This window comes from Microbispora sp. H10949 (assembly GCF_014161435.1).
Taxonomy (GTDB): domain Bacteria; phylum Actinomycetota; class Actinomycetes; order Streptosporangiales; family Streptosporangiaceae; genus Microbispora; species Microbispora triticiradicis.
Window position 1 is genome coordinate 314154 of sequence record NZ_JABBWZ010000005.1, and the last position, 114594, is coordinate 428747.

The 114594-nt window shown below is 72.8% G+C and carries 101 protein-coding genes and 1 riboswitch (1 of these 102 cut by a window edge); of the genes, 47 read left to right on the forward strand and 54 right to left on the reverse strand.

Translation table 11 applies throughout. From position 1 onward, the window contains the following. The 6 genes from HHX40_RS14945 to menB all read right to left on the reverse strand — a co-directional run. The coding region (locus HHX40_RS14945) for a DUF222 domain-containing protein (protein WP_182881063.1) at positions 1-1256 on the reverse strand (1256 nt) is incomplete at its 3' end. 722 nt (positions 1257-1978) lie between these two features. Continuing rightward, entirely contained in the window at positions 1979-2311 is a 333-nt protein-coding gene (locus HHX40_RS14950; RefSeq protein ID WP_138460769.1) for a YnfA family protein, read from the reverse strand. A 102-nt stretch (positions 2312-2413) separates the two neighbouring features. Next, positions 2414-3577, reverse strand: a complete 1164-nt coding sequence (locus HHX40_RS14955) for an SGNH/GDSL hydrolase family protein (RefSeq protein ID WP_220499118.1) — start codon at positions 3575-3577, stop codon at positions 2414-2416. A gap of 383 nt (positions 3578-3960) precedes the next feature. Then, a complete protein-coding gene (locus tag HHX40_RS14960) occupies positions 3961-4602 on the reverse strand; it encodes a DedA family protein (protein WP_111698594.1) in 642 nt (213 codons plus the stop codon). A gap of 106 nt (positions 4603-4708) precedes the next feature. Beyond that, positions 4709-6358, reverse strand: a complete 1650-nt coding sequence (menD, locus tag HHX40_RS14965) for a 2-succinyl-5-enolpyruvyl-6-hydroxy-3-cyclohexene-1-carboxylic-acid synthase (RefSeq protein WP_111698597.1) — start codon at positions 6356-6358, stop codon at positions 4709-4711. A 115-nt stretch (positions 6359-6473) separates the two neighbouring features. Further along, positions 6474-7304, reverse strand: coding sequence for a 1,4-dihydroxy-2-naphthoyl-CoA synthase (gene menB / locus HHX40_RS14970; RefSeq protein ID WP_111698600.1), 831 nt, complete (start codon positions 7302-7304; stop codon positions 6474-6476). 82 nt (positions 7305-7386) lie between these two features. Here menB and HHX40_RS14975 point away from each other — a divergent pair, with 82 nt between their 5' ends. The 3 genes from HHX40_RS14975 to HHX40_RS14985 all read left to right on the forward strand — a co-directional run bounded on the left by HHX40_RS14975 (position 7387) and on the right by HHX40_RS14985 (position 10518). Further along, entirely contained in the window at positions 7387-8547 is a 1161-nt protein-coding gene (locus HHX40_RS14975; RefSeq protein ID WP_310738111.1) for an AMP-binding protein, read from the forward strand. Between the two features lie 58 nt (positions 8548-8605). Beyond that, positions 8606-8920: a hypothetical protein gene (locus HHX40_RS14980; protein WP_182881065.1), complete on the forward strand. Its 315-nt coding sequence runs from the start codon at positions 8606-8608 to the stop codon at positions 8918-8920. A 170-nt stretch (positions 8921-9090) separates the two neighbouring features. After that, a complete protein-coding gene (locus HHX40_RS14985) occupies positions 9091-10518 on the forward strand; it encodes an RNA polymerase sigma factor (RefSeq protein WP_182881066.1) in 1428 nt (475 codons plus the stop codon). A gap of 67 nt (positions 10519-10585) precedes the next feature. Here the strand turns inward: HHX40_RS14985 and HHX40_RS14990 are convergent, their stop codons facing one another. Then, positions 10586-11038, reverse strand: coding sequence for a hypothetical protein (locus tag HHX40_RS14990; RefSeq protein ID WP_259403595.1), 453 nt, complete (start codon positions 11036-11038; stop codon positions 10586-10588). A gap of 124 nt (positions 11039-11162) precedes the next feature. Between HHX40_RS14990 and HHX40_RS14995 the strand changes: the two genes are divergently transcribed. Both HHX40_RS14995 and HHX40_RS15000 read left to right on the forward strand, forming a co-directional pair. Next, positions 11163-11750: a TetR/AcrR family transcriptional regulator C-terminal domain-containing protein gene (locus tag HHX40_RS14995; protein WP_307801899.1), complete on the forward strand. Its 588-nt coding sequence runs from the start codon at positions 11163-11165 to the stop codon at positions 11748-11750. A gap of 296 nt (positions 11751-12046) precedes the next feature. Further along, the gene (locus HHX40_RS15000) at positions 12047-12247 is read left to right on the forward strand and encodes a DUF5999 family protein (RefSeq protein ID WP_111698608.1); all 201 of its coding nucleotides are present in this window, start codon (positions 12047-12049) and stop codon (positions 12245-12247) included. On the opposite strand, the gene HHX40_RS15005 is transcribed toward HHX40_RS15000, so the two are convergent. Further along, on the reverse strand, positions 12244-12870 hold the full coding sequence (locus HHX40_RS15005; RefSeq protein ID WP_182873465.1) for an alpha/beta family hydrolase: 627 nt from the start codon (positions 12868-12870) through the stop codon (positions 12244-12246). The genes HHX40_RS15000 and HHX40_RS15005 overlap by 4 nt on opposite strands. Positions 12871-12963: 93 nt before the next feature. Here HHX40_RS15005 and HHX40_RS15010 point away from each other — a divergent pair, with 93 nt between their 5' ends. Further along, the gene (locus HHX40_RS15010) at positions 12964-13371 is read left to right on the forward strand and encodes a hypothetical protein (protein WP_133305896.1); all 408 of its coding nucleotides are present in this window, start codon (positions 12964-12966) and stop codon (positions 13369-13371) included. A 44-nt stretch (positions 13372-13415) separates the two neighbouring features. Here HHX40_RS15010 and HHX40_RS15015 read toward each other — a convergent pair whose 3' ends face one another. The 15 genes from HHX40_RS15015 to HHX40_RS15085 form a co-directional block, all read right to left on the reverse strand. Further along, positions 13416-13952: a hypothetical protein gene (locus HHX40_RS15015; RefSeq protein ID WP_111698617.1), complete on the reverse strand. Its 537-nt coding sequence runs from the start codon at positions 13950-13952 to the stop codon at positions 13416-13418. Positions 13953-14043: 91 nt separating this feature from the next. After that, positions 14044-16869 carry an aminomethyl-transferring glycine dehydrogenase gene (gene gcvP, locus HHX40_RS15020; protein ID WP_182881067.1) on the reverse strand — a complete coding sequence of 942 codons (2826 nt, stop codon included), beginning with the start codon at positions 16867-16869 and terminating at the stop codon, positions 14044-14046. Positions 16870-17049: 180 nt separating this feature from the next. Beyond that, positions 17050-17142: riboswitch (glycine riboswitch) on the reverse strand. Positions 17143-17186: 44 nt separating this feature from the next. Further along, a complete protein-coding gene (locus HHX40_RS15025; protein WP_262367358.1) occupies positions 17187-17804 on the reverse strand; it encodes a MerR family transcriptional regulator in 618 nt (205 codons plus the stop codon). Positions 17805-17959: 155 nt separating this feature from the next. Next, positions 17960-18430, reverse strand: a complete 471-nt coding sequence (locus tag HHX40_RS15030) for a bifunctional nuclease family protein (RefSeq protein WP_111698626.1) — start codon at positions 18428-18430, stop codon at positions 17960-17962. A gap of 98 nt (positions 18431-18528) precedes the next feature. Continuing rightward, complete coding sequence (locus HHX40_RS15035) at positions 18529-19185, reverse strand: MerR family transcriptional regulator (protein ID WP_111698629.1); 657 nt, start codon at positions 19183-19185, stop codon at positions 18529-18531. 19 nt (positions 19186-19204) lie between these two features. After that, on the reverse strand, positions 19205-19708 hold the full coding sequence (locus HHX40_RS15040; protein WP_111698632.1) for an FHA domain-containing protein: 504 nt from the start codon (positions 19706-19708) through the stop codon (positions 19205-19207). A gap of 246 nt (positions 19709-19954) precedes the next feature. Then, positions 19955-22459: a mannose-1-phosphate guanyltransferase gene (locus tag HHX40_RS15045; RefSeq protein WP_111698635.1), complete on the reverse strand. Its 2505-nt coding sequence runs from the start codon at positions 22457-22459 to the stop codon at positions 19955-19957. Between the two features lie 3 nt (positions 22460-22462). Continuing rightward, on the reverse strand, positions 22463-23029 hold the full coding sequence (locus HHX40_RS15050; protein ID WP_310738112.1) for a CDP-alcohol phosphatidyltransferase family protein: 567 nt from the start codon (positions 23027-23029) through the stop codon (positions 22463-22465). A 10-nt stretch (positions 23030-23039) separates the two neighbouring features. Beyond that, the gene (locus HHX40_RS15055) at positions 23040-25214 is read right to left on the reverse strand and encodes a peptidase domain-containing ABC transporter (RefSeq protein ID WP_182881068.1); all 2175 of its coding nucleotides are present in this window, start codon (positions 25212-25214) and stop codon (positions 23040-23042) included. Continuing rightward, positions 25211-25387 (reverse strand): hypothetical protein, encoded by a 177-nt coding sequence (locus tag HHX40_RS15060; protein WP_182881069.1) that lies wholly within the window; start codon positions 25385-25387, stop codon positions 25211-25213. The genes HHX40_RS15055 and HHX40_RS15060 overlap by 4 nt, the downstream gene beginning before the upstream one ends. Continuing rightward, the gene (locus HHX40_RS15065; RefSeq protein ID WP_182881070.1) at positions 25384-26355 is read right to left on the reverse strand and encodes a TIGR04500 family putative peptide maturation system protein; all 972 of its coding nucleotides are present in this window, start codon (positions 26353-26355) and stop codon (positions 25384-25386) included. The genes HHX40_RS15060 and HHX40_RS15065 overlap by 4 nt, the downstream gene beginning before the upstream one ends. Then, the gene (locus HHX40_RS15070) at positions 26336-27352 is read right to left on the reverse strand and encodes an MvdC/MvdD family ATP grasp protein (RefSeq protein ID WP_182881071.1); all 1017 of its coding nucleotides are present in this window, start codon (positions 27350-27352) and stop codon (positions 26336-26338) included. The genes HHX40_RS15065 and HHX40_RS15070 overlap by 20 nt, the downstream gene beginning before the upstream one ends. An 80-nt stretch (positions 27353-27432) precedes the next feature. After that, entirely contained in the window at positions 27433-27585 is a 153-nt protein-coding gene (locus tag HHX40_RS15075; protein WP_111698653.1) for a putative ATP-grasp target RiPP, read from the reverse strand. A gap of 168 nt (positions 27586-27753) precedes the next feature. Further along, positions 27754-28443 carry a response regulator gene (locus HHX40_RS15080; protein WP_182873474.1) on the reverse strand — a complete coding sequence of 230 codons (690 nt, stop codon included), beginning with the start codon at positions 28441-28443 and terminating at the stop codon, positions 27754-27756. Continuing rightward, complete coding sequence (locus HHX40_RS15085; protein WP_182881072.1) at positions 28440-30095, reverse strand: histidine kinase; 1656 nt, start codon at positions 30093-30095, stop codon at positions 28440-28442. The genes HHX40_RS15080 and HHX40_RS15085 overlap by 4 nt, the downstream gene beginning before the upstream one ends. A 153-nt stretch (positions 30096-30248) precedes the next feature. Between HHX40_RS15085 and HHX40_RS15090 the strand changes: the two genes are divergently transcribed. Together HHX40_RS15090 and HHX40_RS15095 are read left to right on the forward strand one after the other, a co-directional pair. Continuing rightward, positions 30249-30854 carry a class I SAM-dependent methyltransferase gene (locus HHX40_RS15090; protein ID WP_182881073.1) on the forward strand — a complete coding sequence of 202 codons (606 nt, stop codon included), beginning with the start codon at positions 30249-30251 and terminating at the stop codon, positions 30852-30854. Between the two features lie 18 nt (positions 30855-30872). Beyond that, positions 30873-32054, forward strand: coding sequence for an acyl-CoA dehydrogenase family protein (locus HHX40_RS15095; RefSeq protein WP_111698666.1), 1182 nt, complete (start codon positions 30873-30875; stop codon positions 32052-32054). A gap of 15 nt (positions 32055-32069) precedes the next feature. Here HHX40_RS15095 and HHX40_RS15100 read toward each other — a convergent pair whose 3' ends face one another. Together HHX40_RS15100 and HHX40_RS15105 are read right to left on the reverse strand one after the other, a co-directional pair. Next, positions 32070-32990 (reverse strand): alpha/beta hydrolase, encoded by a 921-nt coding sequence (locus HHX40_RS15100; protein WP_182881074.1) that lies wholly within the window; start codon positions 32988-32990, stop codon positions 32070-32072. A gap of 13 nt (positions 32991-33003) precedes the next feature. After that, positions 33004-33705, reverse strand: coding sequence for a gamma-glutamyl-gamma-aminobutyrate hydrolase family protein (locus tag HHX40_RS15105; protein ID WP_138460782.1), 702 nt, complete (start codon positions 33703-33705; stop codon positions 33004-33006). Between the two features lie 307 nt (positions 33706-34012). Here HHX40_RS15105 and HHX40_RS15110 point away from each other — a divergent pair, with 307 nt between their 5' ends. Further along, positions 34013-35194 carry an FAD-binding oxidoreductase gene (locus tag HHX40_RS15110; RefSeq protein WP_182881075.1) on the forward strand — a complete coding sequence of 394 codons (1182 nt, stop codon included), beginning with the start codon at positions 34013-34015 and terminating at the stop codon, positions 35192-35194. Between the two features lie 24 nt (positions 35195-35218). Beyond that, the gene (locus HHX40_RS15115) at positions 35219-36295 is read left to right on the forward strand and encodes a WD40/YVTN/BNR-like repeat-containing protein (protein ID WP_182881076.1); all 1077 of its coding nucleotides are present in this window, start codon (positions 35219-35221) and stop codon (positions 36293-36295) included. A gap of 21 nt (positions 36296-36316) precedes the next feature. On the opposite strand, the gene thyX is transcribed toward HHX40_RS15115, so the two are convergent. The 3 genes from thyX to HHX40_RS15130 form a co-directional block, all read right to left on the reverse strand. Continuing rightward, complete coding sequence (thyX, locus tag HHX40_RS15120; RefSeq protein ID WP_182881077.1) at positions 36317-37099, reverse strand: FAD-dependent thymidylate synthase; 783 nt, start codon at positions 37097-37099, stop codon at positions 36317-36319. Between the two features lie 117 nt (positions 37100-37216). Continuing rightward, positions 37217-38428, reverse strand: a complete 1212-nt coding sequence (locus tag HHX40_RS15125; protein WP_310738113.1) for an amidohydrolase family protein — start codon at positions 38426-38428, stop codon at positions 37217-37219. 65 nt (positions 38429-38493) lie between these two features. Further along, positions 38494-40623, reverse strand: a complete 2130-nt coding sequence (locus tag HHX40_RS15130) for an anthranilate synthase component I (RefSeq protein WP_182881078.1) — start codon at positions 40621-40623, stop codon at positions 38494-38496. A 270-nt stretch (positions 40624-40893) separates the two neighbouring features. On the opposite strand from HHX40_RS15130, the gene HHX40_RS15135 reads away from it, so the two are divergent. The 4 genes from HHX40_RS15135 to HHX40_RS15150 all read left to right on the forward strand — a co-directional run bounded on the left by HHX40_RS15135 (position 40894) and on the right by HHX40_RS15150 (position 45967). Further along, entirely contained in the window at positions 40894-42552 is a 1659-nt protein-coding gene (locus HHX40_RS15135) for a CocE/NonD family hydrolase (protein WP_182881079.1), read from the forward strand. Positions 42553-42736: 184 nt separating this feature from the next. Beyond that, on the forward strand, positions 42737-42961 hold the full coding sequence (locus tag HHX40_RS15140; protein ID WP_208758952.1) for a DUF3311 domain-containing protein: 225 nt from the start codon (positions 42737-42739) through the stop codon (positions 42959-42961). Continuing rightward, positions 42958-44550, forward strand: coding sequence for a monocarboxylate uptake permease MctP (mctP, locus tag HHX40_RS15145; protein WP_182881080.1), 1593 nt, complete (start codon positions 42958-42960; stop codon positions 44548-44550). The genes HHX40_RS15140 and mctP overlap by 4 nt, the downstream gene beginning before the upstream one ends. 112 nt (positions 44551-44662) lie before the next feature. Continuing rightward, a complete protein-coding gene (locus HHX40_RS15150; RefSeq protein WP_182881081.1) occupies positions 44663-45967 on the forward strand; it encodes an amidohydrolase family protein in 1305 nt (434 codons plus the stop codon). A gap of 50 nt (positions 45968-46017) precedes the next feature. Here HHX40_RS15150 and HHX40_RS15155 read toward each other — a convergent pair whose 3' ends face one another. Then, positions 46018-46920 carry a hypothetical protein gene (locus HHX40_RS15155; protein ID WP_182881082.1) on the reverse strand — a complete coding sequence of 301 codons (903 nt, stop codon included), beginning with the start codon at positions 46918-46920 and terminating at the stop codon, positions 46018-46020. Between the two features lie 767 nt (positions 46921-47687). Here HHX40_RS15155 and HHX40_RS15160 point away from each other — a divergent pair. The 6 genes from HHX40_RS15160 (at position 47688) to HHX40_RS15185 (ending at position 58836) form a co-directional block, all read left to right on the forward strand. Continuing rightward, complete coding sequence (locus tag HHX40_RS15160; protein ID WP_182881083.1) at positions 47688-50021, forward strand: beta-L-arabinofuranosidase domain-containing protein; 2334 nt, start codon at positions 47688-47690, stop codon at positions 50019-50021. 168 nt (positions 50022-50189) lie between these two features. Then, positions 50190-53507, forward strand: coding sequence for a BTAD domain-containing putative transcriptional regulator (locus HHX40_RS15165; protein WP_182881084.1), 3318 nt, complete (start codon positions 50190-50192; stop codon positions 53505-53507). 66 nt (positions 53508-53573) lie between these two features. Then, positions 53574-54230 (forward strand): hemerythrin domain-containing protein, encoded by a 657-nt coding sequence (locus HHX40_RS15170; protein WP_182881085.1) that lies wholly within the window; start codon positions 53574-53576, stop codon positions 54228-54230. A gap of 105 nt (positions 54231-54335) precedes the next feature. Continuing rightward, on the forward strand, positions 54336-57674 hold the full coding sequence (locus HHX40_RS15175; RefSeq protein WP_182881086.1) for a BTAD domain-containing putative transcriptional regulator: 3339 nt from the start codon (positions 54336-54338) through the stop codon (positions 57672-57674). Between the two features lie 53 nt (positions 57675-57727). Then, positions 57728-58366: a hemerythrin domain-containing protein gene (locus HHX40_RS15180; protein WP_259403596.1), complete on the forward strand. Its 639-nt coding sequence runs from the start codon at positions 57728-57730 to the stop codon at positions 58364-58366. A gap of 5 nt (positions 58367-58371) precedes the next feature. Then, a complete protein-coding gene (locus tag HHX40_RS15185) occupies positions 58372-58836 on the forward strand; it encodes a nitroreductase/quinone reductase family protein (protein WP_182881087.1) in 465 nt (154 codons plus the stop codon). A 130-nt stretch (positions 58837-58966) separates the two neighbouring features. On the opposite strand, the gene HHX40_RS15190 is transcribed toward HHX40_RS15185, so the two are convergent. Together HHX40_RS15190 and HHX40_RS15195 are read right to left on the reverse strand one after the other, a co-directional pair. Beyond that, the gene (locus HHX40_RS15190) at positions 58967-60805 is read right to left on the reverse strand and encodes an MFS transporter (RefSeq protein ID WP_310738114.1); all 1839 of its coding nucleotides are present in this window, start codon (positions 60803-60805) and stop codon (positions 58967-58969) included. A gap of 140 nt (positions 60806-60945) precedes the next feature. Continuing rightward, the gene (locus HHX40_RS15195) at positions 60946-61545 is read right to left on the reverse strand and encodes a TetR family transcriptional regulator (protein WP_182873491.1); all 600 of its coding nucleotides are present in this window, start codon (positions 61543-61545) and stop codon (positions 60946-60948) included. Between the two features lie 162 nt (positions 61546-61707). Here HHX40_RS15195 and HHX40_RS15200 point away from each other — a divergent pair, with 162 nt between their 5' ends. After that, positions 61708-63129, forward strand: coding sequence for a serine/threonine-protein kinase (locus HHX40_RS15200; RefSeq protein ID WP_220499119.1), 1422 nt, complete (start codon positions 61708-61710; stop codon positions 63127-63129). Positions 63130-63228: 99 nt separating this feature from the next. Here HHX40_RS15200 and HHX40_RS15205 read toward each other — a convergent pair whose 3' ends face one another. The 6 genes from HHX40_RS15205 to HHX40_RS15230 form a co-directional block, all read right to left on the reverse strand. Then, positions 63229-64887, reverse strand: a complete 1659-nt coding sequence (locus HHX40_RS15205) for a WS/DGAT/MGAT family O-acyltransferase (RefSeq protein WP_182881089.1) — start codon at positions 64885-64887, stop codon at positions 63229-63231. 344 nt (positions 64888-65231) lie between these two features. Next, positions 65232-65663, reverse strand: a complete 432-nt coding sequence (locus tag HHX40_RS15210) for a hypothetical protein (protein WP_182881090.1) — start codon at positions 65661-65663, stop codon at positions 65232-65234. 3 nt (positions 65664-65666) lie between these two features. Then, positions 65667-66125 carry a MerR family transcriptional regulator gene (locus tag HHX40_RS15215; protein WP_310738115.1) on the reverse strand — a complete coding sequence of 153 codons (459 nt, stop codon included), beginning with the start codon at positions 66123-66125 and terminating at the stop codon, positions 65667-65669. Further along, complete coding sequence (locus HHX40_RS15220) at positions 66122-66499, reverse strand: hypothetical protein (protein WP_182881091.1); 378 nt, start codon at positions 66497-66499, stop codon at positions 66122-66124. The genes HHX40_RS15215 and HHX40_RS15220 overlap by 4 nt, the downstream gene beginning before the upstream one ends. Positions 66500-66635: 136 nt before the next feature. Further along, positions 66636-67535 carry a peptidylprolyl isomerase gene (locus HHX40_RS35705; protein WP_220499120.1) on the reverse strand — a complete coding sequence of 300 codons (900 nt, stop codon included), beginning with the start codon at positions 67533-67535 and terminating at the stop codon, positions 66636-66638. Positions 67536-67730: 195 nt separating this feature from the next. Then, entirely contained in the window at positions 67731-72137 is a 4407-nt protein-coding gene (locus HHX40_RS15230) for an NEW3 domain-containing protein (protein ID WP_182881092.1), read from the reverse strand. Between the two features lie 45 nt (positions 72138-72182). Here HHX40_RS15230 and HHX40_RS15235 point away from each other — a divergent pair, with 45 nt between their 5' ends. After that, positions 72183-72620, forward strand: a complete 438-nt coding sequence (locus HHX40_RS15235) for a putative quinol monooxygenase (protein ID WP_182881093.1) — start codon at positions 72183-72185, stop codon at positions 72618-72620. A 120-nt stretch (positions 72621-72740) separates the two neighbouring features. Further along, on the forward strand, positions 72741-75029 hold the full coding sequence (locus HHX40_RS15240; protein ID WP_182881094.1) for a glycoside hydrolase family 3 N-terminal domain-containing protein: 2289 nt from the start codon (positions 72741-72743) through the stop codon (positions 75027-75029). A 125-nt stretch (positions 75030-75154) separates the two neighbouring features. Here the strand turns inward: HHX40_RS15240 and HHX40_RS15245 are convergent, their stop codons facing one another. From HHX40_RS15245 to HHX40_RS15260, 4 genes are all read right to left on the reverse strand, one after another. After that, positions 75155-75571 (reverse strand): DUF3592 domain-containing protein, encoded by a 417-nt coding sequence (locus tag HHX40_RS15245; protein ID WP_182881095.1) that lies wholly within the window; start codon positions 75569-75571, stop codon positions 75155-75157. An 85-nt stretch (positions 75572-75656) separates the two neighbouring features. Further along, positions 75657-76070 carry a PH domain-containing protein gene (locus HHX40_RS15250; RefSeq protein WP_208758954.1) on the reverse strand — a complete coding sequence of 138 codons (414 nt, stop codon included), beginning with the start codon at positions 76068-76070 and terminating at the stop codon, positions 75657-75659. 115 nt (positions 76071-76185) lie between these two features. After that, positions 76186-76731, reverse strand: a complete 546-nt coding sequence (locus HHX40_RS15255; protein ID WP_182881096.1) for a DUF5709 domain-containing protein — start codon at positions 76729-76731, stop codon at positions 76186-76188. A 74-nt stretch (positions 76732-76805) separates the two neighbouring features. Beyond that, entirely contained in the window at positions 76806-77297 is a 492-nt protein-coding gene (locus HHX40_RS15260) for a metallophosphoesterase family protein (RefSeq protein ID WP_182881097.1), read from the reverse strand. Between the two features lie 127 nt (positions 77298-77424). Here HHX40_RS15260 and HHX40_RS15265 point away from each other — a divergent pair, with 127 nt between their 5' ends. Then, positions 77425-77565: a hypothetical protein gene (locus HHX40_RS15265; RefSeq protein WP_165900859.1), complete on the forward strand. Its 141-nt coding sequence runs from the start codon at positions 77425-77427 to the stop codon at positions 77563-77565. Positions 77566-77673: 108 nt separating this feature from the next. Here HHX40_RS15265 and HHX40_RS15270 read toward each other — a convergent pair whose 3' ends face one another. Together HHX40_RS15270 and HHX40_RS15275 are read right to left on the reverse strand one after the other, a co-directional pair. Next, the gene (locus HHX40_RS15270) at positions 77674-78078 is read right to left on the reverse strand and encodes a hypothetical protein (RefSeq protein WP_182881098.1); all 405 of its coding nucleotides are present in this window, start codon (positions 78076-78078) and stop codon (positions 77674-77676) included. A 129-nt stretch (positions 78079-78207) separates the two neighbouring features. After that, positions 78208-79161, reverse strand: coding sequence for a Ppx/GppA phosphatase family protein (locus HHX40_RS15275; protein WP_117409324.1), 954 nt, complete (start codon positions 79159-79161; stop codon positions 78208-78210). A gap of 274 nt (positions 79162-79435) precedes the next feature. On the opposite strand from HHX40_RS15275, the gene HHX40_RS15280 reads away from it, so the two are divergent. Together HHX40_RS15280 and HHX40_RS15285 are read left to right on the forward strand one after the other, a co-directional pair. After that, positions 79436-81184 carry a RecQ family ATP-dependent DNA helicase gene (locus HHX40_RS15280; RefSeq protein WP_182873502.1) on the forward strand — a complete coding sequence of 583 codons (1749 nt, stop codon included), beginning with the start codon at positions 79436-79438 and terminating at the stop codon, positions 81182-81184. 168 nt (positions 81185-81352) lie between these two features. Further along, entirely contained in the window at positions 81353-81607 is a 255-nt protein-coding gene (locus tag HHX40_RS15285) for a hypothetical protein (protein WP_182881099.1), read from the forward strand. A 21-nt stretch (positions 81608-81628) separates the two neighbouring features. Here the strand turns inward: HHX40_RS15285 and HHX40_RS15290 are convergent, their stop codons facing one another. Next, positions 81629-83554 (reverse strand): APC family permease, encoded by a 1926-nt coding sequence (locus tag HHX40_RS15290; protein ID WP_182881100.1) that lies wholly within the window; start codon positions 83552-83554, stop codon positions 81629-81631. Between the two features lie 229 nt (positions 83555-83783). Between HHX40_RS15290 and HHX40_RS15295 the strand changes: the two genes are divergently transcribed. Beyond that, complete coding sequence (locus HHX40_RS15295) at positions 83784-86204, forward strand: Tex family protein (protein ID WP_310738116.1); 2421 nt, start codon at positions 83784-83786, stop codon at positions 86202-86204. Between the two features lie 138 nt (positions 86205-86342). Here the strand turns inward: HHX40_RS15295 and HHX40_RS15300 are convergent, their stop codons facing one another. Continuing rightward, complete coding sequence (locus tag HHX40_RS15300; RefSeq protein WP_182881286.1) at positions 86343-87575, reverse strand: allantoate amidohydrolase; 1233 nt, start codon at positions 87573-87575, stop codon at positions 86343-86345. Positions 87576-87681: 106 nt separating this feature from the next. Further along, positions 87682-89358 (reverse strand): urocanate hydratase, encoded by a 1677-nt coding sequence (hutU, locus tag HHX40_RS15305; protein ID WP_182881287.1) that lies wholly within the window; start codon positions 89356-89358, stop codon positions 87682-87684. A 393-nt stretch (positions 89359-89751) separates the two neighbouring features. On the opposite strand from hutU, the gene HHX40_RS15310 reads away from it, so the two are divergent. After that, positions 89752-90876: an MBL fold metallo-hydrolase gene (locus HHX40_RS15310; protein WP_220499121.1), complete on the forward strand. Its 1125-nt coding sequence runs from the start codon at positions 89752-89754 to the stop codon at positions 90874-90876. Between the two features lie 227 nt (positions 90877-91103). On the opposite strand, the gene HHX40_RS15315 is transcribed toward HHX40_RS15310, so the two are convergent. After that, positions 91104-91478: an STAS domain-containing protein gene (locus HHX40_RS15315; RefSeq protein ID WP_165900860.1), complete on the reverse strand. Its 375-nt coding sequence runs from the start codon at positions 91476-91478 to the stop codon at positions 91104-91106. 141 nt (positions 91479-91619) lie between these two features. Here HHX40_RS15315 and HHX40_RS15320 point away from each other — a divergent pair, with 141 nt between their 5' ends. The 3 genes from HHX40_RS15320 to HHX40_RS15330 all read left to right on the forward strand — a co-directional run bounded on the left by HHX40_RS15320 (position 91620) and on the right by HHX40_RS15330 (position 94070). Next, positions 91620-91991 (forward strand): hypothetical protein, encoded by a 372-nt coding sequence (locus HHX40_RS15320; RefSeq protein WP_182881103.1) that lies wholly within the window; start codon positions 91620-91622, stop codon positions 91989-91991. 93 nt (positions 91992-92084) lie between these two features. Next, positions 92085-92759, forward strand: a complete 675-nt coding sequence (locus tag HHX40_RS15325; RefSeq protein WP_182881104.1) for a DUF6766 family protein — start codon at positions 92085-92087, stop codon at positions 92757-92759. 111 nt (positions 92760-92870) lie between these two features. Further along, complete coding sequence (locus tag HHX40_RS15330; protein WP_182881105.1) at positions 92871-94070, forward strand: hypothetical protein; 1200 nt, start codon at positions 92871-92873, stop codon at positions 94068-94070. 56 nt (positions 94071-94126) lie between these two features. On the opposite strand, the gene HHX40_RS15335 is transcribed toward HHX40_RS15330, so the two are convergent. Together HHX40_RS15335 and HHX40_RS15340 are read right to left on the reverse strand one after the other, a co-directional pair. After that, positions 94127-94711 carry a hemerythrin domain-containing protein gene (locus tag HHX40_RS15335; RefSeq protein ID WP_117410201.1) on the reverse strand — a complete coding sequence of 195 codons (585 nt, stop codon included), beginning with the start codon at positions 94709-94711 and terminating at the stop codon, positions 94127-94129. A gap of 142 nt (positions 94712-94853) precedes the next feature. Then, positions 94854-96206, reverse strand: a complete 1353-nt coding sequence (locus tag HHX40_RS15340; RefSeq protein ID WP_182881106.1) for a cellulose-binding domain-containing protein — start codon at positions 96204-96206, stop codon at positions 94854-94856. 499 nt (positions 96207-96705) lie between these two features. On the opposite strand from HHX40_RS15340, the gene HHX40_RS15345 reads away from it, so the two are divergent. Continuing rightward, positions 96706-97734 (forward strand): ROK family protein, encoded by a 1029-nt coding sequence (locus HHX40_RS15345; protein ID WP_182881107.1) that lies wholly within the window; start codon positions 96706-96708, stop codon positions 97732-97734. Positions 97735-97861: 127 nt separating this feature from the next. Further along, positions 97862-98212 (forward strand): hypothetical protein, encoded by a 351-nt coding sequence (locus tag HHX40_RS15350; protein ID WP_310738117.1) that lies wholly within the window; start codon positions 97862-97864, stop codon positions 98210-98212. A 10-nt stretch (positions 98213-98222) separates the two neighbouring features. On the opposite strand, the gene HHX40_RS15355 is transcribed toward HHX40_RS15350, so the two are convergent. Continuing rightward, complete coding sequence (locus HHX40_RS15355) at positions 98223-98885, reverse strand: Lrp/AsnC family transcriptional regulator (RefSeq protein ID WP_111701266.1); 663 nt, start codon at positions 98883-98885, stop codon at positions 98223-98225. 130 nt (positions 98886-99015) lie between these two features. Between HHX40_RS15355 and HHX40_RS15360 the strand changes: the two genes are divergently transcribed. Genes HHX40_RS15360 through HHX40_RS15385 form a run of 6 tightly spaced genes read left to right on the forward strand, consistent with a single transcriptional unit; the run spans position 99016 to position 105270 of the window. After that, the gene (locus tag HHX40_RS15360; RefSeq protein ID WP_182881108.1) at positions 99016-100611 is read left to right on the forward strand and encodes an ABC transporter substrate-binding protein; all 1596 of its coding nucleotides are present in this window, start codon (positions 99016-99018) and stop codon (positions 100609-100611) included. A gap of 22 nt (positions 100612-100633) precedes the next feature. Next, complete coding sequence (locus tag HHX40_RS15365) at positions 100634-101659, forward strand: ABC transporter permease (RefSeq protein WP_310738118.1); 1026 nt, start codon at positions 100634-100636, stop codon at positions 101657-101659. Beyond that, entirely contained in the window at positions 101656-102531 is an 876-nt protein-coding gene (locus tag HHX40_RS15370) for an ABC transporter permease (protein ID WP_182881110.1), read from the forward strand. Before HHX40_RS15365 ends, HHX40_RS15370 begins: the two co-directional genes overlap by 4 nt. Further along, entirely contained in the window at positions 102528-103331 is an 804-nt protein-coding gene (locus HHX40_RS15375) for an ABC transporter ATP-binding protein (RefSeq protein WP_182881111.1), read from the forward strand. The genes HHX40_RS15370 and HHX40_RS15375 overlap by 4 nt, the downstream gene beginning before the upstream one ends. Continuing rightward, positions 103328-104275, forward strand: coding sequence for an ABC transporter ATP-binding protein (locus tag HHX40_RS15380; RefSeq protein WP_182881112.1), 948 nt, complete (start codon positions 103328-103330; stop codon positions 104273-104275). The genes HHX40_RS15375 and HHX40_RS15380 overlap by 4 nt, the downstream gene beginning before the upstream one ends. Beyond that, on the forward strand, positions 104272-105270 hold the full coding sequence (locus HHX40_RS15385) for a M24 family metallopeptidase (RefSeq protein ID WP_259403597.1): 999 nt from the start codon (positions 104272-104274) through the stop codon (positions 105268-105270). The genes HHX40_RS15380 and HHX40_RS15385 overlap by 4 nt, the downstream gene beginning before the upstream one ends. A gap of 77 nt (positions 105271-105347) precedes the next feature. Here the strand turns inward: HHX40_RS15385 and HHX40_RS15390 are convergent, their stop codons facing one another. Next, entirely contained in the window at positions 105348-105935 is a 588-nt protein-coding gene (locus HHX40_RS15390; RefSeq protein ID WP_220499123.1) for a TetR/AcrR family transcriptional regulator, read from the reverse strand. A gap of 319 nt (positions 105936-106254) precedes the next feature. Between HHX40_RS15390 and HHX40_RS15395 the strand changes: the two genes are divergently transcribed. The 3 genes from HHX40_RS15395 (at position 106255) to HHX40_RS36680 (ending at position 108476) form a co-directional block, all read left to right on the forward strand. Beyond that, a complete protein-coding gene (locus tag HHX40_RS15395; protein WP_182881113.1) occupies positions 106255-107019 on the forward strand; it encodes an SDR family NAD(P)-dependent oxidoreductase in 765 nt (254 codons plus the stop codon). 261 nt (positions 107020-107280) lie between these two features. Next, the gene (locus HHX40_RS15400) at positions 107281-107928 is read left to right on the forward strand and encodes a hypothetical protein (protein ID WP_182881114.1); all 648 of its coding nucleotides are present in this window, start codon (positions 107281-107283) and stop codon (positions 107926-107928) included. Positions 107929-108350: 422 nt separating this feature from the next. Next, entirely contained in the window at positions 108351-108476 is a 126-nt protein-coding gene (locus tag HHX40_RS36680; RefSeq protein ID WP_259402148.1) for a hypothetical protein, read from the forward strand. Positions 108477-108811: 335 nt separating this feature from the next. On the opposite strand, the gene HHX40_RS15405 is transcribed toward HHX40_RS36680, so the two are convergent. Then, the gene (locus tag HHX40_RS15405; RefSeq protein WP_111701274.1) at positions 108812-109006 is read right to left on the reverse strand and encodes a CsbD family protein; all 195 of its coding nucleotides are present in this window, start codon (positions 109004-109006) and stop codon (positions 108812-108814) included. 169 nt (positions 109007-109175) lie between these two features. Between HHX40_RS15405 and HHX40_RS15410 the strand changes: the two genes are divergently transcribed. The 5 genes from HHX40_RS15410 (at position 109176) to HHX40_RS15430 (ending at position 113418) form a co-directional block, all read left to right on the forward strand. Beyond that, complete coding sequence (locus HHX40_RS15410) at positions 109176-109631, forward strand: SPW repeat protein (RefSeq protein WP_182881115.1); 456 nt, start codon at positions 109176-109178, stop codon at positions 109629-109631. A gap of 127 nt (positions 109632-109758) precedes the next feature. Further along, positions 109759-110721 carry a glutathione S-transferase family protein gene (locus HHX40_RS15415; RefSeq protein WP_182881116.1) on the forward strand — a complete coding sequence of 321 codons (963 nt, stop codon included), beginning with the start codon at positions 109759-109761 and terminating at the stop codon, positions 110719-110721. Between the two features lie 235 nt (positions 110722-110956). Beyond that, the gene (locus HHX40_RS15420) at positions 110957-111868 is read left to right on the forward strand and encodes a TerC family protein (protein ID WP_111701277.1); all 912 of its coding nucleotides are present in this window, start codon (positions 110957-110959) and stop codon (positions 111866-111868) included. Positions 111869-111946: 78 nt separating this feature from the next. Next, complete coding sequence (locus HHX40_RS15425; protein ID WP_310738119.1) at positions 111947-112774, forward strand: metallophosphoesterase family protein; 828 nt, start codon at positions 111947-111949, stop codon at positions 112772-112774. Next, the gene (locus HHX40_RS15430) at positions 112771-113418 is read left to right on the forward strand and encodes a 4'-phosphopantetheinyl transferase family protein (protein ID WP_182881118.1); all 648 of its coding nucleotides are present in this window, start codon (positions 112771-112773) and stop codon (positions 113416-113418) included. The genes HHX40_RS15425 and HHX40_RS15430 overlap by 4 nt, the downstream gene beginning before the upstream one ends. A gap of 51 nt (positions 113419-113469) precedes the next feature. On the opposite strand, the gene HHX40_RS15435 is transcribed toward HHX40_RS15430, so the two are convergent. Continuing rightward, positions 113470-113940 (reverse strand): DUF6194 family protein, encoded by a 471-nt coding sequence (locus HHX40_RS15435; RefSeq protein WP_182873519.1) that lies wholly within the window; start codon positions 113938-113940, stop codon positions 113470-113472. Positions 113941-114054: 114 nt separating this feature from the next. Continuing rightward, a protein-coding gene (locus HHX40_RS15440; RefSeq protein ID WP_182881119.1) for a universal stress protein crosses the window boundary here: on the reverse strand, positions 114055-114594 show its 3' portion. Its footprint extends 321 nt past the window's final position; only the last 540 of its 861 coding nucleotides appear in the window; its start codon lies off the right edge, out of view — the gene reads right to left on this strand; its stop codon occupies positions 114055-114057.

The window sequence follows — 114594 nt, forward strand, 5'->3', positions numbered from 1 at the left end:
GTGGCGGTGGCGTCGGTGGCGTCGGCGCAGGTCGCGCAGGCGTCGATGTCGAAGTCCTCAGCGGTCCAGGCGTCAGGCCCAGGCCCAGGGCCAGGGCCATCGCTCGGGGCTGGGTCTGAGAGGTCTGGGTCTGAAGGGCCGGTGCCCGAAGGGGCGAGGCCAGGGCCATCGCTCGGGGCTGGGTCTACCGAGTCGGTGGCGGTGGCGTCGGTGGCGGTGGCGTCGGTGGCGTCGGTGGCGTCGGCGCAGGTCGCGCAGGCGTCGATGTCGAAGTCCTCAGCGGTCCAGGCGTCAGGCCCAGGCCCAGGGCCAGGGCCATCGCTCGGGGCTGGGTCTGAGAGGTCTGGGTCTGAGGGGCCGGTGCCCGAAGGGGCGGGGCCAGGGCCGTCGCTCGGGTCGGTGTCTACCGGGTCGCTGGTGAGGTGATCGGCAGAGGGGTCGCTGTCTGAGGAGCCGCTGGTGGGGTGGTCGCCCGAGGGGTCGGCTGTGGGGTCGGTGCCTGCGGGCTCGGCTGTGGGGTCGGTGCCTGCGGGCTCGCGTGAGGGTCCGTCGGCTGGGGGGTCGTCGGGGAGGGATTCGGCGGTGACCAGCACCAGGAGCTCGGTCGCGATCTTGTTCTCCAGGAACGCGATGACCGCATCGGCGTTCCGCACGCTCGGGGTGCGGTCGTCGCCCTCGGCCTTGGGCTTGGCGTAGACGTCCAGCAGGTGCTGCAACCGCGCCGCGGCTTCCACCGGGAGGTAGAACTCTCCCTCCAGCCCGCCGTTCCGGCGCCGCCGCACCCGGAAGAACCGGCGGTCGAAATCGGCCTGCTCGTCCTGCTCGTGGCCGTCGGGGTCCAGCACCGCCCGCAGATACCGCCCCGCCTTGGCCACCTCCGCCGCACCCGCCGAACCCGCCAACTCCAGCAAAATCCGCTCAGCCGTCGTCGCCTGCTCATCGGTCAACCCCGCCGTGGCGGTGCAGATCGCCTCCACGATCCCCTCGGCCAAGCTGCCCTCGGCGAACCGCTCACGCACCCGCGACAGACGACCCAACTCCACGCCCATCGTCACCAACCGGCCCGCACCCGGGATGGTCATCCCCCCGACGCTGCGCAGCCACAATTTGGTGGAGGCGTGCCCATGGTTCTTCGCCTCCCTGGACCGATGCACCCGGCCCACCCGGGCGGCCAACGCCGAAGTGATGCGGTCCCGGGCCGCCAGCAACTCCTCAGCCTCGGCCAGGCACACCTCCGCCGACTCAGGCACCGGCACCAGCGCCACCGCCCGGGCCGCATCACCAACCGCCGCCACCGCCACCCACGACGACGACCCAGCACCCCGAACACCCTCAGCACCACCGCCGAGGGCATCGGCTGGGTTCGCCGGGGCCTCGTCGGCGGTCCTCGGGGTGGGAGTGCCGCCGCCTGCGGTGGCGGGGCGCCCGCCGACGCTGTTCTTCTTGCAGCGGTCACCACCAACAGCGCGGTCTGGCGGGACGGTAGAGCACTCGGACACGACGCCAGGGCGGCCCTGCGGAACGCCAGGGTGCCCCGGCGGAACGGCAGCGCGGTCTGGCGGGACGGTAGAGCGCTCGGACACGACGCCAGGGCGGGCCCGCGGAGCATCAGGGTGCTCTAGCGGGACGGCAGCGCGGTCCGGCGGGACGGCAGGGGGACGACGGGGTGATTCCTCAGCACCGGGCTTGGAGGCGAGAGAGCCATCCGGGGACCTGAAGGGCGGGCCGTCGATGATCCTGGCCCACCAGGGATCAGCCGGAGGACGAGGCGATGGCACGTCGAACGTCGGAGACTCCATCCGCCCCTCCTCCCGCAGCACCTACACTTCGAACACCTGACCTAATCCTTTCATTACTCTCCGTACAGAACAAGCGGACCCGACGATTACCTGGAGTCACAGGAGGCGACAACGCAGCGGGTCCCCCTGCGGACATCCGCTGCCGCCGTCACAGGGTCGTACGGCTACGGAAGGGACGCTCAGCCGCGCGGGGCGTACATGATGACCGCCACTCCGACCAGGCAGATGGCCGCACCGGCGAGGTCCCACCGGTCGGGGCGGAAGCCGTCCATCACGACGCCCCACAGCAGCGATCCGGCGACGAACACCCCGCCGTACGCGGCGAGGATGCGACCGAAGTGCGCGTCCGGCTGGAACGTGGCGGCGAATCCGTAGGCGGCCAGGGCGAGGATCCCGGCGGCGACCCAGGCGACTCCCCGATGCTCACGCCAGCCCTGCCACACCAGCCATGCTCCGCCGATCTCGAAGACGGCCGCGAGGACGAACAACACCAGGGAACGGACGATCGTCATGACCGGTAGTGCAGCACATCCGCCGTCCCGCGCCCCGTGGAGGGTCCGGGAAGGCCGGCGCCGGGTGGCGGACCGCTCCGCCACCCGGCGTGCCGGGGGTTGTCACCAGCGCAGCGGGAGGGTGGCGATGAAGTCGCCGAGCCGCTGAGAGATGATCTTGTGGTCGTGGGCCGAGGGGTGCCAGTCGCAGCCGCCGTAGTCCAGGTCCGTGTTGTCGTAGTACCAGTAGCGGACCCGGTCGTCGCCCCGCCTGTTGCGGTCCTGGACGATCTGCCGCGCCGCGTCGGCGAACGCCGTCGTGTTGGACATGTACGTGGCGCTGACCACGATCATCGCCTGCTTGCCGTACCGGGACCGGAGCTTGTCGATGAAGCCGTGGTAGGCGCTCTTGTACGCGGCGATCAGGGTCTCCGGCGTCCACGGCTCGCCGGGGTTGATCGCGGTGGAGAAGTCGTTGATGCCGAGGCCGATCACGATCAGCTGCGGATGCCAGGTGCCCGGGTTCTTCCATACGTCGCCCGGCACGCCGATCAGGGCCCGGTCGTAGTAGGTGCGGTAGTCGGTGCCCGGCTCGATCCCGTTGTAGTTGCGCACCACGCCGCGCCCGGAGAAGGCGTTGATCTGGTAGTCGGCGCCGAGCCCTCGTGCGGTGAGAGCGCCGAAGCTGACGTCGGCGTTGGTGGTCCTGTCGATCTGACCCGGTGCGGGGCAGTCGCGGGTGCCGGACATGTTGCCGTAGCCGGCGGTGTAGGAGTCGCCGATGAACTCGATCTGCCGGCGGCGGTCGGCGGGCCTGGGCAGGATCGCGCCGCCGGGCGCGGCGACGAACCCGCCGAACTCGCCCACCGCCCACGGGCTCTCGCTGCGCTTGACGAGCCGTACGGCGTGCACGCCGTTGCGGAGGTTCCTCACCCAGTGGGTGGTACGGCCGGGGGTGACCAGGGTGGCGACGGTGGCGCCGTCGATCTGGACGTCGTAGTCGTTGACGGCGTCGTCGAGCACGATCCCCACGCCGGTGCCGCGGAAGCGGCCCTCGAAGTAGACGCCCGGCCAGCTGTACCGCACGGAGCGTCCGGCGGCCTCGACCCGGCCGGCGGTGTGCGCCGTCGCCAGAGCGCCCGGAGCGGCCTGCCCCGGACGCCGCCCCGCCGTCTCCGGACCGGCCGGGGGCGAGGCCGCAGAGGTGGCCGCATGGGCCGCCGCGGGCAGCATGGCGGCGGTCACCGCCAGCGCGGCCAGTGCCGCGTGTACCTGAGTGCGTCGCACGGTCTTCCCTTCTCCATGCCGGCGCGAAGGCGCCCGGGCCCGTCGGGCCCGCCGGGCGCCGGGGGGCCGGCGCTGAACGTTTCACGGACGCGGGTACGACGGCGACGGAGGCGGCGCACGCGGCCCGGAGGCACGCGGGGGCGCCGGGGCGCGGGTGACCACGGATGACCTGGGGGGCAAGGCTCACCCTCTGCCTCGGAGCGGACGGCAGGCGACGGAACCCGGAGACGCTCCGGGGGCGGCGCCGGGTGCAGAGTGTCCGCTCCCCCGCTGCAAGGTCAAGACCCCGTGAAGGTCACGCCCGCGCCGGAACGTGAAAGATCCGGAACGTGAACGAGCAGGAAGGTGAAAGCCGGAAGGTGGAAGAGCCGGGACGGCCTCCCTCAGGCCGCGGTGGCGGTCTCCGGCACGGGCTCCTCCTCGCGGGCCGCCTTGGCGGCCTTACGCTTCAGCCACACCGTGCTGCCCAGCCCGAACAGCAGGGCGATCACCAGCCCCACCCAGGAGAAGCCCTTCAGCCACTTGTCGGCCACGACGCCCAGGTAGTAGATCGCGGCCGTGGTGCCGCCGGCCCACGCGACGCCGCCGAGGACGTTGGCGACGAGGAAGCGCCAGTAGGGCATGTGCAGGGCGCCGGCCAGTGGCCCGGCGAGGATGCGCAGCAGCGCGACGAACCGGCCGAAGAACACCGCCCACATGCCGTGACGGTTGAAGACCTCCTCGGCCTTGGCGATGTGCGCCGGGCCGAAGTGCTTGGGGAAGCGCCGCCCCAACCGGTCGAACAGCGGCCGCCCGCCCTTGCGGCCGATCACGTAGCCGATCGAGTCGCCCACGATGGCCCCGCCGCTCGCGCACAACCCGAGGACCACCGGGTCGACGACCCCTCGCGACGACAGCAGCGCGGCGCTGACCAGCACGATCTCCCCGGGCAGCGGAATGCCCAGGCTCTCCAGCCCGATGATGGCGCCCACGAGCACATAGACCCAGACGGACGGTATGGTCTGCAGCCACTCGTCGACGTGCATCTCACTCCTCAGTGCGGAAAGCTTCCCCCATTCTGCCGCCGCCCCGGCGATGCGGCATCCGCCGTGAGGACCAGAAGAGACCGTGTCGTGTGCGACCGGAGGATGATCAGTCGCGCATCGCCGCGCGTACGGCCTCGCGCATCGCGACGTGGACGGCGGCGTTGCGCGCCCGGTCGGTCCGCGCCTCCACCAGGCGCAGGCCGTCCCCCTTGAGGGCCTTGGACAGCTCCTCCGTCTCCTGCACCACCGTGTACGGCAGGCCGCTCGCGGCGGCCAGGTAGCCGAGGTCCACCCCGTGCGGCGTGCCGAAGACCCGTTCGAACGGATCCTCCAGCGCGGCCTGCGGCAGCAGCGAGAAGATCCCGCCGCCGTCGTTGTTCACCACCACCAGGCACAGGTCGGGCCGGGGTTCGCGCGGGCCGAGGATCAGTCCGTTCTGGTCGTGCAGCAGCGTGAGGTCGCCGATCAGCGCGTACGCCGGGCCGTTGTGGGCGAGCGCGGCCCCGACGGCGGTGGAGACCAGGCCGTCGATGCCCGAGGCGCCCCGGTTGGCCATCAGCCGCAGTCCCCTGCGGGGCCGCATGGCCTGGTCGAGGTCCCTGATCGGCATGGACGACCCGCAGAACAGCAGCGACCCGTTGGGCAGCACCTCGGCGAGGTCCCTGGCCAGCCGCGGCTCGGTCAGCCCGGAGGAGTCGAGCACGGCGTCGATCGCCTCGCGGGCCACGTGGTCGGCGTGCCGCCAGGAGCGCAGCCAGGCGTCGCCGCCGGCGGCGATCGGGATCTCCACGGCCTGCGCGACCTGGGTGGCCGACCGGGTCGGGTCGGGCCAGCGGGTGAGGTCGGGGGCCACCACGATGTGCTCCTCGGCCCGCCGCAGCCACGACAGCAGCGGGCGCGACAGCCCCGGGCGGCCGAGGGTGACCACCACGTCCGGCCGGTGGGCGTCGGCGAACTCCTGGTCGCCCAGCAGGAAGTGGTAGGCCGAGACGGCGTGGTCGCCGTACCGGCCGCCGCCGTTGGGCTCCGACAGCACCGGCCAGCCCGCCATGCCCGCGGCGGCGACGTAGCGCCGCACGTTGGCCGCGCCGTCGCCGACGACCAGCACGCCGCGCCGGGTCGGCGGGATGTGCAGGGCGGCGGACGGAGGCGCGACCCGCGCCCGGAACCACGAGCCGGAGGCGTCCCCGTCGAGGGACTCGCACCACGACGCGTCGCCGTCGGGGATCAGCGGCTCGCGGAAGGCCACGTTGAGGTGGACCGGCCCGGGGTCGGGCGGCCCGGCGGCCCGCTGGCAGGCCCGGCACACCAGCGACCGCCAGTAGGCCACCTGGCCGGGGCGGTCCTCGGGGACGCCGACCTCGGCGAACCAGCGCACCGCCGATCCGTACAGCTTGATCTGGTCGATCGTCTGGTTCGCGCCGGTGCCGCGCAGTTCGGGCGGGCGGTCGGCGGTCAGCACGAGCAGCGGCACGCCGGACTCGGACGCCTCGATGACGGCGGGGTGGAAGTTCGCCGCCGCCGTGCCCGAGGTGCAGACCAGCGCCACCGGCCGCTCGGACCGCTTGGCCAGGCCGAGCGCGACGAAGGAGGCCGAGCGCTCGTCGACGCGCACGTGCAGCCGCACCCGCGAGTCGGCGTGCGCGGCGAGCGCCAGCGGCGCGGACCGGGAGCCGGGGGCGAGCACCACGTCGGTGACCCCGCAGCGCACCAGTTCGTCGATCAGCACGGTCGCGAGGGCGGTCGCCGGGTTCACCGCCGCGCCTCCCGAACGCCCCGGCCGGCCCGGTTCGTGTCCAACCGCCCGTCTCCTCCCGTTCCCGAAGCCGTCAGCGTACGACACAACGGGGCAAACCCCGTCACACCACGCCCTATGGCCGGCGGGGGAACTTCCCGAAGTCGGGCTTGCGCTTCTCCTTGAACGCGTCGCGGCCCTCCTGGGCCTCCTCGCTCATGTAGTAGAGGAGCGTGGCGTCGCCGGCGAACTGCTGCATGCCGGCCGCGCCGTCGGTCACCGCGTTGAGCGCGCCCTTCAGCATGCGCAGCGCGAGGGGAGACTTCTCCAGCAGCTCGCGGGCCCACTGGACGGTCTCCTCCTCCAGCCGCTCCAGAGGGACGACGGCGTTGACCAGGCCCCACTGGAGGGCGGTCTCGGCGTCGTACTGCCGGCACAGGTACCAGATCTCGCGGGCCCGCTTCAGGCCCACGGTCTCGGCCAGCAGCCAGGAGCCGTACCCGCCGTCGAACGAGCCGACCTTCGGGCCGGTCTGGCCGAACCTCGCGTTGTCGGCGGCGATCGTCAGGTCGCAGCACACGTGCAGGACGTGGCCGCCGCCGATGGCGTAGCCCGCCACCATCGCGATGACCGGCTTCGGGCAGCGCCGGATCTGCACCTGCAGGTCCAGGACGTTGAGCCGCCCGACGCCGTGGGTCTTGTCGTCCACGTAGCCGTCGTCACCGCGGATCTTCTGGTCGCCGCCCGAGCAGAACGCCTGGTCGCCGGCGCCGGTGAAGATGATCACACCGACCTCGGTGTCCTCCTGCGCCCGGTTGAAGGCGTCGCGGAGCTCGAACAGAGTCGTCGGCCGGAAGGCGTTGCGCCGCTCGGGGCGGTTGATAGTGATCTTCGCCATCCCCTCCGCGGTCTCGTAGAAGATGTCCTCGTACTCGCCCGACCGCTTCCAGTCGACCCCGCTCGTCACACCCGCTCCTTCGTCGTCACCGGTACGTCGTCACCAGCAGGCGGTCGCCTCCCGCCACCGCGCCGGGACTAACCTTACGACCGTGCTCAGCCGTCCAGGACATCGCCCGGTTCACGCCCTCGTCCTGCCGGCCGGTCCCGCCCTGTACGACGCGGTGCGGCGGGCCCTGACCGGCGACGGGCCGGCCGTGCTGCCGCTCTCCCCCGATCTGCCGCGGCCCGCGCTGGAGGCGGCGCTCACCGCGATGCGCCCCACCCACGTGGTGACCCCCGACGGCGTACGGCGCGAGCCGGACGGCGTGCCGTCGGACGCGGCGCTGATCATCGCGACGTCCGGCTCCACCGGCGCGCCCAAGGGCGTCGAGCTGACGGCGGACGCGCTGTTCGCGTCGGCCCGCGCCTCGCTGGCCCGGCTCGGGGCCGGGGAGGGCGACCGCTGGCTGTGCTGCCTGCCGCCCTCGCACATCTCGGGGGCGCAGGTGCTCGTCCGGTCGCTGCTGTGCGGCGCCGAGCCGATCGTCCACCCGCGCTTCTCCCCCGACGCGGTGGCCGCGAGCGGCGCTGACCACGTCTCCCTCGTCCCCACGCAGCTGCGGCGGATGCTCGACTCCGGGGCGGACGTCGCGGCCTTCCGCACGATCCTGCTCGGCGGGGCCGCCGCCCCCTCCGGCCTGCTGGCCGAGGCCCGCGCCGCCGGCGCCCGGATCGTCACGACGTACGGCATGAGCGAGACGAGCGGCGGGTGCGTGTACGACGGCGTGCCGCTGGACGGCGTGGACGTCGCGATCGGCGGCGACGGACGGGTGCGGATCGCCGGCCCGGTGCTGCTGTCGGGCTACCGCCTCCGCGACGAGCCGCATCTCGACGGCGGCTGGTTCGTCACCTCCGACCTCGGCTCCGTCGAGGACGGGCGGCTCACGGTGCTGGGCCGTGCCGACGATGTGATCAACACCGGTGGCCGGAAGGTCGTGGCCGGCGCGGTCGCGGAGGTACTCTCCGGGCACCCGGCCGTACGGGACGTGGTCGTGGTGGGCAGGCCCGACCCCGAATGGGGCGAGATCGTGGTGGCGGTCGTGGCCGGGAGGACCGGGCTGAAGGTCGGGCTGGACGACCTGCGGGCCTTCGCCAAGGAGCGGCTGCCCGCCTACGCCGCGCCACGCGCGGTCGAGCTGGTGCCCCGGATTCCCCTGCTGCCGAACGGCAAACCGGATATGGTCGCTCTCAGGAACCGGAACCGCGACTGACCTTCGTGCGTCATACAAGCAGGGGCGTCGACCGAGAGCAGGGGAAGGGGGACGCCACATGGGACCGATCCGGCTCACACCGGCCCACAAGATGATGGCCTCCGCCGTCCTCGTGAGCCTCGTCATCCTGGGCGGAGCCTCCGTGACCGCCGCCGCGTTCGCCGCCCGGCTGGACAAGGTCGTGCAGAACGCCCCCGCCGCCAAGCTCGGCCCCGCCCCCACCGAAGATCCCCAGGACCCCTCCGTGGTGTCCAGGGTCCTCACCGACGACCCGGAACAGGTCGGTGGCTACTGGACGCCGGAGCGTCTGGAGGACGCGAGCCCGATGCCGGTGCCCGAGCTCAGCATCAACATCGTCACGCCCAACGACTGAGGAAACGGCCCGCACGCCGAATCGGAAGACCTGCCCTACGGGGTCTGGGAACAAACCGGGCACGAGAGCGTTATTGATACTGGTGCGCTGAGCCGCCGGACGCCGCGCCCCGATCACAAGCATTTGAAACCCCGAATCGATCATGAACTCCGCAAGGAGGAGGTGTCTTCATGCCCCGGACCGCCGTGGCGAACTCGCACGAGCGCGAGGTGACCCCGACGACGCTCGACCGGCTCCTGGAGCGCGGCCGTGCACAGGGCCGCCTTTCCCTGTCGGAGCTGCGCGAGGCCTTCGCAGAGGCCGGCGTGAGCCCCGTGGAGGGCCGCTCCATTCTCCGCGAGCTCACCGAGGCGGGCGTGAACCTGGCCGCGGAGAACGAGCCGGGTCTCGCCGCCGGCGCGCGGACGTCCACGCAGACCTCCGGAGAGGCGCCGGGCAAGGCGCCCGCCAGGAAGTCGCGCCGGGCCGCCCAGGCCGCCGCGCAGGCCGCCGGGGACGCACCCGCCCGCGGCGGCGCCGCGAAGAAGCGGACGGCCAAGGCGAGCGCGGCCGACACCACGGCCGGCACCACGGCCGGCACCGCCGCCGAGGAGCCCTTCGACGAGGAGGTCACCGGCGCCGAGGCGGAGGCCGAGGCGGCGGACAACGAGCCGCTCGACCTCGACGACACCTCCTCGGTCATGGGCGACTCGGTGCACACCTACCTGAAGTCGATCGGCCGCCGCACGCTGCTCACCGCCGCCCAGGAGGTGGAGCTGGCCAAGCGCATCGAGGCCGGGCTGTACGCCGAGTACAAGCTGGAGACGGCCCTGGAGAGCGGCGACCACCTGCCCGCGCACGTCCGCGAGGACCTGGAGTGGGCCATCGAGGACGGCCGCAGGGCCAAGGACCACATGCTGGAGGCCAACCTCCGGCTGGTGGTCTCGGTGGCCAAGAAGTACACGGACCGGGGCATGGCCCTGCTCGACGTGGTGCAGGAGGGCAACCTCGGCCTGATCCGGGCGGTCGAGAAGTTCGACTACACCAAGGGCTACAAGTTCTCCACGTACGCCATGTGGTGGATCCGGCAGGCCATCCAGCGCGGCTTCGCCGACTCGGCCCGCACCATCCGGCTGCCCGTCCACGTGCTGGAGATGCTGTCGAAGCTGTCCCGCGTGGAGCGTGACATGCACCAGCGGCTGGGCCGGGAGCCCACCCCGGAGGAGCTCGCCGCCGAGCTGGACAAGACGCCCGACCAGATCGAGGAGCTGCTGCGCACCAGCCGGCAGCCGATCAGCCTCGACTCGACCATCGGCGAGGACGGCGAGACCCGCATCGGCGACCTGATCGAGGACGTCGACTCGCCCGAGGCGTCCGAGGTGGTCGACCGGCAGCTGCTGGCCGAGCAGCTCAAGGGCGTGCTCGGCAACCTGTCGCCGCGCGAGGCCAAGATCATGAGCCTGCGGTTCGGCCTGGCCGACGGCAAGCCCCACACGCTGGACGAGATCGGCAAGCACCTGGGCCTGACCCGGGAGCGGATCCGCCAGCTGGAGAAGGAGTCGCTGTCCAAGCTGCGCCACCCGAGCAACACCCGGCCCCTGCTCGACTGGGCCAGCTGATCAGGTTACTCGTACGGCCCGCGCCCCTCGGGGGTGCGGGCCGTACGACTTTCTCAGGAGCGAGCGGTCAGCCGCGGGCGGAGGCGAGGCCCCCGCGCACGTCCCGCGGGCTCAGGCGGGCGGGGTCGCCCGTCCGGGCGGCGCGGGGCACCCGGGGGATGCCGCTGAGCCGGTGCGCCTCGCGCATCGTGCGCAGGCGGTTCACCTCGTCGGTCCAGAGCGCGCCGTCGGGCGTCGCCCGTCCCTTGCGGCGCGCGATCCTGCTGTCGTAGGACTTCACCCCGAAGGTGGCGCGCTGCCCCGCCTCGGCGGCGCGCAGCGCCTCGGTCAGCGCGGTGTCCAGGCCCAGGGCCGCCTCGCGGAGCACGGGCAGCGGCGCGCCGGCCGCCTTCGCCTCCTGGAACCGCCGCTGCGCCACCCGGACCTTCTCCAGCACGTCGCCGAAGTTCCGCCGGATCTCCAGATCCGCGTGGTAGCGGACCTCCGCCTCCCGGCTCACCCGCGGACGGAAAAACGCCATCGTCGACCCCTTAGGTATCCAACGTGTGCAGTCAAGTCATGCACTCGGTAGCGTACGCGGTCCGCGCGAGACCTCGTACCGCAGGGTGCGCCGCCCTTTACGAAGTAAGGAGAGCTGTGGCAGCATGATCGCCATGCCTGCCAAGCGACCACCCGTGCCGCTGTCCCGGGAACGGATCATCGACGCCGCCCTGCACATCGCCGACGGCCAGGGCCTGCGCCGGCTGACCATGCGCCGGCTCGGCGACGCCCTCCAGGTGGAGGCGATGGCCATCTACCACCACCTGCCCCGGGGCAAGGAGGCGCTGATGGACGCCCTCGCCGAGCACGTGACGACCGTACGCGTCGACCCGGCCGAGGCGCCGGGCTGGCCGGACAGGGCCCGCGCCTGGGCCCGGGCGAGCCGCGCCGCGCTGCTCGAACACCCCGGTGTGCTGTCGCTGGCCCTCACCAAGCCGCCGAAGGGCTCGGCCCTGATCGCGATCAGGGAGCAGACCGAGCAGCTGGGCGAGGCGGGCGCGCACGACCCGGAGGCGGCGGTGCGGGCGCTGCGGGCGTACGTGTTCGGCAGCGTCGCGGTGGAGGTGCAGCGGTCGGGGTGGGCCGACCCGGACGCGACCGTGCGCGACGCGCGCACCGCCGAGGGCGAGCGCGACTTCGAGCACGGCCTCGACGCGCTGATCAGCGGTCTCGGCGTCCGGCACGGGGGCTGACACCGGAGCTGTGGCCTCCCGGTTACCCGATGGTCGGCGTGTCGAGGTTGGAGCGTTATCTCGAATGGGGCATTCTTGTGTACTAGGTCACATCAGTGTGTGTGAGGCCGCTCGGGGGGTGTGGTCGGGTCCCCAGCCCGACCGGCGGAAATGCCCCGAACGGACTATGTCATGCGGATGGGGCCGAACCGCAGACTGGAGTAGTCCGATGTGTCGTACGTCATACGGCGCGGCGGACGCCCGGCGGAACATCACGAACGTAAGACGAACGATAAAGAACACGGGGAGCCCCGGCGATGTGCCCTCATGAACCGGCCTGTCCCACCGCGGACGCGAAGGACCGAGAAGCCGCCCGAACGGTGGCCTGCCACCCCGAGCAGGGCTGGAGCCTGCTCTGCAACGGCGTCGTGCTGTTCGAGGACACCGGCGAGCTGTTGCCGGACGGCGGCGTCATCGCTCCGCACCGCCCCACCGACATGGCCATCAGCGCGGCCTAGGCCTCCTGCTCCTCCTGCTCCAGCAGCCACGGCAGCAGCCACCGCGCCACCTCCTCGCCCACCCGGGCGGGGTTCTTCCTGAACTCGTGCCCCTCCCCCGGGAGGACCACGAGACGTGCGGCGTCCTTCTCGTCCGGCACGCCGAACGGATCCCGATCCCCGCTGACCACGAGCACGGGGGTCCCGGCCTGCCGCAGCTCGTCCGCCCGCGACCGATCAGGTTTCCCCGGCGGATGCAGCGGGAAGGCGAGCGCCACCACCGCCCCGGCCCCCGCCTCGTGTGCCGTACGGCAGGCGACCCGTGCGCCGTTGCTCCGTCCGCCCTGGACGAGCGGCAGGCCCGGGTGACGGGCCCGCAGCGCGGCGACGACGGCCAGCCACGCCTCGTCCTGTTTCACGGCCGATCCCGGCGCCCGGGCGCCGCGCAGCCGGAACGGCTGGACCACCCGTGCGACCGTCACGCCCGCCGGCAGCACGGCGTCCCGTACGGCGAGCAGGTCGGGGGCGTCCACCCCGCCGCCGGACCCGTGCGTGAGCACCAGCAGCAGCCGGGCGCCGGGGGCCTCCTCCACCTCGGCCAGCGCGGGGCCGTGCGGGGTCTCGATCTCCAGCGCGACTCCCATGCCGGTGACCGTATCGGCTCCGTCCCCGGCAGGAGGTGCGGACCCTCCGTTCGGAGGATGGCAGGGCTCGCGAGTATGGGCCAGAATGTCATGGTGCCGGAGATCGCATCGCAACCGCCCGCCGCCGGGCAGGGCTACAGGCCGCCGCCGCAGGCGGGGACGCAGACGACCCGGGAGGACCTGCGCGCCGTCATCGCGGCCCGCCGGGACCTCGGCCCGGAGTACGAGGACGCGCTCGTCGACTCGTTCCTCGACAAGCTCGACGTGGAGATCGCCGCGCGGGTGCGGAACGAGGTCGCCGCGCACATCGGGCACCAGCCGCTTCCCGGGAGGCGCCCGAAGGACAGCGCGGTGGGCGTGGCCCTGGGCTCGCTCGGCATCGGCATCCCGCTGACCGGGATCGCGGCGGGCACCTCAGGCGGGCCGGGGCTCCTGCTCGCCTGGGGCGGGATCGTCGCCGTCAACCTGGCGTACGCGCTGAGCCGCCGCACCCAACGCTGACCGACGGGGGCCGACCGGCGGACCACCGGCCGTTCGGTCCCCGATCAGGCCTCGACGCTCTCCATGACCGGGCGGACGTCCCGGCCGAGGCGCAGCCGCACCTGCTCGGCGAGCGCCCGGTCGGGGTGGTCGAGGCCGTAGCGCCACACGGTCCCGGCGTCGGCGTCGCGCCCCCGCAGGGGCAGCGTCCGGGCCAGCAGCTCGATCGCCAGCGCGCCGGTCTCGGCGTCCGGGCCCTCCCCGCGGCCCTCCTCCACCGCGCCGGCGAACTGGGCGCACGCCATCTCCAGGTGCGCGATGCCGAGCAGCACGCGCAGGCGCGCCCGGTCGGCCACGGCGGGCACCGACAGCGCCTCCAGCAGCACGTCCGCCGCCCGTTCCGGCTCTCCCTCGGCGAGCAGCCGCTCCGCCATGTGCTCCACGACGGCCGACAGGCCCGCCGCGGCCTCGGCGCGGTCGGGCGCCTCCTCGTCCGCGGCGACTTCCGCGAAGATCGACGCCGCGGCGTCGAGGTCGCCCGTCTCGGAGAGCCGGTGCGCCTGGTCGAGCCGGTCGGGCCGCCCGGGGTCGATGGCCGTCATGAGGTGGCCTCGCAGAGGTCGCAGGGACAGGAGCGTGCATCCGCGATCTTAACGAGCCCGGCCTCCGGGCGGGGCCGACATGCGCAACCGGTCAGTCCTCGTACGCCTCCATGGGCGGGCAGGAGCAGACGAGGTTGCGGTCGCCGTACGCCTGGTCGATGCGGCGCACCGGCGGCCAGTACTTGTCGTCGCGCAGGCCGGGCACCGGGTAGGCGGCGACGGCCCGCGAGTAGGGGTGGGCCCACTCGTCGGCGGTGAGGCACTCGGCCGTGTGCGGCGCGTTGCGCAGCGGGTTGTCGGCCTTGTCGTACTCGCCCGACGCAACCTTGGCGATCTCGTCCCGGATGGCGATCAGCGCGTCGGCGAAGCGGTCGAGTTCGGCCAGGTCCTCACTCTCGGTCGGCTCGATCATGAGGGTCCCGGCGACGGGGAACGACATCGTGGGCGCGTGGAAGCCGTAGTCGATCAGCCGCTTGGCCACGTCGTCCACCGTGACGCCGGTCTCCTTGGTGATCTGGCGCAGGTCGACGATGCACTCGTGCGCGACCAGGCCGTCCCGGCCGGTGTAGAGGACCGGGTAGTGCGGCGCGAGGCGCCGGGCCAGGTAGTTGGCCGACAGGATCGCCTGCTCGGTGGCCTGCCGGAGGCCGTCGCCGCCCATCATGCGGACGTACGCCCAGGAGATCGGCAGGATGCCCGCCGAGCCGTACGGCGCGGCCGACACGTGCGCGGGCAGGTGCTCCGCGAGGTGGGCCTTGACCGCGACCGGGCCGACGCCGGGCCCGCCGCCGCCGTGCGGGATGCAGAAGGTCTTGTGCAGGTTCAGGTGCGAGACGTCCGCGCCGAACTCCCCCAGCCGGGCGAGGCCGACCAGCGCGTTGAGGTTGGCCCCGTCCACGTAGACCTGCCCGCCGGCCTCGTGGACCCGCTCGCAGATCTCGACGATCGTCTCCTCGTACACGCCGTGGGTGGACGGGTACGTCACCATGATCGCGGCGAGCGCGTCGCGGTGCTTCTCGATCTTCGCGGCGAGGTCGCCCAGGTCGACGTTGCCGCTCTCGTCGCAGGCCACCACGACCACCCGCATGCCGGCCATGACGGCGCTGGCGGCGTTGGTGCCGTGGGCGGACGACGGGATGAGGCAGACGTCGCGGCCGTCCTCGCCCCGGGAGCGGTGGTAGGACCTGATCGCCAGCAGCCCGGCGAACTCGCCCTGCGACCCGGCGTTCGGCTGGATCGACACCCGGTCGTAGCCGGTGACCTCGGCCAGCCAGTCCTCCAGCGTCGCGATCAGCTCGGCGTACCCCTCGGCCTGCTCCGCCGGCGCGAACGGGTGGATCGCGGCGAACTCCGGCCAGGTGACCGGCTCCATCTCGGTGGTCGCGTTGAGCTTCATCGTGCAGGAGCCAAGCGGGATCATCGAGCGGTCGAGCGCGACGTCCTTGTCCTGCAGCCGCCGCAGGTAACGGAGCATGGCCGTCTCGGACCGGTGGGAGTGGAAGACCGGGTGGGTGAGGAAGCCGGAGGTCCGCTGCAGGTCCGCGGGGATCGCGTCGGAGGTCGCCCGGTCGAGGTCCTCGACCACGATCCCCGGCACGCCGAAGGCCTCCCAGACGGCCCGCAGGTGGCCGACGACGGTCTTCTCGTCGCAGGCCACGCCGACGTGGTCGGCGTCCGCCAGGCGGAGGTTGACGCCCCGCTCGGCGGCGGCGGCCACGACGTGCTCCGCCCGGCCCGGCACGCGGGCGAGCACGGTGTCGAAGAACTCGTCGTGGACGATCTCCACGCCCCCCTCGCGCAGCCCGGCGGCGAGGACGGCCGCGTGGCGGTGCGCCCGCTGGGCGATCCGCCGGAGGCCGTCGGGGCCGTGGTAGACGGCGTACATCGAGGCCATGACCGCGAGCAGGACCTGCGCGGTGCAGATGTTGCTGGTGGCCTTCTCCCGCCGGATGTGCTGCTCGCGGGTCTGCAGGGCCAGCCGGTAGGCCGTACGGCCGTCGGCGTCCACCGAGACGCCGACCAGGCGGCCGGGCATCTGCCGCTGCAGGCCCTCACGGACCGCCATGTAGGCCGCGTGGGGGCCGCCGTAGCCCAGCGGGACGCCGAAGCGCTGGGAGGAGCCGACGGCGATGTCGGCGCCCTGCTCGCCGGGGGGCTCCAGCAGGGTCAGCGCCAGCAGGTCGGCCGACGCGACGAGCAGCGCGCCGGCGGCGTGCGCCCGCTCGGCCAGCGCCCGGAAGGACGCCACGCGGCCGCTCGCGCCCGGATACTGGACGAGGACCCCGAAGCACTCGGGCAGGTCGCCCGTGAGGTCCGACTCCACCAGCGTGATGCCGAGCGGCTCGGCGCGGGTCGCCAGCACGGCCTTGGTCTGCGGCAGCGCGTCCGCGTCGACCACGAAGACGTCCGCCTTGACCTTGCTCGCGCGCCGGGCCAGCGTCATCGCCTCGGCCGCGGCGGTCGCCTCGTCCAGCAGCGACGCGCCGGCGACGTCGAGGCCGGTGAGGTCCGCCACGACCGTCTGGAAGTTCAGCAGGGCCTCCAGCCGCCCCTGCGAGATCTCCGGCTGGTACGGCGTGTACGCGGTGTACCAGCCCGGGTTCTCCAGCACGTTGCGGAGGACGACCCCCGGAGTGATCGTGTCGTGGTACCCCAGGCCGATCATCGGGGTCAGCACCCGGTTGCGGGCCGCGAGCGCGCGGAGTTCGGCCAGCGCCTCGGCCTCCCCCGCCGCCTCCGGCAGGTTCAGCGGGCCCCGCGTGCGGATCGCCTCGGGAACGGCCACGGCGAGCAGGTCGGCCGTCGACTCGTAGCCGACGACCTCCAGCATGCGGGCACGGCCGGCGTCCGAAGGACCGATGTGACGGGTCGCGAAGGGCGGGGCGGAAAGATCCTGAAGCGTCGAGCGGTCGGTCATGACAGGGGCCTCCTGGGCGGGTCGAGACCTGCGGCGGCCGCCTCGCGCCCGTGGGCGCGACCGGCCGTGATGCGGTCTCCCCCTCTGTCATCGGACCTGAGAGCTTCACCGGGCCGCCCGGCCCGGCTTTCCCCTTCGGTGAGGCGCCGCCTGGCGGGCGGGCCTGCTTTTCAGAGTCGCCTCGTCCGTGCGGTACGGATGCCTGAGAGTTTCCGGGGAGGTTTGCTCCTTCGGCGCCCCTGCAACTTCAGGGGTCTCTCCCGCACGAGGTCGTCGGCCGTGTCCATTCTACCCGGTTACTTCCTCTGTACCCGTTCTCAGCCGATCTTACGGGCCTTCCTGCGGCGGGCCAGCTCGTCGGCCGGATGATCCCCCTCCGCATCCGGAGCGGACTCCGCGCGCTCACCGGGCAGTTCCGCCAGGGACCCCTCCACCTCGCGCCAGACCCGCCCGAGCGCGATGCCGAACACGCCCTGGCCGCCCTGCAGCAGGTCGATCACCTCGTCGGCGCTGGTGCACTCGTAGACGCTCACGCCATCGCTCATCAGGGTGATCTGGGCCAGGTCGTTGACGCCCCGGTCGCGCAGGTGCCGTACGGCGGTGCGGATCTGCTGGAGCGAGACCCCCGTGTCGAGGAGACGTTTGACGACCTTCAGGACGAGGATGTCGCGGAAGCTGTAGAGTCGCTGCGACCCGGACCCCTGAGCTGCTCTTATGGTCGGGAGCACCAGTTCGGTCCGGGCCCAGTAGTCGAGCTGCCGGTAGGTGATCCCGGCCGCCGCGCACGCCGTCGGGCCACGGTAACCGATGTTCTCGGGCAGCGCCGTCGGCTGCTCGTCGAACAGCAGGCCTTGTTCGCCGGCGCGCTCGCGCGCCTCCCGCCGAACCGGGTCGTGCTGGCCGGCCGACCTACCCTCGCCGCTGCTGACCGCCACTGCGGACCTCCGGCTTTCTCTCATCCCACGGTCTGATCTGGGGGTTCGTGAATTACAACCGTGGTTTCCCTTGCACCGTAGGACCGGGGCCATCGTCAGTCAACGACCCCGTCCGGCGCGTCGTGAAGCGTAATTTCCCGAAATGGTGCGGCACGTCAGCCCGCTCGCCCGAAGTCTTCCGGTGTGATTTTGTCCAGGAACTCGCGGAACTTCTCCACTTCGTCTTCCTGGTCGTCGGGCATGCTCACGCCCGCCTCCTGGATCACGTCCTCACTCGCGTAGATCGTCGCCCCTGTGCGCAACGCCAGCGCGATCGAGTCCGAAGGGCGGGCGCTCACCTCCACGCCGTTCGAGAACACCAGGTCGGCGAAGAAGATCCCATCGCGGAGCGCGACGATGTTGACGGTGCGCAACCGCACCCCCAACGCCTCAAGCACATCGCGGAACAAGTCGTGGGTGAGCGGCCTCGGCGGGGGTTCCTCCGCCTGGGCCAGCGCGATGGCGGTCGCCTCGGTCATGCCTATCCAGATCGGCAGGTACCGATCACCGCTCGCCTCCTTCAGGAGCACGATCGGCTGGTTTGTGGGCATCTCAACGCGAACCCCCACGACCTCCATCTGCAACACGGGCGGCTCCGTCTCAAGCGTCGCGGCATATCACCAGGCATTCAACGTAACACCCACCAGGGAGCGGATGTGCCGGTCACCGCCCCATCAGCACCCCATTACCGTCCCAGAACGCCGCGAACACTGCCACGCAGCAACGCATTGTGCAGTTCCTGGAGAAGACCGGACATCTCGCGAGCGGTCTCGTCGGCCTCCGCGATCGCCCCCGGCGCCTTCCGGCGCAGCACGGGCGCCACCGCCTGCTCGATCAGGCCGGTCTCCCGCTCCACCAGCGCCCGCACCGCCCTGAGGTGCCGCGCCCGCAGGCCGAACCGCGACAGGGCCCCCACGCTGCGCGCGATCTCCAGCGCCTCGCCGTCGTAGCGGCGCGCGACCGCCGCGACCAGGCCGAAGCTCTCCATCTCGGCCAGGGTCTCCTCGTCGATGCCCGCGGCCTCGATGAGCTCCTCCCTGCTGAGACGCACCGCCGGCGGGCCGTCCGAGACGCTCTGCGGGCGCGCGGCCTGCCCGTCCAGCTGATCCTTGATCACCCGGAGCGGCAGGTACTGGTCACGCTGCGCCCGCAGGATGTACCGCAGGCGCTCCACGTCGTTGTAGGTGAACTTGCGGTAGCCCGAGGGGCTCCGCTGGGGCTCGATCAGCCCCTCACCCTCCAGGAAACGGATCTTGGAGACGGTCACGTCGGGGAACTCGGCCTGCAGCAGGCCGAGGACCTCCCCGATGCTCATGAACGCCCGTACGGCCTGTGCGCTCATGACTGCTCCTCCTCACCGATCACAGCCCTCCAGGACCACGCGTGAGGAACACCAGCCGGAACTTGCCGATCTGCACCTCGTCGCCGCCCTGCAAGGGGGACTCCTCGATGCGTTCCCGGTTGACGTAGGTGCCGTTCAGGCTGCCCACGTCGCGGACCGTGAACTGGCCGCCGCGGCGGTAGAACTCGACATGCCTCCTGGACACGGTTACATCGTCCAGGAAAATGTCGCTTTCCGGGTGGCGACCCGCCGTAGTGAGATCGCTGTCGAGCAGAAAACGGCTGCCCGCGTTCGGGCCGCGCATGACCACCAAGAGAGCCGTGCCGGGCGGCATCTGCTCGATCGCCGACCGGTCCGGCAGCAGCGTCTGGCCCGTCTCCGCCTCCAGCGCCTCCAGGGAGATCGTCGAGGTGGTATCGGCTGCGACGGGCGCCGGAGCGCTCAGCGGCGAACCGCATCGTGAACAGAAACGGGCATCCTCGGGGTTGGCATGACCGCACTGCGTGCAGTAGACGCTGGGCATCGAACGGCTCGGCCTCTCTCACGACTCTCACGACTTGCTCGGGACTGGCTCACTGCTGGGGACTGCTCAACTGCTCGGGTCCGGCTCGAACTGCGAATGCCGCAACTTACGCTGATCAGGCACAAAGGTCAAGAAGCGCGGCCGGGCGTGGACTGACCAACGCTACAGCCCACGGAGGTTCAAGGTCCATCCCGACACATGCATCCCCAGCATCCCATCCTGATCACGAAAGAGGGAGACGGGGGGTCAGCAGGAGCCGGCGGCCTGCTCGACCACGTGGGCCCAGCGTTCCAGGAGGGCCTGCGCGCCGTCCACGTCGTGCCCCTCGGCCCACAGGTGGGTGACGGCCTCGGCGGGGTCGGGCAGCACGAGCGCCCAGCTTCCGTCCTCCTCCACGACGCGGACGCCGTCGGTGGTGTCCAGGCGGTGGCCCTCGGCGGCCTCGACGACCGAGCGCATCACGGCCCCCTTGTGCGCCCACGGCGTCGGCACGGTCCGCTTCAGCAGCCGGGCCTCGGGGATGCGGGCGTCGATCTGGCTGAGCGACAGCCGGGTGCGCGCGACCAGGCCGAGCAGGCGCAGGAACACGGCCAGGCCGTCCAGGGTCGGCCCGAACTCCGGGACGATGAAGCCGCCCCGCCCGTCGCCCGCGAAGATCGTGTCAGGGTGCCGGGCCGCCCGGGTCAGCGTGTCGAGGCTGGTAGCCGTCCAGTCGACCTGCACACCGTGGAAGCGGCACACCATCTCCGCCACCCTGGTCGTGGTCACCGGCAGCGCCACCCGGCCGCCGCGGCGCTCGGCCGCGACCAGGTCGAGCACGACGAGCAGCGCCCGCTCCTCACTGATGAGCTGGCCCATCTCGTCCACCAGCGAGACCCGCTCCCCCACCGGGTCGAACCGTACGCCGAAGGCGGCCCGCGCGGAGGCGACCAGGTCCGCCAGGCGCTGCAGGTCGCGGCGGCGCTCGGCGAGGGTCTCGGTGGGCGAGGCGTCGTCGAGGCGGTTGTTCACGGTCAGCACGTCGACCCCGGCCCGGCCGAGCAGGCTGGGCAGCACGAGCGAGGACGTGCCCCCGGCGCAGTCGACCACGACCTTCATCTCGGCGTCCTTCACGCCGTACATGTCGACGCAGGCCAGCAGTTCCCTGGCGTAGGTGTCGACGGCCCTGGCCGGGAACGTCAGCTCGGCGATCTCGCCGGGGAAGGCCCGGCGGTACTCCTGCCGGGTGAAGACCCGCTCCAGCTTGCGCTGCGCCGCCTGCGACAGGTCCGAGCCCGTCTCGTCCATGAACACGATGTCCACGCTCTGCGGGTCGCCCGCGGTCGTGCGCAGGAAGATGCCGCCCCTGACGTTCTCCCGGGAGGTGTTGAACCGGGCCACCGGCAGGGCGGCGGCCTCCAGGTCGACGACGTTGATCGCGCTGGAGTTCAGCGCGCTGATCACCGCGCGCTTCAGCGCCCGCGCCGCGCGTGAGGCGTCGCGGGCGGTGACCACCGTGTCGCCCTTCTTCAGGGTCGTGGCGTACGCGCTGGCCAGCCGTACGCACAGCTCGGGGGTGATCTCCACGTTGACCAGGCCGGAGACGCCCCGGGGGCCGAACAGGCTGCGCTGGCCGCGCGACTCCCAGATCACGCTGGTGTTGACGACCGTGCCGGCCTCGATCGTCTTGAACGGGTAGATCTTCACCCCGGAGGAGACGTACGCCTCGGCCTCGATGACGCACTCGTCGCCGACGACGGCGTTCTCCTCGATCCGGGCGCCGGTCATGACGTCGGTGTTCTTGCCGATCACGCAGCCGCGCAGGTGCGCGGCGGGGCCGACGTACACGTTGTCGCTGACCACCGCGCGGTGCAGGAAGGCGCCCTCCTTGACCACCGCGTTGCTGCCGAGCACGGTGTACTCCCGCAGCTCGGCCCCGGCCTCGACCTTGGCGTAGTCGCCGATGTAGAGGGGCCCCTTGAGCACCGCCTCGGGGTCGACGGAGGCGCCCTCGGCGGCCCACACGCCCGGGGCCAGCTCGAAGGCGTCGAAGTCGACCTTGACCTTGCCCTCCAGCACGTCGGCCTGCGCCTTGAGGTAGCTCTCGTGGGTGCCGACGTCCTCCCAGTAGCCCTCGGCGACGTAGCCGAACAGCCGGCAGCCCCGCTCCAGCAGGCGGGGGAAGATGTCGGACGACCAGTCGACCGGCTGGCCGGGGGCGATCTCGTCGAGGACCGACGGCTCCATGATGTAGACGCCGGTGTTGACCGTGTCGGAGAACACCTGCCCCCAGGTCGGCTTCTCCAGGAAGCGCTGGATGCGGCCGTTCTCGTCGACGATGATGATCCCGAACTCCAGCGGGTTGGGCACGCGCTTGAGCCCGATCGTGACCAGCGCCCGGTTCTCCCGGTGGAAGCGGAGCATGTCGGTCAGGTCGATGTCGGTGAGCGCGTCGCCCGAGATCACCAGGAACCGGTCCTCGCGGAGCTTGTCGGCGGCGTTCTTCACGCTGCCCGCCGTGCCGAGGGGGACGTCCTCCGTGGCGTAGTGGAGGGTCACGCCGAGCTCGTCGCCGTCACCGAAGTAGTTGCGGATGAGCGCGGCCAGGAACTGCACCGTCACCACGACCTCGGTGTACCCGTGCCGCCTGAGCAGCCGCAGCACGTGCTCCATGATCGGCCGGTTGATGATGGGCAGCAGGGGCTTGGGCTGGTTGGCGGTCATCGGCCGCAGCCGTGTCCCCTCCCCGCCCGCCATGACGACGGCCTTCACGGGTCACCCCTTCGTTAGCTGGCGCACCTGTACGACATACAACACCCCCGCCCACCAATACAGACCAGTTCCCCAGATGGCGAAGGCCCATCCGAAGATCGCGGCAATCTCGGCGTACCAGCCCTCGTGGGAGGCGAGGAACAGCAGGGGGAACGCGTACATGAGGGCGGCGGTGCCGGCCTTGCCGAGGAAGTGGACGGGCAGGGCGGGGCCGTATCCGTGCCGCCGCAGGACGGGCGGCATCCACAGCAGCAGGATGTCGCGCAGCGGCACCGCGAGCGCCAGCCACCAGGGGATGACGCCCCGGATGACCAGGCCGACCAGCGTGGCGAGGATGTAGAGCCGGTCCGCGAGCGGGTCGATCAGGCGGCCGAGCCTGCTGATCTGGTTCCATGCGCGGGCGAGCTTGCCGTCGAGCCAGTCGCTGAACCCCGCGAGCATCAGCAGCGCGACGGCCCATCCGTCGGCCCGGGGCCCCAGCACGAGCCAGAGGAAGACGGGGACGCCGAGCAGCCGCAGGGCGCTCAGCAGGTTGGGAACCGTCCAGATCCGGTCCTCGGCAGCGTTCACGCCCCAGACCCTACATGCCGGGATCCCGGCCGTTCCGCGGAGCGGCGGCCGCGGCGGAGGCCGTCTGCGCGGCGACGAGCCGGGTGTAGCTCCCGTCCAGGGACAGCAGCTCCTCGTGGGTGCCCCGCTCCACCACCGTGCCCCGCTCGACGACCAGGATCAGGTCGGCGTCCCGCACCGTGCTCAGCCGGTGTGCGATCACGATGCGGGTCTGCGTCAGGCGGGACAGCCGCGCCTCGATGCCGGCCTCGGTCGCGCTGTCGAGGTTGCTGGTCGCCTCGTCGAGCAGCAGCACCCTGGGGCGGGGCAGCAGCGCGCGGGCCAGGGCGAGGCGCTGGCGCTGTCCACCCGACAGGCCGCCGCCCTCGACCAGGATCGTCTCGTAGCCCATCGGCATCGCCATGATCTCGTCGTGCAGGCCCGCGATCCGGGCCGCGTCGGCGATCCGGTCCAGGCCGGCCTCGGGGAGGTTGAGCGCGATGTTCTCCCGGATCGTCCCGGTGAACAGCGACGGGTCCTGGGTGACCACGCCGAACTGGCGGCGCAGCGACCGCGGGTTGAGCTCGGCCGCGGGGACGCCGTCGTACCGGATCTCCCCGGCCGCCGGCTGGTACAGGGCGAGCAGCAGGCGGGCGAGCGTGCTCTTGCCCGATCCCGAGGGACCGACCAGCGCGACCTTCTGCCCCGGCCGCACGACCAGTGAGACGTCGCGCAGCGTCCACGGGCCGCGCGGGTCGTGGCGGAAACACACCCCGCGCAGCTCGATGCCGCCGCGCAGCCGCAGCACCTCGATCCCCGTCGACGGCTCGGGCTCGGAGGCGAGGATGTCCGACAGCCGGTCGAAGTGCGCCCCGGCCTGCTGAAGGCTGCGCAGGCTGGTCATCAGCGAACCGATCGGGGTGAGCGCGGCGGTGGCCAGGGCGTTCAGCGCGAGCAGCGTCCCGAGGCTCATCGACCCGTCGAGCACCCGCCACGCGCCCACCCACAGCAGCCCCAGCGGCGCGAGAAGGCGCACCGCCCCGAGCGCCGCCTCGACGAGCCCCCGGACGAGCCCTCCCCGCACATCGGCGTCGAGCTGCCGGGCGAACAGGTCCGACCAGCGCTGCATCGCCCGCGGCTCGGCCCCGGACGCCTTGAGCGTCTCGATGCCCCCGACGGCCTCCATCAGCCGGCCCTGCGTGACGGCGAGGGCGGCCAGCTCGCGTCTGGTCAGCTCGCCCACCCGGCGGGCGGTGCCGAGCAGGAGGGCGGCCTGCCCTGCCGCGAGCAACGCGAGGAAGGCGCCGAAGACCGGGTCTCGGGCGAAGACGAGCAGCAGGTAGACCAGGGCGAGCGGCCCGTCGAGCAACGACGAGAGAATCTGCCCGGTCAGCGTCTCGCGCAGGGCGATGACGCTGTTCGCCCGGTTCACCAGGTCTCCCTTGCCGCGCACCGCGAAGTACCGGTACGGCAGTGCGACAAGGTGCGCCACCAGATTCCGCGTCACCTCGCCGTCGGTGCGCGAGCGGAGCGCGACGAGCAGCACCGAACGCAGGTAGCCCACCGCGAACTGGGTGACCACGGCGGCCAGCACGGCCACGCCGAGGAGGGCGAGAAGCCCGGAGTCCCCGCGCGGGAGGATCCGGTCGACGACGACCTGGAACGCCGTCGCGAGCCCCAGGCCGAGCACCTGGAGCAGCACCGAGGCCGCGAGCACCTGGGTGAGCAGGCCCTTCCTGCGGAACACCAGGGCGCGCAGGAAGTCGCGCCGCCACGCCCGCGCCGCGCCGGACCGCACGCGGCGGAACCCCGGCTCCGGCTCGAACGCCAGCAGCACGCCGGTGAACCCGGCGTCGAACTCGGCGGGCGTGAGCCGCCTGCGTCCCTGGGCGGGGTCCACGATGTCCACGTGATCGGGGGTCCACCGCTCCACCACCACGAAGTGCTGGAACTCCCAGTGGACGATCGCGGGCATGGGCACCCGCCCGAGGTCGGCCGGCTCCAGCGAGAACGCCCTGGCCTTGAGGCCGAACTCCCGCGCGGCGCGGACGACGGCCAGCGCGCTCAGGCCGTCCCTGCCCACCTGGAGGTGGTCGGTGACCTCCTGCACGGTGGTGCGGTGGCCGTGGAAGGACAGGATCACGGCCAGGCAGGCCGCGCCGCACTCGGTCGCCGAGTTCTGCAGGAAGACCGGAACCCGTCTCACCCGCCACCCCTCAGGACCAGAGCGGTGAGAACGGCCAGCCCCGAGGTGAGCACCGCGACCGCGCACCAGAGCAGGACGAGGGCACGGCCGCCGACCTCCTTGACGGCGGCCGTGGCGGACGGCGGGGCGGCATGGCGGCGCAGCGCCTCGGCGCGGAAGATCCGTCCGCTCACCGCGTGCCGGTCCGCGCCGTGGTTCCCCAGAACCATTCGATCTTCGCGGCCCGGCGGCGTTCGTCGATCCACAGGTCGAAGACCCGCCGTTCGACGCGGCGGCGCGTGTCCGCGTCGAGCTCGGCGCCGGCCACGGAGATCACCTTGAGCAGGACGTCCGGGGCGGGCGAGACGACGTCGCCGGGGCGGGCGGTGCCTATCTCGGCCGCGGGCACGTCCTCGACGACCAGCCGGGCGCCGCGCGTCCGCTCCGCCAGCGCGAAGAAGCCGGCGCCGGCGTCGATCTCGGCCGCCGCCCGCCGGGCCGCCTCGGAGCCGGGAAAGGTGAGGCGGGCGACCCGGGCCGTGCCGAACTCCTCCCGGTGTTCCTCGAAGTACGGCTCGACCCGTCCGGCCGTCACCCGCTCGCGGACGCGGGCGGCGGCCACCTCCCCCGCGACCAGCTCCTGGAGGTCCACCACGGTGAGGGAGCGGCGGTCCATCCACTCACGTGTCCGTTCCGCGGTGAGCAGTCCCCGGGCGCGCCGGAACGCGTCCACCGCCTCCTGGATCTCGTGGTCGGAGAGCTCCACCGGAGCCTCCTCCAGCTCCGCCTGGACGAGGGCGGCGGCGACGACCCGGTCCACCAGCCGGGTCTCGTCCCACAGGAAGTCGAGCCAGGCGACCGCGTCGACCACCTTGACCCCGACTCCGTCGATCCGCAGCAGCAGCATCTCGCCGGCCCGCTGCACGCCCCGCAGGGGCCAGGGCAGGGAGCGGTCGGGGCACCAGGACAGCGACACCGTCCCCTCCCCCGGCCGTTTGATCAGAAGGTCGTAGTGGAGTGAGTCGTCGTAGTCCTCCCGCTGCCACAGCAGCCGGAAGCGCACGCCGGGATGGCGCTCCCGCAGCTCACGCAGGCGTTCCTGGGCCTCGGACGGGTCGAGACCGTCCAGGCCGCGGAGGGTTTCAAGGGCGTCCGGCAACATGCGCGGTCTCCTCTCCGACCGTGCCGTACATCAACAGATCACACAGCGCCGCGCCGATCGGCAGGCCCGTGGCCTTCTCGATCCAGAGCCACTGGCCACTGGGGTTGACTTCGAGGAAGACGTAACGCCCGTCGGGGGTGAGGATGAGATCGATCGCTCCGTAGCGCAGGCCGAGCCGCCGCACGATCCGCAGGCAGCGCTCGGCCACCTCCGGCGGCAGCTCGTGCACCTCGTGGCGGGTGCCGCCCGGGTCGTAGCGGCGCCAGTCGAGCCTCGTGTGGTTGCTCTCCTGCGAGTGGATCTCCGCCGCGAAGACGGCCCGCCCCACGACGGTCACCCGCAGTTCGACCCGCTTGGGCACGTACTCCTGGACGACGACCGGGCCGAACCTGATCGCGTCCGCGTACGTCACATCCCGGGTGGACACCGGTTCCGACATCCGGGCCACGCCCTCCCCGTCGGCGCGGGAGCCGGCGGGAATGCCCAGGGGCTTGGTGATGACGCGGCCCTGGTGCCGGTTGTAGAAGTCCAGGAACTCGTCGGGGTCGTTGGTGATCAGCGTGTCCGGCAGCTCGAATCCGAGGCGACCGGCCAGGGCCAGCTGTGACGACTTGCGCTGGGCCAGCCTCACCCGTTCCCTGGGCGCGGGGACCATGCGGCAGTCGAGCTGCTCCCACAGGTCCCCGGCGAACACCGCGCACTCCTGCTCCATGTGGGCACGTGCCACCGGGTCGGTGATCTCGGGATGCGCGACGGGAGCCTGGGGACGGCGGAACCACAACGCCGTCAGACGGTCGAGATCGACGTCCGCCTTCTCCGTGCGCAGCCGCCGCCGCACCCGCCCGTCACGGTGGTAGACCGCGTCGAGCACCGCGTGGACCGGATAGCCGGCCGGGTCGAAGACGACCGCTTCCGCCCCCCGCGCGGCCAGCAGACGGGCCACGTGCTCCGCATGGGAGTCTCCGTCGATCGTGAGGATGAGTACTTCGCCGGGCATCTCTCGCTCTTCCTGTCTGGCTTCCCGATCGGCGCGGGGCGCCGGAACGGCGCCCCGCGCGGTCACTCGGAAGCGGTCGCTCAGAAGTCGAGGTCCTTGGCGTCGACGGTGCCGTCCGGGGTCATGACCTGGCTCGACCACTCGAACTTCCGGCCGCCGTTGACGAGACGGAGGTCTCCCTCGTCGAGCTCCGGGCCGGCCGCCGCGATGTCGTCGATTCTGATCTTGGACATTGTGATCCCTCCCGCCGCCCGGGGACGGCGCGTTCTCCGATGTGACGGCGCCCGATCGGGCGCCGGACACAGACGTTAGGAGGGCCTTCTCGATGCCCGCTTCGCACGACCTTGGGAACGGCTAAACGGTCGCTTGTGGTCGATCACCGGCAGGGACCGCGGGGACACCTACATACCGGTGTCCCGGGCGTTCCGCGGCGGAGCCACGGGGGTGAAGGCGGCGTCCACCAGCCCGAACCGGTGCGCCATCACCGCCGCCTGCGTGCGGTTGCGCAGGCCCAGCTTCTCGGTGATCGCGGCGACGTGGCTCTTCACGGTCGTGACGCCCACGTGCAGCCGCCCGGCGATCTCGGCGTTGGACAGGCCCACGCCGATCAGCGTCAGCACCTGCGACTCGCGCTCGGTCAGGGCCGCCGGCGGCGGCAGCGCCTGCCGCTCGGCGGCCAGGGCCCGCTCGACGACCCGCCGCAGCACCGACGGCGCGAGCGGGGGCTCCCCCGCCGCGGCCCGCCGCACGGCCTCGACCATGTGGGCGGGCGGGTCGTCCTTGACCAGGAAACCGAGCGCGCCCGCGCCCAGCGCGGCGTAGAGGTCCTCGTCCTCGGAGAACGTGGTGAGCACGACGATCCGCGCGGACGGCCGGGCGGCGAGGATCCTGCGGGTGGCCTCCAGCCCGTCGACGCGCGGCATGCGCAGGTCCATCAGCACGACGTCGGGGTGGTGCCGCTCGGCCAGCCGTACCGCCTCGGCGCCGTCGGCGGCCTCGCCGCACACCTCCATGTCCCCGGCCGCCTCCAGCATCATCCGGACGCCGGCCCGTACGAGGGCCTGGTCGTCGGCGACGACGACGCGGATCACGCGAACCTCCCTCTCACGCAGCGGTCGGGCGGGCTCTCACACGCCCCCTGGGGCGGGATGGGCAGCGAGGCGGTCAGCCGCCACCCGCCGTCCCCCGCCGGGCCGGCGGTGACGCGCCCTCCGAAGGCGCGGGCCCGCTCCCGCATGCCCGCGATGCCCTGGCCGTTGGACGGCAGCGCCTCCGGCGGGCGGGCCGGGCCCGGGCCGTTGCGCACCTCCACCTCCAGCGCGCCCTCGCGCGTCCGCACGCCGACCTCGGCGCGGGCGCCGGGCCCCGCGTGTTTCAGCACGTTGGTGAGCCCCTCCTGGACGATCCTGGCCGCCGCCGCGCGCAGCACCAGCGGGGCCAGACACGCCTCGGGCGACTGCCGCAGGTCGACGTGCAGGCCGGCCGCCGACATCCGCGCCACGGCGTCCCGCAGCACGTCGCCGGGGTCGGCGAGCATGTCCGCGAGCGGGAGGTCGTCGCGCAGCGCCTCGGCGGGATCGCGCAGCACGGTGAGCAGGCCGCGCAGGTCCTCCAGGACGCGGTGCCCGGTCTCCCGGATGTCGTCCAGCGCCTCGGCGGCCGGGCCGTCCGCCCCGGCGTACTGGGCCGCGCTCGCCCGCAGGACCATCGCCCCCACATGGTGGGCCACGATGTCGTGGACCTCGCGGGCGATCCGCTCCCGCTCGGCCAGCCGCCCGGCCCTGGCCCGCTCGGCGGCCAGCTCGGCCGCGTGCCTGGCCTGCGCCTGCCGCGCGCCGACGTAGCGGCCGATGGCCACCGGGGCGGTCACCATCGTCATCAGCGCCACCACCCGGAACGGGGTGACGTCGGCGGGGTCGTCCACGGTCACGACGGCGGAGACCGAGCAGGTCAGCGCGTACGCCGCAGCGAGCCACGGCCAGGCGGCCCGGGTCGCGAACACGCCGAGTGCCACCAGGGCGAGCAGTTGCAGGCTGTTGCCGGTCCTCGGGACGTACTGGTCGGCGACGACCAGCGTGAGGCTCTCCAGCAGCAGGACCGCGCCGGGCAGGTGCCGCACGACGCCCAGCGCGAGCCCCGCGAGCATCACCCCGAGCGCGACCGCCCACACCGGCGGCACCCCGCTGTGCCAGTACGGCCAGGTGGTGAGCACCGCCAGCGCCACCCCGCCGCCGGCGAGGAGGAGGTCGAGCAGCGGGGCCGGGTCCTCCCTGCGCCGCCCCTCCTGCGTGCGCAGATAACCGCCGATCAGCACCGGGGCGGCGATCAGGCCGGCCGAGTAGAACCACGTGTTCGCGGTGAGCGCGATGCCGGGGTCGGCGAGGTTCACGGCCGTCGCGACGCAGGCGAGCACGGCCACCGGCGCCGTCCAGCCCCACCCGCGCCCCCGGGCCAGCACGCCCACCGCGATGGGCAGCAGGATCTGGACGGTGTTGACGGTGAACGCGCCGAGCTGGTCGCAGCCCACCAGCAGCGCGGCCAGGTAGACGGCCACCGGGCCGGGCCATCGGCGCACCAGCCCCATCGGCAGCCCGGCCAGCAGCGCGAGTCCCAGCCCCACCCACACCGGGGCCGGACCGCTACGGCCCGTCCAGGTTCCCGCGCTGACCAGCACGTCGAGACCGGTCCCGCTCACCGCGAGGAACACGTCGAGGACCGGGCCACGCGAAAAGGGCCGCCGCATGGGGGAACGCTACCGAACTCCCGGGGCGGTGGCGGTCCTCCGGCCGGAGGACCGCGCCTCCTCCTTCTGGCCGCCCTCCGTGCGCCGACCGGCCGCCAGGTCGGCCCGTACTGCGGGCGGTCGGGGGCGGTGGCGCGCCCTAGCGTGACCGGCATGAACAGTGAGTCAGCGGTTCTCCTCGGCCAGTTCCTGCGCTCCCCGGCCGCCACGGGAGCGGTCGCGCCCAGTTCGCGGCGGTTGTCGCGGGCGGTGTGCGCACCGGTGCCCGAGGGGGGCGAGCCCGTCGTGGTGGAACTCGGACCGGGCACCGGGCCCTTCACCGCCGAGATCCAGCGGCGGCTCGCGGGACGGGGACGGCATCTGGCCGTCGAGATCAACCCGCTCCTGGCCGGGCGGCTCTCGGCCCGTCACCCGGGGGTCGACCTGGTCGTCGGCAGCGCCGCGGACCTGCCCGCCCTGCTCGCCGAGCGGGGACTGGCCGCGGCCGACGTGATCGTCAGCGGGCTGCCCTGGGCGGCGTTCTCCCCGGGCCACCAGGCCGGGCTGCTGCGCGCGGCGGTCGCCGCACTCGCTCCGGGCGGCGCCTTCACGACCTTCTCCTACGTCCACGCCCGCGCGCTGCCCGCGGCACTGCGCTTCCGCCGCGCCCTGACGGCCTCCTTCGAGGAGGTGGTGGCGGGCCGCACCGTGTGGCGCAACCTGCCGCCCGCCTTCGTCTACCACGCCCGCCGCCCGCGGGCGAGCGCCGTTCTCCGGTGACGGCTCTACAGTGACGGCATGGACTTCACCCTGCCGGAGAGCGCGCAGGCCGTGCGGCGCGGTGTCGCCGACGTCTGCGCACGGTACGACATGGACTACTGGCAGCGCTGCGAGGCGGAGAAGCGCTGGCCGGAGGAGGTGTGGGCGGAGCTCGCCAAGGGCGGCTGGCTCGGCCTGGCCGTCCCGGAGGAGTACGGCGGGGCGGGCCAGGGCCTGCTCGAACTCGCGGTGGCCACCGAGACCCTGTCGGCCTCCGGCTCGGCCGGGGGCTCGGCGTTCATGTATGTGCTGACTCCGGGGTTCGGGGCGCTGACGCTGGCCAGGCACGGCTCGGCCGAGCAGAGAGCCGCCCTGCTGCCGAAGCTGGCGACGGGCGAGATGGAGACCTGCTTCGCGCTGACCGAGCCCGACGCCGGATCCAACTCGCTGGCGATCTCGACCTTCGCCCGCCGCGACGGCTCGGACTTCGTGGTGAACGGCCAGAAGGTCTGGATCACCGGGGTGCAGCGGGCCGCCCGGATGCTGCTGGTCACCCGGACGATCCCGGCGGAGCGGGCCCGGCCCCGCACCGACGGGCTGACGGTGTTCCTGGTCGACGTGCCCGAGGCGGTGCGGGCGGGCAGCCTGACCTACCGGCCCATCCCCAAGATGGGCGCGAACACCACGCCGTCCAACATGGTCTTCATCGACGACCTGCGGCTGCCCGCGTCCAGCGTGCTCGGCGAGGTGGACCGGGGCGTCGCCGTGCTGTGGGACGTGCTGAACCCCGAGCGCATCCTGCTGGCCGCGAGCGCGCTCGGTGCGGCCGAGGTGGCGTTGCGGGTGGGCGTGGACTACGCGAAGCAGCGGGAGGTCTTCGGCCGGCCCATCGGCGCGAACCAGGCCGTCGCGTTCCCGCTGGCGCGGGTCAAGGCCGAGATCGAGCTGGCCAGGCTGATGCTGTACAAGGCGGCCTGGTCCTTCGACAACGGGCTGCCCTGCGGCACCGAGGCCAACATCGCCAAGCTGGCCGCCTCGCGGGCCGCGTGGGACGCGGCGGACGCCGCGTTCCAGACCCACGGCGGCATGGCCTACTCGCTGGAGTATCCCGTGGCCCGGCTGCTCGCCGACGCCAGGATCGGCAGGATCGCCCCGGTCACCGAGGAACTGCTGCTGAACCACCTGGCCACCCAGGTTCTCGGCCTGCCGAGAAGCTTCTGAGCGCCCGCGCGCGGGTCACGCGAACGCCTCCTTGAGGCGCGCCGCGAGGAACTCGCGGCCCTCGACCGCCTGGTCGAAGAACCCGGGCAGGCCGAGGAAGCCGTGCAGCGCGCCCTCGAAGGACCGGTGCTCCACCGGCACCCCGGCCTCCGCGAGCGCCCGCGCGTAGGCCGCGCCCTCGTCGCACAGCGGGTCGTACTCGGCCGTGATCACCGTCGCGGGCGCGAGACCCGACTTGTCCGGCAGGTGGAGCGGCGCCAGACGGGGGTCGCGCGGATCGGCGCCGCCCGCGTACTGCTCGACGAACCACCTCATCTCCGCCGCCTCCAGCCCGAACCCCTTCGCGTTCGCCCGGTAGCTGGGCGTGTCGCACGCGACGTCGACGACCGGGTAGATCAGCACCTGGTGGGAGAGATGGAGGCCCGCGTCCCTGGCGAGCCACGCGGCCACGGCCGCGAGGTTGCCGCCGGCGCTGTCGCCGACGACCGCGACCCTGCCGGCGTCGCCGCCGTAGAAGCCGGGCCGGGCGTGCACGTCGCGGACCACCGCGAAGGCGTCGTCGGCCGCCGCCGGGAACGGATCCTCGGGCGCGAGGCGGTAGTCCACCGAGACCACGACGGCGCCGGTGCGCGCGGCGAGATCCCGCGCGAGAGGGTCGTTGCGCTCGACGCTGCCGAAGACCCAGCCGCCGCCGTGGAAGTAGACGAGCACCGGCAGCGGGCGCTCCCCGGGCTCCGGGCGGTAGATCCGGACCGGGACCCCGGCCACCGTCTCGTCCCTGACCACCGGCAGGTCGATCCTCGGCCCGCGCTGCTCGGCCAACCCGTCCATCGTCCGCATTTCGGCGATCTGCTCGCGGGTCAGGGAGGCGAGATCGGCGCCGAGGTCCGACGGGAACAGCGCGAGGTAGGCCGCGGCCTGGGGATGCAATGCCATGCCCGCAGGGTAATCAGGGGCGGGCGGCGTCCACCAGTGCCTCGATGAGGCGGTTGTCCGCACCGCGCTCGGGGTGCCACTGGACGCCGACGGCGAAACGGTGCCCCTGGAGCTCGACGCCCTCGACGATCTGGTCGTCCGCCCAGGCCACGGCGAGCAGGCCGGTGCCGAGACGCCGTACGGCCCGGCGGTGCGCGCCGGTCACCTCGGCGTGGTCGCCCACCGCCTTGCCCAGCCGGCTGGTCACGCTGATGGTCACGACGTGCTTCGCGGTCTCGTGCCGGTCGTGGCCCACGGCCGCGGGCAGGGAGGTGATCAGCGTGCCGCCCTGCGCCACGTTGAGCACGTGCAGGCCGCGCGAGATCCCGAGCAGCGGCACGTCCGCCTCCACCGCCGCCTGGGCGAGCGCCACCTCGAAGCGGTCGCGGTGCGGCTGCGGCGCGGCGAGCCCGTCGCCGTCGTCCGGCTCCGCGGCGGAGGCCTCGCCGTACAGCGCGGGATCGACGTCGACGCCGCCGGCGAGGATGACGGCGTCCAGGCGGCGCACGTGATCGCCGGCGGACACCGGGCTCAGCGGCGGCAGCAGGACGGGCGCGCCGCCCGCCTTCTCCACCGCCCGCGCGTACGCGTGCGGCGACACCGCGGCCTCACGGACCCACGTCCCCCAGCGCGCGGCCTCGAGGTAGGTGGTGATGCCGACGATCGGACGCGCCATGGCGACTCCTGGTGGTTCATGGGCGGGGCAGGGCCCATCATGGCGCAGCTTCTTTCCTTTTTGTCGACTTTTGGATCATTGACCCCACCAGTCACACCAGTCACAAGGCAAGGATCACGAAAAATAACGAAGCGTTCACAGCTGGTTGCCTTGCCATGAATCGGTTGTGACGCACCGAAGTGAGTGGAACACTCCGCAGTGAGCGACCGGTCGGGCCGGGGCCTCCGGCGCTCGTCACCCGGAGCCGTCAGGGAGGTGGATCGACAGACCGGAGCACACCTCCGGTCCCTAGGGTGGGACACAACCGATGTCGTTGAACGCGCGCCTGATCAAGGAAAGCTTCGCGCTCGTCGAACCCGTCGCGGGGCGGGCCTCCGCGTACTTCTACGGACTGCTGTTCGCGCACTGCCCCAGCCTGCGCGGGATGTTCCCGCCGGACATGGCGGCGCCGCGCGGCCGGCTCTTCGACGTCCTCAGGAGGGTCGTCAGGGAGCTCGACAGCCCCGAGGGACTGACGTCCTATCTCGCCGGGCTGGGCCGCGACCAGCGCAGGTACGGCTTCTCCCCCGAACACCACACGGCCGCCGGCGCCGCCCTGCTCGCGACGATGAGGCGCTTCGCCGCGCGGATCTGGACCGAGGAGACCGAGGCGGCCTGGAGCGAGGCGTACGCCATGGCCTCGCGGATCATGATCGACGCGGCCGCGGCGGAGACCACTCCCCCCTGGTGGCTGGCGGAGGTGACGGGCCACGAGGCACGCTGCCGCGACATCGCGGTCCTCACGCTCCGCCCGTCGCAGCGGATGGACTTCGTCCCCGGACAGCACGTCCCGGTGCAGACGGCCAGGTGGCCGCGGGTGTGGCGGCGCTTCTCCATCGCCAACGCCCCCCGCGCGGACGGCACGCTGCGCCTGCACGTGCGGGCCGTTCCCGGCGGCTGGGTGAGCTCGGCCCTGGTCCGCCACACGCGTCCCGGCGACCAGCTGCTGCTCGGCCCGCCCGCGGGCACGATGACGCCGCCCGAGTCGGACCGGGACCTCCTGTGCGTCGCCGGCGGCACCGGGCTCGCGCCGATCAAGGCCGTCATGGAGCACGTCATCGCCTCCGGCCGCCGCCCCAACATCCACCTGCTGTTCGGGGTGCGGCACGCGGGCGACCTGTACGACATGCCGGACCTGACGCGGCTGGCGGCGGGCTTCCCCTGGCTGCGGGTGCTGCCGGTGGTCTCCGACGACCCCGCCTACCAGGGGCTGCGCGGCCGGCTCCCCGACGTCGTGGACGCGTTCCCCTCCTGGACCGGGCACGAGGTGTACGTCTGCGGCCCGCCCCCCATGGTGGACGCGACCGTTCGGCGCCTTCGGCGCTCGGGGGTGCCGCTCGCCCGGATCCACCGCGACGCCGATCCGGAGCGAGACCGCGATCGGAGCGACCCGACCGGAACGGCGGGCACGCCGGACCGATTCCTGGCAGGATTCGAATCGAAAACATGATCGATATCCGGACAGGGAGGGCGCATGCCCGCACTACTCGCGATCGGCACCCGAAAAGGATTGTTCCTGGCACACTCCTCGAACGGCGGGCCGTTCGAGGTCGACCCCGTGCGCTTCTCCACCATCGGCGTCCCCTCCGTCGCCGTCGACACGCGCGGGCCCACCCCCCGGATCCTGGCCGGGATCGAGTACGGCCACTTCGGGCCGTCCGTCCTGTGGTCGGACGACCTCGGCGAGACGTGGCAGGAGGCGGCCACCCCGCCGGTCGCCTTCCCCGAGCGCACCGGGGCCGCGCTGGCCCGGGTGTGGCAGCTCCAGCCGTCGCCGGCCGAGCCGGGGGTGGTGTGGGCGGGCGCCGAGCCGGCCGCGCTGTTCCGCTCGGAGGACGGCGGGGCCACCTACACCCTGGTCGAGGGGCTGTGGGACCACCCCACCCGGCCCCGGTGGCAGCCCGGGGGCGGCGGGCTGTGCCTGCACACCGTGATCCCGCACCCCACCGACCCCGGGCGGCTCGGCGTCGCCGCCTCCGCCGTCGGCTTCTTCCGCAGCGACGACGCCGGGGCCACCTGGCGGCCGTCCAATAAGGACATCCGCGCGCCCTTCCTGCCCGAGGGAGCGCAGTATCCCGAGTTCGGGCAGTGCGTGCACAAGGTGGCGCAGCATCCCGCGCGCCCCGAGCGGCTCTATCTCCAGCACCACTTCGGCGTCTACCGGTCCGACGACTTCGGCGGCTCCTGGACGGAGATCGGTTCCGGGCTGCCCTCCGACTTCGGGTTCCCGATCGCGGTGCACCCGGACGACCCCGACCGGCTGTACGTCTTCCCGCTGCACGGCGACGTCGACCGCACGCCCGTCGGCCACCGGTGCCGGGTGTTCCGCAGCGACGACGCCGGGGCCACCTGGCAGGGCTTCTCGGAGGGCCTGCCCGAGGGCCCGGCGCACGCCTCCGTCCTCAGGGACGCCATGACCGCCGGGCCCGCCGGGGTGTTCTTCGGCACCCGGGACGGCGAGGTGTACGGCTCCGCCGACGCGGGCGAGACCTGGACGCTGATCGCCCGCCATCTGCCCGACGTCCTGTGCGTGCGCGCCGCCGTGGTGTGAAAACCGCCTGGGGACGGCTGCTCAGACCTTGCGGTAGCCGGGGATCCAGGCGCCGTCCTCGACCGTGTAGTCGCCGAACAGCGCCGGGGCCTCCGCCCGCATGATCTCCCCGATGCGGTTGAACACGAGGCGGATCTCCTCCTCCGCCCCGGCGGCCGTACGGGACTCGATGGTGTGGCGGAGGGTGCGCACGTTGGCCGTCCAGACCAGGCCCGTCGCGACGCCCTCGGGGGCGAAGCGCCGCATGAACGAGGTGCGGTGCTTCTTCTCCGAGAACGGCACGCCGTCGGCGTCCAGCCCGAAGTGGGCGGACATCCAGTTCTGGAACTCCTCCATCCGGTCGAGCATCTCGGTCGCCCGCTTCATCAGCTCGGCGTCCTCGCGCGCCCACTCGGGGAACCAGAACGGCAGGTCGTTCAGCCGGACGAACCGCAGCGACTCCTGCGAGATCGCCACCCCCGGCCGGTGCCGCACGAGCTCGTGGGTCATCACGCGCGAGACGTTGTGCAGCACGAAGCTGAAGCTGGCGTGCTCCAGGACGCTGCCGTGCGCGCTGGCCAGGATGTTGCGCAGGTACGCCTCCTGGTCAGCGCGGACCCGCGTCACGTTGGGGTTGAGCCCCGGCTCGAAGGAGCGGTAGCACAGCCGCCCGGCGAACTCGGCGAGGTCCTGCGCGTCGAAGTCGCCGCGCTCCAGCCGCTCCAGCCAGCTCTCCCCGCCGACCTCCCGCAGGTAGCGGGCCAGCTCGTCGTAGTCGACGGACGGCTTGGCGACGAGGAAGACCTCGGGCTCGACGCTGCGCATTCAGATCCCCGTTGAGTCGGTGCCGGTTGTGACGGGTCCAAGCAAACCAGCTCAGGCCCCACGATCGCGACTCGGGGGTGGAGCGCGAGGGCGTCGCCTTTACGTTGTAGATTCGGTTCAGAGGCGGTAGACGCGGCGGGCGTTGGCCGAGCCGATCATGTGGGCGATCCGGGCCGCGTCGGAGACGCTCCACTCTCCCTCGGCGATCCGGCCCGCCAGCAGCCGGGCCAGCCCGCGGCGGTGATAGAGGGCGGCCAGATAGCACAGCTCGGCGGCGCCGTGGCAGCCGGAGCCGTACATCTGCTTGTGGAACGGCACCAGCTCCAGCAGTTCGCGCAGGACGTGGGCCGAACCCGCCCCGGTGAGCGCCACGGCGAGCCCGGCGTCCACGTAGACGTGCGGGAAGACGCTCGCGAGGTACGCCGCCTGGCGGTGGTGGGGATAGCAGTGCACCAGCACGACCGGCACCCCGAGCGGGGCGAGGGCGCGGACGAACCCCGTGAGCCGCGCCGGATCCGCGTCACCGAAAGCGGCGTCCCCGGAGGCGCCGTCCCCGTGAGCGTCCTCCGAGAAGGCGCAGTGGATCTGGATCGGCAGGCTCCGCTCCCTCGCCACGTCGGCGGCGGCCCACAGCAGGTGCCGTACGAGGACCGGGTCGGCGAGGCGGGCCTTGGGGTCGGCGAGCCTGCGGCCGGCCGCGGCGATCACGCTGCCGCGGGAGGGCCGGGAGAGGTCGGAGCCGGGCCAGCGGCGGTGCGCGGCGACCGTCTTCAGCCCGGCGGCGCGGGCCGCGCGGGCCGCGAGCTCGTCCCGCAGCGCGCCCGCGTAGCCGACGGCGGGCAGGCCCGCCTCGGCGACGTCCCGCTCGACCTCCTCCAGCCGGACGATCTCGTCGGCGACGGCGCCGCCGAGCCGCCCCATCTCGGCGGGCCCGAGCAGGCCGGGCGACTCCGGGCCGGCGTCCACCAGGAAGGCCGAGACGCCGGAGCCGCGCAGCAGCCGCCGGTTCACCTCGGCGGCGCCGAGCTCGGCGCGGCGGGACAGGTACACCGCGGCCGAGGCGTGCGGTTCCAGCCCGAGGACCGGCGCGCACCAGCGCCTGATGGCCGCGCCCGCCGGGGTGTCGAAGTGGGTGGTGCCGGGCGGCGCGGGCGCGCCGCCCTCGGCGACCAGCTGCTCGAACCCCGAACGCGGCGGGTCGTCGCGCCGCACCCCGTGGCAGTGCTGGTCGACCATCGGCGCGAGCAGGGCCGCGCGCACCGCGTCGGGGACGGGCACGGGCAACGGGTCCGCGGGAAGCGGCGGGGCATCGGGTCGCGTCTCCGGCACGGCAGAGGACTCTACGGCTCCCCCGCCGCGCCGGCGCCGCGCAAGGACGGCTCTTTACCCGCCGTCTACCGGGCGCAGATACGCAGCACGTTGGCGATGATCCTCGCCCCCGCGCGGCCCTCGGTGGTCAGGATCGACTCCGGGTGGAACTGCACGCCGAAGCGCAGGTTCTCGGTGTCCTCGACGGCCATCGCCGCGCCGTCCGGCGTGAACGCCGTGACCCGGAAGCCGGTGACGCCCTGCTCCTTGGCGTGCAGGGAGTGGTAGCGGGCCGCGACGAACTCGCCGGGCAGTCCGTCGAGCAGCGCGCTGTCACCCTCGCGCCGGACGCGCCCGCGCTTGCCGTGCTCCGGGTACGGCAGCAGTTCCAGCGTGCCGCCGGCCTGCTCGACCATCGCCTGCAGGCCGAGGCACACCCCGAAGACCGGCAGCCTCCGGGCGTACAGCGCCTCCAGCAGGGCGGCGCAGCCGAAGTCGGACGGCCAGCCGGGGCCGGGTGACAGCACCACGAGCGTGGGCGCGATCTCGTCGAGCTTCTCCATCGGGAAGCCGTGCCGCAGCGTGACCACCGACGCGCCCTGCTGCCGGAAGTAGTCGGCGAGGGTGTTGACGAAGGAGTCCTCGTGGTCGACGAGCAGCACCCGGTGGCCCTCCCCCGGCAGGTCCGCGGGGGGCGCCGCCGGGGCCTCCTCCCTCGGGCGGGTGGCCGCGGCGAGCGCTCCGAGCAGGGCGCTGGCCTTGAGCTCGGTCTCCCGCTCCTCGGCCTCGGGGTCGGAGTCGTAGAGCAGCGTGGCCCCGGCGCGCACGGTGGCCACGCCGTCGCGGATCTGCGCGGTGCGCAGGGTCAGGCCGGTGTTCATCGAGCCGTCGAAGCCGATGAAGCCGACGGCGCCGCCGTACCAGCGCCGGGTGGTCTCCTCGTGGTCCTCGATGAACTGCATGGCCCACGTCTTGGGGGCGCCGGTGACGGTGACCGCCCACATGTGGGTGAGGAACGCGTCGAGCGCGTCGAACTCGGGGCGCAGGCGGCCCTCGATGTGGTCGACGGTGTGGATCAGCCGGGAGTACATCTCGATCTGCCGCCGGCCGATCACCCGGACGCTGCCGGGGACGCAGATGCGCGACTTGTCGTTGCGGTCCACGTCCGTGCACATGGTCAGCTCCGACTCCTCCTTCACGCTGGACAGGAGGGTGCGGATCGCCTCGGCGTCCTCGACGGGGTCGGCCCCGCGGGCGATGGTGCCGGAGATCGGGCAGGTCTCGATCCGGTCGCCGGTCACCCGCACGTACATCTCGGGCGAGGCGCCGACGAGGTGCTCACCGTCGCCGAGGTTCAGCAGGAACTCGTACGGCGCGGGGTTGGCGGCGCGCAGGGAGCGGTAGAAGGCGGCGGGGTCGGTGCAGACCGAGTGGAAGACCTGGCCGGGGACGACCTCGAACAGGTCGCCGCGCTGGAACTTCTCCTTGGCCTCGGCGACGACCCGGGAGTAGGTGCCCCTGACCGGGTCGGGCGGGACCGCGCCGGGCGTGACGAGGGGCGTCGTCTCGCCGGAGCGCTCCATGCCGTGGGTGGAGGCGCCGTCCACCGTGAACTCGTAGCGGTACTCCGTGCTGGTCTCGCGGACCCGGTCGATCACGACGAGCCGGTCCGGGAGGTGGAGCACCAGGTCGCGCTGGTCGCCGGGGCGGGTCAGGCGGTAGCGGATCGGCTCGAACTGGAACGCGAGGTCGTAGCCGAAGGCGCCGTACAGGCCGAGGTGCGGGTCGTCGCCGCGGAAGGCGGCGATGACCTCGCGGATGGCGGTGAAGACGGTGGGCCGGCGGCTGCGCATCTCCTCCGGGAACAGGTCCTCGGACTCGGCGACGTGCACCTCGACGAAGCCGGGCGTCGGCTCCGACACCGGCTTGCCCGCCGCCAGCAGGCAGGAGGCGACGACGGGCAGCACGACCTGGCCGCGCTCGTTGAGCGCCCGCGCGGAGATCCGGCGCCCCCGCGCGACGATCTCCAGGCAGGGGTCGACGTAGCCGAAGGCCCATCGGCTGTAGCGCCCGGGGTAGTCCATGCCGGAGGAGAAGGCTCCGCCGCGCCGCTCGGCGAGCGACGTGACGATCTCCTCCAGCGCCTCCTCGGGCACCTCGCGCACGGCCCGCTCGACCGCGATGCCGCCCGCGGTGGTATATCCGCTGATCTCCACTGTCCACGCCCCTTTTTACGTATGCCCCCGGGGCGGACATACAGAAGGCCGCCACTCACGGGGCGGCCGGTCTCCTCGATGCGAAGAATGCGAAAACGCCGCCAGCTAGCGGCGCCACCACTGGGAGGGTGCAGGAGTTCGCATGGGAAAAGCGTAGCGGCGAGGACCGCGATCATGCAACGCGACATGGCTGGAAGCACGACCACCGGATAGATATTCTGTTACTGAGCAGGAAACCCGCTCTCGGCTCCGCCGGGAAGGGAGGTCGGCATGGTCCGGGTGCCGGTGCGGATACCGGTGGGCCGTCGCGCTCCCGGAGGTCCGTACGGGCCGCCCGGCCTGCGGATCCGGGTCCGCCGCGACGTGCCCGTGCCGATGCCGGACGGCGTGACCCTCCTGGCCGACCACTACGCCCCGGTGGGCGCCGCCCGGCCGCCGACGATCCTGATCCGCACGCCGTACGGGCGGGCCGGGGTGGTCGGCTGGATGTACGGCTGGACCTTCGCCCGGCACGGCTTCCAGGTCCTGCTGCAGAGTTGCCGGGGCGGCTTCGGCTCCGGCGGGGTGCTCGACCCCCTCGTCCACGAGCAGGCCGACGGGCTGGCGACGGTCGAGTGGATGCGGGCGCAGTCGTGGTACGGCGGCTCGTTCGCCATGCACGGGCCCTCCTACCTCGGGTACACCCAGTGGGCCATCGCCGCCGAGACGCCGGACCTGCGGGCGATGTCCGTCCAGGTGACCGCCTCGTGCTTCCGCGACGCGGCGTACGTCGGGGGGTCGTTCGCCCTGGAGTCCACCCTGATCTGGACGACCCTCACCGCCCACCTGGAGGGCAGGCTGGGAGGCGCGGCCGCGCTCATCGCGCCCCGGCGCACACGGCGGGCCGTCCTGTCGGGCCTGGCGGGCCACTCGCTGCCGGAGCTCGACCTGCTGTCGGCGGGCCGCCCGCTGCCGTTCTTCCGCGACCTGCTCGCCCATCACGGCGAGGCCCTCTGCGCCTACTGGGAGAAGAGGGACTTCTCGGCGTCGGTTGGCCAGGTCGGCGCGGAGATCACGATGACCGGCGGCTGGTACGACGTGTTCCTGCCCTGGCAGCTCAAGGACTACGCCGCGCTGCGGGCGGCCGGGCGGCGGCCGCACCTGACGATCGGGCCGTGGTACCACGCCGACATCCGGCACGGCCGGGCGGCCAACGCCGACGCCCTCGCCTGGTTCCGCGCCCACCTGCTCGGAGACCCGTCGGGGCTGCGCCTGTCCCCCGTCCGGCTGTTCGTCACCGGCGCCGGCGAGTGGCGGGACGAGCCGGACTGGCCGCCGCCGGGCATGCGGCCCGAGCGCTGGCACCTGCAGCCGGGTTCCGCCCTGTCCACCGCGAACCCGGCGGGCGGCGAGCCGGACCGCTACCGCTACGACCCGGCGCACCCCACGCCGGTGATCGGCGGCCCGGTGCTGATCGGCAACTCCGAGCCCAGGGACAACCGGCGGCTGGAGGCCCGGCGGGACGTGCTCGTCTACACCTCCGCCCCGCTCGGCCGGGACACCGAGATGATCGGCCCGGTGCGCGCCGAGCTGTTCGTCCGCACCGGCAGGGAGCACACGGACTTCGTCGTGCGGGTGTGCGACGTCCATCCCGGCGGCGCGTCGATGAACGTCTGCGAGGGGGTGCGCCGCCTGACCCCCGCCGACCGCGCCGACGAGGACGGCGTGCGGCGGGTGGAGATCGACCTGTGGCCGATGGGCCACCGGTTCCGCCGCGGGCACCGGATCCGGGTGCAGGTGGCGAGCGGGGCCTATCCGCGCATCGCCCGCAACCCCGGCACCGGGGCGCCTCTCACGGCGGGCAGCCCGATGGTCGCCTCCGACCAGGAGGTGCTGCACGATCCCGCCCATCCCTCCGCGGTGATCCTCCCCGCCGTCGCCCCCGCCTGACCGCCTGACGACGCGCTTGACCGGTTGTCGCTGGGCGCGCCGACACGACCGTTCACCGATCGGTGATCCTCCTGTTACCCCCGCGTCCCTAATCTGCGGCCGAGTAACCGTCCCGCTGATCCCGTGACCGGCCGTCGCGCGGATCTGCCGGGCACGCCTGGTCCGTGTCCGATTGGAGAACGTCTTGACGACTCCTGATCGCAGCGATGGCCGCAGCGACGACCGCAGCCCGCTGAACTGGCTGTTGCCGCTCCCCATCGCGATCCCGCTCCTCCCGCCCCTGTTCAACGCCGTGGAACCGCGCCTGTTCGGGATTCCGCTGTTCTACTGGCTGCAACTCGCCTTCATCGTGCTCGGCGTCACCACGACCACCCTCGTCTACCGCGCGACGAGGAGGAGGAACCGGTGAAGACCACCGAGATCGTCATCTTCGCGCTGCTGTTCCTGCTCGTCAGCGGCCTGGGTTTCGTGGCCGCCCGCTGGCGCCGCCCGGGCGACCTCGCCAACCTGAACGAGTGGGGCCTCGGCGGGCGCGGCTTCGGCGGCTGGATCACCTGGTTCCTGGTCGGCGGCGACCTCTACACGGCCTACACGTTCGTGGCCGTGCCCGCCCTGATCTTCGGCGCGGGCGCCATGGGGTTCTACGCCGTGCCGTACACCGTGGTCGTCTATCCCATGGTCATGCTCGTGCTGGTGCGGCTGTGGTCGGTCTCGCACGTGCACAACCTGGTCACCCCGGCCGACTTCGTCCGGCTCCGCTTCGGCTCCCCCACGCTGGCCCTGCTGGTCGCGATCACCGGCATCGTCGCGACGATGCCGTACATCGCGCTGCAGCTCATCGGCATCGAGGCGGTGCTGAAGACGATGGGCGTGACCGGCGACCTGCCGCTGATCATCGCGTTCGCGATCCTCGCGGCCTACACCTACCAGTCCGGGCTGCGGGCCCCCGCGCTGATCGCGTTCGTCAAGGACTCGCTGATCTACCTGGTGATCCTGGTCGCGATCGTCTACATCCCGGCCAAGCTCGGCGGCTGGGCGTCGATCTTCGACGCCGCCAAGGCGAAGTTCGACGCGACCCCCGCGCCCGGCGACGGCATCACTCTCAACGCGAACAACCAGCTTCAGTACGTCACGCTGGCGCTCGGCTCGGCGCTGGCGCTGTTCCTCTATCCCCACAGCGTCACCGGGATCCTCGCCACGCGCGACCGGAACGTGATCAAGCGGAACATGTCGGCCCTGCCGGCCTACAGCCTGCTGCTCGGCCTGATCGCGCTGCTCGGCTACATGGCGATCGCGGCCGGGGTCACGCCGATCGGCAAGGACGGCAACACGATCACGCCGCAGCTGTTCGACAAGCTCTTCCCCGACTGGTTCGCGGGGGTGGCGTTCGCGGCCATCGGCATCGGCGCACTCGTGCCCGCCGCCATCATGTCGATCGCGGCGGCCAACCTGTTCGCCCGCAACATCTACCGTGAGTACCTCAACCGGGACGCCACCCCGGCCCAGGAGGCCAGGGTCAGCAAGATCGCGTCGTTGGTCGTGAAGGTCGGCGCGGTGCTGGTCATCCTGGGCATCGACCCCCAGTTCTCCATCGACCTCCAGCTGATCGGCAGCGTGATCATCCTGCAGACGCTGCCGTCGGTGGGTCTCGGCCTCTACACCCGGTGGTTCCACCGCGGCGGCCTGATCGCCGGATTGGCCGCGGGCATGACGGCCGGGATGCTGCTGCTCTACAACATCGCCAACCCCGCCACCAAGCACGAGCACTTCGGCGGCTCGGCCTTCCCGCTGGAGAAGCTCGGGTTCGACACGAAGATCACGGTCTACGCCGGGCTCCTCGCGCTGATCGTCAACCTGGTCGTCGCCGTGCTCGGGACCCTCGTGGCCCGCGCGCTCAGGAGCGCCGACGGCCCCGACGGGACCCGGCCGGAGGACTACTTCGCCGACAAGGGCGACCCGCGCGTCCACGAACTGGAGACCACCGCGCCCGCGTCCTGACCGTCCGCGTACGACTTGTGGCCGGCTTGACGCGGCGGCTCGCCCGCGTGAAGCCGGCCACAAGCACGCGGTGGGACAAAGAGGCATCACCGCGAACAGCAAGGAGACGAGGATGCCTCTCAACACCGACCTGGTGGTCACCGGCGGGCACGTGCTCAGCATGGACCCGGCCGTGCCGGACGGGCCCGCCGACGTCGTCGTCCGGGACGGCGTGATCGTCTCGATCGGGCCCGCCGCGGAGATCTCCCCGCGGGCCCGCGTCGTGGACGCCACCGGCTGCGTCGTGCTGCCGGGGCTGATCGACACCCACCGTCACACCTGGCAGTCGGCGCTGCGCCACATCGGCCTGGACTGGAGCCTGACCGACTACCTCGGCGCGGCGTTCCTCGGGCTCGGCCCGAACTTCCGGCCCGAGGACGTCTACGCGGGCACCCTGATCGGCGCGCTCGGCGCGCTGGAGTCCGGGATCACCACCCTGGTCGACTGGTCCCACATCCAGAACACCCCCGAGCACGGCGACGCCGCCGTCGCCGCACTGCGCGACAGCGGGATCCGGGGCGTGTTCGCGTACGGCTGGCCGCAGACGGAGGCGCTGAGCTGGGTGGGCGAGCACAGCGACGCGGAGCTGCCCGCCGACGTGCGCCGGATCAGGGACGTGCTCCACGACGACGCCGCCCGCGTGACGATGGCCCTGGCGGCGCGCGGGCCCGAGATGTCGGCCCCCACCGCCACCAGGCGCGACCTGCTGCTCGCGCGGGAGCTCGGCCTGCGGGTCACCATGCACGTCGGCAGGGCGGGCAGCGTCGAGCGCCTGGACGAGGAGGGCCTGCTCGACGAGACGGTCACCCTGGTCCACGCGAGCGCCGTCGGCGACGACGAGATGAAGCTCGCCGCCGACGCGGGCGCCACCGCGAGCGTGGCGCCGTTCATCGAGACGACCATGTCCGGGCTCGGCTCGCCCGCCACCGGCCGCCTCCTGCGGGCGGGCGTCGTCACGGGCCTCGGCGCCGACACCGAGATCGCCACCTCGGGGGACATGTTCACGCAGATGCGGGCCGCGCTGGCCCACCACCGCTTCACCGAGGACGGCGCACCGCTGACCGCGGGACGCCTGCTGCGAATGGCCACCGCCGACGGCGCGGCGGTGGCCGGTCTCGGGGCGGTCACCGGCAGCCTCACCCCCGGCAGGCGGGCCGACCTCGTGGTGGTCGACACCGGCACCCCCGCCATGGCTCCGGTGCTCGACCCCCTCGCCTCCGTCGTGCTCGCCGCGCACCCCGGGCTGGTCCGTACGGTGGTGTGCGACGGCGTGCTCGTCAAGCACGACGGAGTGCTCACGGGGCCGGTCGCGCGGGCCCGGGAGGCCGCGGCCGAGAGCCTCGCCCACCTGCGCCGCGCCGTGCCCGGTCTGCTGTGAGCACCGGAGCCCCTCCGCCGGGGCGTGCGGAGGGGCTCCGGGCCGGGGGATCAGCCGGGTGGGAGGTTGCCGTTCTTGGCGACCGGCAGGGCCACCTGGTCGGCACCGAGGAGAGTGGCCTGCTCGGCCGGGAGACCGGCGAGGACGGGGTCGATGTGCCGCAGACTCAGCGAGACCGAGGTGGGCAGCGCCGGGGTGATCGCGTCGAACTTCTCCAGGTCGATCCACCGCACGATGTCGAGCACCGCGCTCGGGATGCTGTCACCGGCCTTCTGCACGGGGACGCACAGCTGCCGGGCGTAGAGGATCTGCGCTTTGTGCGTGGGAATCTGCGACGTGAGGACGGGATTGAGCTGACGCAGGGACACCGTCTGGTTCAGCGCGGTGTTGGGGGTGATCCCGTAGCACTTGAGGTCGATGTAACGGACGAGCTGCAGCACGTCGGCGGGCGGGATCACGTTGTTCTTCACGACCGGCACGCACAACTGCTGCGGCGTGTTCATGGAGATCTGCGTGCGCGGCAGATTCTGGAACAGCGGATTGAGGTGGCTGAGCACGAGGCCCGTGTTCACCGTGATGCCGGAGATCTTGTAGCAGGACAGGTCGATGTACTTGATGAAGTCGATCGCGGGGGACGGCGGCTCCTGCGTGTTCTTCGCGACCGGCACGCACAGTTGCTCACGCTGGCCCAGGGTGACGGTCTCGACCGGCAGGTTCATGAGCACGGGATTGAGGTGCCGCACCGTGAGCTGGACGCCCGGCGGCTGGTAGGCGCTGGTCCGGTAGCACTCGAGGTCGAGGTAGGCGGTCAGGCCCTTCGGCGTCGGCAGCGTGGCGGCGCCGGCGTGCGGCACGCTGAGGAACACCACGGCGAGCGCCGCGAGCACGATCGACGCGAAACGCCGGAACGTCGTTTTTCCGCGTCCGGGAATTCGGATTACGGCTCGGTCCACTGCGGCTCCAGAGATTGGGAGAGGAATTGTTGCCTGGAGTGTGTGCCGCCGTGACCGGTCTTACAATGTCGCCGAAGTCGTGGCGGAAATCCGGCCGATGAACCGGGAACGCGACATCTGCCGGTAAGACGCCGTTCAGCCGCCGTAAGACGGTTTGCGGCCCGATCAGCCGGAGACGCGGCCGTTCCAAGGCGGCCCGCGCCCGGCCGGGAAATTCCGCAGGTGCCCGGCGAGGAACGGGAAATCACGCCGCCGAAATGCCGGTGAAAAGCACGCGGGGAAATGCCGGCCGCGATTCGTTTCGGCCGGCACAATCAGCGGCCGGGCCGCCCGGACCGTCCGAGCCCGGAAAAGGATTGCCCGCTGAACGGTCACCCGTGAAACTTTCAGGGCCGCCCGGCGAGGACGGGGCCGGGGCGCCCGGCAGGACATCTCGACGTCGGCCGGGCCGTACCCGGTTGGGAAAAGGGTTGCCCACCGGGCCCGGGCCAAACCGTGAAACTTTCAGCGCCGCCCCGCCGCGACGAGGCGGAGACGCCCGGCAGGCGCTCCACACCCGTCCGCGCCTGGTCCCGGGATTGACAGATCCTCACGGCGTCATGTTGGCTCCCAGCCACCACCACCAGAACCCGACAGAGGGGCTGTCCGGGCCTTTGTGTTAGCGCTAACACCCTCCTCCGCAGACCCTTGTGATCGATTCGCGGCGGTGGATGTCGTCGCTCACCGAGAATCGCCGGCCGCCCCTCTCGTGACCTCCAGGAGGCCTCATGCCGTCCCCGTCGCTCAGCCGCCGGCAACTGCTGCAGGCGGCCGGTGTCGCCGTAGTCGCGTCCACCGCCGGCGGGGTCGCCGGCGCCTCGGCGGCCGCCGCCGCGGTCGCGCCGGCCCGGCCCGACATCGGCGTCTCGGCGTACCCCTTCGAGCTGGGCCAGGTGCGGCTGACGACGAGCCGCTGGCTGGACAACCAGAACCGCACGCTCTCCTATCTCAAGTACGTCGACGTCAACCGGCTGCTGTACAACTTCCGGGCCAACCACAGGCTGTCTACCAACGGCGCCGCCTCGAACGGCGGGTGGGACGCCCCGTCGTTCCCGTTCCGCACCCATGTGCAGGGCCACTTCCTCACCGCGTGGGCCCAGGCGTACGCCGTGCTCGGCGACACCACCTGCCGGGACAAGGCCACCACCATGGTCGCCGAACTGGCCAAGTGCCAGGCGAACAACGGCGCCGCCGGGTTCAACACCGGATACCTGTCCGGCTTCCCCGAGTCGGACTTCACCGCCCTGGAAGCCCGCACGCTGAGCAACGGCAACGTCCCGTACTACTGCGTCCACAAGACGCTGACCGGGCTGCTCGACGTGTGGCGCCTCATCGGCAGCACCCAGGCGCGCGACGTGCTGCTGGCGTTCGCCGGCTGGGTCGACTGGCGGACGAGCAGGCTGAGCAGCAGCCAGATGCAGAACATGCTGGGCACCGAGTTCGGCGGCATGAACGCGGTGCTGACCGACATCTACCAGCAGACGGGCGACGCGCGGTGGCTCACCGTCGCGCAGCGGTTCGACCACGCCGCCGTGTTCAACCCCCTGGCCTCGAACCAGGACCAGCTGAACGGCTTGCACGCCAACACCCAGGTGCCCAAGTGGATCGGCGCGGCCCGGGAGTACAAGGCCACCGGCACGACCCGCTACCGCGACATCGCCGTGAACGCCTGGAACATCACCGTCGGCGCGCACACCTACGCGATCGGCGGCAACAGCCAGGCCGAGCACTTCCGGGCGCCCAACGCGATCGCCGGTTATCTCACCAACGACACCTGCGAGCACTGCAACAGCGTCAACATGCTCAACCTGACCCGCGAACTGTGGCTGCTCAACCCCGACCGGGTCGCGTACGCGGACTTCTACGAGCAGGCGCTGCTCAACCACGTCATCGGCGCGCAGAACCCGGGCGACAGCCACGGGCACGTCACCTACTTCACCCCGCTCAAGCCGGGCGGCCGCCGCGGGGTGGGCCCGGCGTGGGGCGGCGGCACGTGGAGCACCGACTACAACTCGTTCTGGTGCTGCCAGGGGACGGGGGTGGAGGTCAACACGAGGCTGATGGACTCCATCTACTTCTACAACGGCACCACGCTGACGGTGAACATGTTCATGCCGTCGACGCTGAACTGGACCCAGCGCGGCATCACGGTCACCCAGACGACGTCGTACCCCGCGAGCGACACCACGACGCTGCAGGTCACCGGTAGCATGAGCGGCTCGTGGTCGATGCGGATCCGCATCCCCGCCTGGACGTCGGGCGCCACGATCAGCGTGAACGGCACGCAGCAGAGCGTGGACACCACGCCCGGCACCTACGCCGTCGTCACCCGGTCGTGGACGTCCGGCGACACCGTCACGGTGCGCCTGCCCATGCGCGTGGTCATGAAGGCCGCCAACGACAACTCGAACGTCGCGGCGGTCACGTACGGTCCTGTCGTGCTGTCCGGCAACTACGGCAACACCTCGCTGACGGCGCTGCCCTCGCTGAACACCGGGTCGATCACCCGGACCAGCACCACGGCGCTCGCCTTCACCGCGACGGCCAACGGCTCGACGGTCAACCTGGGCCCGTTCTACGACGCGCACGGCTACAACTACACGGTCTACTGGAACACCAGCGGGCAGGGCAACGGCGGGACGGGAAGCTACCGGCTGGTCAACGCGGCCAGCGGCCTGGTCCTCGGCATCCAGAACATGTCCACGGCGGACGGCGGTCTCGCGCTGCAGTGGACCGACAACGGCACCGCGGACCACAACTGGGTGATGGTGACCGACGGCAACGCCGTGCGGTTCCGCAACGTCAACAGCGGCAAGGTGCTGGGCGTGGAGAACATGTCCACCACTGACGGCGCCCGCGTCCTGCAGTGGTCCGACAACGGCACCGCCGACCACCGGTGGACTCTGGTCGACAACGGCGACGGAACCTACAAGATCCGCAACGTGAACAGCGGCAAGCTGCTCGCCATCCAGAACAACTCCACCGCCAACGGCGCCCAGGCCGTCCAGGACTCCGACAACGGAACCGCCGACAACCGGTGGCGACTGGTGGCCAACAACTAGAACCCGACCGGCAGGCCGTTGCCGGGGCGTGCGGAACCCCCGGCAACGGCGGCCTGGTGGTCCAGTGGGCCGGCACCGGCGCGCGACCGGCTCCGGCAGTCCGGGCAGGACCCGCGGGGCCACCGGGACGCCACGATCAGGACGCGGTGATCGTGGCACAATCCCGGCATGCCAGTCATGTTTCGGGTGCTCGGCCCGGTCGAGGCGTACGTCGACGGCGTTCCCGTCGACCTCGGCGGGCCGCGGCCCCGGCTGCTGATGGCGCGCCTGCTGATCGCCGGGGGCGCCACGGTGTCGGTGGACGCGATCCTCGACGACCTGTACGACGGCGCCCCTCCGCCGCGCGCCCTGAGCACCCTGCACAGTTACGTCTCCGTCCTGCGCCGGGTGCTCGAACCGGGGCGCGCGCCCCGCACCCCGTCGTCGGTCCTGATCAGCCGCCCGCCCGGGTACGCCCTCGGCCCGCACGAGGTGGACGCCGAGGAGTTCCTGCGGCTGGCCAGGGCCGGCGAGCCCGAACGCGCGCTCGCCCTCTGGCGCGGCACGCCGTACGAGGAGTTCGGCGACGTTCCCTGGCTCCGGCCGGAGATCGAGCGGCTGGCCGAGGCCCGCCTGGTGACCCGGGAGCGGCTGCTGGGAGGGCGGGTCGGCGACCCGCACGTGGTGGGCGAGCTGGAGGCCCTGGTGGCCGAGCATCCCCTCCGGGAGGGGCTGTGGGAGCTGCTCGCCCGTACGCTCTACGCGCTCGGACGGCAGGCGGACGCGCTGGAGGCGCTGCGTTCCGCCCGCGCCCGGCTGGCCGGGGAACTCGGCCTCGATCCCGGCCCCGCGCTGCGGCGGCTGGAGGAGGCGATCCTCACCCAGGACCCCGCCCTGGACCGGGCCGCGATCCCTACCCGGACTCTGGTACGACCCGCCGCCGTACGGGCCGAATCAGTCCCCGGCGGCGGGCACGCGGAGGGGTCTTCGCCGGAGCGGCGGCATGTCGGCCGGGCGAGCCAGCTCGACCGGCTGACCGGCCTGGCGCACGACGTGGCCCGGGGGGTGACCCGGGGACCGGCACTCGCGGTGGTCTCAGGCGAGGCGGGAATCGGCAAGACGTGGCTCGCGGAGGCGTTCGCGGAGCGGCTGGCCGCCGACGGCTGGCAGGTCGCCTGGGGCCGGTGCCACGAGACCTCGGGCGCCCCCGCCCTGTGGCCCTGGCAGCAGGTCGTCCGGGACCTCGGCGAGCGGGTGCCGCCGCCGGCGGCGTGGGCCGCCTCCCTGCGGGTGCTGCTCGGCGGCTCCCCCGGCGGCCCTGCGGGCGGCTCCGCCGGGCCGGACGGTCCCCCCGCCGAGGCGGGCGAGGCCCGGTTCCTGCTGCACCAGGCCACGGCGGCGTACCTGGAGACCGTCGCCGCCGGCCGCCCGCTCCTCGTCGTGATCGAGGACCTCCAGTGGGCCGACGCGGCCTCACTGGGCCTGCTGTCGGACCTCGCGCCGCTGCTGCGCGGCGCGATCGCGATCGTGGTCACCGTGCGCTCCGGGGAGGGCTCCCCCGCCGTGCACGACACGCTCGGCCTCCTCGGGCGGCACGACGCCCTCCGCCTCCCGCTGGCGGGGCTCGACCCCGCCGCCGTGGCGGAGCTGTCGGGCCTGCGCGACCCGGCGAGCGTCGCGGCGCTCGCCGAGCGCACCCGGGGCAACCCGCTGTTCGTCCGCGAGACCCTCCGCCTGGCCGAGGACCAGGGCCTCGAACGGGCGCTCACCGGAGTGCCCGAGGGGCTGGCCGACGTGCTGCGCCGCCGCCTGCTGAACCTGCCCGCCCCGTTCCGTCCCGCCGTCGACGCCGCGGCGGTGCTCGGCGCGGGCGCGGACCGGTCGCTGCTCGCCGAGGTCGCCGGGATGAGCGCCGGGACGGAGGCCGACGAGGCGCTCGACGCCGCGACCGCCATGCGCATCCTCGGCGAGGACCTGCGGTTCACCCACGACCTGGTCAGGGAGACGGTCTACGCCGACATCCCGCTCCGCGGCCGGGCCGCTCTGCACCTGGCCGCGCTGCGGGCGCTGGAACGGCGGCCGGGGTCGGATCTCGCGCTGCTGGCCCGGCACGCGCTGGCGGCGGGTCCGGAGGCCGCGGCGGACGCGGTGCGCTGGGCGTCGGCCACGGCGCGGCAGGCCGCCGGCCGGTACGCCCACGAGGACGCGGCGCAGTGGTGGCGCCGGGCGGTCGAGGCACACGGGACGCTTCCCGGCGCCGACCCGCGCGAGCACGTCGAACTGCTGCTGGAGCTGGTGCGGGCGCAGCTCGCCGCCGGTGACGGCTTCGCAGCCCGGCAGACCCGGGCGGAGGCGGTGCTCGCGGCCGACAGGTCGGGCGGCCCGCTCCTCACCGCACGGGCGCTGACCAGCCTGGACGCTCCCGGACTGTGGAAGTTCTACACCTACGGCGACGTCGAGTTGCACACCGTGCGGCGGATCGAGGAGGCCCTCGCCGCGCTGCCGGACGAGGACTCAGAGCTGCGCTGCCGTCTGCTCGGCTGTCTGGGAATGGAACGTTACGACGGCTCGGCCGACCCCCGCTGCGACACCGCCACGGCCGAGGCGCTGGCGATGGCCCGCCGTCTCACCGCCTCGGGGAAGGCCGGCCCGGGACTGCTCGCCGTCACGCTGAACGCCCGCTATCTGGGCGTCCAGCTCCCCGAGCACATGCCGGAGCTCGACGCGATCGGCGAGGAGCTCACCCGGCTCGGCCTGCCCGGGTTCGAGCTGCTCGGCCACATGATCAGGGAGCGGACCCGGTTGGAGCTGTTCGACGTGGCGGGCGCCGACCGGGCCGCCGAGCGGGCGGGCGTGCTGGTGGAGCGGCTCGATCTCCCCTGGCCCCGGTTCCAGCACCTCATCTGGACCGGCACCCGGCGTCTGCTCGACGGCGACTTCGAGGGCGCGGCGAACGCGTACGCCACGGCGGCAGAGGCCGGTGAACGGCTCAACCTGTGGCACACCGCCACCGCGCTCTCCACGGCGCTGTTGACCCGGCACCTCATGATGCGGGACCTCGACGGTGCCGAGGAACTGCTGGAACGGCACTCTCCCTTCCCCGCGCATCGGCAGATCGCCGGCGTGCTCATCGGCGACTGGCGGGGCGACCGCGGGCCGGCCCTGGCGGCCCGCGAGCAGGGCTGGCGCCCGGTGCCGCGCGACTTCGGCGAACTGACGAGCCTGTGCCTGCAGGGTGAGGCCCAGATCACGGCGGGCGACCACGGTGCGTGCGCGCACACCTACCGCAGGCTCCTGCCGTACGAGGACAGGATCGCCCTCGGGGCGGGGACGTTCTGCGCCGGGCCGGTCGGCTACTTCCTGGGGCGGCTCGCCCACCTCGGCCGGGCGGCCGGCCCGGAGACCGCGCGGGCGCATCTGGAGACCGCCGCGAAGCGCTGCGCGGCGTCCGGACTGACCTGGTGGGCCGCCAAGATCACCAGCGAGCGCGACGCCGTACCCGGGTGACCGCGGAAAAGCGGGCCACAAGCGGGCGTTGAGTCGCTATAAAGGCGCCTCGCGCATGGTGGGGTCATGACAACACCGGAAACACCCACGCAGACCCGGCGCCGCTCGGGTGAGCCCGCCCCCGACCTCGTCGCCTTCCTCCTCTTCCACTCCGGGCTGCGGCGCGAGTTCGCCCGGCTGGCCGACGCCCTCGACCGCTGCGACCCCCGCGACGAGCGGCGCCGCGCGGTCACCGACGAGCACCTCGCGCTGCTGCTGCGCGTCCTGCACCACCACCACACTGAGGAGGACGAGGCGATCTGGCCGCTCCTGCGCGGCCTGGTCCCGGAGGCCGCGCCCGTGCTCGACCGGCTGGAGGCCGACCACCAGGAGATGGACGCCGTGATCGGACGCCTGTCGGCCGGCGGGCGGCCGGCCCGCGAGGTCACCACCGACCTGCGCGCGCTGGACCGGCTCCTGAACACCCACCTCGACCTGGAGGAGTCCGAGGTCGTCCCGCTGATCAGGGAGCACGTCAGCGCCGCCTGGTGGGAGGCGTCCGCCAAGAAGGTCATCAAGAGCCACGGCCGCGACCTGCCGATGCTCGCCGCCTGGCTCCTCGACACGGCGACGCCCGCCGATCGCGACCACATCCTCACCACCGCTCCGGCCGTCATGCGGATCCTCTACCGCCTCTCCTGGCGCCGCGCCTACGAGCGCCGGATGTCCCAGGTGTACGGCTGACAGGTGTACGGCTGACAGGTGTACGGCTGACGGGTGTACGGCCGACCGGCCCGGCACCGCCGGAGACTGGGCCGGGCGTGGGAACGGTCCTATGCTCTCCTGACGATGGTGCGCTTATGGGTGCTCGGCCGGTTCCGGGCCGAGGTCGAAGGACGTCCGGTCGATCTGGGGCCGCCGCTCCAGCGAGCGGTGATCGCGAGGCTGGTCTGCGCCGGCGGGCACGTGGTGTCGACGGACCGGTTCATCGAGGACCTGTGGCAGGGCCAGCCCCCGCCGAAGGCTCTGGGGGCGTTGCAGGTGTACGTCTCCAACCTCCGCCGGCTCCTCGAACCGGGCCGGGCGCCGCGCACCCCGGCGGGCGTCCTGGTGACCGCCCCGCCCGGCTACCTGCTGCAACTCGACGCCGGCGCCGTCGACGCGTGGCGGTTCCCGGCGCTGGTCGACGCGGCGGCGGACCTGCTCGGCCGGGGCGAGCCCGGCGAGGCCCTGCGCGCGACCGACGAGGCCCTGTCCCTGTGGAAGGGGCCCGCCTTCGCCGAGTTCGCCGACCAGGACTGGGCGGTCCCCGAGGCGTCGCGGCTGGAGGAGCTGAGGATCACGGCGGTGGAGTACCGCGCGGAGGCGGGGCTGGCGCTCGGCAGGCACGCGGAGATCGCGCCCGAGCTGGAGCGCCACGTCGTCGCCAACCCGTTGCGGGAGAACGCGGTGCGGCTGCTGGCCCTCGCCTACTACCGCTCGGGGCGGCAGGCCGACGCGCTGGCGGCGTTGCGCCGCACCCGGAACCTGCTCGCCGAGGAGCTGGGCGTCGACCCGGGCCCGGCCCTGAAGACGCTCGAAGCCGACATCCTCGCGCACAGCGACACCCTCGGCGCGTCAGGGGCCGCCGCCGCGGTCGTCGTTCCCGCCCGCGCGGCGGCCGGCGCGCCGCCCGCCCCGGCCGCTCCACCACCCGCCCGGATGATCGGCCGTACGGCGGAGCTCGCCCGGCTGGTCTCCGCCGCGGAACAGGCCGCGCACGGGTTCCGGGTGGCCTGGCTCGGCGGCGATCCCGGCGCGGGCAAGAGCACGCTGGCCGACGCCCTGCTCCGCCACGCGGGCGACGAGGGCCTGCGCACCGCGGTCGGCCGGTGCCCCGAGACGCTCGGCGGCGTGCCGCCCGCGTGGGCCTGGAGCGAGATCCTGCGCGGCCTGTTCGCCGCGCATCCCCCGGCCCCCGGCGTCGAGGCGCTGCTCGCTCCGCTGCTGCGGGAGGGCTCCTCCGGCCCCGGCCAGTTCTGGCTGGCGCAGGCCGTGGGCGACTATCTGGAGAGCGTGCCGGGGCCGCTGCTGCTCGTGCTGGAGGACGTGCATCGCGCCGACGACGCGACGCTGGAGATCCTGCGGCATCTGGCGGCCCGGCTGGCGCGGACCCCGATCCTGGTGGTCCTGACGCTCCGCCCCGCCGAGGCGGGCGACGACCTGGTCGCGGCGCGGGCCGCCCTGGCCGTGCGGACGGCCGAGAACGTCACCCTCCAGGGGCTCGGCGAGGACGACGTCCGGCGGCTGCTGGCGGACCGCTCGGGTGTGGAGGTGGACGCCGCCGTCGCCCGCACGGTCGCCGAACGGACCGGCGGCAATCCGCTGTTCGTGGCCGAGACCGCCCGGCTGCTCGCGACCGAGGGGGCGTCGGCGGCCCGGTCGCTGCCGCCCGGGGTACGCGACCTCATCCGCAGGCGGGTCGCCCGCCTCCCCGCGACGGCCCGCACGGCCCTGCGCAACGCCGCCCTGATGGGCCGGGACGCGGACGTCGACGTGCTGGTCGCCGTCCAGGACGCCGACGAGGAGACCGTGCTCGACGGCCTCGAGGCGGGGGTGCTCGCCGGGCTGCTCACCGAGCCGGGTCCCGGCACGGTCCGCTTCACGCACGTCCTCGTCCGCGAGACGCTGTACGAGGACATCCCCCGGCTGCGCCGTACGCGGCTGCACGCGAGGGTCCTCGCCGCGCTGGAACGGCTGCGCCCCGGTGACGTCGGCGCGCTCGGGTACCACGCGCTGGCCGCCGCCACGGCGGCCACCGCCCGCGAGGCGGCGCGGTACGCGCGCCGAGCGGCCGAGCAGGCGTCCGCCGTGTACGCCCACAGGGAGGCCGCCACCCTGCTGGAGGGCGCCCTCGACGCCCTGGACCTCGCCCGGGGCGGGGCGGCCGAGCCCGCGGACGACGTCCGGCTCGACCTGCTGTGCCGCCTGGTCTCCGCCCAGGCGAGCGCGGGCGACGTCATCCGGGCGACGGCCACCCGCGGACGCGCCCTGGCGGTGGCCAGGCGGCTCGGCGACCTCGGGGCCCTCGCCCGCGCGGCGACCGCGCTCGACGCTCCCATGATCTGGCAGAACGACCCGGTGCTCGACGTCGACGTCGTGGAGGTGATCCGCGCCTGCCTGCCCACCGCGACGGGCGAGCTGCGGTGCCGGCTGCTCGCGGCCCTGGCGCAGGAGATGGGCGGCCACGACGAGGAGGTGGTCGACAGGGCGAGCGCCGAGGCCGTCGAGATCGCCCGCGGCATCGGCGACCCCCGCCTGCTGTGCCTGGCGCTCGGCGCTCGCTACTGGTCGCTCTTCGTGCCGGGGCGCCGCGACGAGCTGGAGCCGCTCGGGCAGGAGTTGCTGGAGGTCTCCGCCCGCGCCGGGCTGCTCGGCTACCAGACGGTCGGTCACCACGCGCTGTGCATGGTCGCGCTCGGGCGCAACGACTGGGCCACGGCCGAGTGGCACACCGGGCGGGCGGTGGAGTACTCAACCAGCGGCCAGCTGGGCCTGGTCCTGGCCACCATCGCGTTCCTCGACGCCCTCCGCCTGCTGGTCAAGGGGGAGTTCGAGCAGGCCGAGTCGGCCTACACGGTCCTGTCCGACCGGATGGGCGAGGCGGGGGGAGCCAACGCCGCGGTCTTCGGCAGCCTGGCCCGCTTCGCCGTACGCCTCGCCTGCGGCCGGGCGCACGAGTCGGTGGCCGAGCTCGCCGCCGCCCGCGACCAGATCCCCGGGGAGGTCGACGAGTTCTACGTCAGCGCACTGGTGGCCGCCGGGCGCCTGGAGGAGGCCCGGGCCGCCTGGCCGGTGGACCGGCCGCCCACCCGCTGGGTCTATCACACGATCAACGTGGCGCTCCGCGCCGGCACCGCGATCGCCCTCGGCGCCCGGGAGGTGGCCGGGGAGTGCCACCGCCTTCTCCTCCCGTTCCAGGAGGAGATGATCGGCCTGAACACCGTGGCGATCACACTCGGCCCCTGCGGGCTCGTGCTCGGGCGGCTGGCGGAGTTCCTGGGCGACCCCGCCGAGGCGGCCGAGCACTACGCCACGGCCGTCAAGGTCGCGGAACGACTGGGGTCGCCGCACTGGCGCGAGGAGGCGCTGCGGGCGCTCGGCACGCTGAGGCCGAACCCGCCAAGTGGCCGCCAAACCACCGTTTAGCGGCCGGGGCCACCGTGGTTCCGAGACAGATTCGGATATCACGGAGGCTCACCTTGGACACCCCCGATCTCACCGGGATCCGCATCATCCATCGCGCCATGCGCGGCGACCTGCACCGGCTCCGCACCGTGGCCGAGGACCTCGACGCGGGACGCCGGCGGGCGGACGCCGCCCGCGCCACGGCCCTCGCCCGCTACGCGGAGGACGTCTGCGCGGCGATCCACCATCACCACAGCAGGGAGGACGAGATCGTCTGGCCGGTCATCGAACGGTCGGCGGGCGCCGCCGTGGACCTCGCCGACCTGTCCGACGACCACTCCGAGCTCGACCCGCTGCTCGAACGGGTCCGCGTGGCGGCGCGGGCCTTCGCCGGCACCGGGGGCGCCGGGGGCGCCACCGAGCTGGCGGCCGCGCTCCGGACGCTCTCCGACCTCATCGACGAGCACATCGAGGAGGAGGAGCGGAGGATCTTCCCGGTCATCGAGAAGTACGTCGCGGCGGCCGACTGGAAGGCGATGGAGAAGTCGCTCAGGGGCGGCGACCCGCGTTTCGAGCTCGCCTGGGCCGACCGGTACGCGACCCCGGACGAGATGGCGCACATTCGCCGGCTGGCCGGGCCGGTCCTCAGTCTGCTGCTGATCCTGGTGCGCCCCGGCCAACGGCGCCGCCAGCGGCTCGTCTTCGGGAGCTGAGCGCGATGGCCAGGCGATCCCGCCTGTTCAACAGGGTCATCCGGGGCATCTGCGACTGGCAGGTGCGCACCTACCGCCGGACCGGCGGGCGCAGGCCCGCCACGATGCGCGGCATCCCCGTCCTGCTCCTCACGACCCGGGGCCGCCGAACCGGCCTGCTCCGCACGCGGCCGGTCGGGTACGGCAGGGACGGCCGCCGGTTCGTCGTGATCGCCTCGAACGGCGGCGACGACGCGACTCCCGCCTGGTGGCTCAACCTCCGCGACGATCCCGTGGCCGAGCTGGAGGTGGGCGGCCCCGGCGGGCTCAGCGTGGTCAAGGTGCGCGCGAGCGAGGCCGTCGGCGAGGAGTACGACCGCCTGTGGCGGATGATGAGCCGGCGCCACCCCGTCTACCTCAGGTATGTGGAGATGACCCGGCGCCGCATCCCCGTCGTGGTGCTCGAACCGTTCGGCGCCCCGCCGCCGTGATCTCCACGGAGGCGGGATCCGCCCGGCGGATGCCACGAGCGAGCCGGAGGGGCGCGCCCCGATGGCGGAGCGGGAAAGCACGGGCCGGGCGCGGGGGCGCCCGGCCCCCGCGCGCGGCCCCGCACGCGCGTCAGGGCCGGGGCCCCCGCGCGTCCGGGGCCGCCGCCCTGCGGGCGTCGAACTCCTCGTCCGGGACCACCAGCTCGTTGCCGGCCAGCCCGGCCTCGCCGGAGACGGCGGCCAGCTCCGAGCCGAGCGTCTCGTGCGCGGCGGCGTGGTGGCCGCGGCCGAGGCGGCCGGTCAGCAGCGACGACAGCGCGGCCACCAGGCACGCGGCCACGGCGAACCAGAAGGCGATGACCAGGCCCTGGTGGAAGGGGCCCGCGATGAGGTGCGGGAAGAACTCCTTGCCGGTCAGGTGGGCGCCGCCGTCGGGCAGCCGGTCCAGGACACCGCCGAGGAGCTCGCGGAACGGGTTGTAGCCGAGGAACGCCGCGAACAGCACGGCGATCGGCGGCAACTGCGCGATGCCCTCGGCCTGCGCCGCCGGCACGCCCTGGGCGACGAGCTCGTCGTGCATCGTGTGCGGCAGCGACTGCGCCAGACCGGCGATCATCAGGCTGAAGAAGACGCCGATCGACAGCACCATCGAGGAGTTCTGGAAGGTCGCGGTCATGCCCGCGCCGACGCCGCGCGACTCCGCCGGGACCGCGTTCATGATCTCCGCCCGGTTGGGCGAGGAGAACAGGCCGGAGCCCACCCCGTTGATGAGGATCAGCAGCGCGAACACGCCGTAGCCGAAGTCGGTCGGCAGGGTCATCAGCGCGTAGAAGCTCGCCGCCGTCACCAGCGCGCCGCCCACGGTGAACATGCGCGGGCCGAACCGGTCCGACAGCCAGCCGGAGACCGGCGCCGACAGCAGGAAGCCCACGGTCAGCGGGATCATGTAGATGCCCGCCCACAGGGGCGTCTCCTCGAAGCTGTAGCCGTGCAGCGGCAGCCAGATGCCCTGCAGCCAGATGATCAGCATGAACTGCAGGCCACCGCGTCCGAGCGCCGTGAGCAGGCTGGCGATGTTGCCCGCGAGGAACGCGCGCTGCCGGAACAGCGTGAGCCGGAACAGCGGCTCGGCCACCCTGGTCTCGATCCAGGCGAACAGCGCGAGCAGCAGCACGCCTCCGGCGAGCGCGGCGATCACCCACGGGTTGCCCCAGCCCATCACACCGGTCCCGTACGGCTGGATGCCGTAGGTGATGCCGACCAGCAACGAGATCAGGCCGACGGCGAAGGTCGCGTTGCCCCACCAGTCCATCCGCGCCCGGCGCCGCACCCCGTTGTCACGCAGTTTCAGGTACGCCCAGACCGTGCCGAACACCCCGAACGGCACGGAGACCAGGAAGATCGCCTTCCAGTTGACCGGCGCGAGGACACCCCCGACGACCAGGCCGAGGAAGGAGCCCGCGATGGCGGCGATGGAGTTGATGCCGAGCGCGGTGCCGCGCTGGCGGACGGGGAAGGCGTCGGTCAGGATCGCCGTCGAGTTGGCGAACAGCAGCGCGCCGCCGACGCCCTGCACGATTCGCCAGCCGATGAGCCACATGGCCCCGGCGTCGCCGTCCATCCAGGTCAGCGACAGCATGATCGAGCACAGGCTGAAGACCGCGAAACCCAGGTTGTACATGCGGACCCGGCCGAACATGTCGCCCAGGCGGCCGAACATCACGACCAGGACGGCCGTGACGACCATGAAGCCCATCATCATCCACAGCAGGTAACCCGTGTTGCCGGGGTCGAGCGGGTTGAGGTGGATGCCCCGGAAGACGTCCGGGAGGGCGATCAGGACGATGGACTGGTTGATCGTCACCATCAGGACGCCGAGGGTGGTGTTGGACAGCGCGATCCACCTGTACCGCGAGGACGACGCCGGCTGCTGCGGCGCCCCCGCCCGGGACTGGTTCGCTACGGCCACGGACTGGTTCCCCTCCTCGTGTTCCCGCGCACGCACGGCGGAACAGTTAGTTAGAGGAACTAAATTACCCCCACCGGATGTACTTGATGTTTCCCGGCATGGGCGACATGCGTAACCGGGGTGCGACCCCTACTGTGAGATCAGGCCTTGAGCGCGCCGGCGATGACGTCGACGAGGCCGTCCACGACCGTGTCGCGGTCGAGCCCGGGGTTCTCCAGCCACCAGTCGCCGATCGCCTGGACCATGCCGACGAACGCGTGCCCGAGCACCCGCGCCCGCTCCGGACCGGCCACTCCCGCCTCGGCGAGCACCGTGCCCAGTTCCTCGCCGACGCCGCGCACGATGGCGGCCATCCGCGAGTGGGTGCGGCTGTCCTCCGCGCTCGCCCGGTGGAAGAGGAACCGGTAGAGGTTGGGGTTGGCCGAGATGGTCTCCAGGTAGGCGTCGACCGTGGCCCTGGCCCGTACGCGGGGATCGGCCACGGCCGAGGCGAACTCCGGGCGCAGCAGGTCGAGCACGACGCGGGTGTGGCGCTCCGCGAGCGCCTGGTAGAGGCCGCTCTTGTCGCCGAAGTGACGGTAGAGGATCGGCTTGGTGATGCCCGCCTCCGCCGCGATCGCGGCCATCGACGCCTGCGGGCCCTCCCGGCGGATCACGCGGTCGGCCGCGTCGAGCAGGTCTCTGCGCCGCTCCGGACTCCGGCCGCGCTCCCCTGTGCCGCCCGCCCTGCCGCCCGTCATGAGGACCAGGATAGGGCGGCCGGTCACGCTCGGGCCGCGTCCTGATCACGAGGCGGACCGGCGGGCGATCACTCCGGTAGTCTGCCGCACGCGGGCTCTATGGCCGGGCTCCGGCCGGGTCCGGCGGTGCGGGTCTGGAGATGCCGGGTCTGGAGGTGTCGGGTGGGCGAGGCGGGCGGGCCGCTGGTGCCGGGCTACGAGATGCTCGGCATCCTGGGCCAGGGCGGCTTCGGCGTCGTGTACCGGGCCAGGCAGCTGGCGGTGGGCCGGGAGGTCGCACTCAAGGTCGACAACAGGGTGCTCGTCTCCGACCGCGACCGGCGCAGGTTCATGCGGGAGGTCACCTCCGCCGGGGCGTTGTCGGGCCATCCGCACGTGGCCGACGTGTACGACGCCGGGGTGCTCGGCGACGGCAGGCCGTACATGGTCCTGGAGCTGTGCCCGAACGGGTCGCTCGCCGACCGGCTGCGCGACGGCGGGCCGCTCGGCCCGCGGGAGGTGCGCGACATCGGCGTCCGGATCGCCGACGCGCTGGCCGCCGCCCACGCCCTGGGCGTGCTGCACCGCGACGTCAAGCCCGCCAACATCCTGGTCAACTCGTACGGCATGGTCGCGCTCTCGGACTTCGGACTGGCCACCATGCCGGGGGCGGGCGGGGCGGTCCCGGGCGAGGTGTCGGTGACGCGTGAGTCGCTCACCCCGGCGTACGCCCCTCCGGAGGCGTTCGACCTGACGGAGCCGACGGCCGCGGGAGACGTGTACTCGCTCGCCGCCACGCTGTACGCCCTGCTGCACGGCAGGCCGCCGCGGTTCCCCGAGCACGGCGTGGTGAACATCGCGGTCGTCATGGCCCTGCACCGGCTGCCTGTCCCCGACATCCCCGGCGTGCCGGCCGCGCTCACCGCCGTCCTGCGCCACGGCATGGCGAGCGATCCGGCCCAGCGGATCAGGACCGCCGCCGGACTGCGCGACGCGCTGTCCGCCCTCGCCCCCGACGGCTCCCCCGGAACCCCCCACTCAGGGAACGCCCGCCCGGGCACCGGCCAGAACGGGAGCAGCCACCCCGGAAACGCACAGACCGGAAACCCCTACCCCGGGAACACCCACCCGGGGAGCGGTCACCCAGGGAACGCGCAGACCGGGATTGCGCAGACCGGGAACAGCCGCATCGGGAGCGCCCGGCCCATGGACGCCCATCCAGGGAACGCGCAGACTGGAGACCCCCACCCGGGGAACGCCCACCCCGGGAACGGGCATCCGGGGGACGGGCGCATGGCCTACGGCGGGCCGGGCCACGTCGCGCCTCCGCACGCGCCGGCCCGCACGCCCACCCAGCCGCCCGGCGCCCGGCCGGGCACCCCGCCGAGGCCGGCGCCACGCGGCCTCCGTCAGGCTCCCACGCTGCCGCCGCGCCCGGCGCCGGGGGTGTCCCGGCAGTCGATGGTGTTCGCGATGGTCGCCGCCGTCTTCGCCCTGCTGCTGGCGGCCGGGCTCGTGGTCCTGCTGCTGGAGGGCGGCCAGGACCCCGGGACCTCCTCACGCCTCGGCGGCGCCCCCGTCCGGAGCGTCCCGGCGGCGCAGTGAGCCACACCGTGGCCGACGGCGGCGGGCGACGCGCCGGAGCCACGGCCGCGACGGTGCGCGACGGTCGCCGGGAAGGTCTCCCTGCCGGCGTGCGGCGGGTCAGCCGGCCGGTCTCCCGGTCCTGGTGCTCCTGCCGGCCTTCGGGGGCCTCTCGGTCTTCTCGGTGCTCTTCTCGGTGCTCTTCCCGGCGGCCCTCCTGGCGGCCTTCTCAGTGCTCTTCCCGGTGGCCTTCTCCGTGACTTCCTCTGTGGCCTTCCCTGCGGCCTTCTTTCCCCGCCGGCGTGGCTCGGGGGCAGGCGGTTCGGCGGGGCCGGCCATCGCGCCGTACTCGGCGAGCGAGTCCCGCAGGTAGTCGATGAGGTTCCAGACGTCGGGCACCATCTCGCGGTCGGCGACGATGCCGAAGTCGAGCCGGCCGTCGTAGGAGAACACGGTGATGTTCACGCCGCCGCTGACATCCGTGATCACCGACATCGGATGGAGCGCGACGACCCGCGCCCCGCACACGTACAGCGGCGACTGCGGCCCCGGCACGTTGGAGATCATCAGGTTCATCGCGGGGGCCCGGCGCGAGGCGATCCGGAAGGCCGACCTGGCGGCCAGCGCGCTCAGCGCGGCCGGCATCGCCTGGCTGAACTCCAGGAGCCAGGCCGCCGGCGCGGCGGCGAGCCGTTCCTTGACCAGTCTCATCGAGCGGTTCACCGAGTGCAGCCGCTCGCCCGGGTCGGCCACGTTGGTGGGCAGGGTGGTCATGGTCAGCATGACCTCGTTGGCGGCCGAACCGTTGAACGTCTGACCCCGGGTGGAGACCGGGATCCCGGCCACCAGCGGCTGGCGGGGCAGCTCGTCCCGGCTGGCCAGCCAGCGCCGCAACGCCGTCGCGCACATCGCCATGACGACGTCGTTGACGGTCACGCCGAAGGCGTTCTTGATCCGCTTGACCTCGTCGAGCGGGAGCTCGCCGAAGGCGAAGCGCCGATGCTCCGAGATCGGCCCGGAGAACGGCGTGCGCGGCACCACCATCCGGGGCAGCTCCGGCAGGTTCACGTCGGTGTCGGAGCCGATGCCCCGGACGAACCGCGAGACCCGCCCCACCCCCGGAAGCTGGGCGACGAACGGCACCTCGTCCAGCCGGGGCACCGCCTCGGCGACGAAACGCAGCAGGGCCAGCGGGTTGTCCAGCACCCGCGCGACGCCCCTGACCACCATCTCCACCACGTCGGGGGCCCGCTGCGGCTCGGCCGCGTCCCCGGGGGGAGGCGTGTCGGCCACCTGCGGCCCGAAGTCCATCAGCGCCGCCAGCACCTCCGCTCCGGTGACCCCGTCCACGGCCGCGTGATGAACCTTCGTGTAGATCGCCGTCCGGCCCTCGGCGAGGCCGTGAATCAGGTAGAGCTCCCACAGCGGCCGCCCCCGGTCGAGCCGCCTCCCGTGCAGCCGGGCGACCTGCTCGGCCAGCTTGTGCTCGTCGCCCGGAGGCGGCAGCGCCAGCTCCCGCACGTGGTAGTCGAAGTCGACCTCCCGGTCCTCCGCCCAGTACGGGTGGTCGAGTCCGAAGGGCACCTCGACCAGCCGCCTGCGCAGCGGCGGCGCGAGGTGGAGCCTCCGCCGGAGCAGCTCGATCAGCTCCTCACGGGCGGGCGCACCACCCGGCCTGTCCGACGGGTCGAGAATGGTGAGCGCCGCGATGTGCGCGAGATTCGTTGGCGTCTCGAAGTTGAGGAACTGCGCGTCGAAGGCGCTGACTTGCTGTGCCATGTCTACTCACCTGCCCCGAAACGTCCTGGTCCGACCACCGGCGCGACCGGCTGCCGTGCTCCGGCGGTGTCCGATCCACCGCCCGGCCGGTGCTCGATTCGAGCCTGGTCGGGATGCCCCCTTCTGGAGATTAGTCGGCGGGCGGTCCGATGCGGGCGCGGCCGGTCGGCGCGGCGCCCGCAGCTGGGTGCGGTGCTCCTCGTGGGTGCTCACGGGTCAGCCCTGCACTAGGGAGCGCCCTTCGGCCAGGCGCCGGTGAAGGGCAGCGGGCAGTCGGGGCAGGTGCGGTGGGTCAGGCTGTCTCATTTGGTGTGGTGGTGCCGCAGTCCTGCGGGATCACAGGGTCAGCCGCCGCACGCACAGCCGGACGGGCCGCACCCTGTTCCGGACGGGCCGCGCCCTGTTCCGGCGCTGCGCGCGGCGGCCGTGGTCGTGCGCCGGTGCAGCCACCACATGCCCGCGGCGGCGGCCAGCAGCAGTCCGGACACGGCGAGCAGCGTCCGCTCGGCCAGCGCCGCGCCCGCGCCGGTCAGCAGCCCGGCGCCGATCAGCACCGGCAGCGCGCAGCAGGCCGCGCACGCCAGCACGGCCAGCGCGACGGCGACCTTGCTGCGCAGCGGCGGCTCGCCCTCGTGGGCGGGGCGGCGGCCCTCCGACGTGTGAGCGGTGACGGCGAGCGGCACCGTGACCGGCCTCGCCGGACCCTCCGCCGGAAGCGCGGACGGGCCGGGCGCCAGGGCCGCGACCGGCCTGCGGTGTTCCTCGTGGGTGCTCACGGGTCAGCTCTCCTTCGGGGAGCGGCCTTCGGCCAGGCCGGCTAAGGGCAGCGGGCAGTCCGGGCAGGTGCAGTGGGTCAGGCTGTCGCACCCGGCGCTGACCACCTGGGCCAGCGCGTGGCGGATGGTGGTCAGATCGGCGATCTTCGCGTCCACTTCGAGGATCTTGGCCTGGGCGCGGGCCCGCAGGTCGGGGGTGGAGTGACCACGCCGGCCGGTGTCGAGCAGCTCGGCCACCTCCTCAAGCAAGCCGAGCCGCTGTGCGGCTTTGATCACCGTCAGCAGGGCGACGGTCTCGGGCGGGTAGGAACGGTGCCCGCCGGGGCTGCGCGCCGGTTCGGCGATCAGGCCGCGCCGCTCGTAGTAGCGCAGGGTCTGGACGTTGACCCCGGCCTGCTCGGCCACCTGCCCGGTGCGCAGATAGGGCCCGCCCGGGCCCCGCAGCACGACGTCCTGCCTCACGCCGGCCGCCCCACCTCGGCGGACGCCGTGGATCGGCCGGCCGCGCCGGCCCGGGCCTGCAGCGCGTCCAGCACCTCGGCGTGCTCGGGCGGGACCGCCACGTCCAGCGTCAGGCCGCCTCCGGCGATGGTGAGGGTGAAGGTGAAGAAGGAGCAGCAGCCGCTCTCCCGCGCCGTCAGCTCGGCCGCCCGCGCGGCGTGCTCCGGACCGAAGGCGAGCTCCAGCCGCAGGCGCCCACGCTCTTCGCGCCGCATCCCCTGGACCGTCTCGGCGAACAACGCGTCGAACTCGGCCATCCGCAGCGGCTGGTCGGCGGTGGGCAGCGTGCACGCCGGAGGAGCCCATCCCTGAGCGAGGACGATGTCTTGGGTCATGACTCGACGGTAAGCCTGTACCCAGGTACCGGATGCAACCCCCAATCCTCCTCGCCGCCGGATCGGGCGTGCGGATCGAGCGCCCGGACCGCCGGTGCCGAAGAGCCGCGCAGCCGAGCGGCGCTCCGAGGGCCGGTCAGTGGCGGTGGCCGGCGTCGGGCTGCGCCGGGTCGGCGGGATGCTCGTGACCCGGCGCGAGCCGCACACACCCGGCCTGCCGGGCGTCCAGCCAGCGGGCGAACGCGCGTTCCCCCTCGCGCTCCGCCAGTTCCGCGCGGATCAGCGCGCGCACGGCCTCGTACGGCTCGCGCCGCGCCGCCTCGATCCGCTCCACCACCAGCGTCCACGGACCGCCGGGGCCATCGATCGGCCCGACCGTCTCCCCCTCGCGGGCGGCGAAGACGGCGTCCTCCAGCGGCCCGGTCATGTCCCCTCGCCGTACCGGCCCGAACGGCCTGACCCAGCGCGTCTCGGGAGTGGTGAAACGGTCGAGGTTGCGCCGGTAGTAGTCGCGCGCGTCCTCCTCGGAGGGCGTGCTCTCCGCCGTCAGCGCCCGGCACACCGCCCTCGCGGCCGGGGCCGTCGCCAGCACCGCCGCCGCGACCCCGCCGGTCCGCAGCGCGCCCGCCAGGGTGAGCACGGCCCGGGCGGCGTCCTCCGCCACACGATGCGGCGCCGGACGGCCGGAAGGCGCGGGGGACGCCGAGGGCTCGGTGGGCCGGGCGGAGGTCGTGGACCCGGGCGGCTCGGGCGACTTGGAGGGCTCGGGCGGCTCGGGTGGCTCGGGTGGCTCGGGCGGCTCGGGTGGCAGGCCGAGCCGGGCCGCCTCCTGCCCGGCCAGGATCTCGGCCACCATGACCTGCACCAGCCAGCGGCGCAGGTTACGGCCCTCGGCGGTATCCGGGGCCGGCAGCCGGGCCGCGAGCGGCCCGCTTCTGAGCAGGCGGAGCCGGTGGTCCACCTCGGCGACCGTCATCACCCGCTCCCCCACCACCGCCGCGATCTCGGCGTCGTGGGCCGGAACGTCAGGTTTCATGGCACACCGCCGCGCTCTCTCCGCCACCGGCCGGACCGCCAGGTCCCACGGCCCGACCGCCGCGATCTCGGCGTCGTGGGCCGGAACGTCAGGTTTCATGGCACACCGCCGCGCTCTCTCCGCCACCGGCCGGACCGCCAGGTCCCACGGCCCGACCGCCGCGATCTCGTCCATCGCGGACCGGAGCGCCCGGGCTCACGGCTCGACCTCGATCTCGATCGTGTCGGTGTAGTGGACCCACCCGGCACAGGCGATCTTCACGAGTGCCCACCACCGGCCGGGCCGGGTGCCGGGCGGCACCCGCACGGGGAAGCGCACCCACGCCTCGTCCCCGGGCGGCACGACCGTGCCGCCGTTCCACTCCGGGAACATCTCGAACGTCTGCCATGGGCTGACCAGCTGAACCTGCGCCGGCATCGGCGACCGCGCGCCGGACTGCAGCCGGACCACGACCTCCGCCCGGCCACCGGGCCGCAGCCGGAGGCCGGGAGGGTGGCCCAGGCCCTCGACCGTCACCTCCAGGCCCGGCGACCGCCGCCCTCCCTCGCCGGGCCGGGCGAGATGGAGCCGGGTCACGTCCTCGTACGCCTGGCCGCCGAACTCCGTACCCGCCGTGAGCAGGTAGAGGCCGGGTTCGGCGCCGGGCGGCGGCGTCAGCCGCACCGGCACCGTCGCGTGGCCGCCCGGCGGCAGCACGTACGGCCGGACGGCGGGCGTCACGGTCCAGCCGCCGGGGGCGGTGAGCGTCACCACGCCCTCCGCCCGGTCCTCGGTGAGGCAGGAGGCGATGGTCAGTGTGAGGTCCACCGGCCCGGCGACGTCGACGTCCGGCTCGGACAAATGCACCGCGACGGGCAGGTCGCCGATGGGCGCGGGCCCGGTGTCGTTGAGCCAGTACCGCGTGAAGACCGGTTGGTGCGGCTCGGCCTCCGGCACGCCGCCGGGCTCGGCGCCCCCGCCTCCAGTGCTGCCAGCCCCAGTGCTGTGAGCCCCGATGCTGTGAGTCCCGATGCTGTGAGAAACGGCGCCCCCGGCCGGGCCGCCGCCCGCGGCCGCCTTTTCGGGTCCGTCGGCGGGGCCGTCGAGCAGCGGGGCGACGAGCGTGACGATCTCCATGCCGTCGAGCGTGCCGGGGGCGTCCCCGGTGACGTTCTCCAGCAGCCCGGCCCGCCGCCACGCGCCGAGCGGCAGCGTGGTGGCGATCGACAGCGGGATGGTCCCGCCGCCCGCCTCGTACACGCGGGCGGTCAGCGCTGTGACCGGGCCGGGCGTACGGCCCTCGGCGATCGGGTTGCCGGCGGCCTTGAGCGCGGTGAGGACCAGGCCGGGACCGGTCTCCAGGAACGACCGTGACTCGCCCGCGGGCCCGTCGGCTCCCACCGTCGCGATCAGCGGGTGGTTGACGTCGTGGCCGATCCGGACGAGCCCGGCGTCGCGCCAGTCGCCCGGGGCGGCCACCAGGCAGCTCTCGAACGCGTGAGTCCAGTGCTGGAGCTGGAAGTTGGAGCCGTCGGGCGCGGTGCGGCGGGGCGGGTCGATCCACACGCCGGACGGCCAGCCCGTGCACGAGCGCATCAGCGACATGTGCAGCGCCCCCGACGGATCGACCGCGAAACCCGGAACGCCCCGGTTGACGAGCCCGACGGTGTAGCCGGCCAACATGGCGTCGTCCGGCACGGCGTCGTCCGGCACAGCGTCGTCGAATACACCGTCGTCGCACTCGGCACCGGTCACCACCTCCACCACGGCGTCGGCGAGGTCGGCGACCAGTTCTTCGACCGCGCCCTCGCCGCAGACCACGAGGACGGGAAGGTCTCGGGCTCCGGTGAGGTCCGCGCTCGGCACCCAGACCTTCTCCAGCGGTTCGGCGGCCGGGACCCACAGCCGCGCCCGGCCCTCGGCGCCGAGCCGCGCGCGTAGCTCCGCCGCCTCCTCGTCGTCCAGCAGCGCGGCGACGAACGGGTTCTCCTCGGGCGTGCCGACGGCGATCCGCACGTCGGGCAGGTTCGAGTCGACGGCCAGGTTCCCGTACCGGGGGCCGGGGGCGGTGGAGCACGTCGAGGTGACGCCCTGCCGCACCAGCGCGACGGCCAGGTCCCTGAGCCCGTCCCCGGCCCCGCCCGCCGACGCCTCCGACGGCCCCTCCGACGGCGCCTCGGACGGCGCCTCGGACGGTGCGATGATCTCGGCGACGCCGACGGCCCGCGTGCCGAGGACGCGGCCCGCGGGCGTGCGCAGCACGACGCGGGCGGTGGACGACAGCGCGAACCAGTTGTGCGCGGGGTTGTCCAGCGTCCACGGGTGCTCGGCCGAGTCGACGTCGATCAGGGCGAACCCGCGGCCGACGACGGCGCCGGCGACCTCGGCGACCGGCAGCGCCCCCGGCACGCGCACCGGCCAGCGCAGCCGCAGCAGCACGTCGGAGCCGTGGAAGTCGTCCACGTGCGTGGTGAGATCGACCCGGGGCAGCCCGTCCCAGAGGGTGATCTCCTGCGTGTAGGCGACGGGCCCCGACTTTCCGGACCCCACCTTTCCCGACACCGTGATCCGCCGGCCCGCCGGGCACTCGGCGACGGCGACCTCCGCGTGCGCTCCGGCAGAACCGGTCACCTCGCCGTTGGGCAGCAGGTGCCAGGGGCCCTCCCCGAAGCGCGGGTGCGCCGGGTGCTCGTCGTAGACGAGCAGTTCGTTGCCCACCCGCGCCTCCTGCAGCAGTTCGCGGCCCTCCACGACGAGGCTCGACACCGTCCCGCCGCGCTCGGGGTCGACCTCCACCGCGTGGGTGGCGTTCGCGATGCGGTTCCCCTCCCGTGCGGCCCAGCCGATCGGGACGGGGTCGCCGGTCGGCGCCAGGCGGAACGTCCGGTAGCCGAGCGCGGGCACGTCGCGGGCGACGAAGACCGCGTCCACGGCGGCCAGGCTGCCGTCCGGGTGCCGCTCGGGGTGCTCCAGCAGCAGCCCCGGCGCGGGCGGGTCGAGCGTGACGCCGTACGTCCCCGGTTCGGGCAGCGTCAGCCGCACGCGCACGAGGTCGGTCCTCGGCCAGGAGGAGGGGTTCCAGACGGCGACGCCGGTCAGGCCCTCCCCCAGGCGGCGCAGCGACGCGTCGAGGACCCGCCCGCCCAGGTCGTACGCCTCCCGCCAGCCGGTCATCAGGTCCAGGTACACCTGGTCGGACTCCGAGCCGGTGACGGCGTCGTGGTGCGCGCCGTACGCGATCTGGCGCCAGGCCTTGTCGAGGGCGGCGTGCGGGTAGGGCGCGCCGAGGACGGCGGTGGCGACGGCGGCGAACTTCTCGGCGTCGGCGAGGCGCGTCTCGGCGTGCCGCTGGGCCTGCTTGGTGTCGGCGTACGACACGTCCTTGCCGGTGTAGATCGGGTTCATGTCCCGGGTCTGCGGCGTCAGCCGGACGCCCGCGGCGCGCACCGCCGCGAAGAAGTCCTTCGGCAGCCCGCAGACGAACCGGGGCGAGACGTAGCGCCGGTTCCAGTCGCGGTGGATCTCCGTGACCCACTTGTTGGGCGGGGTGTAGTCGGTGCCGACGGGCAGCAGCACGTTGCGGGTCGCCGCGACCTTCTTCAGCCGCAGGAACAGTTCGTAGACGGCGGCCTCGGCCTCCTCCAGGGACGGCGCCGAGTCCATCCACCACCCGGCGCTGTAGTGGGCGGGCATGTAGTGGGTCGGCACGCCCCGGCCCGACGGCGACAGCCACTCGAACTCCGACGGGAACTGCATCACCGACGGGTCGCCCCACCCGCCGCCGAGGAGCATCGGGCCCCACTGGTGGTACGGCCCGCGCGCCCATGAGCTGGAGGTGAGCCCGGCGTCGGCGGCCAGGCCCGGGAACTGCGGGTCGTGCCCGAACGCGTCGAGCTGCCAGGCCGTCGCCGGGTCGCCGCCGAGCACGTCGCGCTGGAAGCCGATCCCGTGGACCATGTTGCGGATCGTCGCCTCCGGGCCGGTCAGGTTGGTGTTCGGCTCGTTGTACGTCCCGCCGACGATCTCCAGCCGGCCCTCGGCCAGCAGGCGGCGCAGGTACGTCCGGTCTTCGGGGTGGGCGTTCCAGTAGGGCTTGAGGTAGTCGACCTCCGCCAGCACGAACCGGTACTCCGGCTCCCTGCGGGCCGTGTCCAGGTGGAGCCGGACGAGGTCGAAGCCCGCGTGCTGGAACTCCTGCCGGTGGGCCTGCGCGAGGCCGCCCGCCCGGTCCCAGGTGGCGGTGTAGGCGGCCTGGGTGTTCCACCAGACGGGGTCGTAGTGGAAGTGGGGGATCATCCAGACCGTCCAGCCCGGCTCGGCGACGACCAGTTCGCCGTCCGCCGCGCACCGCTCACCGCCCGCGGCCGCCCGCACGGTGATCGGGACGCGGGCTCCCGGCGCCCGCGCCGGCCCCTCCGTCTCGACGGGCACCTCCACCACCACCGGCGTGGGCCCCGGCTCCGTGGTCTCCCTGACGCCGGCCGTCCGCCGGCCGCGCGCTCCCGGGCCGCCGGCCTCGACCACCAGGGAGGATCCGTACGGCACCTCGGCGAGGGTGACGCGCACGACCTGGCGGGGGCCGCGGACGAACAGTTCGGTGGACTCGACGGCGGTGACGCGCATGCGCACCCCTAACCGCGGCCTCTCAGGGCGGCCTCTGGGGGACAGGTGACGGTCGGGACATCCCCCGTCCGCGCCGGCCTCACCCCTGCCGTCCGGCCGGTCGCCCCGCCCCGGTGGCGCTCGGCCGCGCCGCGCCGTACGCTGACCATGATCAACGACTCAGAGGCCCTGCCGAGAGGAGACCGGACGGTGTCGGTGTGCGTGGCGATCCTGCAGGCCAAGCCCGAGCACGCGGAGGAGGTGGAGGCGACGCTCCGCGACATCGTCGACGCCACCCGGGACGAGAAGGGCGCCCTGACCTTCGTGATCCACCGGCAGGGCGCGGACAGGTTCATCGTCTACGAGAAGTACGCGGACGACGCCGCGCGCGACGCCCACTTCGGCACGCCGTACGTCTCGGGGTTCGTGGCCCGGTTCGGAGAGCTGCTCGTGGCCGAGCCGCAGATCGAGTTCGCCGAGGAGCTGGCCGGCTTCACCCGGTGAGGCGGGCCGCGGGCGTGAAAGTTTCCCGGCGTACGGCTGGTGGCGCATGTCCGTAGCCGACGTTGTTTGACCCGAAAATCCCTTGATTCCTACGGTCAGCAGGAATGTGAGGGAGGACCCATGACATCCCGGCTGAGATCCCCGTGGATCATCGCGCTCGTGACGCTGCTCGCCGCGGCGCTGGGCGCCGTCCCCGCCGCCGGCCGCGGCGTCGCACGGGCGGCGGACGCTCCCTACAAGGATCCGAGCCTGCCCGTGGCCACCCGGGTGGCCGACCTGTTGTCCCGGATGTCCCTCGACGACAAGGCCGGCCAGATGACCCAGGCCGACCGGGGCGCCCTGACCACGGTGTCCGACGTGGCGGCGTACCGGCTGGGTTCGATCCTGTCCGGCGGCGGCTCGGCTCCCTCCCCCAACACCCCGTCGTCCTGGGCCGACATGTACGACAACTTCCAGCGGCAGGCGTTGTCCACCCCGCTCGGCATCCCGATGATCTACGGAATCGACGCCGTGCACGGGCACAACAACGTCGTGGGCGCGACGATCTTCCCGCACAACATCGGGCTGGGCGCGACCCGCGACCCCGACCTGGTCGAACGGGTCGGCCGGGCGACCGCCGAGGAGGTCTCCGGCACCGGCATCGACTGGACCTTCGCCCCCTGCCTGTGCGTGGCCCGCAACGACCGCTGGGGCCGCACGTACGAGTCGTTCAGCGAGGACCCCCAGCTCGTCACGCAGATGACCACGATCGTGGACGGGTTCCAGAAGGCCGGGAACGCCTCCATCCTCGCCACCGCCAAGCACTACGTGGGCGACGGCGGCACCACGGGAGGCCGGGACCAGGGCAACACCGAGCTGAGCGAGGCCGACCTGCGGGCCATCCACCTCGCGCCGTTCAAGGCCGCCGTACAGCGCGGCGTGGGCAGCGTGATGGTCAGCTACAGCAGCTGGAACGGCGCCAGGATGCACGGCAACAAGTACCTGATCACGGACGTGCTGAAGGGCGAGCTGGGCTTCAAGGGCTTCGTGGTGACCGACTGGGCGGGCATCGACCAGCTCGACGGCCAGACCGGGTTCACCGCGAACGAGATCACCACCGCGATCAACGCGGGCGTCGACATGGTGATGGTGCCGAACGACTACAAGAAGTTCATCACGCTCCTCAAGCAGGAGGTGCAGGCGGGCCGCATCCCGACGTCGCGGATCGACGACGCCAACCGGCGCATCCTGACCAAGAAGTTCGAGCTCGGGCTGTTCGAGAAGCCGCTGACCGACCGCTCCTACACCTCCACCGTGGGCAGCGCCGCGCACCGGGCCGTCGCCCGCGAGGCCGTGCGCAAGTCGCTGGTGCTGCTGAAGAACGCGGGGGACGTGCTCCCGCTGGCGAAGACCGGCGGCAAGATCTTCGTGGCCGGCAAGAGCGCCGACGATATCGGCAACCAGAGTGGCGGCTGGACGATCAGCTGGCAGGGCTCGTCCGGGAACATCACCGGCGGCACCACGATCCTGCAGGGCATCCGCGACCTCGTCGGCTCGGGCGCCCAGGTCACCTACAACCGCGACGGCAGCGGCATCGACTCGTCCTACCGCGCGGCGATCGCCGTCGTCGGCGAGACGCCGTACGCCGAGGGCCAGGGCGACCGGACGGGGTCGATGGGCCTCGACTCCACCGACCTCGCGACGCTGCAGCGGCTCAAGGCGTCGGGCGTGCCGCTGGTCGTGGTGCTCGTCTCCGGCCGCCCGCTGGACATCGCGGGCCAGATCGACCAGTGGAACGCGCTGGTGGCGGCCTGGCTGCCGGGCACCGAGGGGCGCGGCGTGGCCGACATGCTGTTCGGCGACTCCGCCCCGAGCGGGCGGCTGCCGATGACCTGGCCGCGCAGCGCCGACCAGGAGCCGATCAACGACGGGGACGGCAAGGACGCCCTGTTCAAGTACGGCTACGGGCTCGACTACACGGTCCCGCCCCCGCACTCCCCGTCGCCGTCCCCTTCCCCGTCACCGTCGCCCAGCCCCTCGTCCAGCCCGTCCCCTTCTCCGTCCCTGTCGCCCAGCCCGTCGCCCTCGCCGAGCGTCAGCCCGCCCGCCGGCGGATGCGTGGTGACCTACCGGACGAACGACTGGGGCGGCGGATTCACCGCGGACGTCACGATCACCAACAGGTCGTCCAGCGCCGTGAACGGCTGGCGGCTCCAGTGGACGTACGCGGGGAACCAGAAGATCACCGGCTACTGGAACGCGGTCGTGACCCAGTCGGGCCAGCAGGTCACGGCGTCGAACGCCTCCTACAACGGGACGATCGGCGCGAACGGCGGCACGGCGAGCTTCGGCTTCCAGGGCACCTACAGCGGTGCCAACGCCACCCCCGCCGCGTTCACGCTGAACGGCGCGGCCTGCGCCACCGGGTGACCGGCCGCGCCGCGCCGTAGTCCGACCGCCCGCCGCTCGGGGTCCAGGAGGAGACATCCCCCTGGGTCCCGGGCAGCAGGCCATGATCCGTCAGGCACGACCGTGTGGCGCGGCCTTCCGGGTGTTCAGAACGTCTGCCCGAGGGCGATGCCCGCTCCCACGGTGAACAGGACGACGCCCAGCGCGAGGAAGATCCCGCCGAGCAGCGTGCCGCTCCCCACCGCGCTGTCGATGCGGATCCGGGTGGGCTTCGCCGGGTCGTACAGCACCGGCACCTCCTCGCCGGGCCGCGCGGGCGGCGGGTTGCTCCCGTACGTGCTCTCGGCCTCGACCTGCTGGCCGTACAGAGTGACGAAGCGGACGGTCGGGTAGTAGACGGTGCCGTCGTCGGAATGGCTCGCCCGCAGCCCCACGACGAGGCCGCTGGCGCGGTGCGCCCGGCGGCGGAACTCCCGGGCGTTGACCGTGATCCCTCCGCCGATGAGGCCGAAGACGAGTCCGAGGCCGGACAGGATCAGAGTGATGAGAGCGGTTTGTGACACGCACCGGACTCTAGGACGCCAAGCTTGACATCCGCTTGCACCCCTTTCGCCGGCCTTCCCCGGGCACCGACCGGGGGCGGCCGGGTCAGGGGCGCAGCCGCATGAGCGCCTCGGCCACGGCCACCACGGGCTCGCCGAGGTCGAACCGGCTGAACAGGTGGATCTGCTCCCCCGCGTCGATCTCCAGCAGTTCCGTGGTCAGGCCGTACCTGCGGTTGGTGTTCACCCGGATGCGGTCGACGTCGTTCCAGGAGATCCGCTCCCTGCCACCGAGCCCGCTGACGACCAGCCCGTCCTCCCCCGCCGTGAGCCGTACGGGTGCCACCAGGTCACGTCCGGCCAGCACGGCGAAGCCCAGGGCGGCCACACCGGCGAGGAAGAGCAGCCAGCCGTCGCCGGTGAGCGCCAGCACGGCGCACAACACGGCGCCGGCGGCCTTCAGCGCGACGATCCCCCGGGGCACCCGCCACTCGTGCCGCGTCTCCTGAACATCCGCCATCGGGGCAGCGTAACGAATCAGGGGTCCTCTCGCCGCCCCCACCGGACACGACCCCGGGCCCGGGGCGAGGCACGGCCCCGGGCCACCCAGGGCCGATCGTTCCGGGCGGCGCGGCTCAGGGGCCCTCGTCCTCCACGTGCATCGCCTGCTCCTCGGCGGTGTATCCGCCGAAGTCCGGCCCCACGTCCTCGGCGATCATGTCCTTCTCGGTGTCCACGCCCATGCCGCCGTCGGGGTCGACGAGCCGCCCGGCCCGGCCCGGCTCGTCGGTGCCGTACCTGCCCGCCTGGGCCGGGTTCACGGTGGCGTAGCCGTCGGGGTCCTCCGACCCGTATCCACCGGCCTCGTCCCCGGTCAGCTCCTCGTACTCGTCGTCCGGCCGCTCGCCGCCCTCGGCGCCCGTTTCACTGCCCGCATCAGGGCCGAAGCGCACGTCGGTGTCCGGGACCTCGCGGGACAGGCGGAGGTCGAGGGACTCGCCCTCGCGCATCTCGTTCGGGGTGGTGCCGTACTCGTCGAGGCCAAGGGGCCGGTCGCCGGGCAGCGGCATCTCCTGCGGGTCGGCCGCCCACTGCTGCTCGGGTGTGCCCTCCTGCAGGTCCGGAATGCCTTCATCCTCGAACCGCGACCGCGGATCGGGCTGTGGTCTGTTCTCTCTCATACCGGCCCCATGCCCCGCCGTACGGTCCTTAGGCAGGTCTCCCGGCAGTCCGCCCGGGCCGGTCCGCCGGTCCGTCAGGTGACGGGCACGATCTCGGCCCGCCGCAGTTCGCCCCCGGCGATGTCGAGCAGGCCGATCGTGCCGTGCGGCTGGCGGCGGCGGTCGGTGGGCGAGCCGGGGTTGAACACCCGCACCCCGTCGCCGGTCAGGTCCATCGGGATGTGGGAGTGGCCGTAGACGACGAGATCCGCGCCGGGGAAGCGGCGCCGCATCCGGGCGGTCCGCCCGATGGCCTGGCCGCTGTCGTGGATCATTCCCACCCGCAGGCCGCCGAGGTCGAGTTCGAGCGTCTCGGGAGCCCCCCAGGCCGCCACGTCCGGGCCGTCGTTGTTGCCCAGCACCGCGCGCACCGGCGCGTAGGCCGACAGCTCCACCAGCACCTCCGCCGTGCAGACGTCGCCGGCGTGCAGGATCAGGTCCGCCCCCCGCAGGTGCCGCGCGACGGCGGGCGGGCACGACTTCCAGCGCCGGGGAGCGTGGGTGTCCGCCAGCACGACGACCTTCATCTCTCCATCTTCACCCGCGAGAAGAGGTGCCAAGCGACGTATTCCGGGAATAGAAAGGCAGGTCCCCGACAACCCTCGGCCCGCACCCCCAATGCCGGTTCCCCGCCGGCGCCGTTCGGGAGGACATATGAGCAGGCAGATCGCCGACGGCTTCCAAGCCCCCACGCTGACCGAACTGGAGGCGCGCGTGCGCGGGCTGGAAAGCCAGGTCGCCCGCCTCACCCAGCTGGTCAAGGAGCTGTCCGGGCAGAGCGGCGACACTCGCTGAGCCGACGAGGGGCCGCGCGAAGCTCCGCGGAGACCCCGGGAAACGAGGCGTCCCCGCCAGGCGGGGCCTGACGGGGACGCCGGGGTGAGTTGTGCGCCAGACGCGGTGTCACGCGCCGCGTACGGAGGCGGCACTCGCACGGACGCGGTGCTCACGCACCGCCGCACCGCCCTTCGCGCCGCGCACGGCACCGCTCGCGGCGCTGTTCGCGCCACGAACGGCGCCACTCGTAGCACCACGTTCAGCACCACGTTCGGCACCGCTCGCGGCACCACGTGCGGCACCACGTGCGGCACCACTCACAGCGCCGTCCCGCGAGACCGCGCCGCGCGCCGGCTCTCCCGAGCCCTCACCGGCCGGGACGGGCGGCACCCGGCCGTAGTTCTCGCGCCCGGTGCTCGCCGCCAGCGCGCCCAGCGCGACGAGGGTCACGACCGCGATCGTCACCAACGCGCCGAGCGCGAGCACCGCCACCGCCGCCAGGGAGACCACGGCTCCCAGCAGCTCCACCATTCCCATTCCTCCAGAGGTCGACCCCGATACGGCACTCCAGTGACCGGCGGTCCAATCACCGGCCATGCGGTAGGAGCGGAAAAATTGCCGAGTATTGGTGCCTTGCCCCGTTTGGAGGGCGCTCATACCTTACTGATCGGTCACCGGGGAGCGCCCCATGGGCAGGTTGTCGAGCCTGCGCAGGATGACCCCCTCTCGTAAGGCCCACGGGCAGATTTCCAGGACCGGCAGCTCGAACAGGTCCATCGCGGCGTCCGCGACGATCGCCCCGGCGAGCAGCTGCCCCGCCCGCCCTTCGGACACGCCGGGCAGCTCCGCACGCCGGGCCGCCGGCATCCCGGCCAGCCGGGCCGTCCACTCCACCAGGTGCTCGTGCGTCAGCGTCCGCCTGACGTACGGCCCCTCGGTCGAGGACGCCGCCCCCGCGATCCGGGCGAGCTGGCGGAACGTCTTGGAAGTCGCGACCGCGTGGTCCGGCCTGCCGTACTTGGTCACCGTTCCGACGGTCCGGGCGATCTCCGTGCGGACGTGCCGCCGCAGCGTCCGTACCTCCTCGGGGCCGGGCGGGTCGGCGGTGAACCAGTCGCGGGTGAGCCGTCCCGCGCCGAGCGGGAGCGACACCGCGACGTCCGGCTCCTCGTCGATGCCGGAGGCGATCTCCAGCGAACCTCCCCCGATGTCGGTGACCAGCAGCCGTCCCGAGGACCAGCCGAACCAGCGGCGCACGGCCAGGAAGGTCAGCCGGGCCTCGTCGTCGCCCGACAGCACCTGAACGTCCACCCTGGTCTCGGCCTTGATGCGGGCCAGCACGTCCACGCCGTTGACCGCGTCGCGCACAGCGGAGGTGGCGAAGGCCACGAGGTCCTCCACGCCCTTGTCCTCCGCGATGCGGGCGGCCTCCCGCACGAAGGCCCGCAGCCGCGCGGCCCCCTCCTCACCGAGCCTGTTCCCGTCGACGAGGTGCTCGGCCAGGCGCAGCTCCTCCTTGTGCGAGAAGGCGGGCAGTGGCCTTGCTCCCTGGTGCGCGTCCATGACCAGCAGGTGCACCGTGTTGGAACCGACGTCCAGGACTCCGAGTCGCATGCCCCGACCGTACAGCCTGCTCCCGGCCGCGCCCGCGCACGGCTGATCATTCGGCGGCGACGCCGGCGGGCACCTTTTCCGATCACTCCGACCGCACCGCGTCGTGCGCTCCGGCCGTGCGCTCCGGCGGGAGGTGACGGAGGGGCGGCCCGGCCTCCTCCCACCCGCGGCGCGCCCGCCGTGAGCGGCGTGGGCCATTCCGGTTCGACCCATGTGCGGCGGGTAGTGGCACGCCGATCGGGCGACGGAGCCCGATCGGCGAGGGAGCGGCGGCATGAGCGTCAGGCAGCGGTACGGCGGCCTGTCCGGCGGCAGGCCCGGTGACCGGCTCGGCGGGACGTCGGGCGGCTGGTCGAGGGACTGGTCCGGCGGCTGGGCCAGGGGGTGGGCGGGCGGCCGGTTCGGCCGCCGCTTCGGGCGCAGGGGCAGGCGGCTGCGCGCCACGGCGAGGGAGGCGTTCGGCTGGGAGCAGCTGCGCCCGGGACAGCAGGAGGCGATGGAGCACCTGCTCGCCGGGCGGGACGTGCTGCTCGTGATGCCGACCGGCGGCGGCAAGTCCGCCGTCTACCAGGTGCCCGGCCTGCTGCTCGACGGCCCGACGATCGTCGTCTCACCGCTCATCGCCCTGCAGCGCGACCAGGTCATGAGCCTGCTCAAGGCGGGGGCCGCGGGCGCCGTGGCGGTCAACTCGGCCGGCTCCGTGGAGGCGGGCCTCGACCAGGTCACCGCCGGGAACGCCGAGTACGTCTTCCTGTCGCCCGAGCAGCTCGCCAAGCCCGAGGTGGTGGAGCGCCTGGCCGCGGCCCGGCCCTCGCTGATCGCGGTGGACGAGGCGCACTGCGTCTCCTCCTGGGGGCACGACTTCCGGCCGGAGTACCTGCGCCTGGCCAAGGTCATCGAGCGTCTGGGTCACCCTCCGGTCATCGCGATGACGGCCACCGCCGCGCCCACGGTCCGCGAGGAGATCGTCGAGTCGCTGGGCCTGACCGGGGCGCAGCAGATCGTCCGGGGTTTCGACCGCCCGAATCTCCATCTGGAGGTGCGGCGGTTCGTCGGCGAGGACGACAAGCGCACCGCCCTGGCCGACCACGCCGCCGGGCTGGAGGGGGTCGGGCTGGTCTACGTGGCGACGCGGCGGCAGGCCGAGGAGTACGCCGACCTGCTGAAGGAGCGGGGCCGCCGGGCCGAGGCCTACCACGCGGGGATGAAGACCACCGAACGCCGCAGCATCCACGAGCGGTTCCAGGGCGACGACCTGGACACCGTCGTGGCGACGTCGGCGTTCGGGATGGGGATCGACAAGCCCGACGTGCGTTACGTGCTGCACGCGGCGCCGCCCGAGTCGATCGACTCCTACTACCAGGAGATCGGGCGGGCGGGGCGGGACGGCAACCCGGCCGAGGTCGTGCTGTTCTACCGGCCCGAGGACCTCGGGTTGCGCAAGTTCTTCGCGGGCGGCCGGGCGGACGGCGACCTGATCCGGCGCGTCGCGACGCTGGTCCGCGAGCACGGCGGCGAGGTGGACGCCGCGGAGCTGCGCGAGCTGCTCGGCGTGGGAGCCGCCAAGCTCACCTCGCAGGTCAACCTGCTGGAGCGGACCGGCGCGGTCGAGGTCGCCCACGGCGGCGCGCTGCGGTACGTCCCCGGCGGCCCGCCGCCGGACGAGGCCGCCGCCCGCGCGGTGGAGCTCGACGACCTCAGGCACCGGATGGAGGACTCCCGGCTGGAGATGATGCGCGGCTACGCCGAGACGACCGGATGCCGCCGCCGTTTCCTGCTGGAGTACTTCGGGGAGCCGTACGAGCGGGCGTGCGGCGACTGCGACACCTGCCGGTCCGGGACGGTGGCCGCGCCGGCGGCCGGCGACGGCCCGTTCCCCATGCACGCGAACGTCCGGCACGCCGAGTGGGGACACGGCATCGTGATGAGCCGGGAGCAGGACCGGATCACGGTGCTGTTCGACTCGGTGGGCTACAAGACGCTGGCGCTCGGGGTCGTCGACGAGCTGCTCGAAGTCGTCTGATCCGCCCCCGGCCCGGCGGAGCACGGCAGGGCACGGCAGGGCACGGCAGGGCACGGCAGGGCACGGCAGGGCACGGTGCAAACATTACTTTCCGTGTCCACGCCGCCACTTGCGGTGGTTTCGCCGCCTGCCGAGACTCGAAGACGGAGGCAGTGGGGGGTGGTACCGGTGCGGGAGACGATCGGCTCCGGCGAGACGTGGCCGTTCAGGTGCCTGCGCTGCCTGCTGGTCTGGGAGGTGGAGTACGTCGTCCGCCGCACCGGAGACGGGCAAGGCGGCGAGCACGGGGACAAGCACGAGGACGACGTCGCGGTGTGGACGCGGGAGGGCGTCGCCGTCCAGCCGCCCTGGTCCGGGACGACCTGCCCCGGGTGCGGATGCGGCACCGTGACCACGTTTCCCACCGGCTACCTGACCCGCTGAGAGCGCCGTACGGCGGCGTCGCTAGCCGACGTGGACCTGGGGGCGGCGGGCGAGGTCGGGCTCGGCCTTGCGGATGACCTCCCGGGTGAGCGGCGGCACGTCCCCGCCGCCGAAGATCAGATAGCGCAGCAGGGCGCCGACGGGGTTGCCCTCCGCCCAGTGGAAGTACACGTGCGGCCGCTTGCCGGTCAGGTCCCGCAGGTGGAACAGGACCGCGGCGATCGTGTTGGCCACGGCGGGGCTCTCCACCTTGAGCACCTGGTAGCCGTGCCGCTCCTCCCCCGCGACGCGCAGCTCCGACTCGAACTCCGAGGCGTCGCTGAGCGTGACCTCCAGGAAGATCATGCACTCGTCCTCGGGCAGGTGGTGGTACTCGCGCGTCTCGCGGTCCTTGTCCTCGTACTCGGCCGGGTCGCGGGCGTCCGGCTCGTTGGCGATCAGCCGCAGCTCCCCGCCGACGCCCAGCACGAACTTCCTCGCCGTCTCGTCGAGCTCGACGCGGGTGGCGCGCAGCTCGGTCGACCGGGTGGCCCGCGAGATCAACGACGTCGCGACGATCGCGACCACGAACAGCAGGGCGATCTTCAGTCCGTCCGGCCGCTCCCTGATGTTCTCCACGGTCGCGTAGCACAGGACGAGCGAGATCAGGCCGTAGGCGGCTGCGGCGACCGGACGGCTCTCCCGGTAGGCGGTGATGGTCACGGCCGCCGCGGCCGAGAGGATCAGCACCAGCACCCCGGTGGCGTACGCGCCGCCCTGGGCCTCCACCTGGGCGCCGAACAGGAGCGTGATGCCGAACGCGACAGCGGTGAACACCAGCACCAGGGGCCGTACGGCACGGGCCCAGTCGGGCGCCATGCCGTATCTGGGCAGGTAGCGGGGGACGATGTTGAGCAGCCCGGTGAGCGCCGACGCGCCCGCGAACCACAGGATCGCGATCGTGCTGAGGTCGTAGGCCGTGCCGAACCAGTCGCCCAGGAGACGATGGGCCAGGTAGGCGAGCGCACGCCCGCCGGCCTTGCCGCCCTCCCGGAACTCGGCGGCCGGGATGAGGACGGTGGTCGCGACGCTGCTGGCGAGCAGGAACACGCTCATGACCAGCGCGGCGGTCGTCAGCAGGCGGCGGGCGCCGGCGATCCGCTGCCGCAGGTCGCCGTCGATCTGCGGCATCACCGCGACGCCGGTCTCGAACCCCGACAGGCCGAGGGCCAGCTTCGGCAGCACGAGCAGCGACATGCCGACCATCGCGAGCGGGCTCGCGTGCTCGGCCGTCAGCGCGCCGTGCCAGTCCGCCACCAGGTCCGGGGCGGTGACCACCTCGCCCAGCGCGACCGCCACGACCACCGTGTTCAGCACGAGATACGTCACCACGAGGACCACGGCCAGCCCGATGGCCTCACTGAAGCCACGCAGGAAGATCCCGCCGAGGACGGCGATCAGCACCAGCGTGATGGCGACCCGCTGCCCGGCGAGGGCCTTGGGAAAGAACGGGTTCTCGATCAGGTGCGCGGTCGCGTCCGACGCCGACAGCGTGATGGTGAACACGAACGCGGTGGCGACGAAGCCCAGCAGCACGAGCACGAGGAGCTTGCCCCACCATCTCGGCAGCAGCCGCTCCAGCATCGCGATGGACCCCATGCCGTGCGGGCTGTGCTCGGCGACCGCACGGTAGGTGGGCAGGGCGCCGAACAGGGTGAGCGCCACCAGCAACGCCGTCGCGATCGGCGACAGCGCCCCCGCCGCCAGGGCGGCGATGCCCGGCTGATAGCCGAGCGTGGAGAAGTAGTCGACCCCGGTGAGGCACATCACCTGCCACCACGGGTGGCGGCTGCCCGGCTGCCCGGCATGGGAGCCCGCCGTCCCCTGGTCGTGCTGAAGGCCCTCCAGCAACCAGGCGCGGAGCGGCCCGCTCCCGCCCTCCGTCTCCTGCCGCGCGGACGTCGCCACTCCGGCTCACCTTCTCGTCGGCCCCCGGGGATTCGGGAGCGTCGGGACAGACGATAGCGAGGCCCGTGCGCGTCCGCGCGGAGTTGTCCACAGCGGCGGCCGGCCCGGACGCCGCTGCGCCGGGTCGTCCACAGGCGGACCGAGAGTGTCGGCCGGATCCGGCAGAATGAAACTCCCCGGACAGGGCCGGCCCGGGGAGGGCGAGCCCGGAAGAAGGCGGATCAGGATCGTGACGACGTCCATTCAGCGGCGGATCGCCGAAGAGCTCGGTGTGCGCGAGAGCCAGGTGGCCTCGGCGGTCGACCTGCTCGACGGCGGTGCCACCGTGCCGTTCATCGCCCGCTACCGCAAGGAGGCGACGGGCGCGCTGGACGACGCCCAGCTGCGCGCGCTGGAGGAGCGTCTGCGCTACCTGCGCGAGCTGGAGGAGCGGCGCGCGGCCATCCTCGAGTCGATCCGTTCCCAGGGCAAGCTCGACGAGGCCCTGGAAGCCCGCATCATGGAGGCCGACTCGAAGGCCCGGCTGGAGGACATCTACCTGCCCTTCAAGCCCAAGCGCCGGACCAAGGCGCAGATCGCCAGGGAGCTCGGGCTGGAGCCGCTGGCCGACGCGCTGCTCGCCGATCCCTCGCTCGACCCCCAGGCGACCGCCGGGGCGTACGTGCGCGAGGGCGTGGCCGACGCCGCCGCGGCGCTGGAGGGGGCCAGGGCGATCCTGGTCGAGCGCTTCGCCGAAGACGCCGACCTGATCGGCGACCTGCGCGAGCGCATGTGGAGCCGGGGCCGGCTGGTCTCGCAGGTCCGGGAGGCCAAGCAGGAGGCGGGGGCCAAGTTCTCCGACTACTTCGACTTCTCCGAGCCGTTCACGCGGCTGCCCTCCCACCGGATCCTCGCGATGTTCCGGGGAGAGAAGGAGGAGGTCCTCACCCTCACGCTCGACCCGGAGGCCGAGGAGCCGAACGACTACGAGGCGCGGATCGCGCGGCGGTTCGGCGTCGCCGACCTGGGCCGCCCCGCCGACAGGTGGCTGCTCGACACCGTCCGCTGGGCCTGGCGGACGCGGGTCCTGGTGCACCTCGGCATCGACCTGCGCACCCGCCTGTGGCAGGCGGCCGAGGAGGAGGCCGTGCGCGTGTTCGCGGCCAACCTGCGCGACCTGCTGCTGGCCGCTCCCGCCGGGGCCCGGCCCACGATGGGCCTCGACCCCGGGCTGCGCACCGGCGTGAAGGTCGCGGTGGTCGACGGCACCGGCAAGGTCGTGGCGACCGAGACCATCTACCCGCACGAGCCCAGGCGGCAGTGGGACCAGTCGCTCGCCGTTCTCGCCCGGCTGGCGACCGAGCACAACGTGGAGCTGGTGGCCATCGGCAACGGCACGGCCTCGCGGGAGACCGACAAGCTCGCCGGGGAGCTCGTCAGGCACCTGCCGCAGCTCACCAAGATCGTGGTCTCCGAGGCCGGGGCCTCGGTGTACTCCGCCTCGGCCTACGCCTCGCAGGAACTTCCCGGTCTCGACGTCTCGCTGCGCGGCGCGGTCTCGATCGCGCGGCGGCTGCAGGACCCGCTGGCCGAACTGGTGAAGATCGACCCCAAGTCGATCGGCGTCGGGCAGTACCAGCACGACGTGTCCGAGGTGAAACTGTCGCGCTCGCTCGACGCGGTGGTGGAGGACTGTGTGAACGCGGTGGGCGTGGACGTCAACACCGCCTCCGCTCCCCTGCTGACCCGGGTCTCCGGCATCGGCGCCGGGCTCGCGGAGAACATCGTCGCCCACCGGGACGCCAACGGCCCGTTCCGCTCCCGTACGGGACTGAAAGGGGTGCCGCGGCTCGGCCCGAAGGCGTTCGAGCAGTGCGCGGGCTTCCTCCGCATCCCCGGCGGGGACGACCCGCTCGACGCCTCCAGCGTGCACCCCGAGGCGTACCCGGTGGTGCGCCGCATCCTCGACTTCTCGAAGAGCGACCTGCGCACGCTGATCGGCAACACCTCGGCGCTCCGCACGCTGAAGCCGTCCGACTTCGTCGACGACACCTTCGGTCTGCCCACCGTCACCGACATCCTCAAAGAGCTGGAGAAGCCCGGCCGCGACCCCCGGCCCGCGTTCAAGACCGCCACGTTCAAGGAGGGCGTCGAGAAGCCGTCCGACCTGTCTCCCGGGATGATCCTGGAGGGCGTCGTCACCAACGTCGCCGCGTTCGGGGCGTTCGTGGACGTCGGCGTGCACCAGGACGGCCTCGTCCACGTGTCCGCCATGTCCAATTCGTTCGTGAAGGACCCGCGCGAGGTGGTCAAGCCCGGCGACATCGTGCGGGTCAAGGTGCTCGACGTGGATCTCCAGCGCAAGCGCATCTCCCTGACGCTGCGCCTGGACGACGAGACGGCGGGCAACGGCCGCAGGGGCGGCCCCGGCGGCGAGTCCCGCGACGGCTCACGCGACGACCGGCCGAACGGCCGCCGCGGTCAGGACGGGCAGAACCAGTCCCGCCAGGGCCAGCCCCGTCAGGGCCAGTCCCGCCAGGGCGGCGGCCGAGGTGGGTCGGGCCAAGGTGCAGGCCGGGGTTCAGGCGGGGCAGCGGCCGGCGGAGCCATGGCCGAAGCCCTCCGCCGGGCCGGTCTCGGCGACACCGGCGGCGACCGCCGCTCCCGCTGACGAGGGCATCCCCACCCCGATCCTCGCCGCTCGCCGCTTGGGGTGCAGCGGGAGGAGGAGACGCTCGGCGTCGTGCCGGCGGCGGGGGGCTCCGTCGGCCAGGCTCCCGACGGGCCGCGCGGGAGGCGCTGGCGGGGGTCAACGGTGGCGGGGGGTGTCGTCGGCCGGGCTCCCGGCGGTCCGCGCGGGAGGCGCCGGCGGGGTCGGCGGGGTCATGAGCAGGTCCCCGAGCACGGCGGCGAGGGCGGCGACACCGGCGAGGCAGTCGGACTCCTCCGCGTGCTCCCGCGGTGAGTGGGAGACGCCGGTGGGATTGCGGACGAACAGCATGGCGGCCGGGATCTCCGCGGCGAGGACGCCCGCGTCGTGTCCCGCGCCCGTGGGCAGCGTGGGCACGCCGCCGAGGACGCGGACGGCACGCTCGCGCAGCGCTCCGTCGAACGTCACGACCGGGGTGTAGGACTCCCGGGTCACTTCGGCCCCCGCCGCCGCCCGCGCCGTCTCCTCGACGAGCCGGTCCAGGACATCCGGGTCGGGCGCCCGGCCGTCGAGCCAGGCCGTCACCCGCGAGGGGATGGCGTTCGTTCCGTTGGGCTCCACCCTGACCCGGCCGAAGGTGGCCAGGGCTCCCAGGCGCCCGGCCTCGGCGCGAGCCGCCAGCACGGCCGCCGCGTAGGACGGCATGGGATCACGCCGGTCCTCCATCCTGGTGGTCCCCGCGTGGTTGGCCTCGCCGCGGAAGTCGAAGCGCCAGCGCCCGTGCGGCCAGATGGCGGAGGCGACGCCCACCCGGTGCGGGGTGCCGGCGAGGTGGCGGCCCTGCTCCACGTGCAACTCCACGAACACGCCGACGCGGGCGAGGCGCTCGTCGTCGCGCCCCACGGCCTCCGGATCGCGCCCGGCCCGCTCCATGGCCGCCGCGAGGGAGACGCCGTCCGCGTCGCGCAGCGCCAGGGCGGCATCCGGCGCGACGGCCCCGGTCATCAGCCGCGATCCCAGGCAGGCCAGGCCGAACCGGGCGCCCTCCTCCTCGGTGAAGTTCACCAGGGCCAGCGGCCGCCGCGGACGAAGGCCACGGGCCCGCAGCGCGTCGAGCGCCGCGAAGGCCCCCACCACCCCCAGCGGGCCGTCGTACGCTCCGCCGTCGGGCACCGAGTCGAGGTGCGACCCGGTGACCACGGCGTCTCCCGCCGCCGGGTCGCCCAGCCAGGCCCACTGGTTGCCGTTGCGGTCGGTCTCGTACGCCAGCCCCCGCGCCCGGGCCTGCCCGGCGAACCAGGCACGGCAGTCGGCGTCGGCCGCCGTCCACCCGTGCCGGCGGTAGCCACCGGTCCCGGCGTCCAGCCCGATGGGCAGCAGGTCACGCCACATCGCGCGGAACCCGTCCCCGGCCTCCCCCGCGATCTCCGCCTGCCATGCCTCCTGCCCTCCGTGCCGCCACGCGGGGTCGTCGACGCCGCCCGGGCCCGCGGCTTGGTCAGGCGCGGGCATCGGGGTGCTCCGTCCCCGCCATCGGGACCCGCACGCCGCGCTGACGCGCGACCTCCGCGGCCCGGTCGTACCCGGCGTCCACGTGCCGGATCACCCCCATGCCGGGGTCGTTGGTCAGCACCCGCCGGATCTTCTCCCCGGCCAGCGGCGTGCCGTCGGCGACGGTGACCTGCCCGGCGTGGATGGAACGGCCGATGCCGACCCCGCCGCCGTGGTGGATCGACACCCAGGACGCGCCCGAGGCCACGTTGACCATGGCGTTCAGCAGCGGCCAGTCGGCGATCGCGTCGGAGCCGTCCAGCATCCCCTCCGTCTCCCGGTACGGCGAGGCGACCGACCCGCAGTCGAGGTGGTCGCGGCCGATGACGAGGGGAGCCGAGACCTTCCCGGAGGCGACGAGGTCGTTGAAGCGCTCCCCCGCGCGGTCGCGCTCGCCGTACCCCAGCCAGCAGATGCGCGCGGGCAGGCCCTGGTAACGCACCCGCTCCCCCGCCATCCGGATCCACCGCGCCAGTGGTTCGTTGTCCGGGAAAAGATCGAGGACCGCGCGGTCGGTCGCGGCGATGTCGGCCGGGTCGCCGGACAGCGCCGCCCAGCGGAACGGGCCCTTTCCCTCGCAGAACAACGGCCGGATGTAGGCGGGCACGAACCCGGGGAAGTCGAACGCCCGCGCGTACCCGGCGAGGCTCGCCTCCCCCCTGATCGAGTTGCCGTAGTCGAACACCTCCGCGCCGGCGTCCTGGAAGCCGACCATCGCCTCGACGTGCCGGGCCATCGACTCCCGGGCCCGCCGGGTGAAGCCCTCGGGGTCTTTCCGCGCCAGCGCCGCCATGTCCTCGAACGCGACGCCCAGCGGCAGGTACGCCAGGGGGTCGTGGGCGCTGGTCTGGTCGGTGACGACGTCGATCTCCGCGCCGCGCGCCAGCAGGGCGGGCACGGCCTCGGCCGCGTTGGCCACCACGCCGATCGACAGCGGGCGCCGCGCGTCCCTGGCCTCGTACGCCAGGCGCAGCGCCTCGTCCAGGCCGTCGGCGCGCACGTCCAGGTAGCCGTGGCCGATCCGGCGCTCGACGCCGCGCGGGTCGCAGTCGACGCAGACGGCCACGCCGCCGTTCATGGTCACCGCCAGCGGCTGCGCACCGCCCATGCCGCCCAGCCCGGCGGTGAGAGTGATCGTCCCCGCGAGGCTGCCGCCGAACCTCTTCGCCGCGACCGCGGCGAACGTCTCGTACGTGCCCTGCAGGATCCCCTGGGTGCCGATGTAGATCCACGAACCGGCGGTCATCTGGCCGTACATCGTGAGCCCGAGCTGTTCCAGCCGCCGGAACTCGGGCCACGTCGCCCAGTCGCCGACCAGGTTGGAGTTGGCGATGAGCACCCGGGGAGCCCACTCGTGGGTGGTCATCACCCCGACGGGGCGGCCCGACTGCACCAGCAGCGTCTCGTCGGCGCGCAGGACGGTGAGCTCCCGCACGATCGCGTCGAAGGAGGGCCAGTCGCGGGCCGCCTTACCACCGCCGCCGTAGACGACGAGCCGGTCCGGATGCTCGGCGACCTCGGGGTCGAGGTTGTTCATCAGCATCCGCAGGGCCGCCTCCTGCGGCCAGCCGCGCGCGTTCAGGGTGGCACCGCGGGGAGCCCGGACGGGGCCACGGCCGGCCACCGGATCGGGGGCCGGATCGGGGGCCGGCGTGAAGGTCCGGCCTGCGGTCCGGGGCGAGGTGCTGTCGTCGTCGGTCACGAGTGCTCCTTCCGCCTGCGCGCCGGCCTCGCCTGTCCTGTCCGGCGTATCCGGTCTCACGCTCTCGGTCCTCCCTACCCTGCCCCGTTCCCCTTGTTGTGCGGTGGGCGGGACAGCGCGAAACACAACGGGGGAAACATTCCAAGACCGGCCGCCCCGGCCGACGCCCGCTCGCGCGGCCGGTCACGTCTCTGCGGCGGACCGGTCCGTACGGTCTCGTTCACGGCGTGGTCGTCCACAGACGGGAGACGCGGTGCGCGCGCGGGCGCCGGAATTGCCTAGGCTGATCGGCAGAACCCAGCAAGGAGATTGCCGTTGAAGACCGGTGGACAGAAGAACGGTGCGTGGGGCCGTCGTGTGGGCCTGCTCGCGGGAGCGGCGGCCCTGGCGGCCGTCGGATGGACGTTGCGGGAGGTTCCCGCCGCGCTGGGGGCGCGACCGTCGGGCGAGCGGGCTCAGCGGGTGCGCCGCTCCAAGCAGTTCCGCGACGGCGCGTTCCGCAACACGGCGCCCACGTCGATCCTCCCGCCCGGGACGTCCCGGCAGGTCGTGCGTGACCTGCTGTTCGGCAAGGCCCCGCGCAAGCCCCGGCTGCCGGTCCCCCTGGTGACCCCGGGCGCGTCCGCCGGAGGCGACCTCGACGCGATCTGGTACGGCCACTCCTCGGCTCTGATCGAGATCGAGGGCCGGCGGGTGCTGCTCGACCCGGTGTGGAGCGAGCGCTGCTCACCGGCGTCGTTCACCGGGCCCCGTCGCCTGCATCCTCCGCCGGTGCCGGTGTACGAACTGCCCGAACTCGACGCGATCGTCATCTCGCACGACCACTACGACCATCTCGACATGGCCACGGTGCGCCTGCTGACCCGGACGCAGAACGCGCCGTTCCTCGTGCCGCTGGGCGTGGGCGCCCACCTGGAGCGGTGGAAGGTGCCGGCGTCGCGGATCGTCGAGCTGGACTGGGACGAGGAGACCACGGTGTCCGGCATCCGGTTCGTCGCGACCGCCGGGCGCCATTTCTCGGGCCGCGCCTTCCGCCGTGACCAGACCCTCTGGGCGTCGTGGGTCATCGCGGGCGAGCGCAGGAAGGTCTTCTACACCGGTGACTCCGGTTACTTCGACGGGTACGCCGCGATCGGCGCGGCGCACGGGCCCTTCGACCTCTCGGTGGTCCAGATCGGCGCCTACAGCAAGGGCTGGCCGGACATCCACATGACGCCCGAGGAGGCCGTCCTCACCCACCTGGACGTGCGCGCCCGGGTGCTGCTGCCGGTGCACTGGGGCACCTTCTCCCTCGCCCCGCACGCGTGGAGCGAGCCGATCGACCAGTTGTGGCGGGAGACGAAGGAGCGCGACGTGCGGCTGGTGGTCCCTCGACCGGGCGAGCGGGTCTCCGTCGACGACCCGCCGGCGGTCGACGGGTGGTGGCAGACGATCGTGTGAGGGCCCCGCCCCGCGGCCGACCGCCCCTGCCTACAACCCCTCCCCGGTGGCCCTGCCCACTGCTTCGGCCCACCGTCCCTGCCCGGCGGCCCCGCCCGCCGGGCGCAGGGCGGGCGTGGGCGGGCGGTGTGGGAGGCCCAGCCCAGTGGCAGGCGCAGCTCAGTGACAGGCCCAGCCCAGTGGCAGGCGCAACTCAGTGACAGGCCCAGCCCAATAGCAGGCGCAGCTCAGCGGAGAGGGGCGGCGTGGCGCGTGATGGTCACGGGGCGGTTGAGGGCGTCGGCGAGGGCCGGATACATGGTGAACCGCTCGGTGAGGCCGAGCATCCCGAACAGATGCCGCAGGTGATCGCTGAGACCGCACACGGCCCCGTCGCCGCCCTCCGGAGGCGTCCGGACGCAGGCGTCGATGAGCACTCTGATGCCCGCGCTGTCGATGAAGCGCAGCTTCTCGAGGTCGAACAGGATGCGCGTCGCGGGCCGGGCCAGCAGAGGGGCCACGTGGTCCCGCAGCCTGGACACGGTGAGCACGTCGAGTTCCCCGCTCAGTGTGACCACGGTGAACGGTGGTGACTGCGTCACCGTGACCTGGAAATCATGCAAGGGTCCCACCTCCGTTGGAGTGACGACCCTCAGGAGAACCTTCGGGACTCGCTCATATTACGCTTTGTAGGCGATTAATCCCATATGACCGTTCCGATCGCGGCCCTCGTTTCACACCTGCCTCCAGGGTAGTCCCCATCCATGGCTGCACGAGCAATGGTGGTCGTCTGCCTCGCACTGATCGCCGCGGGCTGCGCGTCCGCCGAGAAGGACCCGGTCGTCTCGACGGTCGAGCGGTTCCTGTCCGCCGCCGGCCAGGGCCAGGGCGGGCCGGCCTGCGGGCTCCTGGCGCCGAAGGCCGCGCGGTCCCTGGACGACTGTGAGAAGCAGATCGTCTCCGTCGGCCTGCGGCCCGCCGCCGTACGCGAGGTCGACGTCTGGGGCGACGAGGCGCGGGTGCGGCTGGACGGCGACACCCTCTTTCTGCACCGGTTCCCCGAAGGCTGGCGAATCCGGGCCGCGGGCTGCGACCCCCGGCCGGGCCGGCCGTACGAATGCGAGGTGGAGGCGTGAACGGCGCGCGCACGCTCTATTGGGCGCTCCTGGTGATGATCGCGCTGGTCCTCGGATACGTGATCTTCATCGGTCTGGCGGGGAGGTAGCGGCGTGCGGCGCCTGGTTCGCGACAACGCCCTCGCGGCGTGCTTCCTGCTGCTGTTCCTGCTCAGCCTGGCCGGGCAGTCGGTCGCGGGCACGGCGGCCTACAACGAGGACCAGGTCGCGGAGGGCGGGTCCCCCGTCACGTGGCTCCAGTACGTCACCTCCTCGACCTTCGCCGTGGACGTGGCCGAGAACTGGCAGTCGGAGTATCTGCAGTTCTTCCTCTACATCCTCATCACCGTGTGGCTGATCCAGCGCGGCTCGCCGGAGTCGAAGAAGAGGGGCGAGGAGGGCCTGGAGTCCGACGCCGAGCAGAAGGTCGGCCGGTTCGCCGGAGCCGGGTCCCCCGCGTGGGCGGCGGCGGACGGATGGCGCCGGACGCTCTTCAGCCACTCCCTCGGCCTCGCGATGGGCCTGATCTTCCTGCTGTCCTGGCTGGCCCAGTCGGTCGCCGGGCTCGCCGCGTACGACGAGGAGCGGCTGGCCCGGCTGGAGGACCCGGTGAGCTGGGGCGGGTACGTCATGTCGGCCGAGTTCTGGAACCGCACGCTGCAGAACTGGCAGTCGGAGTTCCTGGCCGTCGCCTCGATGGTCCTGCTGGCGATCTTCCTTCGGGAGCGCGGCTCCCCGCAGTCGAAGAAGGTCGGCGACCCGCACTCCGCGACGGCGTCGTCCGGCTGATCCCCCGCACGCCACCGGATGCCAATCTCGGTCAAAAGCTCCAAATAGCCACGTTTGTCGCATTCCATGGCCTGGGTACGCCCAGCGCGAATCGTGGGGAGGAGCACCGAGATGACGTTCAATCCACTGCGTGAGCGCGGAATCCCGCTGGACCGGCAGGTGCGGAACTGGCGTGAGCTGGACGTCACGCCGATCGACCCCGACCATGCCGACCCCTACACGCGGTGCCGGATCATCACGATGAACGGCATCGAGATCGAAGCGATCATGTTCAGCCACCACTTCGCCCGCCGCTGCCCGGACCTCGGCGTCCGGCAGCGCCTCGCGGAGGTGCGCTACGTCGAGCAGCAGCAGCAGAAGGCGGTCAACTGGCTGCTGCCGGGGCTCGCCTCGGTACTGGAGACGACGATCGCCTACGAGCAGGTCGCGGTGGACCTGACGGCGTGGGTGGCGCGGATGGAGCCCGACCCCTACCTCAGGAAGGCCTACGAGTTCGGCGTGCTGGAGGACTTCGACCACCTGTACCGGTACGCCAACCTGTACGAGATGATCGAGCACCGCAAGGCCGAGAAGATCGTCGACCAGCTGACCGAGGTCATGCCGGGCCGGCCGACGAAGATGCACCACCGCCACCCCGTCGACAACGTCCGCGAGCACTACGACCGGGAGAAGGCGAAGCCGGTCTCGAAGCTGCACGCGCTGACGATCATGTCCGCCGAGCAGCAGACGATGAACTTCTACATGAACGTCGGCCCGACGTACATGGAGCCGATCGCGCGGCAGCTGTACCAGGAGATCGGGCTCATCGAGGAGGAGCACGTCACCCACTACGAGTCGCTGCTCGACCCGCGGGAGACGTGGTGGGAGCAGTGGCTCAACCACGAGTACAACGAGTGCTACCTGTACCACTCGTTCATGGAGACCGAGTCGGACCCCAAGGTGAAGGCGATCTGGGAGCTGCACCTGAACATGGAGCTGGAACACCTGTGGATCGCCGCGGAGCTGTTCCGCGAGCACGACGGCCGGGACCCGGAGCAGGTGCTGGCCCCCACGCTGCCCACGCCGGTCACCTTCGAGCCGAACAAGGGCTACCTGCGCGAGCTCATCTCCACGCAGATCGACCACACGACCCTGGGCACCGGTTATGTCCAGGAGGCCCACGAACGGTTCCAGCGCTGGCAGGAGCAGGTCCACGACGACGTCGAGCCGGCCAGCGAGCGGGTCATCGACGACAACCGCGCCAGGTCGGGCGAGGAGTACCGCCTGGAGATCGAGGGCGGGCACCCTCTCTACAGCCTGCGCTCCCACTGACAGGGCGCCCGGCCCGGGTCGGCACGCACCGCGTACGGACCCGGGCCGGGCCGGCTTCAGCCCTTCCGGCCCAGCGCCTGGCGGATCAGGTCGCGGGCCCGGTCGACGATCGCCGCGGGCGGGCCGAACAGCAGGTTCCTCGTCATCGACTCCACCCCGGGATGCGGCCGTGTGGGGGCCATCGCCAGCGCCGCCCGCACTCCCAGGGCCATCGCACGCCGTTCGGCCGCCGTCGTCTCGGCGCGGAGCCGGGTGAACTCGTAACGCTCCTCGGCCCGCGCGTGCGCGAGCACGGCCGTACGCAGCCTGTCGAGGTTGGGCATGAACTCGGAGTGCTCGGGGCCCAGGTCGTCCAGCATGGCCAGCATGCGTTTGGCCTCGTGTTCCTCCTTGAGCCGGTCGGCGACGATCTCTCCTCCCCCGTCGACCCGCAGCCGGGTGTAGGGGTGGACGATCTCCTCCTCCGCCGTCTCGTGTACGGCCAGCATCCGCACCAGCCGCCGGAAGGGCTCGTGGCGCTCGCCGGGCGCCGCCCGCTCCACCTCCTCGAACATGTCCCTGATCACGGCGTGCTGGTGGACGAGGAGGTCGACGACGTCGCCCTCCTTCATCAGTTCGGGCACCGGGTGCACGTCGGTCATGTACCTCTCCCCTCGGATGCGGCGTCCGGCCTCCCGGAAGAGGCCGGACGCCGGGACGAACGGGACCGTAAGCCGTCCCGCACCACGGCGGGCACTCAGCTACTTACCCTTTTCGGTCACCGTCCGTCACCAAGGGCTTCGTTCAGCAGCCGACGGGGCTGGAGCCGAGAGCCACGTCGTCGTACCAGAGCGTGTCCGAGTCGCTGCCGTAGCTCTCCCAGCCCAGGCGGAAGGTCGTGGGCCGCGGCGCGGTGGTGCGCCGCAGCCACTGGGCGTCCACGTTCTGGGTGGGCGTGCCGTCCACCCGCAGGCCGGCGATCTCCTGGTCGTCCAGGTACGTACGCATCGCCTGCTGGCTGGTGTCGATCTGGAAGCGCAGGCAGACCCAGCGGTTGGTGGGCAGCGGGGCGCTCAGCGCGATGCCGGCCGGGCTCTGCTCGGGCAGGGTGGCGTCGTCGGACTCCCGGTTCCACTGGAGCGCGTTGCCCTGACCGCCGATCCGCAGGTCCTTGCCGCCGTCCCGGGAGTCCGCCATGGTGATCATGGTGACATGGTTGGCCGGGAGCGCGGTCGTGTGCCGCACCCACATCCGGCCGTACACCACGGGCCCGATCGCCGAGACGTTCTTGGTGGTCCCGACGAACATGTGGTTGCAGTAGTTGCCGCCGCCGTTGACCCGCAGGGACTTGCCGCCGCTGTGCGCGGTGGAGGTGTCGATCGTGGCGGTGCCGCTGCCGGAGCAGTTCGGCGTGCTGACCTGCCATTCACCCGACGGCGCGCCCGACTGGTCCTCGAACCCCGAGCAGACCACCAGGCCGCTTCCGGAGCAGCCGGTCGAAGGCGTCGTCGAGGGCGACGGGGACGGCGACGGCGACGGCGACGGCGACGGCGACGCGGACGGGGAGACCGAAGGAGACGGCGAAGGAGACGGTGACGGCGAGGGCGAGGGCGAGGGCGAGGGGGACGCCGACGGAGACGCCGAAGGAGACGGGGACGGCGAGGGCGACGGCGAGGACGTGCCTCCGCACGGCACGCCGTTCAGGTAGTAGTCGGACGGCGGTGTGAGGCTGCCCGACCAGGTGCCCTGGAAGCCGAAGTCCGCCGTGGCGCCCGTGGCCAGCGACCCGTTGTAGGAGGCGTTGGTGGCGGTCACCGTCGTGCCCGACTGGCTGACCTGCGCGCTCCAGGCGTTGGTGATCTGCTGGCTGGCGCCCGCCGTCCAGCGCAGCGTCCACGAGCTCACCGCGGAGCCGAGGTTGGTGAGCCGCACCGAGGCGGTGAAGCCGCCCTGCCACTGGTTGACCGTGTAGTCCACCTTGCAGACCGGGGCCGCGGAGGCGACGGTGGGCACCAGCACGACCACGAGTCCGGCCACCAGCGCGGCCAGGGCCGCGACCAGGCGCGCCGCCGGGGAGCCGGGCAGGCCGCGACCGGCGCGCGCACCCCTCCGGATGCCCGCACGCCGGTCACCGGGTGCGGGACGGAACTGCTTCATGCGTACCTCGCTTCCTGCGCATCTGTCGTGTGGCGCTTGGCGCGGCCGCGTCGGCCCGCCTCGCCCGGATCGGCGGATCAGCCCGGATCGGACCGGGCCGGCCGGAGGCGGCGGCAGGGCGGACGCCGCGCGTGCGCGACGACGGGAGCGGCGCCGGCCGGCCTGGCCGGGCGCACGGGTCGCGACGCTGCGGCCCCGGACGCAGATGTTTTCTCCCGGTCGCACGGCAGGTCAACGGACGCCGCCGCGCCCTCGCCGCTCCGCCCCGGGCCACGCGTCCGGCGGCGGCGTACGGCCCAGCTCACGGGCGCGGCGGCGGCCGGAGGCGGCCGGGCCGGGGCGGTGGCCGAACTGAATCTTTCACCATGCCGTCATGTGACGAAGGCCGCCGTACCCTGCGCCTGTGCCCCATCCGGCCGGTCGCGGCCCAGCGGCTGCCCACCGGACGCCGGCTCTCGTAGTCTTCGCTCTGACACGCTCGAACAAAGGACATCCCCCAATGACAGATGCAGGGTCCTGGGTCGTCGTCGGGCTCGACAACGGCGGGACAAGCAACAACGCGACCGTCCTCGACGCCTCCGGACGTTTCCTCGTGGACCGCATGGTCGAGACCCCGAGCCTCGTGCGGGAGGGCCCCGAGGTCGCGGTCGAGCAGCTCCTCCTCGCCCTCGGCAACGTGCTGGAGCTGACCGGCACCCCCCGGTCCACGGTGCGCGCGGTGGGCCTCGACACCCCCGGCCCGGCCAGCGCCGGCGGCGTGATCTCCTCCAAGGGCGCGACGAACTTCGTCGACCCCGGCTGGTTCGGCTTCGACTTCCGCGCCGCCCTGGAGGCCCGGCTGGGGCTGCCGGTCGTCTACAACAACGACGGCAACGCGGCGGCGCTCTACTCCCACCACGTGCGCTTCGGCGGGGACGCCTGGCAGCGCTCGTCCGTCTCCGCGATCGTCGGCACGGGTCTCGGCGGCGGCGTGATCCAGTCGGGGCACGTCGTGAAGGGCGCCGCCGGGATGGCCGGCGAGCTCGGGCACGTCCACATCCCCATGCAGGGCCTGCTGGAGGCGGACCAGCCGCTGCCGGAGTGCAACTGTGGCTTCACCGGGGACGCCGAGAGCGTCGCCTCGCTGACCGGCATCGAGAAGAACCTGCTGCCCTACTGGCTGACCCGCTTCCCCGGCCACGAGCTCACCGGGGTCGAACCCGTCGCGAAGGCGGCCCGGCTGCTGCGCGGGTACGCCGAGAACGGCGACGCGCTGGCTCTCAAGGTCTTCGAACAGCAGGCGATGGCCATCGGCAGGCTGTTCACCATCGCGGCCAACTTCACCGACCCCGACGCGTACTTCCTCGGCGGCGGGGTGGTCGAGGCGGCCCCGCACTTCCGCGAGTGGTTCCTGGAGAAGGTCCGCGAGCACACGCTGCTGCGGGAGGAGCAGCGGCAGGTGGCCACGATCACGCTGGTGGAGGACCTCGACATGGCCGGGGCCCGGGGCGCCGCCCTGGCCGCGCTCTCCGAGATAGTCGGCCGCTGACACCTGTTCACGATCGGGCCGGGCCGCGGCGGGTGATCTGGACGGATCATCCGCCCCGCCGGTGTCCGGCGAGCGGAACGTCCAGAGCGGGTTGCGAATCTCGTTCGGTTCGGCACGATGCGGACTCGTGAACGACACAGACCTGCTCAACGGCCGCCGCTTCATCATGATCAGCTCCACGGCCGGCCCGGTGGACGCCGACGCGCCCACCGAGTTCGCGTACCAGGAGTCGGGCGGCGTCATCTGGGGGCACTACACGGGCGACACCGTCGTCGACGGCCGGTTCGTCGGCACCCGGGAGGCCGACCGTGTCGAGCTGTCCTACGTCCACCTGCTGAAGACAGGCGAGCGCGCGAGCGGCCGCAGCACCAGCCGCATCGAGGCGGCCGAGGACGGCAGGCTGCGACTGGTGGAGGAGTTCCAGTTCGAGGGCGACGACGTCACCCACGTCAGCGTCTGCGCCGAAGTGGTCTCCTGACTCGTCCCCGCTAAGTGGCATCGCGCAGCGCGGCGCGGCCCTCGGCCGCGCCGACGAAGCGCATCTTGCCGAGCGGCAGCCCCTGTCCCTGCTCGGGCTCCGGCGAGGCCGAGGGGGCGGGCCGCCGCGGGGCGCCGCGGCCCCGGTCCCGCTCCATGTCGCCGGGCAGCACGTACGGCCGCCTGAGCACCTCGTCGAGGATGAACACGGTCTCGGTGGCCTTGACGGCCGGGATGCCGGCCAGCCGCTCGGTGACCATCGCGTGCACCTCGGCCACGTCGGCCATCCGCACCTGGATCATGGCGTCGTGCTGCCCGGTGGTGATTGCGCAGTACTCCACCTCCGGCATCTGCGCGAGCTGGGCGCGGAACTGCCGCCACATCTGCTGGCGCACGGTCACGAAGATCAGCGCGACGATGCCGAGGCCGGCCCGCTGGTGGTCGATCTCGGCCGTGAAGCGCCTGATCACGCCGTCGGCGCGGAGCGCCTCGAAGCGTGTATAGGCGTTGGCCCTGGAGATCCCCACCCGCTCGGCGAGAGCGGACACCGAGACGCGCCCGTTGTCTCTGAGCACCTCAAGGATCTTCAGATGGGTCGCGTCCAGCTCCAGGCCGATGCCGATCCGTCCAGCGGCGCCGCCTCCGGACCCCGAGTTGCCTGATATTTCGGTCACTGGTTCATCCTCCACGGGAGATTCGTCTCGGCCTAGCCGCATGAGCTGGACTTTCTGCCGGACAATCCTGGACGATCGGCGACCAAACGTCCATACGGCCTAGAGTTGGCCCGTTTTCGGAGGACACATAATGACGACCCGTTCGTGGCAGGCGAGGGCCGGCCTGCTCCCGGTTGTGCTCACCGGCGCCCTCGCCCTCGCGGCCTGCTCCGGCGGCGGCTCGTCCAGCAGCACCCCAAGCGGCGCCGCGGGCAAGACGCTCGTGATAGACACCTCCTTCGACCTCAAGACGGCGGACCCGGGGCGGACCTACGAGCCGACCGGCCTGATCGTCGACAAGGCGACCTACGACACGCTCCTCACGTTCGAAGGCTCCGACGTCACCAAGCCGGTGCCGTCGCTCGCCGAGTCGTACGAACTGTCGCCCGACGGCAAGGAGCTCACGCTCAAGCTGCGGCAGGGCGCCAAGTTCTCCGACGGCTCCCCGGTGACGGCCGACGACGTGGTGTTCTCCCTCACCCGCGTGCGCGACATGAAGGGCACGCCGTCGTTCCTGCTCGACGGCGTGGAGATCGCCAAGAACGACGACACGACCATCACGCTGACGTCGAAGACGCCGAACCCGGCGCTTCCGTACATCCTTCCGAACCCGGCCCTCGGCATCCTCAACTCGAAGGCGGCCAAGGAGCACGGCGCGACGAACGACCCGAACGACAAGGCCGAGCAGTACCTGAACTCCGCCTCGGCGGGCTCCGGGCCGTACACGATCGAGTCCTTCAACGTGAGCACCCAGGTCGTGCTGAAGGCGAACGCGCAGTACTGGGGCACGAAGAGGCCCTACTACGACAAGGTGGTCATCCGCAACGTCGAGTCGGCCGCGCAGAAGCTCAACGTGCAGCGCGGCGACAGCCAGGTGGCGCTGAACCTGTCCGGCGACCAGGTGGCCGGCGTCTCCGGCGGCCTGCAGGTCAAGCGGACCGCCTCGGCGTACGTGTTCTTCCTGCTCGCCAACCAGGACCCGGCCGTCAGCAAGGTCACCTCCAACCCCAGGTTCGTCGAGGCCGTGCGCAAGGGCATCGACTACCCGGGCCTGCTGGAGCTGGCCGGGGAAGGCTCGACGCAGGCGTCGGGCATCATCCCGTCGATGTTCCTCGGCGCGCTCCCGCCCGACCAGGCGGCCAAGCGCGACGTCGAGGGCGCCAAGGCGGCGCTGGCGGAGAGCGGCGTGACCGACCCCGCGGTCAAGCTGGAGTACCCCAGCGAGCTGACCGTGAACGGCCTGTCCTTCCAGCCGCTGGCCGAGCGCATCCAGGCCAACCTCAAGGAGGTCGGCATCACGGTCGAGCTGACCCCCGCTCCGGTCACCACCGCGCTGGACAACTACCGCAACGGCAAGGAGGAGCTGGGCCTGTGGTACTGGGGCCCCGACTTCCCCGACCCCAGCAACTACCTGTCGTTCGCCCCGGGCAAGCTGGTCGGCCTGCGGGCCGGGTGGAAGGCGGGCGCGGACAAGGACGTCGAGGCCGCGGCCGGCAAGGCCGGCGCCGCGGTGACCGACGACGACCGCAAGCAGGCGTACACCGACTTCCAGCAGAAGCTCAACGCGACCGGTCCGTTCATGCCGCTGATCCAGCCGGGCCAGAACATCGTGACGGCGGCGTCCGTCACCGGCGTGGAGTACCACCCCGTGTGGACGATCGATGTCGCCGGCCTCGGCGCCAAGTAGTCGCCGTACGGGGAACCGGGCGGTGCGCAGCCCGCTCGCCCGGTTCCTGGTGCGGCGGATCCTCACGGCGCTTCTGCTGGCGGTAGGGATCACGCTGGTCACCTTCGTGCTGACCAACCTGGTGCCGGGTGACCCGGTGGCGGCCAACCTCGGCCAGCGGGCGGTCGGCGACCCGGCGATCGTGGCCCAGTGGCGCGCCGACCACGGACTCGACCGGCCGCTGCCGCAGCAATACCTGATGCACCTCGAAGGACTGCTGCACGGCGACCTCGGGACGAGCCAGCAGAGCCACCGCCCGGTGCTGGACGACCTCGCCGAGTCCGTGCCGGCCACGCTGGAGCTGGCGGGCGCCGCCATCCTCGTCTCGCTGGTCCTCGGCGTCGGATTCGGGGTGGTCGCGGCGCTGCGCCGCGACCGTCTGTCCGACCACGTGCTGCGGGTGCTGAGCCTGGTCGGCATCTCGGTGCCGACGTTCTGGCTCGCCCTGGTGGCGTTCTACGTGTTCTTCTTCCGGCTGCAGATCACCCCAGGCAGCGGCCGGGTCGATCCCGGGATGACCCCGCCGCCGCAGGTCACCGGCCTCTACACGGTCGACGCCCTACTGTCGGGGCGCTGGGACGCGCTTTCCTCGGCCGTCGGCCACCTGGCCGCGCCGGCGCTCGTGCTGGCCCTCTACACGATCGGCCTGCTGACGCGGTTCACCCGCTCGGCGGTGCTGGAGGTGCTCGGGCAGGACTACGTGCGCGCCGCCCGCGCCAAGGGCCTGCCCGGCCGCGTGGTGCTGTTCCGCTACGTCCTGCGCCCGGCGCTGGTGCCCGTCATCACCGTCGCCGGCCTGGCGTTCGGCAGCCTGCTGTCCGGCACCGTGCTGGTGGAGGCCGTCTTCGCCTGGCCCGGGGTCGGCCAGTACGCCTACAAGAGCGCCACCACCCTCGACCTGCCCGCCGTCATGGGCGTCGGTCTCGTGGTGGGCGTGGTCTACCTCGTCATCAACCTGGTCGTCGACGTGCTGTACGGCGTCATCGACCCGAGGGTGAGGGTCTCATGAAGCGCGCCGGCCTGTTCGCGCGCAGCCGCGTGAGCCGGCTCCCGCAGGCGTGGCGGCGGCCGCTGGCGGTCGTCGGCACCGTCGTCGCGCTGGCCTGGATCGTGGTCGCGCTGGCCGCGCCGGTGCTCGCGCCGCACGACCCGCTGGCCCAGGAGCTGCCCCGGCTCGCGCCGCCCGGCCCGGGCCACTGGCTCGGCACCGACCAGCTCGGCCGCGACGTCCTCAGCCGGATCATGTACGGCGCGCGGGTGTCCATCCCGCTCACGCTGCTGCTCGTGGCGCTGTCGGTGGTGGTCGGCGGCCTGCTCGGCGCCTGCGCGGGATACTTCGGCCGGTGGGTGGACGAGACGATCATGCGCCTGGCCGACCTCGTGTTCGCCTTCCCCACCGTCATCCTCGCGATGGTCGTCGCCGCCGCCCTCGGCGCGAGCCTCGGCAACGCGGTGCTCGCCGTGCTCGTCGTCGCCTGGCCGGCGTACGCCCGGGTGACCCGCGGCCTCGTGCTCGGCGTACGGGAGCGGGAGTTCGTGCTCAGCGGGCGGCTGCTGGGCTTCTCCGCCTGGCGGTCGCTGCGGGTGGACGTGCTGCCGAACGTCACCGGGCCCGTCATGGTGCTCGCCACCCTCGACATCGGGACCGCGCTGCTGTTGCTGTCGGGCCTTTCGTTCCTCGGGCTCGGCGCGAAGCCGCCGTCGCCCGAGTGGGGTGCGATGGTCGCCGCCGGAGTGGACGTCTTCGACAGCTGGTGGGTCGCGACGTTCCCCGGGCTCGCGATCCTGACGGTCGTCCTCGCGTTCAACTTCCTCGGCGACACGCTGCGCGACGCGCTCGACCCGCGTACCGCCGGGGCGATCAAGGAGCGTGCGCTGTGACGGCGGAACCACAGGCGGCCGCGCTGACGGTCGAGGGGCTACGGGTGTCGATCGGCGGCCACGACGTCCTGCACGGCGTCGACCTGGCCCTGGAAGGGGGGCACGTGCACGGCCTCGCCGGCGAGAGCGGCTCGGGCAAGACCATGACCGGTCTCGCCGTGCTCGGCCTGCTCCCCCACGGCTCCCGCGCGTCGGGACGGATCGCCTTCGGCGGCCGTGACCTGCTGGAGATGCCCGCCCGCGAGCTCAACGAGGTGCGCGGCTCGAAGATCGCCATGGTCTTCCAGGACCCGGCGACCAGCCTGCACCCGATGCTGACGGTGGAGCGGCAGCTCACCGAGCACATGCGCCACCACCTGGGCATCGGCAGGAGGGAAGCGCGCGAGCGGGCCGCCGGCCTGCTCGCCAAGGTGCGCATCCCGGGCCCCGAGGAGGCGCTGAAGCGCTACCCGCACCAGTTCTCCGGCGGCATGCGGCAGCGGATCGCCATCGCCGTCGCGCTGGCCTGCGAGCCCGAGGTGCTCATCGCCGACGAGCCGACGACCGCGCTCGACGTGACCGTGCAGGCGGGAATCCTCCGCCTGCTGCGCGGGCTGTGCGACGACCTCGGCCTCGCCGTCCTCCTCGTCACCCACGACCTCGGCGTGATGTCGGCCGTCGCCGACGAGGTGAGCGTGATGAAGGACGGGCTGGTCGTGGAGACCGGCCCGCGCGGCCGGGTGCTGCGGGAGCCGCGCCATCCCTACACTCGCTCGCTGCTCGACGCCCTGCCCGTGCCTCCTGGGGAGAACTCGCCATGACCATGCCTCTGACTGGGCCCCTGCTGTCCGTGGAGGACCTGGTCGTCGAGCACCGCACGCCGGGCCGCCCTGTCGTGCGGGCCGTGGCCGGGGCCGGCCTGCACGTCGCCGCCGGCGAGGTCGTCGGCCTGGTGGGCGAGTCGGGGTGCGGCAAGTCCACCCTGGCCCGGGCGGTGTGCGGGCTGCACGGCGCGGCCTCCGGGCGGATCCTCGTCGGCGGCCACCCCGTGATGCCCCTCGGGCTGCGCCGCAGGGACCCCGGGCTGACCGGCGTACAGATGGTGTTCCAGGATCCGTACTCCTCGCTGAACCCGCGCCGCCGCGTGGGCGCGCAGATCGCCGACGGACTGCGTACGGCGGGCGACACCGTGACCAGCCCCGCCGACCTGCTCGAACGGGTCGGGCTGCCGCGCGCGTTCGCCGGCCGATACCCGCACGAGTTCTCCGGAGGGCAGCGGCAGCGCGTCGCCATCGCGCGGGCGCTCGCCGCCCGGCCGTCGCTGCTGATCGGGGACGAGCCCATCTCCGCGCTGGACGCCTCCGCCCAGGCGCAGGTGGCCCGGCTGATGCGCGACCTCGCCGTGGAGTCCGGCGCGGGCCTGCTGTTCATCAGCCACGACCTGTCCGTCGTGCGGCTGATCGCCGACCGGATCGCGGTCATGTACCTCGGCAAGGTCGTGGAGACCGGGCCGACCGCGGAGGTGTGGGCCGACCCCAGGCACCCGTACACGCGGGCGCTGCTCGCCGCGATCCCTTCCCCCGACGGCGCCGGGGTGCTGCCCGCCGAACTGCCCGGAGACGTACCCGACCCCGCCGATCCCCCGGTGGGCTGCCGGTTCCACCCCCGCTGCCCACTCGCCATGGACGTGTGCCGGGAGCGGGAGCCGGACTTCGGGCCGGTGGCCTGCTGGCTGCACGAGCCGGAGCCGTCCTCCCTGTCATGATCGACCCCCTCATGCTGGAGGACGTACGTGCCGGGATGGCCGATGCGGGTATCGACGCCCTCGTGCTGCGGCCCTCGCCGGACTTCCGGTATCTGCGCGGCCGCTCGGCGAGGCTCGCGGAGGCGGGCTATCTCGTCATGGCGCTCGACGGGCCGCCCACCCCGGCGGGCGACCCCGCGCAGGCGGCGGCCCTCGTGCCCCCGGCAGCACGCCGCGTGGCAGTGGACCCGCAGATGCACGCCGCCGAACTGTTCGCGCTGCGCCTGGACGCGGAGCTCGTGCTGGCCTCGGCCGTGCTCGCGCCGCTCCGCCTGCGCAAGCGGGCCGACGAGGTGACCGCGATGCGGCACGCCGCCGCGGTGGCCGACGCCGTGCTGCTCGCGGCCCGCGAGCTGGCCTGGTTCGGCGCCACCGAGCTGGCGATGGCCCGCAGGCTGCGGGCGATGCTCGCCGAGACGGGTTGTGAGGGGACGCCCTCCGTGCTCGTCGCGGCGGGCGAGCACTCCGCCGAGGCGCGTCACCGGCCGTGCGAGCGGGTGATCAACCCCGGTGACGCGCTGCTCGTCTCGGTCGGCGGGCGCTGGAACGGCTACTGCGCCGAGGTCGCCCGGGTCTTCGCGGTCGCCGAGCCGCCGGAGGACTTCGACGCCATGTACTCGGTCGTCCTCGCCGCTCAGCGGGCCGCCGTCGACCTCGTACGCCCCGGAGTGGCGTGCGCCGAGGCCGCGACGGTCGCCGGCGAGGTCATCTACGGCAGCGGCTACGGCGACTACGCCGCCGCCGGGGCCGGCCGGGGCATCGGGCTGAGCCCGGTGGAGGGGCCCTGGCTGGCGGCCGGGGAGAGGTTCGAGGCCGGGATGACCGTCTGCCTGGAGCCCGCCGTCTACCTGCCCGACCTCTTCGGCGCCCGGGTGGCCGACGTGGTCGTGTGCGGCGAGGAGGGGCCGGAGCCGCTCAGCACCGGCTCCCGCGCGCTGCACGTCCTCGACCGTTAGTGCCACGTTCCTCCGAGCCGGCGCCGGCCAGGGCCTCGGCCGCGGCGGGCACACCGGCGTCGCGGGCCGGGCGCCGTTCAGCTCGTCACGATGCCGTGCAGGAGCAGGTCGATGAGCCTTGTGGCGAGGGCGGGTTCCTGCTCGGCGCCCGCCATGTAGCTGATGCCGCCGAGCGCCATCAGGACGTCCTGGGGCTTCGCCTGTTCCCGCACGGCCCCGTGGCTCCTCCCGGCAGCGAGAAGGCGATCCACTGCTTCGGCGAGGTCGGCGCGGGTCTGCAGCCGCTCGCTGTCGTCGGTCAGCACCGCACGGAGGGCGTCGGCCATGCCGTGCTTGGTGGCCATGAAGTCGATGAAGCGCTCCATCCAGGCACGTAGCGCGTCCACCGGGGGCAGCGAGGCCGCGAGCTCGGGCGCCGCCTCGCACAGGAGCCGCACCTCATGCCGGTGCACCGCCTCGATCAGCAGTTCCTTGGACGGGAACCGGCGGTAGAGCGTGCCCACACCCACGCCGGCCTCGCGGGCGACGTCCTTGACCGAGGCGTCGGCTCCGTCGCGGGCCAGGACGACTGCCGCGGCCCTGAGCAGACGGTCTTCGTTGCGCTTCGCGTCGGCCCGCAGCGGCCGGTGCCGCCGTACGGAGCCGTCCTCGCCATCGTCGGCCAATCCTCGCCCTTTCTCTCCAGCTTGTATCCGGAACCGGTTCCGGATACGGTTACAACCGGAACCGGTTCCGGATAAGAGGCTACCGCGGCTCCGGGCTTCCCGCGAGTGATCGGGCCGTCCGCCGCCGGACGCCAGGGGCCGCCCCCCACCCCCGCCGACGTGGTGGTGAACTCCGGCAGACCCGAGCAGGAAGCACTTTCCACAGCAGGCGGCACGGCGCCGACACACTCACCGGGCCCTTCGAGGTCCGCAGCCGCGGACGGCCACAGCCCAGGGGCCCGCGAAGGCCACGACCACGACGACATCGGAGGAGAACACCATGACCGGACGACTGCGGAACACCGTGGCGCTGGTGACCGGCGCCGGCAGCGGCATCGGCGAGGCGACCGCCCGCGGCCTCGCCGCGGAGGGCGCGGCGGTCGCCGTCCTCGGGCGGCGGCGCGGCAGGCTGGAGGAGGTCGCGGACAAGGTCCGGGCCGACGGCGGCACCGCCCTCGTCGTGCAGGCCGACATCACCGACCGGCAACAGGCCGCGGCGGCGGTGGAAAGCGTGGTGACCGAGCTCGGCCGCCTGGACACGCTCGTCAACAACGCCGGTTTCATGGGCATGGGGCAGGCCGCGGAATCCCCGCTCGAGGAGTGGGATCACATGCTCGCGGTCAACGTCCACGGCCTGCTGTACACCACCCATGCCGCCCTGCCGCACCTCCTCCGCGCCGCGGCGGACTCCCCGCGGAAGGTCGCGGACCTGGTCAACATCAGTTCCACGGGGGGCAGGGTCGCCCGGCCCGGGACGGCCGTCTACAACCTGACGAAGTTCGGCGTCAACGGGTTCACCGAGGCCCTGCGGCAGGAGGTCGTGCGGAAGGGCCTCCGGGCGAGCGTGGTCGAGCCCGGCACGGTGGACACCGAGCTGAGCTCCCACCTCCGCGACGGCGTGCGACAGGCCGTGGAGCGCCAGATCGAGAACATCGAGTTGCTGCATCCGGAGGACATCGCCGACGCGGTCTCCTACATCGTCACCCGGGACCGTCGGGTCGCCGTCAACGAGATCCTCGTGCGCGCCGGCGAGCAGACCTGGTGACGGGCCGCGCACCGCGACCCGCGGCCGCACCAAACCGCAAGATCAATTTCCGTGTCATGCCCGCTGTCCTCGCGCGTGGAGCGTACGGAGACGAAACCCCCGGCAAGAGCGGGCAAATTGTCGCTATCAACACCAGCAACCCCAGGAGGCCCGATAGAGGATAGAAAGGTCATTTTCGTAGTGACGTTCCCGTGGGTCGTCCGCGATCGGGAAGACATCTCCTCGCGGAGGCTCATCGGGAAGGATCACGGGGGAGGATCCATGACCACGACCGAGGCGACACCGGGCCCGACGGCCGGAGGCACGACGACCACCCGGGCCCGGACATCCCGTGCCCGCACGACGACGCCCACGCCGCCCACACCCGCACCGCCCACACCCGGCCCGTCCATGGGCCCGGGGACCAAGGAGGAGCACCGGCCGCAACTGGACCTGGACCTGCCGTTCATGCGCCTCCAGCTTCGCGCGCCCGAGATGCACCTGCCGCACGTCGGCATGCCGCACATCAGCGGACGGGAGGTCGGGCACGCCATGGACGTCGCCCGGACCTTCCTGCCGCCGCCGGAGCGCATCATGTACTACGGCGGCCTCGGCGCGCTCGCGGTCCTCGGCATCCTGGAGTGGCCGGTGGCGGCGGCCATCGGCGCGGGGACCATGATCGCCCAGCGGGCCAGGTCGCGTGAGCAGCGCTGGTCACCGCTCGGCGGACCGCAGCAGAAGGACACCCGGGGAGCGGCCACGCCCATGCCCACACCCGGGGCGACCACGCCGGGAATGCCCGGCGCGGGCGCAATGGAGACCACGCCGGAAGCCGCCAAGCAGGTCACGGGGAGGCGGGCCGCGGCGAAGGGCGAGACGAAGGCACCGGCCGCCGGCGCCGCCCGGCGCGCCAGGGCCACCACCAAGTAGCCCCGCCAGGGGCGCGCCCACACAGGGCTCACACAGGGCTCACACAGGGCTCACACAGGGCCCGCACAGGGCCCGCACAGGGCCCGCACAGGGCTCACAGGGCTCACAGGGCTCACAGGGCTCACAGGGCTCACAGGGCTCACAGGGCTCATCACACAGAAGCCGGCCGAGGAGCCCGTCCAGGACCAACCGCCACGGACAGGACGGCACGGACGGGGCGGCACGGACGGGGCGGCACGGCCGGCAGACGCCGCACGGGCACGACCGACAGGTGCCCGTGCGGCCGCGCCCTGGGCGCGTGATCAGGGAAGTATCCGGAACGGTCACCCGCTGTTCACCAAACGGTAACCTTAACTACGCCCGTTTGGGAGGTTTATGCGCCAGTCTTCCATAGAAGCCGATTTGTCCTACCGAGGTGCGAAGTGACTGAGTTCCTTGCCGCCGTTCTCTCCCGTGCGGCCCTCATGGTCCTGGAGGCGCTGCTCGTGCGTCTCATCCATGCGCTCGTGACGTCGTCCTTCCGCGTCACACTGCCACACGCGGCCTGATCCCGGCCTGGCCCGCCCACCGATCCGGGCCGAAGCCCCGGCGCCCCCGGCGTCCGGGGATCTGATCGACAGTTACCCCCGGCCACCCGCGGCGACTTCACGCGGGCGTTCCCCGAGGTTCTCACAGCGATCTCGCGGGGATGATCTCAGGAGATCCGGACGGATCTCAGGGGATGTCGCAGGGTCCCCACAGGAGAACCCCGCGCACGGGGACGAGAGCGCCGGTGGCGTCGCCCCGGCTCAGCGTGATCGCCCTCGTCCCCGCACCGGTGACGGCCGCGACCCCTCCCCCCGGAGGGCCCGGCGCCCCGTCACCTCACGCACGATCGCGCGGGTCAGTCCTTGAAGGCGTCCTTGACCTTGCCGGCCGCGTCCTTCACCTTCTCGCCCGCCTGCTTGATGTGGCTCTTCGACTGGTCGGCCTGCCCCTCGGCCTCGAGGCGCTCGTCGTCGGTGACCTTGCCGAGCCCCTCCTTGGCCTTGCCGGTGATCTCTTCCGACTTGTTACGGAACTTGTCCTCCGTACCCATGTGGTTACCCCTCTCGGTCGCAGAGCTGACGACCACCCCTCTTTCCGCTGGTGGAGGGGCTAAACGCGTCCTGGCCGACGCTCAGCCACCAAACCGGGAAAAGGGGACGAAACGGGCGTACGCTAGAAATAAGGACTACAGCACACGCCTTTGAAGGGTGGTGTGAGGCATGACACACGGTGCCGACATCGGGACGCATCCCGACATCATGCAGATGCGGGCCCGATACGAGGCCGCCGCGGCGAATCCCGCCGCGCAGCTGGCCGATGGTCTGACGCTCCTGAGCGGGCTGTATCTGGCGTTGTCACCCTGGATCGTCGGATTCAGCGGCACGCGGACTCCGCTCGCGGTGAACAACCTCGTCACCGGTCTCGCCGTGGCACTCCTGGCGATGGGTTACAGCTCGGCGTTCGGGCGCACCTACGGAATCTCCTGGGTCGCCCCGCTGCTCGGCATCTGGACCATCATCGCCCCCTGGGTCATCCGGGGAGGCATGGCGACCACCTCCACGATCATCAGCAACGTGGTCGTGGGCGCGCTCATCCTGCTGTTCGGCCTCGCCACCATGCGGTTCGGCATGATGGAGCGCGAGCGGCCCGGCAGCTTCCGCACGCCGGCGCACTGAGCCGGCACTCCGAGCCGACACTCCGAGCCAACGGAGCGCGGGTGCGTGGTTGTCACAGGCGCCGGTTACTCTCGTCGGAGTCGCGACCCACAGGTCGGACTCACACAGGCGAGAGGACGGTGCGCGCGTGACGACCACGGCTCCCGTCGCGGGTCCGGTGGACTTCGCGGCCTACGGTGACTACACGGTGAAGGCGGCCACCAGGCCGGACGGGTCGTTCGCGCGGCCGCTCTACCGGTTCCGCGACCGCGTCACGGCCGACGGCGACGGCGCCTTTCCCGCCGAGCCCGGCCGCTACCATCTGTACGTCTCGCTGGCCTGCCCGTGGGCGCACCGCTCGGTGATCGTGCGCGCGCTTCTCGGGCTGGAGGACGTCGTCTCGATGTCCGTCGTCGACCCCGTGCGCGACGGGCGCGGCTGGGCGTTCCGCGAGGGACCGGGACACGGGCCCGACGAGCTCAACGGGTTCACCCTGCTCCGGGAGGCGTACGAGGCGACCGAGCCCGGCTACGACGGCCACGTGTCGGTCCCGGTGCTGTGGGACCGCCGCACCGGGCGAATCGTCAGCAACAACTTCCCCGACATCAGCCTCGACCTGGGCCAGGCGTTCGGCCGGTGGGCCCGGCCGGATGTCGATCTCTACCCCGAGGACCTGCGGGCGGAGATCGACGCGCTCAACGAGCGCGTGTACGCCGACGTCAACAACGGCGTGTACAAGTGCGGCTTCGCCGAGAGCCAGGAGGCGTACGACTCGGCGGTCACGGCGCTCTTCGCGGCGCTCGGCGAACTCGACGAGCGGCTGGCCGGCCGCCGCTACCTGTTCGGCGACCGGATCACCGAGGCCGACGTGCGCCTGTGGGTCACGCTCGTCCGCTTCGACACCGTCTACGTGACCCACTTCAAGGCCAACATCCGCCGTCTGTCCGACCACCCCAACCTCTGGCGCTACGCCCGCGACCTCTACGCCGACCCCGCGTTCGGCGGCACGACGGACTTCGATCACATCAAGCGCCACTACTACGGCACCCATCCCAAGATCAATCCGCTGCGCATCGTGCCCGCGGGGCCGGTCATCGACTGGTCCCTGTAGGCCGCCGCCCGCCCGGCCGTGGCTCGGTGCCGGGCGTGCCCGGCCGCCGCTTTGACGTATCGACCCGGTTTCCCGAATAATCGGGCGTAGTTCGAGGGGGAGTACCCGGCTTCCCGCAGCGTCGTCATCACGGCCGCCGACCTGAGGCGTCCCGGCGCGGGGGTCACCGTATCCGGTGGCACGGGGAGACCGTCGACCTGCCGATTCCGCCGTGCGCGGTTGTGGGGGTTGACGTATGTCCGTTCCTCTGTGGGCCTGGGCCGCCGTTCTGGCGGTCATCCTCGTCATGCTGGCCGTCGATCTCTATGCCCATCGCAGCGCCCATGTCGTGCGGTTCCGCGAGGCGCTGGCCTGGTCGGGGGTGTGGATCGTCCTCGGCCTCGGCTTCGGCGCCATCGTCTGGCTGACCTGGGGGCCCGAGGCCGGCGGCGAGTACCTGGCCGGTTACCTGATCGAGAAGTCGCTGGCCGTCGACAACGTGTTCGTGTTCGCGCTGCTGTTCTCCTTCTTCGCGGTCCCCCGCGAACTGGAGCATCGCGTGCTGTTCTTCGGCGTGCTGGGCGCGCTGGTCTTCCGCGCGCTGTTCATCGGCGCGGGCGCCGTGCTGCTCGGCCGCTTCCACTGGATCCTGTACGTCTTCGGCGCCTTCCTGCTCTACACGGGCGTGAAGATGGCCAGGCACGCCGCGATCGAGGTGCATCCCGAGCGCAACCCCGTGCTGCGCGCCATGCGGCGGGTGATGCCCGTCACCGACGCCTTCCAGGGGTCGCGGTTCCTCGTCCGGCAGGACGGCCGGTGGGCCGCCACGCCGCTGCTGGCCGTGCTGGTCGCCGTCGAGACCACCGACATCGTCTTCGCCGTCGACTCGATCCCCGCCATCTTCGCGGTCACCTCCGAGCCGTTCCTCGTCTTCACCTCCAACGCGTTCGCGATCCTCGGGCTGCGGGCGATGTACTTCCTGCTGGCCGGGGCGATGCACCGGTTCGGCTACCTCAGGTACGGCCTCGCCGCGATCCTCGTGTTCGTGGGGGCGAAGATGCTCCTGGCCGACCTCTACGCGATCCCCGTCTGGCTGTCACTGGTGGTGATCTTCGCCTGCCTCGCGATCTCCGTGGGGGCGAGCCATTACCGGACGCGTAGGGGTTGATCGATCTTCCCCTGCCCCTCCCCCGATATGTACCCTCCTGTCCAGGGGAGCCGGCGGGCGGTGGGAGGACTCGGCAACGTGACGGGCTTGTACGCCATCAGCGATCTGCACGTCGCCCACGACGAGAACCGCGAGATCGTCGAGAACCTCCGTCCGGAGTCCGACGGCGACTGGCTCGTCGTGGCCGGCGACGTGGCGGAGACCCCGGCCGACATCGAGTGGGCGCTGGCCACGCTGGCGCGGCGGTTCGCGAGAGTCGTCTGGGCTCCCGGCAACCACGAACTGTGGACCACCCCGACCGACCCGGTGCAGCTACGGGGCGTCGCCCGATACGAGCGCCTTGTTCAGATCTGCCGTGACCTCGGGGTGCTCACGCCCGAGGATCCGTACGCGGTGTGGGAGAGCGAGGACGGGCCGGTCACGGTGGCCCCGCTGTTCCTCCTCTACGACTACACCTTCCGTCCCGACGGCACCGCGACCAAGGAGACGGCTCTGGCACGGGCCTACGAGGCCGGCGTCGTGTGCACCGACGAATACCTCCTGCACCCCGATCCGCACCCCACCCGCGACGCCTGGTGCGAGGCGCGTCTGGCCGAGACCGAGCGCCGCCTCGCCGGCGTCGGCGGCCCGGTCGTGCTGGTCAACCACTTCCCGCTGGTCCGGGAGCCGACCCGGATCCTGCGGTATCCCGAGTTCGCGCTGTGGTGCGGCACCGAGCGCACCGCCGACTGGCACGTGCGCTACCGGGCCGCCGCCGTGGTCTACGGCCACCTGCACATCCCCCGGACGACCTGGCACGACGGCGTACGCTTCGAGGAGGTCTCGCTGGGCTATCCACGCGAGTGGCGCGGTCGCCCGGCGGGGCCGGCGCGCCCGCGTCTGGTGCTCGCCGGGGCGGCCCGGTGATCGCTGAGATCCTGCCGCCGTGGGTCGCGTCGGCGGAGGAGTTCGGCGACGTCCCGGAGGAGACCCTCTTCCCCGAGGAGCGGCCGCTCGTCGAGCGGGTCGCCGACCGGCGGCGGCGGGAGTTCGTCACCGGGCGCCACTGCGCCAGGCGCGCGCTCGCCGCGATCGGCGTCGCGCCCGTCGCGATCCCGCGCGGTGAGCGGGGCGCGCCGGTCTGGCCGGACGGCGTGGTCGGCAGCATCACGCACTGCTCGGGGTTCCGTGCGGCGGCGGTGGCCCCGGCGGAGGCGGCGCTGGCGGTCGGCATCGACGCCGAGCCGCACGAGCACCTCCCCGAGGGCGTCCTCCCCCGGGTCGCCGCCCCGGCGGAGATCGCCGCGCTCGCGGCGCTGCGCGACGCGGACGACGCGGTGTGCTGGGACGCCATCCTGTTCAGCGCCAAGGAGTCGGTTTACAAGGTCTGGTTTCCGCTGACCCGCAGATGGCTCGACTTCGCCGAGGCGGTGGTGGACATCGACCCCTCGGGCGAATTCAGCGCCCGCCTTCTGGTCACCGACCCGGCCGTCGGCACGCCTGTGCTGCGGGGCCGGTGGACGGTGCGCGACGGCCACCTCGCCACCTCGATCGCCCTCCCCCGGGCCTGACGCGCCCCTCACGACGGCCCTCACGACGGCCCTGACGACGCCTGCGGGCCGTCAGCCGCGCGGCCGGTGACGGGCGGCCGCGCGGGCGTGCGCGGCGGTCAGAAGGGCGGGCACCCGGGGCGCGGTGGCCTCGCCGGGGTTGAGCACGCAGACCCAGGACTGGGCCGCGTACACCGGATGCGGCAGGATCCGGTCGAGCGCGCGGTAGTCCACCGTCTCGTGCCGTCCGGCGTGCGCGGCCGGGGGATAGCCGAGCAGTTCCTCGAAGCCGGCGCGGCCGACGGCGATGTTCAGCCGGAACACCCCGGGCCGGTCGAGGCCGGAGGCGGTGTCGAACCCCTCGTAGTCCTTGACCACGATCGTGGCGAAGGGCATCTGCCGGGCGGACGGGTCGTCGTCGGGATCGTAGAAGAAGAAGGTGTCCCCCCACGCCGCCCGGGGGGCCCCGGTGCCCTCGGCGGCGGTGAAGGCGACGACGCCCGGCAGGCCGGTCACGAAGCCGGCGATGTCGTTCTCGGTCATGAAGGATCCCTTGTCTCGGCCGGTGATTCCTCCTTGAATCGTCTCATTGAACCGCCCTGTGAGACTTTCCCGGATGGGTACTCCGATTCTGGTGCGAAACCTTAAACTCGCACTTCAGGACCGGCGGGGCGGGCGCACCACCGCGACGGGGCAGTGCGCGTGGTGCAGGACGGCCCGGCTGACCGAGCCGAGCACCGCCGAGCCAACCGCGCCGTGGCCCCGGGAGCCGACGACGAGCAGGTCCGCCTTCTCCCCGGCCTCCACCAGGGCGGGCACCGGGTGCGCGCAGACGGCCCGCATCTCGGCGTCCAGCTCGGGGTAGCGCTCCCGGTGGGCCGTCAGCATCTCCGCCACGTAGTCCTCCTGGGCCCTGCGCACCTCGTCGACGTCGTAGGTGATCTCGGGCGCGAACGTGTGCACCGGAAGCTGCCACGCGTAGAGGACGAGCAGGCGGCAGCCGCGCAGCCGCGCCTGCTCCGACGCGTAGGTCAGCGCGGCCTCCGCCTCGGCCGAGCCGTCGACGCCGGCGACGACCAGTCCGTGCGGCACCCGCAGCCCCTGGCGTACGACCACGACGGGGACGTCGACCTGACCGGCGAGGTGCATGCTCACCGAGCCGAGCAGCATTCCGGCGAAACCGCCGTGGCCCCGGTT

Excerpts from the sequence above, each read along its gene's own strand:
- HHX40_RS14950 (WP_138460769.1), bottom strand. The coding sequence starts at position 2,311 with ATGACGATCGTCCGTTCCCTGGTGTTGTTCGTCCTCGCGGCCGTCTTC.
- HHX40_RS14960 (WP_111698594.1), bottom strand. The coding sequence starts at position 4,602 with ATGCACGTCGACGAGTGGCTGCAGACCATACCGTCCGTCTGGGTCTAT.
- HHX40_RS14980 (WP_182881065.1), top strand. The coding sequence starts at position 8,606 with ATGGGACCGATCCGGCTCACACCGGCCCACAAGATGATGGCCTCCGCC.
- HHX40_RS14985 (WP_182881066.1), top strand. The coding sequence starts at position 9,091 with ATGCCCCGGACCGCCGTGGCGAACTCGCACGAGCGCGAGGTGACCCCG.
- HHX40_RS14990 (WP_259403595.1), bottom strand. The coding sequence starts at position 11,038 with ATGGCGTTTTTCCGTCCGCGGGTGAGCCGGGAGGCGGAGGTCCGCTAC.
- HHX40_RS14995 (WP_307801899.1), top strand. The coding sequence starts at position 11,163 with ATGATCGCCATGCCTGCCAAGCGACCACCCGTGCCGCTGTCCCGGGAA.
- HHX40_RS15000 (WP_111698608.1), top strand. The coding sequence starts at position 12,047 with ATGTGCCCTCATGAACCGGCCTGTCCCACCGCGGACGCGAAGGACCGA.
- HHX40_RS15005 (WP_182873465.1), bottom strand. The coding sequence starts at position 12,870 with ATGGGAGTCGCGCTGGAGATCGAGACCCCGCACGGCCCCGCGCTGGCC.
- HHX40_RS15015 (WP_111698617.1), bottom strand. The coding sequence starts at position 13,952 with ATGACGGCCATCGACCCCGGGCGGCCCGACCGGCTCGACCAGGCGCAC.
- gcvP (WP_182881067.1), bottom strand. The coding sequence starts at position 16,869 with ATGACCGACCGCTCGACGCTTCAGGATCTTTCCGCCCCGCCCTTCGCG.
- HHX40_RS15035 (WP_111698629.1), bottom strand. The coding sequence starts at position 19,185 with ATGAGCGCACAGGCCGTACGGGCGTTCATGAGCATCGGGGAGGTCCTC.
- HHX40_RS15040 (WP_111698632.1), bottom strand. The coding sequence starts at position 19,708 with ATGCCCAGCGTCTACTGCACGCAGTGCGGTCATGCCAACCCCGAGGAT.
- HHX40_RS15065 (WP_182881070.1), bottom strand. The coding sequence starts at position 26,355 with ATGTTGCCGGACGCCCTTGAAACCCTCCGCGGCCTGGACGGTCTCGAC.
- HHX40_RS15070 (WP_182881071.1), bottom strand. The coding sequence starts at position 27,352 with ATGCCCGGCGAAGTACTCATCCTCACGATCGACGGAGACTCCCATGCG.
- HHX40_RS15075 (WP_111698653.1), bottom strand. The coding sequence starts at position 27,585 with ATGTCCAAGATCAGAATCGACGACATCGCGGCGGCCGGCCCGGAGCTC.
- HHX40_RS15085 (WP_182881072.1), bottom strand. The coding sequence starts at position 30,095 with ATGCGGCGGCCCTTTTCGCGTGGCCCGGTCCTCGACGTGTTCCTCGCG.
- HHX40_RS15090 (WP_182881073.1), top strand. The coding sequence starts at position 30,249 with ATGAACAGTGAGTCAGCGGTTCTCCTCGGCCAGTTCCTGCGCTCCCCG.
- HHX40_RS15095 (WP_111698666.1), top strand. The coding sequence starts at position 30,873 with ATGGACTTCACCCTGCCGGAGAGCGCGCAGGCCGTGCGGCGCGGTGTC.
- HHX40_RS15100 (WP_182881074.1), bottom strand. The coding sequence starts at position 32,990 with ATGGCATTGCATCCCCAGGCCGCGGCCTACCTCGCGCTGTTCCCGTCG.
- HHX40_RS15105 (WP_138460782.1), bottom strand. The coding sequence starts at position 33,705 with ATGGCGCGTCCGATCGTCGGCATCACCACCTACCTCGAGGCCGCGCGC.
- HHX40_RS15110 (WP_182881075.1), top strand. The coding sequence starts at position 34,013 with ATGTCGTTGAACGCGCGCCTGATCAAGGAAAGCTTCGCGCTCGTCGAA.
- HHX40_RS15115 (WP_182881076.1), top strand. The coding sequence starts at position 35,219 with ATGCCCGCACTACTCGCGATCGGCACCCGAAAAGGATTGTTCCTGGCA.
- thyX (WP_182881077.1), bottom strand. The coding sequence starts at position 37,099 with ATGCGCAGCGTCGAGCCCGAGGTCTTCCTCGTCGCCAAGCCGTCCGTC.
- HHX40_RS15135 (WP_182881079.1), top strand. The coding sequence starts at position 40,894 with ATGGTCCGGGTGCCGGTGCGGATACCGGTGGGCCGTCGCGCTCCCGGA.
- HHX40_RS15150 (WP_182881081.1), top strand. The coding sequence starts at position 44,663 with ATGCCTCTCAACACCGACCTGGTGGTCACCGGCGGGCACGTGCTCAGC.
- HHX40_RS15160 (WP_182881083.1), top strand. The coding sequence starts at position 47,688 with ATGCCGTCCCCGTCGCTCAGCCGCCGGCAACTGCTGCAGGCGGCCGGT.
- HHX40_RS15165 (WP_182881084.1), top strand. The coding sequence starts at position 50,190 with ATGCCAGTCATGTTTCGGGTGCTCGGCCCGGTCGAGGCGTACGTCGAC.
- HHX40_RS15170 (WP_182881085.1), top strand. The coding sequence starts at position 53,574 with ATGACAACACCGGAAACACCCACGCAGACCCGGCGCCGCTCGGGTGAG.
- HHX40_RS15175 (WP_182881086.1), top strand. The coding sequence starts at position 54,336 with ATGGTGCGCTTATGGGTGCTCGGCCGGTTCCGGGCCGAGGTCGAAGGA.
- HHX40_RS15185 (WP_182881087.1), top strand. The coding sequence starts at position 58,372 with ATGGCCAGGCGATCCCGCCTGTTCAACAGGGTCATCCGGGGCATCTGC.
- HHX40_RS15195 (WP_182873491.1), bottom strand. The coding sequence starts at position 61,545 with ATGACGGGCGGCAGGGCGGGCGGCACAGGGGAGCGCGGCCGGAGTCCG.
- HHX40_RS15205 (WP_182881089.1), bottom strand. The coding sequence starts at position 64,887 with ATGGCACAGCAAGTCAGCGCCTTCGACGCGCAGTTCCTCAACTTCGAG.
- HHX40_RS15220 (WP_182881091.1), bottom strand. The coding sequence starts at position 66,499 with ATGACCCAAGACATCGTCCTCGCTCAGGGATGGGCTCCTCCGGCGTGC.
- HHX40_RS35705 (WP_220499120.1), bottom strand. The coding sequence starts at position 67,535 with ATGAAACCTGACGTTCCGGCCCACGACGCCGAGATCGCGGCGGTGGTG.
- HHX40_RS15230 (WP_182881092.1), bottom strand. The coding sequence starts at position 72,137 with ATGCGCGTCACCGCCGTCGAGTCCACCGAACTGTTCGTCCGCGGCCCC.
- HHX40_RS15240 (WP_182881094.1), top strand. The coding sequence starts at position 72,741 with ATGACATCCCGGCTGAGATCCCCGTGGATCATCGCGCTCGTGACGCTG.
- HHX40_RS15250 (WP_208758954.1), bottom strand. The coding sequence starts at position 76,070 with ATGGCGGATGTTCAGGAGACGCGGCACGAGTGGCGGGTGCCCCGGGGG.
- HHX40_RS15255 (WP_182881096.1), bottom strand. The coding sequence starts at position 76,731 with ATGAGAGAGAACAGACCACAGCCCGATCCGCGGTCGCGGTTCGAGGAT.
- HHX40_RS15260 (WP_182881097.1), bottom strand. The coding sequence starts at position 77,297 with ATGAAGGTCGTCGTGCTGGCGGACACCCACGCTCCCCGGCGCTGGAAG.
- HHX40_RS15265 (WP_165900859.1), top strand. The coding sequence starts at position 77,425 with ATGAGCAGGCAGATCGCCGACGGCTTCCAAGCCCCCACGCTGACCGAA.
- HHX40_RS15270 (WP_182881098.1), bottom strand. The coding sequence starts at position 78,078 with ATGGTGGAGCTGCTGGGAGCCGTGGTCTCCCTGGCGGCGGTGGCGGTG.
- HHX40_RS15275 (WP_117409324.1), bottom strand. The coding sequence starts at position 79,161 with ATGCGACTCGGAGTCCTGGACGTCGGTTCCAACACGGTGCACCTGCTG.
- HHX40_RS15280 (WP_182873502.1), top strand. The coding sequence starts at position 79,436 with ATGAGCGTCAGGCAGCGGTACGGCGGCCTGTCCGGCGGCAGGCCCGGT.
- HHX40_RS15300 (WP_182881286.1), bottom strand. The coding sequence starts at position 87,575 with ATGTGGCGTGACCTGCTGCCCATCGGGCTGGACGCCGGGACCGGTGGC.
- HHX40_RS15320 (WP_182881103.1), top strand. The coding sequence starts at position 91,620 with ATGGCTGCACGAGCAATGGTGGTCGTCTGCCTCGCACTGATCGCCGCG.
- HHX40_RS15330 (WP_182881105.1), top strand. The coding sequence starts at position 92,871 with ATGACGTTCAATCCACTGCGTGAGCGCGGAATCCCGCTGGACCGGCAG.
- HHX40_RS15335 (WP_117410201.1), bottom strand. The coding sequence starts at position 94,711 with ATGACCGACGTGCACCCGGTGCCCGAACTGATGAAGGAGGGCGACGTC.
- HHX40_RS15340 (WP_182881106.1), bottom strand. The coding sequence starts at position 96,206 with ATGAAGCAGTTCCGTCCCGCACCCGGTGACCGGCGTGCGGGCATCCGG.
- HHX40_RS15345 (WP_182881107.1), top strand. The coding sequence starts at position 96,706 with ATGACAGATGCAGGGTCCTGGGTCGTCGTCGGGCTCGACAACGGCGGG.
- HHX40_RS15360 (WP_182881108.1), top strand. The coding sequence starts at position 99,016 with ATGACGACCCGTTCGTGGCAGGCGAGGGCCGGCCTGCTCCCGGTTGTG.
- HHX40_RS15370 (WP_182881110.1), top strand. The coding sequence starts at position 101,656 with ATGAAGCGCGCCGGCCTGTTCGCGCGCAGCCGCGTGAGCCGGCTCCCG.
- HHX40_RS15380 (WP_182881112.1), top strand. The coding sequence starts at position 103,328 with ATGACCATGCCTCTGACTGGGCCCCTGCTGTCCGTGGAGGACCTGGTC.
- HHX40_RS15385 (WP_259403597.1), top strand. The coding sequence starts at position 104,272 with ATGATCGACCCCCTCATGCTGGAGGACGTACGTGCCGGGATGGCCGAT.
- HHX40_RS15395 (WP_182881113.1), top strand. The coding sequence starts at position 106,255 with ATGACCGGACGACTGCGGAACACCGTGGCGCTGGTGACCGGCGCCGGC.
- HHX40_RS15400 (WP_182881114.1), top strand. The coding sequence starts at position 107,281 with ATGACCACGACCGAGGCGACACCGGGCCCGACGGCCGGAGGCACGACG.
- HHX40_RS15405 (WP_111701274.1), bottom strand. The coding sequence starts at position 109,006 with ATGGGTACGGAGGACAAGTTCCGTAACAAGTCGGAAGAGATCACCGGC.
- HHX40_RS15410 (WP_182881115.1), top strand. The coding sequence starts at position 109,176 with ATGACACACGGTGCCGACATCGGGACGCATCCCGACATCATGCAGATG.
- HHX40_RS15420 (WP_111701277.1), top strand. The coding sequence starts at position 110,957 with ATGTCCGTTCCTCTGTGGGCCTGGGCCGCCGTTCTGGCGGTCATCCTC.
- HHX40_RS15435 (WP_182873519.1), bottom strand. The coding sequence starts at position 113,940 with ATGACCGAGAACGACATCGCCGGCTTCGTGACCGGCCTGCCGGGCGTC.